This window comes from Pseudomonas sp. B21128, assembly GCF_044218865.1.
In the GTDB taxonomy this organism is placed as follows: Bacteria; Pseudomonadota; Gammaproteobacteria; order Pseudomonadales; family Pseudomonadaceae; genus Aquipseudomonas; species Aquipseudomonas iridis.
In genome coordinates this window covers 1,324,560-1,439,902 of the sequence record NZ_CP162590.1, presented here as the reverse complement: position 1 = coordinate 1,439,902, position 115,343 = coordinate 1,324,560, and the positions used below count along the sequence as shown (strand labels likewise).

The 115,343-nt window shown below is 59.9% G+C and carries 99 protein-coding genes and 2 pseudogenes (2 of these 101 cut by a window edge); 38 read left to right on the top strand and 63 right to left on the bottom strand.

Annotated elements, in window-relative coordinates; translation table 11 throughout:
• From AB4P91_RS06285 to tssA, 19 genes and pseudogenes are all read right to left on the bottom strand, one after another.
• Positions 1-91, bottom strand: the 5' end (the start) of a protein-coding gene (locus AB4P91_RS06285; RefSeq protein WP_042561783.1) for a PP2C family serine/threonine-protein phosphatase. 638 nt of this gene lie to the left of the window's left edge; only the first 91 of its 729 coding nucleotides appear in the window; it begins with the start codon at positions 89-91; its stop codon lies beyond the left edge, outside the window.
• Positions 91-3,630, bottom strand: coding sequence for a type VI secretion system membrane subunit TssM (tssM, locus tag AB4P91_RS06280; protein WP_395604498.1), 3,540 nt, complete (start codon positions 3,628-3,630; stop codon positions 91-93). The genes AB4P91_RS06285 and tssM overlap by 1 nt, the downstream gene beginning before the upstream one ends.
• 13 nt (positions 3,631-3,643) lie before the next feature.
• Positions 3,644-4,519 carry a type IVB secretion system protein IcmH/DotU gene (gene icmH, locus AB4P91_RS06275; RefSeq protein WP_150688305.1) on the bottom strand — a complete coding sequence of 292 codons (876 nt, stop codon included), beginning with the start codon at positions 4,517-4,519 and terminating at the stop codon, positions 3,644-3,646.
• Positions 4,520-4,524: 5 nt separating this feature from the next.
• The gene (gene tssK / locus AB4P91_RS06270; protein WP_150593429.1) at positions 4,525-5,856 is read right to left on the bottom strand and encodes a type VI secretion system baseplate subunit TssK; all 1,332 of its coding nucleotides are present in this window, start codon (positions 5,854-5,856) and stop codon (positions 4,525-4,527) included.
• Positions 5,857-5,858: 2 nt separating this feature from the next.
• Positions 5,859-6,359 (bottom strand): type VI secretion system lipoprotein TssJ, encoded by a 501-nt coding sequence (gene tssJ / locus AB4P91_RS06265; protein ID WP_042561786.1) that lies wholly within the window; start codon positions 6,357-6,359, stop codon positions 5,859-5,861.
• A 5-nt stretch (positions 6,360-6,364) separates the two neighbouring features.
• A complete protein-coding gene (gene tagH, locus AB4P91_RS06260; RefSeq protein ID WP_395604497.1) occupies positions 6,365-7,561 on the bottom strand; it encodes a type VI secretion system-associated FHA domain protein TagH in 1,197 nt (398 codons plus the stop codon).
• 18 nt (positions 7,562-7,579) lie between these two features.
• A complete protein-coding gene (locus AB4P91_RS06255) occupies positions 7,580-7,720 on the bottom strand; it encodes a hypothetical protein (protein ID WP_003229566.1) in 141 nt (46 codons plus the stop codon).
• Between the two features lie 93 nt (positions 7,721-7,813).
• Positions 7,814-9,334, bottom strand: coding sequence for a sigma-54-dependent Fis family transcriptional regulator (locus AB4P91_RS06250; RefSeq protein ID WP_150593427.1), 1,521 nt, complete (start codon positions 9,332-9,334; stop codon positions 7,814-7,816).
• Positions 9,335-9,344: 10 nt separating this feature from the next.
• Positions 9,345-12,002, bottom strand: a complete 2,658-nt coding sequence (gene tssH, locus AB4P91_RS06245; RefSeq protein WP_395604496.1) for a type VI secretion system ATPase TssH — start codon at positions 12,000-12,002, stop codon at positions 9,345-9,347.
• An 11-nt stretch (positions 12,003-12,013) separates the two neighbouring features.
• Positions 12,014-13,021 carry a type VI secretion system baseplate subunit TssG gene (gene tssG, locus AB4P91_RS06240; RefSeq protein WP_042561791.1) on the bottom strand — a complete coding sequence of 336 codons (1,008 nt, stop codon included), beginning with the start codon at positions 13,019-13,021 and terminating at the stop codon, positions 12,014-12,016.
• Positions 12,985-14,772 (bottom strand): type VI secretion system baseplate subunit TssF, encoded by a 1,788-nt coding sequence (gene tssF / locus AB4P91_RS06235; RefSeq protein WP_395604495.1) that lies wholly within the window; start codon positions 14,770-14,772, stop codon positions 12,985-12,987. Before tssF ends, tssG begins: the two co-directional genes overlap by 37 nt.
• Before the next feature lie 170 nt (positions 14,773-14,942).
• A complete protein-coding gene (locus AB4P91_RS06230) occupies positions 14,943-15,320 on the bottom strand; it encodes a hypothetical protein (RefSeq protein WP_150595941.1) in 378 nt (125 codons plus the stop codon).
• 22 nt (positions 15,321-15,342) lie between these two features.
• A complete protein-coding gene (locus AB4P91_RS06225; RefSeq protein WP_224790545.1) occupies positions 15,343-15,750 on the bottom strand; it encodes a hypothetical protein in 408 nt (135 codons plus the stop codon).
• A complete protein-coding gene (locus AB4P91_RS06220) occupies positions 15,747-16,052 on the bottom strand; it encodes a hypothetical protein (RefSeq protein WP_224790544.1) in 306 nt (101 codons plus the stop codon). Before AB4P91_RS06220 ends, AB4P91_RS06225 begins: the two co-directional genes overlap by 4 nt.
• 1,162 nt (positions 16,053-17,214) lie before the next feature.
• Positions 17,215-17,532, bottom strand: a pseudogene (locus AB4P91_RS06215) (PAAR domain-containing protein); the annotation flags it as partial.
• A gap of 11 nt (positions 17,533-17,543) precedes the next feature.
• Positions 17,544-17,951 (bottom strand): type VI secretion system baseplate subunit TssE, encoded by a 408-nt coding sequence (tssE, locus tag AB4P91_RS06210; RefSeq protein WP_150593418.1) that lies wholly within the window; start codon positions 17,949-17,951, stop codon positions 17,544-17,546.
• A 9-nt stretch (positions 17,952-17,960) separates the two neighbouring features.
• Positions 17,961-19,436, bottom strand: coding sequence for a type VI secretion system contractile sheath large subunit (gene tssC, locus AB4P91_RS06205; RefSeq protein WP_042561804.1), 1,476 nt, complete (start codon positions 19,434-19,436; stop codon positions 17,961-17,963).
• Between the two features lie 26 nt (positions 19,437-19,462).
• A complete protein-coding gene (tssB, locus tag AB4P91_RS06200) occupies positions 19,463-19,966 on the bottom strand; it encodes a type VI secretion system contractile sheath small subunit (protein ID WP_042561805.1) in 504 nt (167 codons plus the stop codon).
• A 32-nt stretch (positions 19,967-19,998) separates the two neighbouring features.
• Positions 19,999-21,561: a type VI secretion system protein TssA gene (gene tssA, locus AB4P91_RS06195; RefSeq protein ID WP_395604494.1), complete on the bottom strand. Its 1,563-nt coding sequence runs from the start codon at positions 21,559-21,561 to the stop codon at positions 19,999-20,001.
• Positions 21,562-22,273: 712 nt separating this feature from the next.
• Here tssA and AB4P91_RS06190 point away from each other — a divergent pair.
• Together AB4P91_RS06190 and AB4P91_RS06185 are read left to right on the top strand one after the other, a co-directional pair.
• Positions 22,274-22,555, top strand: a pseudogene (locus AB4P91_RS06190) (contractile injection system protein, VgrG/Pvc8 family); the annotation flags it as partial.
• 335 nt (positions 22,556-22,890) lie between these two features.
• Positions 22,891-23,247, top strand: coding sequence for a hypothetical protein (locus AB4P91_RS06185; RefSeq protein WP_150593416.1), 357 nt, complete (start codon positions 22,891-22,893; stop codon positions 23,245-23,247).
• Between the two features lie 97 nt (positions 23,248-23,344).
• On the opposite strand, the gene AB4P91_RS06180 is transcribed toward AB4P91_RS06185, so the two are convergent.
• The 3 genes from AB4P91_RS06180 to AB4P91_RS06170 all read right to left on the bottom strand — a co-directional run bounded on the left by AB4P91_RS06180 (position 23,345) and on the right by AB4P91_RS06170 (position 25,148).
• On the bottom strand, positions 23,345-23,620 hold the full coding sequence (locus AB4P91_RS06180; RefSeq protein ID WP_003213368.1) for an HU family DNA-binding protein: 276 nt from the start codon (positions 23,618-23,620) through the stop codon (positions 23,345-23,347).
• A gap of 190 nt (positions 23,621-23,810) precedes the next feature.
• Positions 23,811-24,959: an NAD(P)/FAD-dependent oxidoreductase gene (locus tag AB4P91_RS06175; RefSeq protein WP_150593415.1), complete on the bottom strand. Its 1,149-nt coding sequence runs from the start codon at positions 24,957-24,959 to the stop codon at positions 23,811-23,813.
• Between the two features lie 21 nt (positions 24,960-24,980).
• Positions 24,981-25,148: a rubredoxin gene (locus tag AB4P91_RS06170; RefSeq protein ID WP_007954349.1), complete on the bottom strand. Its 168-nt coding sequence runs from the start codon at positions 25,146-25,148 to the stop codon at positions 24,981-24,983.
• 200 nt (positions 25,149-25,348) lie between these two features.
• On the opposite strand from AB4P91_RS06170, the gene AB4P91_RS06165 reads away from it, so the two are divergent.
• On the top strand, positions 25,349-25,909 hold the full coding sequence (locus AB4P91_RS06165; protein WP_395604493.1) for a chorismate--pyruvate lyase family protein: 561 nt from the start codon (positions 25,349-25,351) through the stop codon (positions 25,907-25,909).
• Positions 25,909-26,799: a 4-hydroxybenzoate octaprenyltransferase gene (gene ubiA / locus AB4P91_RS06160; RefSeq protein WP_042561810.1), complete on the top strand. Its 891-nt coding sequence runs from the start codon at positions 25,909-25,911 to the stop codon at positions 26,797-26,799. Before AB4P91_RS06165 ends, ubiA begins: the two co-directional genes overlap by 1 nt.
• Positions 26,800-26,911: 112 nt before the next feature.
• Here ubiA and AB4P91_RS06155 read toward each other — a convergent pair whose 3' ends face one another.
• A complete protein-coding gene (locus tag AB4P91_RS06155) occupies positions 26,912-27,298 on the bottom strand; it encodes a hypothetical protein (RefSeq protein ID WP_150593413.1) in 387 nt (128 codons plus the stop codon).
• Between the two features lie 151 nt (positions 27,299-27,449).
• On the opposite strand from AB4P91_RS06155, the gene phoB reads away from it, so the two are divergent.
• The 3 genes from phoB to AB4P91_RS06140 all read left to right on the top strand — a co-directional run bounded on the left by phoB (position 27,450) and on the right by AB4P91_RS06140 (position 31,025).
• Positions 27,450-28,139, top strand: coding sequence for a phosphate regulon transcriptional regulator PhoB (phoB, locus tag AB4P91_RS06150; RefSeq protein ID WP_007896474.1), 690 nt, complete (start codon positions 27,450-27,452; stop codon positions 28,137-28,139).
• A 137-nt stretch (positions 28,140-28,276) separates the two neighbouring features.
• A complete protein-coding gene (gene phoR / locus AB4P91_RS06145; protein WP_395604943.1) occupies positions 28,277-29,563 on the top strand; it encodes a phosphate regulon sensor histidine kinase PhoR in 1,287 nt (428 codons plus the stop codon).
• Between the two features lie 121 nt (positions 29,564-29,684).
• Positions 29,685-31,025: a hemolysin family protein gene (locus AB4P91_RS06140; protein ID WP_150593411.1), complete on the top strand. Its 1,341-nt coding sequence runs from the start codon at positions 29,685-29,687 to the stop codon at positions 31,023-31,025.
• A gap of 116 nt (positions 31,026-31,141) precedes the next feature.
• On the opposite strand, the gene AB4P91_RS06135 is transcribed toward AB4P91_RS06140, so the two are convergent.
• From AB4P91_RS06135 to AB4P91_RS06100, 8 genes are all read right to left on the bottom strand, one after another.
• The gene (locus AB4P91_RS06135) at positions 31,142-32,038 is read right to left on the bottom strand and encodes a M23 family metallopeptidase (protein ID WP_150595935.1); all 897 of its coding nucleotides are present in this window, start codon (positions 32,036-32,038) and stop codon (positions 31,142-31,144) included.
• Positions 32,039-32,244: 206 nt separating this feature from the next.
• Positions 32,245-33,204, bottom strand: a complete 960-nt coding sequence (locus AB4P91_RS06130; protein ID WP_150688301.1) for a response regulator — start codon at positions 33,202-33,204, stop codon at positions 32,245-32,247.
• A gap of 176 nt (positions 33,205-33,380) precedes the next feature.
• On the bottom strand, positions 33,381-34,142 hold the full coding sequence (phoU, locus tag AB4P91_RS06125; RefSeq protein WP_042561816.1) for a phosphate signaling complex protein PhoU: 762 nt from the start codon (positions 34,140-34,142) through the stop codon (positions 33,381-33,383).
• Positions 34,143-34,213: 71 nt separating this feature from the next.
• Positions 34,214-35,047, bottom strand: a complete 834-nt coding sequence (pstB, locus tag AB4P91_RS06120; RefSeq protein WP_042561817.1) for a phosphate ABC transporter ATP-binding protein PstB — start codon at positions 35,045-35,047, stop codon at positions 34,214-34,216.
• Between the two features lie 183 nt (positions 35,048-35,230).
• The gene (gene pstA, locus AB4P91_RS06115; RefSeq protein WP_150593408.1) at positions 35,231-36,901 is read right to left on the bottom strand and encodes a phosphate ABC transporter permease PstA; all 1,671 of its coding nucleotides are present in this window, start codon (positions 36,899-36,901) and stop codon (positions 35,231-35,233) included.
• 16 nt (positions 36,902-36,917) lie between these two features.
• Positions 36,918-39,200, bottom strand: a complete 2,283-nt coding sequence (locus AB4P91_RS06110; RefSeq protein WP_150593407.1) for an ABC transporter permease subunit — start codon at positions 39,198-39,200, stop codon at positions 36,918-36,920.
• 175 nt (positions 39,201-39,375) lie between these two features.
• On the bottom strand, positions 39,376-40,374 hold the full coding sequence (locus AB4P91_RS06105; RefSeq protein WP_042561820.1) for a phosphate ABC transporter substrate-binding protein PstS: 999 nt from the start codon (positions 40,372-40,374) through the stop codon (positions 39,376-39,378).
• Between the two features lie 255 nt (positions 40,375-40,629).
• Positions 40,630-41,928 carry an MFS transporter gene (locus tag AB4P91_RS06100; RefSeq protein WP_150593406.1) on the bottom strand — a complete coding sequence of 433 codons (1,299 nt, stop codon included), beginning with the start codon at positions 41,926-41,928 and terminating at the stop codon, positions 40,630-40,632.
• A gap of 374 nt (positions 41,929-42,302) precedes the next feature.
• On the opposite strand from AB4P91_RS06100, the gene AB4P91_RS06095 reads away from it, so the two are divergent.
• Both AB4P91_RS06095 and AB4P91_RS06090 read left to right on the top strand, forming a co-directional pair.
• Entirely contained in the window at positions 42,303-42,707 is a 405-nt protein-coding gene (locus tag AB4P91_RS06095; protein WP_003229628.1) for an acyl-CoA thioesterase, read from the top strand.
• 58 nt (positions 42,708-42,765) lie between these two features.
• Positions 42,766-43,665: a D-hexose-6-phosphate mutarotase gene (locus AB4P91_RS06090; RefSeq protein ID WP_150593405.1), complete on the top strand. Its 900-nt coding sequence runs from the start codon at positions 42,766-42,768 to the stop codon at positions 43,663-43,665.
• Between the two features lie 122 nt (positions 43,666-43,787).
• Here the strand turns inward: AB4P91_RS06090 and AB4P91_RS06085 are convergent, their stop codons facing one another.
• The 5 genes from AB4P91_RS06085 to AB4P91_RS06065 all read right to left on the bottom strand — a co-directional run bounded on the left by AB4P91_RS06085 (position 43,788) and on the right by AB4P91_RS06065 (position 47,595).
• Positions 43,788-44,324 (bottom strand): DUF3299 domain-containing protein, encoded by a 537-nt coding sequence (locus AB4P91_RS06085; RefSeq protein ID WP_150593404.1) that lies wholly within the window; start codon positions 44,322-44,324, stop codon positions 43,788-43,790.
• 89 nt (positions 44,325-44,413) lie between these two features.
• Positions 44,414-44,659 (bottom strand): GlsB/YeaQ/YmgE family stress response membrane protein, encoded by a 246-nt coding sequence (locus AB4P91_RS06080; protein WP_016772475.1) that lies wholly within the window; start codon positions 44,657-44,659, stop codon positions 44,414-44,416.
• A 112-nt stretch (positions 44,660-44,771) separates the two neighbouring features.
• Positions 44,772-45,854: a 5-(carboxyamino)imidazole ribonucleotide synthase gene (locus tag AB4P91_RS06075; protein ID WP_115146657.1), complete on the bottom strand. Its 1,083-nt coding sequence runs from the start codon at positions 45,852-45,854 to the stop codon at positions 44,772-44,774.
• A gap of 10 nt (positions 45,855-45,864) precedes the next feature.
• The gene (gene purE, locus AB4P91_RS06070) at positions 45,865-46,356 is read right to left on the bottom strand and encodes a 5-(carboxyamino)imidazole ribonucleotide mutase (protein WP_007954291.1); all 492 of its coding nucleotides are present in this window, start codon (positions 46,354-46,356) and stop codon (positions 45,865-45,867) included.
• A gap of 330 nt (positions 46,357-46,686) precedes the next feature.
• The gene (locus tag AB4P91_RS06065) at positions 46,687-47,595 is read right to left on the bottom strand and encodes a LysR substrate-binding domain-containing protein (protein WP_150593402.1); all 909 of its coding nucleotides are present in this window, start codon (positions 47,593-47,595) and stop codon (positions 46,687-46,689) included.
• 180 nt (positions 47,596-47,775) lie between these two features.
• Between AB4P91_RS06065 and aspA the strand changes: the two genes are divergently transcribed.
• The 6 genes from aspA to AB4P91_RS06035 all read left to right on the top strand — a co-directional run bounded on the left by aspA (position 47,776) and on the right by AB4P91_RS06035 (position 59,649).
• The gene (aspA, locus tag AB4P91_RS06060; RefSeq protein ID WP_150593401.1) at positions 47,776-49,200 is read left to right on the top strand and encodes an aspartate ammonia-lyase; all 1,425 of its coding nucleotides are present in this window, start codon (positions 47,776-47,778) and stop codon (positions 49,198-49,200) included.
• A 529-nt stretch (positions 49,201-49,729) separates the two neighbouring features.
• On the top strand, positions 49,730-51,181 hold the full coding sequence (locus AB4P91_RS06055; protein WP_047304238.1) for a sodium:alanine symporter family protein: 1,452 nt from the start codon (positions 49,730-49,732) through the stop codon (positions 51,179-51,181).
• Between the two features lie 168 nt (positions 51,182-51,349).
• Positions 51,350-52,354 carry an asparaginase gene (locus tag AB4P91_RS06050; RefSeq protein WP_395604492.1) on the top strand — a complete coding sequence of 335 codons (1,005 nt, stop codon included), beginning with the start codon at positions 51,350-51,352 and terminating at the stop codon, positions 52,352-52,354.
• Positions 52,355-52,653: 299 nt separating this feature from the next.
• The gene (locus tag AB4P91_RS06045; protein ID WP_395604491.1) at positions 52,654-53,649 is read left to right on the top strand and encodes an AraC family transcriptional regulator; all 996 of its coding nucleotides are present in this window, start codon (positions 52,654-52,656) and stop codon (positions 53,647-53,649) included.
• 209 nt (positions 53,650-53,858) lie between these two features.
• Positions 53,859-54,890, top strand: a complete 1,032-nt coding sequence (locus tag AB4P91_RS06040) for a histone deacetylase family protein (protein ID WP_150688297.1) — start codon at positions 53,859-53,861, stop codon at positions 54,888-54,890.
• A 145-nt stretch (positions 54,891-55,035) separates the two neighbouring features.
• Entirely contained in the window at positions 55,036-59,649 is a 4,614-nt protein-coding gene (locus tag AB4P91_RS06035; RefSeq protein ID WP_395604490.1) for a dermonecrotic toxin domain-containing protein, read from the top strand.
• Here AB4P91_RS06035 and AB4P91_RS06030 read toward each other — a convergent pair.
• The gene (locus AB4P91_RS06030; protein ID WP_395604489.1) at positions 59,606-61,159 is read right to left on the bottom strand and encodes a PLP-dependent aminotransferase family protein; all 1,554 of its coding nucleotides are present in this window, start codon (positions 61,157-61,159) and stop codon (positions 59,606-59,608) included. The genes AB4P91_RS06035 and AB4P91_RS06030 overlap by 44 nt on opposite strands.
• A gap of 91 nt (positions 61,160-61,250) precedes the next feature.
• Here AB4P91_RS06030 and AB4P91_RS06025 point away from each other — a divergent pair, with 91 nt between their 5' ends.
• The 3 genes from AB4P91_RS06025 to AB4P91_RS06015 are packed head-to-tail and all read left to right on the top strand — an operon-like array spanning position 61,251 to position 63,015.
• A complete protein-coding gene (locus AB4P91_RS06025; RefSeq protein ID WP_150595927.1) occupies positions 61,251-61,874 on the top strand; it encodes an FMN-binding negative transcriptional regulator in 624 nt (207 codons plus the stop codon).
• A gap of 10 nt (positions 61,875-61,884) precedes the next feature.
• Positions 61,885-62,331 carry a GNAT family N-acetyltransferase gene (locus tag AB4P91_RS06020; protein WP_150593395.1) on the top strand — a complete coding sequence of 149 codons (447 nt, stop codon included), beginning with the start codon at positions 61,885-61,887 and terminating at the stop codon, positions 62,329-62,331.
• Between the two features lie 12 nt (positions 62,332-62,343).
• Entirely contained in the window at positions 62,344-63,015 is a 672-nt protein-coding gene (locus tag AB4P91_RS06015; RefSeq protein WP_150593394.1) for a GNAT family N-acetyltransferase, read from the top strand.
• A 93-nt stretch (positions 63,016-63,108) separates the two neighbouring features.
• On the opposite strand, the gene AB4P91_RS06010 is transcribed toward AB4P91_RS06015, so the two are convergent.
• Positions 63,109-64,008 carry a homocysteine S-methyltransferase family protein gene (locus tag AB4P91_RS06010; RefSeq protein WP_150688293.1) on the bottom strand — a complete coding sequence of 300 codons (900 nt, stop codon included), beginning with the start codon at positions 64,006-64,008 and terminating at the stop codon, positions 63,109-63,111.
• A gap of 113 nt (positions 64,009-64,121) precedes the next feature.
• On the opposite strand from AB4P91_RS06010, the gene AB4P91_RS06005 reads away from it, so the two are divergent.
• From AB4P91_RS06005 to AB4P91_RS05995, 3 genes are all read left to right on the top strand, one after another.
• Entirely contained in the window at positions 64,122-64,943 is an 822-nt protein-coding gene (locus tag AB4P91_RS06005) for an ABC transporter substrate-binding protein (RefSeq protein WP_395604488.1), read from the top strand.
• A complete protein-coding gene (locus AB4P91_RS06000; protein WP_395604487.1) occupies positions 64,940-65,776 on the top strand; it encodes an amino acid ABC transporter permease in 837 nt (278 codons plus the stop codon). Before AB4P91_RS06005 ends, AB4P91_RS06000 begins: the two co-directional genes overlap by 4 nt.
• Positions 65,777-66,025: 249 nt before the next feature.
• Positions 66,026-68,362 (top strand): autotransporter domain-containing protein, encoded by a 2,337-nt coding sequence (locus tag AB4P91_RS05995; RefSeq protein WP_395604486.1) that lies wholly within the window; start codon positions 66,026-66,028, stop codon positions 68,360-68,362.
• 163 nt (positions 68,363-68,525) lie between these two features.
• Here the strand turns inward: AB4P91_RS05995 and oadA are convergent, their stop codons facing one another.
• Both oadA and AB4P91_RS05985 read right to left on the bottom strand, forming a co-directional pair.
• Positions 68,526-70,334 (bottom strand): sodium-extruding oxaloacetate decarboxylase subunit alpha, encoded by a 1,809-nt coding sequence (gene oadA / locus AB4P91_RS05990; protein WP_395604485.1) that lies wholly within the window; start codon positions 70,332-70,334, stop codon positions 68,526-68,528.
• Positions 70,335-70,435: 101 nt separating this feature from the next.
• Positions 70,436-71,851 carry an acetyl-CoA carboxylase biotin carboxylase subunit gene (locus AB4P91_RS05985; protein ID WP_042561843.1) on the bottom strand — a complete coding sequence of 472 codons (1,416 nt, stop codon included), beginning with the start codon at positions 71,849-71,851 and terminating at the stop codon, positions 70,436-70,438.
• Between the two features lie 190 nt (positions 71,852-72,041).
• Here AB4P91_RS05985 and AB4P91_RS05980 point away from each other — a divergent pair, with 190 nt between their 5' ends.
• Positions 72,042-73,004, top strand: a complete 963-nt coding sequence (locus AB4P91_RS05980; RefSeq protein WP_150595923.1) for a LysR family transcriptional regulator — start codon at positions 72,042-72,044, stop codon at positions 73,002-73,004.
• Here AB4P91_RS05980 and AB4P91_RS05975 read toward each other — a convergent pair.
• From AB4P91_RS05975 to AB4P91_RS05965, 3 genes are all read right to left on the bottom strand, one after another.
• A complete protein-coding gene (locus AB4P91_RS05975; protein WP_150593387.1) occupies positions 72,946-73,158 on the bottom strand; it encodes a PA3496 family putative envelope integrity protein in 213 nt (70 codons plus the stop codon). The genes AB4P91_RS05980 and AB4P91_RS05975 overlap by 59 nt on opposite strands.
• Positions 73,159-73,395: 237 nt before the next feature.
• Complete coding sequence (gene hexR, locus AB4P91_RS05970) at positions 73,396-74,262, bottom strand: transcriptional regulator HexR (protein WP_150688289.1); 867 nt, start codon at positions 74,260-74,262, stop codon at positions 73,396-73,398.
• A gap of 127 nt (positions 74,263-74,389) precedes the next feature.
• A complete protein-coding gene (locus AB4P91_RS05965) occupies positions 74,390-77,263 on the bottom strand; it encodes a putative bifunctional diguanylate cyclase/phosphodiesterase (RefSeq protein ID WP_395604484.1) in 2,874 nt (957 codons plus the stop codon).
• A 256-nt stretch (positions 77,264-77,519) separates the two neighbouring features.
• On the opposite strand from AB4P91_RS05965, the gene uvrD reads away from it, so the two are divergent.
• The 3 genes from uvrD (at position 77,520) to AB4P91_RS05950 (ending at position 81,410) form a co-directional block, all read left to right on the top strand.
• Positions 77,520-79,703, top strand: coding sequence for a DNA helicase II (gene uvrD, locus AB4P91_RS05960; RefSeq protein ID WP_150593385.1), 2,184 nt, complete (start codon positions 77,520-77,522; stop codon positions 79,701-79,703).
• Positions 79,704-79,991: 288 nt separating this feature from the next.
• Entirely contained in the window at positions 79,992-80,864 is an 873-nt protein-coding gene (locus AB4P91_RS05955; protein ID WP_047304270.1) for a Tim44 domain-containing protein, read from the top strand.
• A gap of 138 nt (positions 80,865-81,002) precedes the next feature.
• Complete coding sequence (locus AB4P91_RS05950; RefSeq protein WP_003187120.1) at positions 81,003-81,410, top strand: SMI1/KNR4 family protein; 408 nt, start codon at positions 81,003-81,005, stop codon at positions 81,408-81,410.
• A 21-nt stretch (positions 81,411-81,431) separates the two neighbouring features.
• Here AB4P91_RS05950 and AB4P91_RS05945 read toward each other — a convergent pair whose 3' ends face one another.
• On the bottom strand, positions 81,432-83,195 hold the full coding sequence (locus AB4P91_RS05945; RefSeq protein WP_395604483.1) for a cation:proton antiporter: 1,764 nt from the start codon (positions 83,193-83,195) through the stop codon (positions 81,432-81,434).
• A gap of 281 nt (positions 83,196-83,476) precedes the next feature.
• On the opposite strand from AB4P91_RS05945, the gene AB4P91_RS05940 reads away from it, so the two are divergent.
• Positions 83,477-83,959, top strand: a complete 483-nt coding sequence (locus AB4P91_RS05940; protein ID WP_041073853.1) for an acyl-CoA thioesterase — start codon at positions 83,477-83,479, stop codon at positions 83,957-83,959.
• A gap of 102 nt (positions 83,960-84,061) precedes the next feature.
• Here the strand turns inward: AB4P91_RS05940 and pdxY are convergent, their stop codons facing one another.
• Positions 84,062-84,934 carry a pyridoxal kinase PdxY gene (gene pdxY / locus AB4P91_RS05935; protein ID WP_395604482.1) on the bottom strand — a complete coding sequence of 291 codons (873 nt, stop codon included), beginning with the start codon at positions 84,932-84,934 and terminating at the stop codon, positions 84,062-84,064.
• 117 nt (positions 84,935-85,051) lie between these two features.
• Between pdxY and AB4P91_RS05930 the strand changes: the two genes are divergently transcribed.
• Positions 85,052-85,465 (top strand): DUF3301 domain-containing protein, encoded by a 414-nt coding sequence (locus AB4P91_RS05930; RefSeq protein ID WP_042561850.1) that lies wholly within the window; start codon positions 85,052-85,054, stop codon positions 85,463-85,465.
• A gap of 13 nt (positions 85,466-85,478) precedes the next feature.
• Here AB4P91_RS05930 and AB4P91_RS05925 read toward each other — a convergent pair whose 3' ends face one another.
• Complete coding sequence (locus tag AB4P91_RS05925) at positions 85,479-86,444, bottom strand: CobW family GTP-binding protein (protein WP_395604481.1); 966 nt, start codon at positions 86,442-86,444, stop codon at positions 85,479-85,481.
• Positions 86,445-86,485: 41 nt separating this feature from the next.
• Between AB4P91_RS05925 and AB4P91_RS05920 the strand changes: the two genes are divergently transcribed.
• Positions 86,486-86,842, top strand: coding sequence for an NADH:ubiquinone oxidoreductase (locus tag AB4P91_RS05920; RefSeq protein WP_395604480.1), 357 nt, complete (start codon positions 86,486-86,488; stop codon positions 86,840-86,842).
• Positions 86,843-86,846: 4 nt separating this feature from the next.
• Here AB4P91_RS05920 and AB4P91_RS05915 read toward each other — a convergent pair whose 3' ends face one another.
• Entirely contained in the window at positions 86,847-87,497 is a 651-nt protein-coding gene (locus AB4P91_RS05915) for a DUF1826 domain-containing protein (protein WP_395604479.1), read from the bottom strand.
• Positions 87,497-88,702, bottom strand: a complete 1,206-nt coding sequence (zigA, locus tag AB4P91_RS05910) for a zinc metallochaperone GTPase ZigA (RefSeq protein ID WP_395604478.1) — start codon at positions 88,700-88,702, stop codon at positions 87,497-87,499. The genes AB4P91_RS05915 and zigA overlap by 1 nt, the downstream gene beginning before the upstream one ends.
• A gap of 221 nt (positions 88,703-88,923) precedes the next feature.
• Here zigA and AB4P91_RS05905 point away from each other — a divergent pair, with 221 nt between their 5' ends.
• From AB4P91_RS05905 to AB4P91_RS05875, 7 genes are all read left to right on the top strand, one after another.
• Positions 88,924-89,301 carry a glutamine synthetase gene (locus tag AB4P91_RS05905; RefSeq protein WP_395604477.1) on the top strand — a complete coding sequence of 126 codons (378 nt, stop codon included), beginning with the start codon at positions 88,924-88,926 and terminating at the stop codon, positions 89,299-89,301.
• A gap of 196 nt (positions 89,302-89,497) precedes the next feature.
• Positions 89,498-90,394 carry a GTP cyclohydrolase FolE2 gene (gene folE2 / locus AB4P91_RS05900; RefSeq protein WP_395604476.1) on the top strand — a complete coding sequence of 299 codons (897 nt, stop codon included), beginning with the start codon at positions 89,498-89,500 and terminating at the stop codon, positions 90,392-90,394.
• A complete protein-coding gene (locus AB4P91_RS05895) occupies positions 90,391-91,059 on the top strand; it encodes a metal ABC transporter ATP-binding protein (RefSeq protein WP_395604475.1) in 669 nt (222 codons plus the stop codon). The genes folE2 and AB4P91_RS05895 overlap by 4 nt, the downstream gene beginning before the upstream one ends.
• Complete coding sequence (locus tag AB4P91_RS05890; RefSeq protein WP_150595912.1) at positions 91,059-91,925, top strand: metal ABC transporter permease; 867 nt, start codon at positions 91,059-91,061, stop codon at positions 91,923-91,925. The genes AB4P91_RS05895 and AB4P91_RS05890 overlap by 1 nt, the downstream gene beginning before the upstream one ends.
• An 11-nt stretch (positions 91,926-91,936) precedes the next feature.
• Positions 91,937-92,812 carry a metal ABC transporter substrate-binding protein gene (locus tag AB4P91_RS05885; RefSeq protein ID WP_395604474.1) on the top strand — a complete coding sequence of 292 codons (876 nt, stop codon included), beginning with the start codon at positions 91,937-91,939 and terminating at the stop codon, positions 92,810-92,812.
• Positions 92,809-93,369, top strand: a complete 561-nt coding sequence (locus AB4P91_RS05880; protein WP_150593372.1) for a DapH/DapD/GlmU-related protein — start codon at positions 92,809-92,811, stop codon at positions 93,367-93,369. Before AB4P91_RS05885 ends, AB4P91_RS05880 begins: the two co-directional genes overlap by 4 nt.
• Before the next feature lie 2 nt (positions 93,370-93,371).
• Positions 93,372-94,703 (top strand): dihydroorotase, encoded by a 1,332-nt coding sequence (locus AB4P91_RS05875; RefSeq protein WP_395604473.1) that lies wholly within the window; start codon positions 93,372-93,374, stop codon positions 94,701-94,703.
• Positions 94,704-94,784: 81 nt separating this feature from the next.
• Here AB4P91_RS05875 and AB4P91_RS05870 read toward each other — a convergent pair whose 3' ends face one another.
• A complete protein-coding gene (locus AB4P91_RS05870) occupies positions 94,785-95,303 on the bottom strand; it encodes a DUF3617 domain-containing protein (protein WP_047304291.1) in 519 nt (172 codons plus the stop codon).
• Between the two features lie 131 nt (positions 95,304-95,434).
• Here AB4P91_RS05870 and cls point away from each other — a divergent pair, with 131 nt between their 5' ends.
• Positions 95,435-96,874 carry a cardiolipin synthase gene (cls, locus tag AB4P91_RS05865; RefSeq protein ID WP_150593371.1) on the top strand — a complete coding sequence of 480 codons (1,440 nt, stop codon included), beginning with the start codon at positions 95,435-95,437 and terminating at the stop codon, positions 96,872-96,874.
• A 40-nt stretch (positions 96,875-96,914) separates the two neighbouring features.
• Here cls and cfaB read toward each other — a convergent pair whose 3' ends face one another.
• The 8 genes from cfaB to hflK (AB4P91_RS05825) form a co-directional block, all read right to left on the bottom strand.
• Complete coding sequence (cfaB, locus tag AB4P91_RS05860) at positions 96,915-98,102, bottom strand: C17 cyclopropane fatty acid synthase CfaB (RefSeq protein ID WP_150593370.1); 1,188 nt, start codon at positions 98,100-98,102, stop codon at positions 96,915-96,917.
• An 84-nt stretch (positions 98,103-98,186) separates the two neighbouring features.
• Positions 98,187-98,975: a putative DNA-binding domain-containing protein gene (locus AB4P91_RS05855; RefSeq protein ID WP_395604472.1), complete on the bottom strand. Its 789-nt coding sequence runs from the start codon at positions 98,973-98,975 to the stop codon at positions 98,187-98,189.
• The gene (locus AB4P91_RS05850) at positions 98,966-99,811 is read right to left on the bottom strand and encodes a DUF692 domain-containing protein (protein WP_150593368.1); all 846 of its coding nucleotides are present in this window, start codon (positions 99,809-99,811) and stop codon (positions 98,966-98,968) included. The genes AB4P91_RS05855 and AB4P91_RS05850 overlap by 10 nt, the downstream gene beginning before the upstream one ends.
• Positions 99,812-99,875: 64 nt before the next feature.
• A complete protein-coding gene (locus AB4P91_RS05845) occupies positions 99,876-100,127 on the bottom strand; it encodes a hypothetical protein (RefSeq protein ID WP_150593367.1) in 252 nt (83 codons plus the stop codon).
• Positions 100,128-100,237: 110 nt separating this feature from the next.
• Positions 100,238-102,145, bottom strand: coding sequence for a cation-translocating P-type ATPase (locus AB4P91_RS05840; RefSeq protein ID WP_395604471.1), 1,908 nt, complete (start codon positions 102,143-102,145; stop codon positions 100,238-100,240).
• On the bottom strand, positions 102,142-103,203 hold the full coding sequence (gene hflK / locus AB4P91_RS05835; protein WP_395604470.1) for a protease modulator HflK: 1,062 nt from the start codon (positions 103,201-103,203) through the stop codon (positions 102,142-102,144). Before hflK (AB4P91_RS05835) ends, AB4P91_RS05840 begins: the two co-directional genes overlap by 4 nt.
• Positions 103,200-104,240 (bottom strand): protease modulator HflC, encoded by a 1,041-nt coding sequence (hflC, locus tag AB4P91_RS05830; protein ID WP_395604469.1) that lies wholly within the window; start codon positions 104,238-104,240, stop codon positions 103,200-103,202. Before hflC ends, hflK (AB4P91_RS05835) begins: the two co-directional genes overlap by 4 nt.
• Entirely contained in the window at positions 104,237-106,198 is a 1,962-nt protein-coding gene (hflK, locus tag AB4P91_RS05825; protein WP_395604942.1) for a protease modulator HflK, read from the bottom strand. Before hflK (AB4P91_RS05825) ends, hflC begins: the two co-directional genes overlap by 4 nt.
• Positions 106,199-106,410: 212 nt before the next feature.
• Here hflK (AB4P91_RS05825) and lpdA point away from each other — a divergent pair, with 212 nt between their 5' ends.
• Complete coding sequence (gene lpdA, locus AB4P91_RS05820; protein ID WP_150595904.1) at positions 106,411-107,811, top strand: dihydrolipoyl dehydrogenase; 1,401 nt, start codon at positions 106,411-106,413, stop codon at positions 107,809-107,811.
• A gap of 125 nt (positions 107,812-107,936) precedes the next feature.
• Here the strand turns inward: lpdA and AB4P91_RS05815 are convergent, their stop codons facing one another.
• On the bottom strand, positions 107,937-108,410 hold the full coding sequence (locus AB4P91_RS05815; RefSeq protein WP_395604468.1) for an Lrp/AsnC family transcriptional regulator: 474 nt from the start codon (positions 108,408-108,410) through the stop codon (positions 107,937-107,939).
• A 144-nt stretch (positions 108,411-108,554) separates the two neighbouring features.
• Between AB4P91_RS05815 and AB4P91_RS05810 the strand changes: the two genes are divergently transcribed.
• Complete coding sequence (locus AB4P91_RS05810; protein WP_395604467.1) at positions 108,555-109,184, top strand: LysE family translocator; 630 nt, start codon at positions 108,555-108,557, stop codon at positions 109,182-109,184.
• Here the strand turns inward: AB4P91_RS05810 and AB4P91_RS05805 are convergent.
• The 5 genes from AB4P91_RS05805 to AB4P91_RS05785 form a co-directional block, all read right to left on the bottom strand.
• Positions 109,181-111,319 carry a hypothetical protein gene (locus AB4P91_RS05805; protein WP_395604466.1) on the bottom strand — a complete coding sequence of 713 codons (2,139 nt, stop codon included), beginning with the start codon at positions 111,317-111,319 and terminating at the stop codon, positions 109,181-109,183. The genes AB4P91_RS05810 and AB4P91_RS05805 overlap by 4 nt on opposite strands.
• Entirely contained in the window at positions 111,306-112,493 is a 1,188-nt protein-coding gene (locus AB4P91_RS05800; RefSeq protein ID WP_150593359.1) for a DUF3142 domain-containing protein, read from the bottom strand. Before AB4P91_RS05800 ends, AB4P91_RS05805 begins: the two co-directional genes overlap by 14 nt.
• A gap of 163 nt (positions 112,494-112,656) precedes the next feature.
• Positions 112,657-113,490, bottom strand: coding sequence for a class I SAM-dependent methyltransferase (locus tag AB4P91_RS05795; RefSeq protein WP_395604465.1), 834 nt, complete (start codon positions 113,488-113,490; stop codon positions 112,657-112,659).
• Between the two features lie 40 nt (positions 113,491-113,530).
• Positions 113,531-114,418 (bottom strand): class I SAM-dependent methyltransferase, encoded by an 888-nt coding sequence (locus tag AB4P91_RS05790; protein ID WP_395604464.1) that lies wholly within the window; start codon positions 114,416-114,418, stop codon positions 113,531-113,533.
• Positions 114,415-115,343, bottom strand: the 3' portion of a protein-coding gene (locus tag AB4P91_RS05785) for a glycosyltransferase (protein WP_150688265.1). 376 nt of this gene lie beyond the right edge of the window; only the last 929 of its 1,305 coding nucleotides appear in the window; the start codon falls outside the window, past its right edge; it ends in the stop codon at positions 114,415-114,417. Before AB4P91_RS05785 ends, AB4P91_RS05790 begins: the two co-directional genes overlap by 4 nt.

Here is a 115,343-nt window from a genome sequence, read left to right as displayed (position 1 = left end):
GCGGAAGGTCGAGGAAGGCATCTTCGTTGCGCGCCCGCACCTTGCCCGGGTCGGTACGCGCCGCGCTGCGCCAGGGACTGGCCACCAGCATCAGAGCTGCACCGGCATACGGAAGGTGCGCAACACGCCGAGGTCGAACGGGTTCGGCGAGCGCTGGCTGGTGAGCAGGTAGTTGGCGCGCAGGCCACCTACGTCAGCTTTCAGCACCAGCACGTCGCGACCACTCAGGTACTCGGTCTGCATCAGGTCGAACAGACGGAACAGCGACCATGGGCCGGAGTTCTTCTCGATGCCGATCGGACGCCCGGCCATTTTGTCCATCACCAGGCTGGTGCGGCCGTCTTCAGCATCGGTCGGCCATTTGAACGACATTGGCAGGATCGGGCCGTGACGGTATTCCATGGTCTTGTCGCCGAATTTGAACTCGGAACGGCTGACCGCCGGATCGAGGGTGTACGGCTCCAGTTTGAACTGCACGGTCGGTTCGGCCGGGTTGATCGAGAAGAAGCTCTGACGGATCGTCAGCGCTGCGGCCATCTGATCGAGGTAGACCTTGGACACCGGCAGGCTGTGGCCGTCGACGCTGCGCATCCGGTAGTTGCCCGGATCACCGCTGACGAACGGACGCATGTAGCTGTCGAAGAAGCGGTCGACGGTGCCCTGAGCCCGGAAGAACTCGCGGAAGTCGCTGATCGCCACGTCGCTGGTGCTGCTGGCGCTGAACGGATAACGCTTGCTGATGGTTTTGCCATACACGCTGTACAGCTCGTTCTGATAACGGCCGTTCAGGTATTGGTAAGCATCATTGAGCACCAGGCGCCACGAGTCTTCGGCCAGCACGTTGAACCACACGCTGAGCGGACGCGGCAGACGACCCGAGGCCGCACGCAGGTTGGTCAGCGCATCACGCTGGCCGCTCATGCGGGTTTTGGCCATCTCGAACGCGGCTTGTTCCGGCGTACTGGAACGGGCCAGACCGGACAGTTGCAGTTGCAGGTCGTTGAGCGCGCTGAGGGCTGGAGTCAGGTCAGCGGCCGGACCGTTGTTGTCATCGAGCAAACGATGCAGCGGTTCAAAGCGACGTTGCAGGGATTTCTTGGCGGTGTCCGGCAGGTTTTTCGCGACGCTCAAGGCCGAAGCCTTGTCCGCTGCGGCGGCTGCCAGTTTACCGACTTTACCCAGTTTGCCTTTCTGCCCGGCCAGCGCATCGGCGGCTTCGCCCGCTTCTTCGACCGGGTCTGCGGCGGCCTCGAAGCGCGTGTTTTCGCGCACTTCCGTCAGCAATGCGAGCACCGGCGAGTTGGCCGAAGTCAGGCCCGCCAGTTGCTCGGCGCCTTCACCGGCGTCGCTGATCGGTGGCAACGCCACTTGGCCAACGGCCTCGCTCCAGTAGTTGGCATAGTCGCGGAAGTACAGTTGCTCCAGCTCGACCATCAGGCGACGCAAGTCCATGTCGCTGATGCCCGCGCCTTCACCCAGTACCCAGTTGTCACGCAGGATGTCGGTGACCAGCGCCGAGCCCTGCACCGAGAAGTACTGCTGATAACCCTGTTGGGTGTAGAAACCCGGGATCACGTATTCGGTGCCGATAAACAACGAACCCTGTGGGCCGAGGTGTTGGCTGAAGCGGTATTCCGGCAGGTTGCGCGCCTGCTCACGAAGCATGCGATAGACCACAGTAGCGAGCGATTCGCTGCGCAGAACCTGACGCGCCTGCGTCACCAACTGATCGTTCAGTGGGTAGATGAAAGGCTGCTTCAGCAGGCGTTCGAGGTGAACGTTCAGGCCGTTCTGCACCGCCGTGTTGCCGGTGTAGCGTTGCGACCAGTCACTCGCGATCCAATCCTTGAGCCAGGCGGCATCGCGGCGATCCTTCATGTTCAGCATCAGGTACGCGCGGAGGCTGTTGAGCAGCTTTTCGCGGTCCTTCATGTTGGTGCGGATCTGCCCTTCAAGCATCGTGGCAACCCGTGGCAGCAGTTGCGCCTCGAGCTCACGCTCGTACGCCGCTTTGACCGACGGATTGATGTCTTCGCCCTGATACAGACCACCGCGCTCGTGGTACGACACGTCGCCCTTCTTCGGGAACACCTGAGTGGCGGCGTAGCTGGTGTCGAGGGTTTTCAGCACGCCCATCGCGTCATCACGCGGGGTCAGCGCCGAGCGCTGCTGAGTCCAGTTTTGCGCCAGCGTGCGCAGGTTTTCCAGACGCTCGTAGTTGGCCGAGAATCCGCCCGCCCAGAGCATGCCGAACAGTGCCAGCGCCGCCAGTGCGCCGACATACAGCGCACGTTGGCCCCAGTGGATGCGGCTGCGTTCGCGTTTGTCCAGGCCAGCCAGATCGGCCTCCGGGAAAATCACCTGGCTAAGCAGGTGGTGGATAAAGCGCGAACGACCGCTGCGCAGCGTCGGCAGCACACCGGCATTCATGCCGAGGCTGGCGCCGATGCCCGCGGTGGTCGAATCCATTTCCTGGGTCAGGTGCGGTGCGCTGGTCAGGTAGAAACCACGCAGTTGCGTTGCACGCTGATAGCGGTTGCCGGTGAACGCCATGTCGACGAACAGGCACAAACGCTCGCCGATCTGCCCCAGTTGATGCGGGAAATCGAGGATGCGACCACGGCGCTGGGTATCGCGCTCGGAGTGCATGCGCATGATCACCTGGCTGTTGAGGCGACGCAGCAGTTCTTCGAACTCGTTGCGCAGCACAGCCACGTCGGTGCCGACCTGTTCCTTGCGGAAACTGGTGCCCAGCACCTGATCGCTTTCTTCGCGGGTCAGTTGATCGAAGAACTCGTCGAAGCCGAGCAGCTTGTCAGCCTTGCTCAGCACCAGATACACCGGCACGTCGACGTGCAGCTTCTGATGAATGTCCTGCAGACGACCGCGCACCTGGCGCGCCAGGGTGTCGATGTCCTGCTCGCTGCCACCGGTGAGGGTTTCCACCGGGATGGTCACCAGCACGCCGTTCAACGGACGGCCGCGACGACGCTTGCGCAGCAACTCGAGCAAGGTGCGCCAGGCACTGCCGTCGACTTCTGCGTCCGGTTGGGTGGTGTAGCGCCCGGCGGTGTCGATCAGCACACCGTGATCGGCGAAGTACCAATCGCAATGACGGGTGCCGAGGGTGTCGCGGGTCAGCTTGCGGTCGATCTTGTTGATCGGGAATTCCAGACCGGAAAAGTCCAGCAGGCTGGTTTTGCCAGAGGCTTGCGGACCAATCAGCAAGTACCACGGCAAGTCACTGCGCCAGCGCTCGCTGCGACCACGATACAGGCTCGACGTCTTCAGGGTTTTCAGCGCGTCTTTGAAGCGTGCCTTCAACTCTTTCTGCTCGTCGTCGATCTGCTCTTCACGGCGGATACGATCCTGGCCGTCTTCGCTTTCTTCGACGGCTTTCTTGCGGATACCGGCGCGCCAGCTGACGAAGACCATGGTCAGGCCCCAGATCAGGAACAAGACGCTGATGGTCAGCAGACGCGAGGTCGCGCTTTCCCAGAACTTGTAATCATCAACCGCCAACAACGGGCCGACGAACCACACCAGCAGTGCCACGAACAGCACCAGCAGCAGGGTCCAGACCCAGGTCTGGCGCAGGAAGGCGCCGACTTTCTTGAAAAACTTTTTCATCACACGTCCCTGTTTACGGCTGCGACTGCGGTTGAACCGCGGCTGGATCAAGCGGCTGATATGGTTGCAGAACGGTTTCACGCTGCTCGCCCAAGACCCAGGCGAAGCCCGAATACATCACCACCAGACAGACGACAGTGAACAACACCACCATCCACGCCGGCACGATGCGCACCAGACTGCGGCGCTGATCGTTGAGGCCTTCCCAGTGCGGTGACAACTCACGCGGCACGTCGCCACGCAACTGACGGATCTGGCGGTACAAGGCGTCGCGGATGCCTTCAAGCTCGAGCATGCCACGCGCCTGCACGCGGTACTTGCCCTCGAAACCGAGGGACAGGCACAGGTACATCAGCTCGAGCATCGGCAGGTGCTTGACCGGGTTTTTTGACAGCCGATCGAGCAGCTGGAAGAACTTCTCGCCACCGAAGGTTTCGTTGTGGAAGCTGCTGAGCAGACTCATCTGCGACCATTCGCTTTCGTTGCCCCACGGCGTGGTCACGACGGCTTCGTCGACCACGGTGCAGAGCACGTAACGCGCGGCCATCACCTGGCTGCTTTCGGCGCCGTTGTGCAAGGCGCGCACTTCAAACAGCTTGAGCCCGGCGGTCAGGCGCTCATTGAGCGCGTAGAGGTCTTCGCGGGTTTCGCTGTGCTTGAGGCGTACCACTTCCGAGAGCAGTTCGGAGGACGCGGCCACCAGCGAATTGAGGCTGATATTGAACGCCTCCGCCGGGCGCAGGCGCGCGGCGTAGATCATGCGTTCTTCCAGTTGCTCGAAACGCGGCGGCGCAGCGAAGTCGGTCAGCGGACTCGATGCCGGTCCGTGGCCCTGACGATCGAGCAGGACGGTTTTGTCGTCCTGGTTGTAATCCGTTTCCTTGATCATGTCGGTCAGTTCCTGATGGCCCAGAATTTCAGTTCAAGCTCGGCAAATTCGCCGGACACGTGGAACGCGAAGCCGCCGGAGCGCTCGAGTTGTGCCAGGTCTTCGGAACTGAGTTCGAGGATGAAATAGGTTTTGTTGGAGTGGAACGCGATCTGCCGCGGGGCGACCGGCAACGGTTTGACCTTGATCCCCGGCAAGTGCAGGTTGACCAGTTGGCGGATGCGCTCCACCGGGCCGACCTTGAGGTGCGCCGGCAAGCGATGGCGCAGTTCTTCGGAGTCGCAGTTGGCACTGGCTGCCAGCACGAACGAAGCCGAGCCGAGCAGTTTGTGGTCGTGCAACGGCGACACGATGATCCCGTACTGACGCGCCTGCAGGATCAGTTCGATGGCGTGCTGTTCGAGCACCATCGACAGCACCTGACGGATCGCTTCCATCAGTTTACGAAAGCTCCCACCCTGGTCGGCGTGGGAGTAGCGGCTGTCCAGACGCGGGCGTTTGCTCTCGCCGGAGAAGGTCGCCAGATCGCCGAGCATGGTCAGCAGCGTGCGATACAACTCTTCCGGGTGCACCTGCTCCAGGCCCAGATAGTGGCGCAGCAGCAGTTCGGTGCGGTTGATCAGTTGCAGCATCATGAAGTCACCGACCTCGGCGCCGCCGACCTTGCCGTTGGAGCGAATGCGCTCGGCAATGGTGTCGCCCCGGTGGTTGAGCATGCTGATGACTTCTTTCAGACACGACAGCAGATAGCTGGACGCGTGAGCCTGAATGTAAGTCGGCACGAAATCCGGATCGAGGCTGATCACGCCGTCGGGCGTGGTGTCGAGCACGTCGCAGATCTTCAGCTTCACGTAGGCCTGATCGCTCTGCTGCTCGCCGAGCAACAGTTTGAAGTCCGGGCGACCACAGCTGACCTGGCTGGCGGAATCGTCGCCGGCGTTGGAGTCGGCCACTTCGGCGTCATACGCGGTGTAACGCGCCAGCACGTCGGATTGCTCCGGACGGCGCGACTCGATGTGGTTACCCGTGACCAGCGGCAGCGCCAGATAAATCGGCGTGTTGCCGGTGTTCGGTGGTACGTCGAGCGCCAGCGGTTCGGTGTTGCCACCGAGTTCGAACAGGCTGCCGTCCGGCAGAATCCCCGAGGCTTCACTGATCACCAGTTTGCCCATGTTGAGGAACTGCAAGTCGATCTCCAGATTGAGGAACCCCCAGGTGTAACCACCGAGCAACTGGGTACGGGTTTTCATCTGGTGTTCGTAATAGCGATCGTTGTGCTGGAAGTGCTGCGGACGCAGCAGCATGCCTTCCTGCCAAATGACTTTATGGGTATTCATGATCAGTCATCCGCCTTGGCGAGCACTTGATTTGTGTTGCGGATGCCGGTCTGGTCCAGAGTCAGATCGACTTCGGTGACTTCCAGCGGAGTGATCTGCACCGTGTAGCGCCACTGGCTTTCCGGCAAGTCGCGGTAAGCGGCGAGAACGCCAACATAAAGGCTGCCCTCTTCCACCTTGAGCTTCATTTCCACGGTTTCACCCGGGCGCAGTTCAAGTTCTTCGCTGGCCACCAGATCCGGGTTGAGGGATTCCTTGGCGCGCTCGTAAAGGCTGAAGAAATCAGCGTTCTCGAATGTCACCGGGTGCTTGAGTTCGAACAGGCGCACCACAATCGGCGACGGGCGACCGTTGAGGTCCGGGTTGAGCTGATCGCTGCCGGTCAGCTTCAGGTTGATCTTGGTCACTTTCGAGTACGGCGACAGCGACGAGCAACCGGCGAGCAGCACCAGCACGGTGAGCGCAGTCAGCGTCTTGAAAAAAGCGGTCGAACGGCGAGACATGCGCATCATCCTTGGTGGTCGGTGTGGAGGGTGGAGATCAGGCGAATCTGTTCTTCGTAAGCCTGGGCGAAGTCGCGGGCCAGCAGACGCTCGCTCCAGTCATCGTCCTGACGCAGCGCCTGGTGATAACGACCAAACGCTCTCCAGCGCCCGCCGGACGTCGCGATCAGTGGCTTGCTGTCGCGCTCGAAACGCAAGGTCAGTTGCTCGGGCGAGAAGTGCTCCAGCGTGCCGCGCACGGCGGCGCGGCTGGCGGTCAGCAGTGCCACTTGATGCGCCTGCAAATCGCGGAACGCGCGGGAGATGGCTTGCTCGGCCGGCAGATGCCCGGGCTTGCTTGGCTGCAACAGAATCTCCAGCGCTTCGCTCGGATCGACGGCGAATTTCAGCGGGTTCTTGTTGGTGCCTTGCACGGTGGTCTGGGCCAGACGCAGTTCGTTTTTCAGCTCCGAGCGGGTACGCAGGCTCTGCTGCAAACCGCCGATGCTCTGACGCAGCAAACGCGCGGCGTTCAGCGCCAGGGCTTCGCGTTCGTCGTGGCTGAGGCCTTTGACATCGACACCCAGCGCAGCACCGAAGTGCTCCCAGAAACCTTCGCTCTGACGCTCGACGGCTTTCGGTGCCGGAGCGGGTTCAGGTTCTGCGGGCGCGGCGATCAGCTCCGGCACCATCAGGCTTTCCATGTCGATGCGCGCGTAGTCGGCACGCTGACGGGAGTCTTCAGGCTTGGTGTTCGGCGCCAGCAGTTCGTCGATTTCCGAGTACACACGCTCTTGCTGTTCGAGGGCGTTGAGCGGGTCGAGATCGAGAAACGCGTCGTCCGGAATGATGCTGCCGGCCGCACGCGGACGGCCGACTTCGCCGTCGAAGGTCGCCGGGTCACGCACAAGACGCGCGCGAATTTCGAAGTCGCCGAGCACGTAAGTGCTGCCGTGCTCGATGCGCATCGGTTCGCCCTTGTGCAGGCGTGCGCCGCTTGTGCCGTCCTGAACACCGTTGCTGCTGGTGTCGGTCAGGAAAAACGTGCCTTCGCGGTAGCTGACAATCGCGTGGTGATTGGACAGATGACGCTTGCGGTCAGGGATGATCCAGTCGCAGTCCTCGCCCCGTCCGATCACGCCGCCGGCCTGTTTGAAGGTCTTCTGGCACAACTCGGTGGGCACGAACTGCTTGGTGTTCAGCATTTCGAAAACCAGTTCCATGTTTGATGCTCCTTGCGGTCACTTGCCGCGATTGACCGCTTGCGGATCACCCAACGGGCGATAGTCGTTGTCGTTGAATTTGTAATTGCCGCTACAGCCGCCAAGGCCACATAGAACGACGAGGGTCAGCAGGACAGCGTGCCAGTGACGAACAGACATCAGAGGGTCTCCAGGGGTAGACAAAGCACAAAGCGCCGAACCTTGCGGGCGGCGCTGAAACAGGTTTTTCGAGGAGAAAACGATGATCTTTGCCTACCCATCGAAATCTCCCAGATTGATGTTCAACCGCCCGAGGCGGTACAGCAGGGTGCGACGTGGCAGGCCCAATTCGCGGGCGGCAAGGGTCTGGTTTCCATCGTTCTTGCGCAGGCAATCGAGCAGCAATGTGCGTTCGACCCGCTCCATGCGCTCGCGCAGATTCAAGCCGCTGTTGTCTTCAGGCATCGGTTCCATACGCAGCGAAAAATGCTCGGCCAGTAACTCCCCGCCCTCGCACAGCAACACCGCGCGCTCGACCAATGCTTTGAGTTCGCGAACGTTGCCGGGGAAGGTGTAACCGGACAAATGTTCCAGCGCCGGGGCCGACCAGCGCACCGGATCACGCTGCAGGAAGGTGCAGGTCTTTTCGGCGAAGTGCCGCGCCAGATCGAGGATGTCGCCTTCGCGCTGACGCAGGGCCGGCAGTTCGATGGGGAATTGCGCGAGTCGGTAATACAAGTCCTCACGGAATTTGCCTTCGCTGACCAGCACTGACAAATCGCGGTGCGTCGCGGCGATGATGCGCACATCAATCTTGTGCGTGTCGTTGGAACCCAGTGGGCGGATCTCGCCCTCCTGCAACACGCGCAAGATTTTCGCCTGGAGCGACAGCGGCATGTCGCCGATTTCGTCGAGCAACAGCGTGCCACCGTTGGCCGCATCGAACAGCCCGGCGCGGTCGCGGTCGGCGCCGGTGAACGCGCCTTTTCGATAGCCAAACAGCTCGCTTTCCAGCAGGTTCTCGGGGAACGCCGCACAGTTCTGCACAATGAACGCCTGAGAACGACGCGGCCCGCAATCGTGAATCGCCCGCGCAACCACCTCCTTGCCGGTGCCGGTCTCGCCGCGCAACAGCACGGTGTACGGGCTGTGCAGGACTTTGCTGATCAGCGAATAGGTCTGGCGAATCGCCGCGCTTTTGCCGATAAGCCCGTAACCGCTAATGCTCGGCACGCTGCGTACCGCTGACGCCTGAACATCCAGGGGCTGGCGCAGGCGTTGCAGCAAGTGCAGTTGGCCGAGCACGAACGAGCCGAGCTGGCCGAGGGAGTCGGCAAAGCCTTGCAGGCCGATGCGACGACGGCTGGCACACAGCAGCAGACCTTCCACAGCCTTGTGCTGATTGACCAGTGGCACGCACAACAATGATTGCCACGGCGAAGACGCAGCCGGCAGGAAACTGGTTTCGTGCAGGCTGGCGCTAAGGTCGTCGAGGCACACCACGCGGTTCTGGCACAGGGCGAACTGCAGCAATTGCTCACCGTTGTAATCCGCCGGCAGGCTCGCCGCCTGGCGCGGTTGCAGCGCGCCGTCGAGGCACTCGGCGTTCATCCCAAGGCAGGTGTGGGTGGCGTCGAGCAGATACAGCTGCGTCAATTCGCAACCGCTCAGCTCGGCCAGCCCCCGCACAAAGTCACCCAGCAGCGCAGCACCGTCCGCCGCCCGCGACAGGCTGGCGAACTGCGCCAGCAACGCTTCGGCGTAAGCCAGCGGCTGCGGCACTTGAGTGAACATCACGCCCACCTCAGGCGAACTCGCACGTCACGCTGGCGTTGCCGTCGAGCGTGGCATGCACGCGCTTGAGGCTTTCACCCGTGGCCATGGCATCGAGCAAGCGATCGGCTACCAGCGGCAACACATGCTGATCGAGCAGATGGTCGATCAGACGCGCGCCGCTGTCGCTTTGCGTGCAGCGCTCGGACAGATGATCGACGAGGTTCTGGCACCAGCTGAAATCCAGCTGACGACGGTTCAGACGCTCGCCCAGGCGACCGAGTTTGATCTCGATCAGCTCGCGCAATACCGGGCCACCGACCGGGTAGTAAGGCACCACTTTCATCCGCGCCAGCAGGGCGGGTTTGAAGTGTTTGCTGAGTACCGGGCGAATGGTCTCTTCGAGCACTTCGGCGGTCGGCCGCGCGCCGCCTTCGCAGAGGTCGCTGATGCGGTCGCTGCCCAGGTTCGAGGTCATCAGGATCAACGTATTGCGGAAGTCGATCTCGCGACCTTCGCCGTCGTTGGCCACGCCTTTGTCGAAGATTTGGTAGAACAGGTTGAGCACGTCCGGATCAGCCTTCTCGACTTCATCGAGCAGCACCACCGAATACGGTTTCTGGCGCACGGCTTCGGTGAGCATGCCGCCCTCGCCGTAACCGACGTAGCCCGGTGGTGCACCGATCAGGCGGGAAACGGTGTGCTTCTCCTGGAACTCGGACATGTTGATGGTGGTAATGAAACGGTCGCCGCCGTACAGCAGGTCAGCGAGGGCCAGCGCGGTTTCGGTTTTACCGACGCCGCTCGGGCCGACCAGCAGGAACACGCCGACCGGCGCGTCAGGTTTGTTCAGGCCCGCCGCAGTGGCGCGCATCGAGCGATCCAGTGCGTGCACGGCTTGCTCCTGACCACGGATACGCGTGCGCAGGTCGGTGGCGAAACTGGCGACCTTGGCGTTGTGCTCACGGGCCAGTTGCGCCAATGGCACGCCGGTCCAGGCGCTGATCACTTCGGCAACCAGGCGCGGGCACACTTCGAAGCTGACCAGACGTTCTTTGACCTGGGCGGCGGTGAGTGCGCTGTGGGTGTCGTTGAGTTGGGCTTCCAGCGCTGCAACGCTTTGGCCTTCTTCGACTTCGGCGGCCAGGGTTTCGATGACGGTGCCTTCGGCGTCTTCCTCAACCGATACGGTCGGCTCGACGGCAGCGGCTTCGCGCGCTTTGGCCAGTTGCTGACGCAGGTCCAGCAAGCGCTCGGCCAGTGCCTTCTGTTCAGTCCACAGGGCTTCCAGCGCGACCCTTTCGTCTTCGGCTTCTTCCAGTCGCGCTTCCAATGCATCCAGCGCTTCGTGGTCGATCAGCAGACCGGCCTCGGCATCGCGGCGCAAGGCCTGACGCTGACGGCCACCTTCGGCCAGTTCGCCACGCAGACGCTCAAGGCTTTCAGGGGCGGCGGCGAGGCTGATGCGCACGCGGGCGCAAGCGGTGTCGAGGACGTCGACGGCTTTGTCCGGCAGTTGCCGACCCGCCAGGTAACGCGCGGACAGTTCAGCCGCTGACACCACCGCGTCGTCGCGCAGGTAGATGCCGTGGCTCTTCTCGTAGACCTGAGCCAGACCACGGAGAATGGTCACCGCTTCGCTGACGGTTGGTTCGTGCAGTTGAACTGGCTGGAAACGACGGGCCAGCGCCGGGTCTTTCTCGAAGTATTTCTTGTACTCGGCCCAAGTGGTCGCAGCGATGGTGCGCAGTTCGCCACGGGCCAGTGCAGGTTTCAGCAGGTTGGCCGCATCGGAACCACCGGCATTGCCGCCCGCGCCGATCAGGGTGTGGGCTTCGTCGATGAACAGAATGATCGGTTTTGGCGAAGCTTTGACTTCGTCGATCACGCCTTTAAGACGACGCTCGAATTCACCTTTGACGCTGGCGCCGGCCTGCAACAGGCCCATGTCCAGCGACAGCAGTTCAACGCCTTTGAGCACTTGCGGCACTTCACCGGCAGCGATGCGCGAAGCCAGACCTTCGACGATGGCGGTTTTACCGACACCGGCCTCACCGACCACAATCGGGTTGTTCTTGCGGCGGCGGGCAAGGATGTCGACCATCTGACGGATCGCGCCATCGCGGCACAGCACGGGGTCGAGTTTGCCGTCGCGGGCCTGTTGAGTCAGATTGTGAGTGAAGCGCTGCAACAGCGATTCGCCCTGCGCGGCCGGTTTACCGTTGGCCGCCGGTTGCTCCTTTTGCGACAGGGCAAATTCTTTCAGGCGATCGATGTTCAGCTTGGCGAGCAGCGGCTGATAACGGCTGCCGGCGTAACGTATCGGGTTGCGCAACAGGGCGAGAATCAGCGCGGCGTCTTCGACCTGGGTCTGGCCCAGTTCGAGGTTGGCCACCAGCAGCGCGTCTTGCAGCCATTGCACCAGTTCCGGGGCGAATACCGGGTTGCGCGAAGCGCTGTGCTCGACCCGCGATTGCAACGCGGCGCTGAGTTCACCGGCATCGACATCGGCGTCCTGCAACGCGCGTGCGAGCAAGCCGTTCGGACGCTCCAGGAGGCCGAGCATCATGTCTTCGACGAGGATCTTGCTACCGCCACGGGCAACGCAGCGCTCAGCCGAACGCTCCAGATCACGACGGGTTTCGGCGTCCAGCGCCTGAATGAGTTGTTGCAGGTCTACGTTGATCATGGCTCACGTCCTTAATGAATTTTGCTGCCCAGGGTCACCACGCCGTCCGCCTTCTCGCGGCCCAGCCAACTGGTCCAGCCGAGGCGACAGGCGTTCTGCTCACCGATGCGCAGTTCGCGGATTTCTTCCTGGCGCAAGACCAGGCGAATGTCGTAATCGAGCGGGTCACGCAGGGTGAACCGCACCAGCGCGCAGAGCGGCTGGTAACCAAAACCGATCGGCAGGAATTCGTGGAATCGCTGCCAGTCGAGTTGGGTGATGTGAATGCGGAATTTGCCGCTGCGGTCGCGCACGCGCTCACCAAGCACCAGGTCTTCGCCAAGCACGCTGTTGTCGCGGCCCAAACGATTGCGCTGCTCGTCGAGAATTTCCACGCGGCGCTCGATGCACTGCTCGATGACCAGGTCTTCGTGCTTGAAGTAGTAACGCAGCACGGCCTCGATCAACGCCGCCGAGTGCGCCCGCAAGCTGAGCAAACCGAGGTATGGCAGCAGGCGTTTCCAGTTGAGTTCCTTGGCCTTGCGAATCTCGTCGCCACCCAGGCCGATCAGCGCGAACAGCTGCGACGAAAACGGGTCAATCGCCCCGCTCTGGAAACTCGCGCGGTAGCGGTACTTGCGCCAGATCGGCAGCATCAGCCGTTGCAGGCGATGGTGGAACAGGTCGAGGAAATTGCGCGTCGGGTTGCCGTCTTCGCTGTCGCCCAACGCTTGTTCGCCGTAGAACGCTGGCAGCGGTGAACCGGAACCGACCAGGCCGATCAGGTTGAAACGCACGCGCGCGCGCATCTGCCCGTGCTCTTCGAAAAACTCCACGCGATCGACATCGCTGCGCGGAAATCCGAGGCTGGGGTTGGCCTGAAACTCGACCTGATCGTACAAATCGTCTTCGCTCAGGTGCGGGTGTGCCTCGCGCAGCCGGTCGATCACCAGCAGCACGGCCTGAAACAGCGAGTACTCGCGTATTACCCGGGTCAGCCCGCTTAAAGCAGGGGCTGAAGGCCCATACGTGGTGTCCATTGGTACACCTCTCCCTGTGTGCTTTTTACCCGCAGCTCATGGAATGAATTGAGACTGGCGTAAAGCGCGAAAAACTCGTTAAGAACCGAAGCGAAAACGAACAGGTCGCCTTCGCCGATATACCCTTCCGGGTCGATGGTCAGTTCGGTGCGCAAACCGCGCACCGGCAGGCCACGGTGCAGCCGATCGACGTGGTGATGCTTGATATGTTTGAGGCCGCCGAGCAGGCGCTTGCTGACTTTCTCCGCGTGCTGGTCGTAGTAGCGCGGCAGGTCGTAGGTTTCCAGAATCACCTTCAACGCATTGACGTCGGCCAGCGACAGATAGTTAAGCGACATGTTGCTGATCAGCTTCCACAGGAAGTCCCGGTTCAGCGGCGGCGCGAAGCTTGGAGTGGCCGGGGTGATGTTGCGGAAACTCAAGAACTCCGGGGTCTCTTCGCAGGCCATGCAGATGTCGCCCAGCTTGAGCTTCTTCGGCAGGTTCTGGTTGGTGCACATCAGCTCGATCGACAGGGTTTCGTGAGCTTCGGTGTGGCGGATGCCGAAGCTCAGGTAGGTGTCTAGGCCATCGTGCAACAGCGACGAACGCTGGCGGATGCTGTAATGCGGACGGCTGTTGGGCACGTCGAAACTCGGGTCGTGCTCGAAGGATTCGAACGGCACGTATTCCTGATAACCGAGGCCACCGGGCTTCCATCCCGTGACGGTTTCCACCGAAAACACGCCGCAGTTTTCCAGATCGTATTCCGCCGGCAGCAGCAGGTATTCGTCCTGCTTGCCGTCGAGACGAATCGGCAACGCGTCGTGCTCGAACAGATTGACGATCGGCGTGCAGAACAGCTTCACGTTATCCAGCGTCGGGCGCATGCGCATGATGCCGCTCTTGCGAATGTCGAAACGCAATTCCAGGCCGCGCATCTGCTTGAGGGTGTCTTCAGGCAGCGCCTTGAGAATGTCCAGACCGTTGACGTCGACAAACAGGAATTTGTCCTGGAAGGCGAAGTATTCCTGCAGGTAGCGATAGCCACGGAAGGTGTTCAGCGGATACGGGATCAACGCTTCTTCTTCGGCAAAGCCCACCGGTTTGACCCGGTCACCGGGAATCTTGAACGCCATCGGTTTGCCGCTGACGCCAGCAATCGGTTTGCCGGCGCCGTCGAGCGGGATCAGCTCGATGCCTTCGAGGTTGCGCAGCAGACTCAGATACAGCATCTGGCTGATGTAGCGTTCACCGGCAAAGTGCAGGCGCAGCTTGCTCAGTTCCAGCTCACCAAGGTGGCCGTCGGCGCTCATTTCCAGACGCAGGCTGAGCAGCGAACCGTCGCCCTTCACCGAGTAATTCAGCGCGGCCAGATCCAGCGGCAACACTTCGGTGGGGTAGCAGGTGCGGAAGCGGCAACGGACGTCTTCGATCGGTTTGCTCTCGACCGGCGTATCGCGCGCGACCACCAGCGCCGGCCCGGAGCGCTTGAGCGGATCGAACTGCAAAATGCTGAACGCCGGCAGCGGGCGCATGTAGTTCGGCCACAGCAGTTGCATCAGCGAATGGCTGAGTTCCGGCAGTTCGTCATCGAGCTTCTGGCGCAGGCGCCCGGTCAGAAACGCAAAGCCTTCCAGCAACCGCTCCACATCCGGATCCCGCCCGGACTGGCCCAGATAAGGGGCCAACGCCGGACTACGCTCGGCGAAACGGCGACCGAGTTGGCGCAGTGCGGTGAGTTCGCTTTGGTAGTAGTGGTTAAAGGACACGGGTTACCTGCCTGGTAGTGGAACTCATCAAAAAAATATCCTGTAGAGCGCGACCGTTCGCACTGATCATGCGACAGCCCCATGCTCTGGATTCGCATCGTTCAGAAAGACGTAAGCCACGCATCCCACCGCGTGAATCGCTAAACAAAGCGCAAGGCGCACGTAGATATTCATTGCTGTGCGACTCCTTGTTTTTGCGCTGTGATCGCGACGCCCGTATACACATAGAGTTCGTCGCCGTCGTAGGCGCCGATGGCTGCAACGCTCAAAGGATGGCTGTCACGCGTGCCGTATCGCACCCAGCCCTCAGTCCACATTCCGCCACTCTCGTGGCGAATCTCAACGTAATAATCCGGCGCCTCGTGCCTGGTGATTTCGACGAATACCCCACCATCCTCGGCACCGACCCACAACGCATGGGGATGTGCGAACAACTTGGGTTCGGTGGCGCGCTCCATTCGCAACAGCAGTGCGAAGCCGACCAGAATCGTCAGCAAACCGACCGAGCTGAGAAAAGCGACAAGACATTGCCAGGCTCTGAGTTTCATCGAGCCCACCCGAACAAATGCTTCATGGGCAGAAAGCCCCGGTATCGATCGTCCAGGAGCGGACAGCTTTTTCTTCAGTTTTTTTGATGCTCGTTACTGCATTTCGCAAGGTCTGCGCGTCGATGGACTTCATCGCGGTCGGGCTTTTGATAGAGAGGCTGTACTGGTCGCTGATCTGACCCGATACATCTTCACCGAATGACTGGTAGTTGCCGATGGAACTGCGCTGGTTCGGGTTTAACGTCAAACTGCGTGGCTGATCGTCATAGTTGGAGTCGTTTGCCAGCGTCAGCTCCAGTGGTACTCCACAGGTATTCAGCAGATACACGTCGTTGCGATAGACCTGTTGCGCAGCGCTGGTAATCGACGAAACGACAACCGCAAAGGATCCCGTCCACCTCGACATCGAAATCATCCCTGGCAGTTTCATGGGCAAATCGATGCCTCGCGAATCGTCCACTCGCGCTGAGTTCCGTCTCTGACTTTTTCAACAGCGCTCAAGAGCTGTTTCAACTGGGCACCATCAACAGCTTTGCTCCCGGCAGCGTCATTGATCGTCAGCAGGTAATTCCCCGGAATCTGTTCGATCACGTCTTCGCCATAAGAGCCAAAGCTCGCCACCAGCGCGCGCGCGCCCGCTTCGGCCGTCATGCGGCGATCCAGTGAGTGCATGTTGGAGCTGTTGGAAACCTCTAATTCCAAGGGCTGACCACAGCGGTTTTCAATGTACACGTGGTTGTTGTAAACCTGCTGCGCAGCGCAGCCGTACAGTGAAAAAAACAACAGGATGAAGCCGGCGAACCTAGTCATCGAATTCGACCCTTGCCAGCCAGAGCAGGCTTTTCACGTCCTGCTCGGAAGCGGCCATGCGCTTCTGCAAACTGGAAGCCGACTGGGTATAGCTGCTGAAGTAATGCATGACATCCACTTCCCCGGTGCCAGGCGTTGGGTGGTTCGCCTTGGGGTTCTGCATCAACGTGGAGGTTTCTTTGTGAGTCCAGGAATAATTCGGGATGAGTCCGCCGCCGTATTCGTTAAGAATCAGATGCCCAAACTCATGGGCCGACGTCTCTTTGAACTCTTCCTGGGCAAAGTTGGCAGCATCCGCAGCCGTCAGACCTTGTCGCTTGACGAGTTGGTCAAAGGCATAGCCGGCGTTGTGATAAACCTTTCTTGCAATCGCAAGACTGGTGGAACGACCAAAGTCTTTCGACAAGGAGTCAATCAACGGGAAATTCCCGGCTTTGGGCTCAACGTTGATCTCGGTTCTGACCGTGACTTTGTACAGACCTTTGCTTGTCGTGATGCCCTCTGCGATACCGCCGCCGCGTGAGCCATTACGCGACCAATACAACTCGATACCTTCCTTGGCCCAGCCAAGCAACGTGCTGTAAGGCGTGGCCACCAATCCGGGTGTAGAACCGCTACTGCCGCCATCCGAAAAGCTCGGGCGCAATGTCACTTCAACGGTCTTGGCATTGCGGTCAACGCGCACATCGACCCACTTCGCCTCTTCAGCCGAGCAATCAAGCTTCGCTTCAGTGACTTGCTGCTTTCCCGCCCCGGTCGCGGTGAGGCGTACTTTCAGGTTCGGGCTTTTCAGGACTTTGGTGTCGAGGATGCCGGCAGTGTCGTAGCCATCCCATTGCCATGGATGCTTGCCTGGCGGCAGGAACGGGGCGGTATTGGCTTCGGCGTATACCAGCTTCTCGCCGTCCAGCACTTCCAGCTTCACACTGTCAGCTGCGTCCATGCGGTTCTCGACGACGAAGTCGACCAGCTCGCGGTTTTTCGATGTCCCGGATTTCAGCTCATCGAAGTCCGGAATTTCCAGTGGCGTCAGTACCGAATTGCCACCGGACTTCAAACCCAGTCGGTAATCCAGCGCCGCGACAACTGCTATAGCGGCAAGTCCCGAAAATGGCGCCGGCGAATGCGAATTCCCGATAATCACCGTGCCGGACCCCGCCGTAACCTTGTTGCCATGGGTCCCCACCGAATCAACCGTCGCGGCAGGTTTGCCGTTGATCAACACAGTGGTCGCCAAACCTCCCGACATCGCACCACCACATGCCGAGGCATCGCCTTGGCGGGCGGCCGCGAGGCCGTCGAAGAACACGTCGCCGGAACCGGCGGCGATCGGGTTGGTGCCGTGGCCGGGGAGCGGGCAAGCGGTGGGGTCGGATACGCGTGCTGCAGGTTTGCCAGACATCGGGGATCTCCTTAGTTGACCTTCACTTGACCGCTGCCATCCAGGCGCGCGGAAAAACTGACCTGACGCTTGAACCCTTCAACTTCCAGCAGCCCCTCAATACTGAAGGACAGGCGAAGCTGATCGTGGTCACGCGGCAGGGAAATGACACGCACGTTGCTCAGGCGTGGCTCGTAGGCTTCGATGAAAGTTTCGATGGCCAGACGGGCCTGACTCAGGGAGTCGTGCAGGCTCAGACGCATGTCATTGAGATCGGGCAACCCGTAGTCGGACAGCGTTTGCACGCTGCCGGCCCGGGTGCTGAGCATTTTGGCCAGATGGGCAGCGACTGACGCCATGGCAGAAACCTCGAGGCTCCTGCCCTTGCGTTTTTCCGCGTCGCCATTGAGACGTTCGAAAAGGCTGCCGTATCCGTCCATGAGTCGCTCTTACTCTTTGTCCAGCTTGCCAACCAGCGACAGGGTGAAATCGGCACCCATGTACTTGAAGTGCGGACGCACGTTCAAGCTCACGCGGTACCAGCCTGGCTCGCCTTCAACGTCGCTGACGATGATTTGCGCAGCGCGCAGCGGACGACGGCCACGTACTTCGGCGCTTGGGTTTTCCTGGTCGGCCACGTACTGACGGATCCACTTGTTGAGTTCCAGCTCGAGGTCGGTACGTTCTTTCCACGAACCGAGTTGCTCGCGCTGCAGCACTTTCAAGTAGTGAGCCAGGCGGTTGACGATCATCATGTACGGCAGTTGGGTGCCGAGCTTGTAGTTCAGCTCTGCCGCCTTGCCTTCTGCGCTGATGCCGAAGAACTTCGGCTTCTGCACCGAGCTTGCGGAGAAGAACGCCGCGTTGTCGGAACCTTTACGCATGGTCAGGGAGATGAAGCCTTCCTCGGCCAGTTCGTATTCACGACGGTCGGAAACCAGAACCTCAGTAGGGATCTTGGTTTCGATTTCGCCCATGCTTTCGAAATGGTGCAACGGCAGGTCTTCAACAGCACCACCGCTCTGAGGGCCGATGATGTTCGGGCACCAGCGGAATTTGGCGAAGCTGTCGGTCAGCTTGGTGCCGAACGCGTAAGCGGTATTGCCCCACAGGTAGTGCTCGTGGCTGTTGGCAACGGTTTCCTTGTACACGAACGATTTGACCGGGTTTTCTTCCGGATCGTACGGGTTACGCAGCAGGAAACGCGGCACGGTCAGGCCAACGTAACGGGAGTCTTCCGAAGTACGGAAGCTCTGCCATTTGGCGAATTGCGGGCCTTCGAAGTGGTCTTTCAGATCTTTCAGATCCGGCAGGCCGGTGAAGCTTTCCAGACCGAAGAATTTCGGGCCGGCAGCGGCGATGAACGGCGCGTGGGACATGCAGGCTACGCTGGACACGTACTGCATCAGTTTCACGTCCGGCGAGCTTGGGGACATGTAGTAGTTGGCGATGATCGCGCCAACCGGCTGACCACCGAACTGGCCGTATTCAGCGGTGTAGATGTGCTTGTACAGGCCCGACTGCATGACTTCCGGCGAATCTTCGAAATCGTCCAGCAGGTCTTCTTTCGAGACGTTGAGGATTTCGATCTTGATGTTTTCGCGGAAGTTGGTGCGGTCTACCAGCAACTGCAGGCCACGCCACGACGATTCCAGTGCCTGGAAGTCCGGGTGGTGCAGGATTTCGTCCATCTGACGGCTGAGCTTGGCATCGATCTCGGCGATCATGCGGTCAACCATGGCTTTCTTGACCGGCTCACCGTTGTTCTGCGGCTTGAGCAGCTCTTCGATGAAAGCCGACACACCGCGTTTGGCGATGTCGTAGGCTTCGTCGTCCGGCGTCAGGCGGGTTTCGGCGATGATGCTGTCGAGAATGCTGTACTCGCCGCTGGCGGCGCCTTTCTCTTGTGCTGCGCTAGTGCTCATTGTGTTGGCTTCCTTGGCTGCTGGGTTCAGGCGTCGGTGGCTGCGGCGTTCAGGCCCAGCTCACCGAGTACGCGACCGCGGGATTCGTCGTCGGCGAGCACGCCTTCGATGGCTTTACGGAAAGCAGGTGCGTTACCCAGCGGGCCTTTGAGGGCCACCAGCGCGTCACGCAGTTCCATCAGCTTTTTCAGCTCAGGCACTTGCTCGACCAGGCTGGCCGGGTTGAAGTCCTTCATCGAATTGACGCGCAGTTGCACGCCCAACTCTTCAGTGCTGCCTTCTTCCTGCAGACGGTTCGGCACGTTCATCGTCAGGCTAAGCTCTTGCTTGGCCAGCACTTCGTCGAAGGTCATCTTGTCGATGCTGATCGGCTTGCGATCTTCGATCTTGCGCTCGTCCTTGCGGTGGGTGTAGTCACCGATTGCCAGCAGTTTCAGCGGCAGTTCAATCTCTTCCTGAGCACCGCCGGTGGCGGGTTTGAAGGTGACGTTGATGCGTTCCTTGGGGGCTACCGAGCCTTCTTTGGCCATGGCTTTTCTCCTTGCGGTTGTGGCCCTGGGGCCTATTCGAGTACCACTTCGAGATCGAGGTGGCACAGCCTGCGATAAATCTCTTCCTTGCGTTCACGCACTGCATGGTTCTGCGGCAACAACTCGCAGCAACTGTGCAGCAGGTGCAGCACTTCCAATGCAAGATCGGGCTCCCAGGCGTGCAGGCCTGAGTCCTGTAATGTCTGATCGAGGGTTTCCAGCTGGTTTTTGGCCAGTTCGTATTTCTTGGCCATGAAGCACAGCCTTGCGAGCGCGAACTGCCAGAAGAAGCGCTCGCGCCCGCCGTGGGCCGATTGCAGCCCTTGCTTGAGAATCTGCACGGCAGGCTTGAGGCCTTCCTTGCGCAGAGTCGGCAAGACTTCTTCGAGGGCTTTTTCCCAGGCGGGCTGGGTTTCGACGTTGTCGCTTTCAACCTTGCGTGGCGCGCTGGCGCTTTGCAGGTGCGGCATGACGTTGGCGGCAATCCACGCCCGGGTGGACGGATCGGCAAACGGCGCGCCGTCGTGGTAACGCAATTCGACAATGCCGGGCAGGCGTTGAATCAAAAGCGCGAAGTGGATTTCCACTTCGCGCATGGCCAGCTCGGCGTTGAGGTTCTGGAGACATTCCCAGACCATCCTCTGGCCATCGAACCAGAACGGCGCCTTCGCCAGACTCGCCTCCAGTTCCACCAGCAGGTCTGCGTATTTGCCCTGATCGAATCGATCCTGATAGAGCTTCAGCTTGTCGAGCGGCAGACCGCGCAACACGGTGATCTGCTCGGCATTACGCTCGGGCACGGCGTCGATAGTCATCCACAGCAGCGTGCGGTTCAGGCGCAGGGCGCGCAGGTCGGTGGCTTTCTGCTTGAGCCACCAGGCGCACAACGGCCGGGCGCTTTCCTGCTGGGCGCGGAGCGCTTTGTGGGCGTCTCTTTCGTTATCGATCGGCGCGCCGGGCGTCAGCAGCTGACTCGCCGCCTGCTTGACCTGCGCCACCGCCGCCCCCACGACACCGGGGGCCGGCTGGTTGTCGGCGGCGCGCTGGATCATGGTTTTCAGGCGGCGGGAGATCGGCAGCAACAGCGGCGAGTCGTCACCCAGATGTTCAGCGCAAGCGGCTTCGAGACCGGACAGGTGCTCGGAGAGCTGCCGGAACATCGGCAACTGCTCTTTGATCGCAATGTTTTCGGTGATGACCTGCTCAAGACGCGGCACCAGCCAGCCGATGGCAGCGGCACGTGTGCGAGGTTTGAGCGGGTGAACGTCGGCCCAGTTGTTTTCCGACAAGTGGTGCAGCAAGCCAAGCCCGGCCAGCAGCCCGGGGAAGGATTCACGCTGGTAAAGCGACCAGGTCAGCCAGGCGCCGACACGTAAATCCTTGGATTGGGTACGCAGGAGACTTTCGCTGTTTTCACGAATTTTCAGCCAGTCGATCTGCCCGCTTTCGTGCATCGACGAGGCTTTGGCCAGCTCGCTTTCCAGCGCCTCGAATTCGCTCGAAAAACGAACGTCTTCGCCCGCGAAATTCTCTTTGGAAACAGAGACTTTGGCGAGTTCGAGGTAATGGGCGGAAAGTTTGCTTGAGTAGGACATCCATGGCCTTTATTAAGGATTACAGTCAGGCGCCAATTTGAGGTGCGGCAGCGCGGGACAGTATCGAAGAGCAGTGATGAAACTCATCCAATTGAGTGAGAGCTCTTTCAAGTGGGCGCATCGTAATCACTATGATGGCCACTAGCAAGCATCTGGTTAAACAACAAGACGAAGTGTTCATGAGGGGTCGTAAGAGATCGCCCTATATATGACAAGGGATTCCCTGACATCGATTTAAATTGCAGGCATTCCCCCGGCGCCCTCGAAACCCTCGGCCCAGAGCGGTCCGAGCAAGCCTGACCGCATTGACCCGAACGACCGTCCCAGTTCACGTCGGCAAGCATGACAACACTTTGAAAAAATAGAAGTAGGACTCTTCCGAAAATTTGCTGATTTCTATCCACAACTCAGTGGCGACAACGCCCAACTACAAAAGTGCCATCAATTTGATGGCAGTTCATATTTTTGAAACTTTACTCACGGCAAATACTGCGCATCAGTGCTAACTCAATAGTTATCGAAGTCCTTTCCAACAGTCCTTTACGTCATTTCACCCAGCCACTTCACACCCGGATTACTCTTACAAATCTCAGGGATACTTCTTACATCAATTTATTTCCTGCGTTGCTAGCTTCGCTGGGCAAATTATTTTGCGTGGCGATCACGGATGATCGGACACCGCGCATCGACTCACTTGCTTAAGGACAAGCGTATGTTCAGTGCAGGCAATTGCGCGCTATTCACCCTGCAAATCCCCGCTATTCGACACGACTTCAAAGTGCTTGCCTTCAACGGCACCGAAGCCATCAGTCAGCTCTACTCTCTTCGGATTGAACTGGTCAGCGAGCATCCGGATTTCGATCTGGAGAGCCTGCTCAGCCAACCCGCGTTTCTACAATTCGGCCTCGACGGCGAAGGCATTCACGGGCGCATCGAAGATGTGATGGTGGCAGAGTCCGGTAAACGTCTGACTCGCTATGAGCTGACGCTGATAAGTCCGGCGGTAAACATCGACCTCTTACCGATGCATCCAAAGCCTACATCGAAAAGTTCGGGCTTCCCTATGAGGACTGGTAAGGCGTCAAAATCTCCAGGTATTCATTTACCCACCGTCGGTCACCGACCATTCACCACTGTCGTCCCTTTCATTTCGACTTCAAACGCTACTAAAGAGGGTCTCTCAAAACGCTACGATCAGGGAGTTCGTCAAAGAAGAGGACCACTATCTGGCAAAAACGAAGGCCGTTATTCGTTGCTTCTTGAGCTGGAATTTGAAACCTTCACCGGAAAATTCAACGCGCCACGAAAGCGGTTAAGGAGCATTACCTCATGGAACTGAAACCACTATTCTTCGCAGCACTGATGTGGCTGCCCATCACCCAAGCGTCAGCGGATACCCCGCCGCTGGAGGGCCATTACTATCTGTACGGCGCGATGGAAATGGGCGCCGAGTTGCTACTGCGTAAGGACGGCACCTTTGATGCAGGTGTTTCGTATGGCAGTGCGGACGGTTTTGCCAAGGGAACATGGCAGGTGGAGAACGAAACACTGACGCTGAAAAGCGCAACCAAAGCCGCTTCCAACAGCGATTTGTCCGGCCTGTTTCAGGATCTGGAGTTGGCCATCGAGCCAAACTGTCTGGCGGTAGACTTCGGCAATGGCAAGGCCTGCTTCCGTCGCCAGTAAGCGCGTTAAACAACCACAAAAAATGGGCACTCGACCGCAATCGATGTGCCCATTTTTCTATTACGGTTCTCCCCACTATTCAGGAAGTTCGTCGCAATTAAGGATTAACGCTGTCTTTCAACGACTTGCCTGGCTTGAATGCAACAGTGTTGCTTGCCTTGATTTTCACCGGCTCACCGGTCTGCGGGTTTTTGCCGGTACGGGCGCCGCGGTGGCGTTGCAGGAAGGTGCCGAAGCCCACCAGCGTGACGCTGTCCTTGCGGTGCAGAGCGCCGGTGATTTCTTCGAGAACGGCGTTGAGCACGCGGTTGGCCTGTTCTTTGGTCAGATCTGCTTTTTCAGCAATTGCAGCGGCGAGTTCTGGTTTACGCATTAGTGAAGCCCCTTTGACGGTTTTTTGTTGTTATGTCCGTGCTGTTCTCGTTGGAACAGCGCCCAAGGCGCCGCAGGCTCTACGCTGCGGCAGACGGGAGTGAGAATGGCACGCGGATACGGGCGGCGCCAGTCTCCCCGCGACCTTTGTAGGGGCAAAAGCTGGGTGATTCCGACAGAACGACCGGTATTTACGCCAGCAAGGCAGGAAGCTGTTTGTTCAGGGCGAGTTTTTCCATCACCGCCGCACCGGTCAGGGCATAACCCAGCAACTGACCGTCGACGCCGTGGCACAGGGCCTTGATGTCGGCGCCCTGCCCCTCGACGGTCCAGATCCCTTCGCTGCCCCGTGGCGGCGGCGACACCACCAATGGGCAGACCGGGGTTTTCACGGTGATCGGCATCGGGCCGTAGTTCACCGCCGTCGGGTTGCCTGCGAGGGTTTGCGCCAGCGCGCGCGCACAACTCATGAGGGGCATCACGTACAAAAGATTCAGCCCGTCGACCTCGGCGCAGTCGCCCAAGGCATAGATATTGGCGTGGGATGTTTTCAGTTGTCGATCAACCACGACACCGCGATTGACCTGCACGCCGGCCGCCGCCGCCAGATCGATGCGCGGGCGCAGGCCGATGGCCGAAACCACCACGTCGCAGGGAATGACCTGACCGTCGGACAAATGCGCTTCCAGGCCATCGGCGACCTTGTGCAGACGGGTCAGCACAGGGCCGAGGTGGAATTTTGCGCCAAGGCTTTCCAGCCCGGACTGCACCGCGGCTGCGGCCGCTGGATGCAGCAGCATCGGCATGACTTGCTCGCACGGCGCAACCAGTTGCACCTCGTAGCCACCGAGGATCAGATCGTTAGCGAATTCACAGCCGATCAACCCGGCACCGAGCACCAGTACCCGACGCTTGCCAGCCGCTGCCGCGCGGAAACGTGCGTAGTCTTCGAGATCATTGATCGGGAACACCCGATCAGCACCGTCGCCCTCAATCGGCACGCGTACGGTTTCTGCACCCCAGGCGAGGATCAGGTCGCGATATGCCACGGCTTCTTCGCCGATCCACAGACGCTTGTGGCCCGCGTCGATGCCGCTGATGCGCGTGTGGGTGCGCACCTCGGCCTTCAATTGCTCAGCCATCGCGCCTGGCTCGGCCATGCTCAGGCCATCGGCGTCCTTGTTCTTGCCGAAACCGGTGGAGAGCATCGGCTTGGAGTAGGAGCGACCGTCATCGGCGGTAATCAGCAGCAGCGGTGTTTCGCTGTCGAGCTTGCGAAACTCGCGGGCCAGGTTGTAGCCCGCAAGCCCGGTGCCGATGATCACGACTGGTGCGCTCATGCCTTACTTCCTCAGTTTTTCTTAGTTGATTTCGATCATTTCGAAGTCCATCTTGCCAACGCCGCAGTCTGGGCACAGCCAGTCTTCCGGCACGTCCTGCCACAGGGTGCCCGGCGCGATGCCGTCATCCGGCCAGCCGTCGGCTTCGTTATAGATCAGGCCACAGACCACACATTGCCACTTCTTCATTCAGGTACTTCCTCAGGATTCAGGCTTTTGCCGGCGCGAATGGTCGATGGGTGTTGCGCTGCCATCCGGCTCAGGGCGTTTTGTACTGATGGTACCGGGCAGATGCAAGCCTGTTCGGCGCAACGGCAACCCGGATCAATCAATGTCGCTGCTCGTCATGGTAAGCTCGCCGCCTCATTTGCGGCCAATAATGACTCATTGTGCAACAGACAAGTTCCTCCCCGGCCCCGCTCTGGCTGCCCCAAAGCCGACTGACGCCCCTCCCCGACTCTTCGACCCTGGACTGGCTGTTCGACGAAGGTTCGCTGACCCGCCGCCTGACCCGTCTGTCTAACGATGGCTTCAGTGTCATGCCGCTGTTCGAAGGCTGGGACACCTTGCGCGACGATGAATGCGCCGCGCTGGATCTGGCAGAAGGCAGCGAAGGCTGGGTGCGCGAGGTGTATTTGCGCGGCCATGGCCAAGCGTGGGTGTTCGCCCGCAGCGTGGCATCGCGCAGTGCATTGCAGGGCGATGGTTTGCACATGGATGAGTTGGGCAGCCGCTCGCTGGGCGAACTGCTGTTTTGCGATCAGGCCTTCCAGCGCCGCGCCATCGAAGTCTGTCACTACCCGGAGCAATGGCTGCCGCCAGCCGCCAGGGCGCCCGAGCTGTGGGGGCGTCGTTCGCGTTTCGACCGTGGCGCATTGAGCGTGCTGGTTGCGGAAATCTTCTTGCCGAGCCTGTGGGACGCCGCACGCGCCCATCCGGAGAACTGCTGATGTACCAGAGCCTGCTCAAATCCCTGAACCGTTTGAACCCGCGTGCCTGGGATTTCATTCAGTTGACGCGCATGGACAAGCCGATCGGCATTTATCTGCTGCTGTGGCCAACCTTGTGGGCGTTGTGGATCGCCGGCAAGGGTTCGCCGTCGCTGGCCAACGTGGTGATTTTCGTCCTCGGTGTAGTGCTGACCCGCGCCGGTGGCTGCGTGATCAACGACTGGGCCGATCGCAAGGTCGACGGCCACGTCAAACGCACCGCGCAACGGCCCTTGGCAGCCGGCAGGATCAGCTCAAAAGAGGCGCTGGTGTTCTTTGCGCTGCTGATGGGCGTGAGTTTCCTGCTGGTGCTCTGCACCAATGCCCCGACAATCTGGTTGTCGTTGGGCGGCCTGGCGCTGGCCTTCACCTATCCGTTCATGAAGCGCTACACGTATTACCCGCAAGTGGTACTGGGCGCGGCGTTTTCCTGGGGGATGCCGATGGCCTTCACCGCAGAGACCGGCGAGTTGCCAGCGGCGGCGTGGCTGCTGTGGATCGCCAATCTGCTGTGGACGGTGGGTTACGACACCTATTACGCGATGACCGATCGCGATGACGATCTCAAGATCGGCGTGAAATCCACGGCGATTCTGTTTGGCGAGGCGGATCGGGTGATCATCCTGACCTTGCAGGCGCTGTCGCTGGGATGCCTGTTACTGGCCGGGTCGAAATTTGAGCTGGGGACCTGGTTTCAACTCGGTCTGCTGGTGGCCGCCGGCTGCTATGCGTGGGAGTTCTGGTACACCCGCAGCAAGGACCGGATGCGCTGCTTCCAGGCGTTTTTGCACAACCACTGGGCCGGGCTGGCGATTTTTGTCGGGATCGTGCTGGATTACGCGTTGCGTTGAAACACACAACCTGTGGGAGCGAGCTTGCTCGCGAAAGCGGTGTATCAGTTAACAGATTGACTGACTGACACGACGCCTTCGCGAGCAAGCTCGCTCCCACAGGCAATCGCGGTTATTTCTGCGATTCGCGAACGACGTGCCAGACGCTTTTCATCTTGTCGCCTGTCATGTCTCCAGGCTTCTCGTCCTTCATGAAGGTGTACAGCGGTTTGCCATCGTAGGCGTACTGCATCATGCCGTCATCGCGCTTGATGACACTCCATTTGCCGTCAGCCTTGGCGTCCGCCGGCGCCATCAATGGTGGCCAGTTCTTGGCGCAGTCGTCGTTGCACATCGACTTGCCGCCAGCGTCCTTGTCGAACGTGTAGAGCGTCATGCCTTTGTGGTCGACCATCATGCCGTCTTTCATCATGGCCGGATCGGCAGCCATCACCAGTCCAGGCAGAGTCAGGGCGGCAGCCATCAGCAAAGCCTTGAAGGAAACAGTCATTTGAGTCATGGAAACCTTCTTTTGTGGTTGTCAGGATTCGGACTGAAAGCTTAGTTGAGGATCTGCACATTCGCCCCCGAGCTGAAATACTGTCACACGACTGCAATAATTCCGTTATCTAATGCGGCGCAAGACAGTTAAATGACAAGAGGATTAAGGCATGGTTGGCAGGAGCATTCTGATCGTCGACGACGAAGCGCCCATTCGCGAAATGATCGCCGTGGCGTTGGAAATGGCCGGCTATGACTGCCTCGAGGCTGAGAACTCGCAGCAGGCCCACGCCATCATCGTCGACCGCAAGCCGGACCTGATCCTGCTCGACTGGATGCTGCCCGGCACCTCCGGCATCGAGCTGGCCCGACGTTTGAAGCGTGACGAGCTGACCGGGGACATCCCGATCATCATGCTCACCGCCAAGGGCGAAGAGGACAACAAGATTCAGGGCCTTGAAGTCGGCGCCGATGACTACATCACCAAACCGTTTTCCCCACGCGAACTGGTTGCCCGCCTCAAGGCCGTGTTGCGCCGAGCCGGTCCGACCGATGGCGAAGCGCCAATCGAAGTCGGTGGCCTGTTGCTCGACCCGATCAGCCACCGCGTGACCATCGACGGCAAACCGGCCGAGATGGGCCCGACCGAATACCGTCTGCTGCAATTCTTCATGACCCACCAGGAACGCGCCTACACTCGCGGCCAGTTACTGGATCAGGTCTGGGGCGGCAACGTCTATGTTGAAGAGCGCACGGTCGACGTGCACATCCGACGCCTGCGCAAGGCCCTCGGCGACGCCTACGAAAATCTGGTACAAACCGTGCGCGGCACCGGCTACCGGTTTTCCACAAAAGCATAAAAACAGCTGCAAGCTTCTAGCTACAAGCGGCAAGAAACAGCGAGCCGCTCTGACTTGCAGCTTGCAGCTAGAAACTTGAAGCTGCGGCTAAGGACGCCCCCGTGAATCAAAACTGGCATGGCACCCTGATTCGCCACATGCTGCTGTTGGTCACAGCCTGTCTGGTGATAGGCCTGATAACCGGCTATTACGGCTGGAGCCTCGCGGCGGGCCTGGGCATTTACCTGGCCTGGACACTCAAGCAATTGCTGCGCCTGCACGAGTGGTTGCGCCTGCACCAACCCGATGAAGCACCGCCCGATGGCTACGGTCTGTGGGGCGAGGTGTTCGACAGCATTTATCACCTGCAACGCCGCGACCAGCGAGTGCGCGGGCGCCTGCAAGCCGTGATCGACCGGGTTCAGGAGTCCACCGCCGCGCTGAAAGACGCGGTCATCATGCTCGACAGCGACGGCAACCTCGAATGGTGGAACCGCGCCGCCGAAACCCTGCTCGGGCTCAAAACCCCACAGGACAGTGGCCAACCGGTGACCAACCTGGTGCGCCATCCACGCTTCAAGGAATACTTCGAGCAGGACGCTTACGCAGAGCCGCTGGAAATCCCCTCGCCAACCAACGATCGCGTGCGCATTCAGCTGTACCTCACGCGCTACGGCAACAATGAACACTTGATGCTGGTGCGCGATGTCACGCGCATTCATCAGCTGGAACAGATGCGCAAAGACTTCATCGCTAACGTCTCCCACGAATTGCGCACGCCGCTGACGGTGATCTGCGGCTATCTGGAAACCCTGCTCGACAACGTCGAAGAAGTGAACCCGCGCTGGAGCCGCGCCCTGCAGCAGATGCAACAACAGGGCGGGCGCATGCAGACGCTGCTCAACGATTTGTTGCTGCTGGCGAAGCTGGAAGCCACCGATTACCCGTCCGACAACCAACCGATACAGATCGACACGCTGTTGCAATCGATTACGAGCGACGCTCAGCAATTGTCCGGCTCGAAAAACCAGCGCATCACTCTGGAGGCCGACAGCAGCCTGTTGCTCAAGGGCAGCGAGGCGGAACTGCGCAGCGCGTTTTCCAATCTGGTGTTCAACGCGGTGAAGTACACCCCGGCCGAGGGCAATATCCGCATGCGCTGGTGGGGCGACGAGCAAGGCGCACACCTGAGCGTGCAGGATTCGGGGATCGGCATCGACAGCAAACACCTGCCGCGACTGACCGAACGCTTCTACCGTGTCGACTCCAGCCGCAACTCCAACACCGGCGGCACCGGGCTCGGTCTGGCCATCGTCAAACACGTGTTGCTGCGCCACCGCGCGCGCATGGAGATCAGCAGCGTGCCGGGCCACGGCAGCACGTTCACCTGCCATTTCGCCCCGGCTCAGGTCGCTTACGCACGGGCGATCAGCGCCGCCGAGTGATACCGGCCGGCACGCGCCACTAGGCAATCGCCAAGCCAGCCGCTACATTGGCTGACTTGTGCCTGCCTTTCAGGCGCGGCTTTATCTCTTTTGAATCACACGGAACCCGCAAAACTCCATCATGGACCCTTCCCCTGGCTTGTCCCTCGCAACAATATTCGCCGATTTCGGCATGATCCTTTTTGCTCTGATCCTGGTTTTGCTCAACGGCTTTTTCGTTGCGGCAGAATTCGCCATGGTCAAACTGCGCTCGACCCGGGTCGAGGCCATCGCCGACAAGAACGGCTGGCGCGGGCACATCCTGCGCACCGTACACAGCCAGCTCGATGCGTACCTCTCGGCGTGTCAGCTCGGTATCACCCTCGCCTCGCTCGGTCTGGGCTGGGTGGGTGAGCCCGCGTTTGCGCACATTCTCGAGCCGCTGCTGGAAAGCGTTGGCGTGCAGTCGCCTGAAGTGATCAAAGGTGTGTCGTTCTTCGCGGCGTTTTTCGTCATTTCGTATCTGCACATCGTCGTCGGTGAGCTGGCGCCCAAATCCTGGGCGATCCGAAAACCCGAGCTGCTGTCGCTGTGGACGGCGGTGCCGCTGTACCTGTTCTACTGGGCGATGTACCCGGCGATCTACCTGCTCAACGCCAGCGCCAACGCGATTCTGCGGATCGCCGGCCAGGGTGAGCCCGGCCCGCACCATGAACACCATTACAGCCGCGAAGAACTGAAACTGATCCTGCACTCCAGCCGTGGCCAGGACCCGAGCGACCAGGGCATGCGTGTTTTGGCCTCGGCAGTGGAAATGGGCGAACTGGAAGTGGTCGACTGGGCCAACTCCCGCGAAGACCTGATCACGCTGGAATTCAACGCGCCGCTCAAGGAAATTCTGGCGATGTTCCGTCGCCACAAGTTCAGCCGCTATCCGGTGTACGACAGCGAGCGCCAGGAGTTCGTCGGCCTGCTGCACATCAAGGACCTGCTGCTGGAACTGGCGGCGCTGGATCACATTCCCGAATCGTTCAACCTGGCTGAGCTGACCCGCCCGCTGGAGCGCGTGTCGCGACACATGCCGCTCTCGCAGCTGCTGGAGCAGTTCCGCAAGGGTGGCTCGCACTTCGCGGTGGTCGAGGAGGCTGACGGCAACATCATCGGCTACCTGACCATGGAAGACGTGCTGGAAGTGCTGGTCGGCGATATTCAGGACGAACACCGCAAGGCTGAACGCGGCATTCTTGCCTATCAGCCGGGCAAGCTGCTGGTGCGCGGCGACACGCCGTTGTTCAAGGTTGAACGCCTGCTGGGAATCGACCTGGACCACATCGAAGCCGAAACCCTCGCCGGTCTGGTCTATGAAACCCTCAAACGGGTCCCGGAAGAGGAAGAAGTGCTGGAAGTTGAAGGCTTGCGGATCATCATCAAGAAGATGAAAGGGCCGAAGATTGTGCTGGCGAAGGTGTTGATGCTGGATTGATCGACTGAGCCCTGACTCAGTCGATCCCTTCCCGAGCAAGCTCGCTCCCACAGGGATCACTCTGAACCTGTGGGAGCGAGCTTGCTCGCGAGGGCGTCAGATCAGACACCCCACCATCATTGCTTGCCCAACGCAAAGTTGGGCATCGCTCCCAGCGGCTGGTTGAACTGATAGGGAATCGACACCAGCCCCGCGCCGCTGTTGCGCTGCACCACAAAGTGCAGGTGCGGGCCACTGCTGTTGCCGGTGTTGCCCGACAGCGCCAACGGACTGCCCACCGTCACCCGCTGCCCTTCGCGCACACTCACCGACCCTTGCTTGAGATGCAGGTACACGCCCATCGTGCCGTCGTCGTGCAGCACCCGCACGAAATTGCCGGACGCATCATTGCCGCGCCCACTCTGCGAATTCTCGGTCTTTACCACCACCCCGGCCCGCGCCGCGATGATCGGCGTGCCGACCGGCATGGCGATGTCCATCGCGTATTTGTTCTTCGGTCCATAGTGGCTGTATTGGCCGTTGGCACCCTGACTCAAGCGGAACGGCCCACCACGCCACGGCAGCGGGTAACGGTAGCCCTGCGCCGTTCCGGCAGGATCGCCGAGGGAATAGTGAAACTGCGGCGAATACACCAGTGGCTGGCCGCCGGACACCGCTTTGAGCAGCGCCAACCGCGTATTGCTGCGCGCCGGCAACACCCGGCGAATGGTTTGAGCCGGCGCGCCACGCACGTTGCTCAGCCCTGTAAACGCCAGCGCTATCTCAACCGGCGCATACAGGTCGTTGCGTACGAACACCACGTCGGCGCCTTTCTGTTTCTTGATGTCGAGGTAGACCTGGCGCTCGAGGCGCTCGACCATTCGGTCCTGAAACACGAACACCTTCGCACCTTTGCTCGGACGGTCGCTGTACGAGACCACGCCGTTGGCATCGGTGGATTTGTAGATGGTCATCGCCACAGCCAGGTTGGAGGCCATGACCAAACCACAGAAAAACAGCAGTCGCGCGAGCATGGGCAAGAGTCTGTCGAAGTAAGGCCTGGGAAAGAGCCTAGCAGGTGAGACAGACCAGGGTAGTCGGCAGATGTTTCAAATTGGGCATTGCGGGAGATGAGGGGTGCAGTGTTGGCCTCTTCGCGAGCAAGCTCGCTCCCACAGGTTCGGCGTGATCCATGTGGGAACGAGCTTGCTCGCGAAGACGGTCTGGCAGGCGCTGAAGATCAGGCGCCCGGAACGAAGTGCTTCTGCGCCGTGCCGCGGGCGATCAGGCGGGAGATGTAGTCGAGTTTCTGCGCGTCCTGGTCGACGAAGCGGAACGTGAGTTGCAGCCATTCGCTATCAGGTTTTTGCTCAAACGCAACGATGGCGTGCAGATAGCCATTGAGGCGAGCGATTTCGGCGTTGTCACCCTGCTCCAGGTCGAGCACAGCGCTGTCGAGGATCTGCGGCAGGGTGTCGGTGCGTTTCACCACCAGCAGCGCTTCCTTGATGCTCAGGGCCTTGATCACGCACTGCTGCGTGCCGCTCGGCAGGCGCAATTGGCCCTGACCGCGACCGCTGGCAGGCGAGGACGCAGCCGCAGGTGCCTTGACCGGTGGGCTGTTGAGCAAGCCACGGGACGCGGCTGCCGCCGGTGCAGGCGCTGCGGCGACGGGTTTGGCAAACGGATTGACCGCCGCCGCAGCCGGGGCGCCGCCACCAATGACCGCTGCCTTGCCGCCGGTCAAGGCACTCAGGGAGTCGTTGCCGAACGCCGAGTTCATCTTGGTCGGGGCGCTGTTCATCAGGGTGTCGAGCTTGCCGACCTTGTTCAGCGCCTGCTTGACCTTGGTCAGCAGTTGTTCGTTGGTGAACGGCTTGCTGACGTAGCCGGAAACGCCGGCCTGGATTGCCTGCACGACGTTTTCCTTGTCGCCACGGCTGGTGACCATGACAAACGGCATGGTCTTGAGATTGTCCTGCTCGCGGCACCAGGTCAGCAGTTCCAGACCCGACATTTCCGGCATTTCCCAGTCGCACAGGACCAGGTCGAAGGCTTCACGGGCCAGCATGGCCTGGGCCTTTTTGCCGTTGATGGCGTCCTCGGTGCGGATCCCCGGGAAATAATTACGCAGGCACTTTTTCACCAGGTCACGAATGAACGAAGCATCGTCCACAACCAACACACTGATCTTGCTCATCCAACACCCCTATTAAAATCCCGGCAAGCATAACGCTGGCTGATGGCACATTGCCAAAACTCTTCAGTCACGCCGGGACTTTTCGTTCGCGGGTGCTGCTTTTTAATTCGATTGATTCAGAAGCACCGGAAACAAAAACGCCCGGCCAAAGGGCCGGGCGCTTTTCTCAGGCAATCTTACTTATCGTCAGCAACGCCCGGAACATTAGCGGTTTCGCCGCTTGTGCCTTGAACTTCTTCCTTCATGCGCTTGAGGCCCATGTGGCGCACGTCGGTGCCGCGCACCAGATAGATCACCAACTCGGAGATATTGCGCGCGTGGTCGCCGATGCGCTCCAGCGAACGCAGCACCCAGATGATGCTCAAGACGCGCGAGATAGAGCGCGGGTCTTCCATCATGTAGGTCGCCAGTTCACGCAGGGCAGTCTTGTACTCGCGGTCGATGATTTTGTCGTATTGCGCCACCGACAAGGCCAGATCGGCGTCGAAACGGGCAAACGCGTCCAACGCATCGCGGACCATGTTGCGCACCTGGTCGCCGATGTGGCGAACCTCGACGTAACCGCGCGGGGCTTCGCCTTCTTCGCACAACTGGATAGCGCGGCGAGCGATCTTGGTGGCTTCGTCGCCGATGCGCTCCAGGTCGATCACGGACTTGGAGATGCTGATGATCAGACGCAGGTCGGACGCCGCCGGCTGACGACGGGCCAGAATGCGCAGGCATTCTTCGTCGATGTTGCGTTCCATCTGGTTGATCTGGTCGTCAATCTCGCGCACTTGCTGAGCCAGGCCGGAGTCAGCCTCGATCAATGCCGTGACCGCGTCGTTGACCTGCTTCTCGACCAGTCCGCCCATGGCCAGGAGGTGGCTGCGCACTTCCTCAAGCTCAGCGTTGAACTGCGCGGAAATGTGATGGGTAAGGCCTTCTTTACTAATCATGTTGGCGTCCTTGGAGCGTCCGGTAAGGTGCGGCGGGCCGCAGCGTCAATTCTGTGAGTAACCCGCAACTGTCAGCCGTAACGACCGGTGATGTAGTCTTCGGTCTGCTTCTTGGCCGGATTGGTGAACAGCGTATCGGTATCGCCAAATTCCACCAGTTTGCCCATGTACATGAACGCCGTGTAGTCGGACACCCGTGCGGCTTGCTGCATGTTGTGGGTCACGATGACGATGGTGAACTTGGACTTCAGTTCGTAGATCAGCTCTTCGACTTTCAGCGTCGAGATCGGGTCGAGTGCCGAGCACGGCTCGTCGAGCAGCAGGACTTCCGGTTCAACCGCGATGGTGCGTGCGATCACCAGACGTTGCTGCTGACCACCGGACAGGCCGAGTGCCGACTCGTGCAGACGATCTTTTACTTCGTCCCACAGCGCCGCGCCTTTGAGGGCCCACTCAACGGCTTCGTCGAGGATGCGCTTCTTGTTGATGCCCTGGATGCGCAGACCGTAAACCACGTTTTCGTAGATGGTTTTCGGGAACGGGTTCGGCTTCTGGAACACCATGCCGACGCGACGACGCAGTTCGGCCACATCTTCGCCCTTGCGATAGATGTTGTTGCCGTACAGGTTGATCGCGCCTTCAACACGGCAACCGTCAACCAGGTCGTTCATGCGGTTGAAGGTCCGTAGCAGCGTGGATTTGCCGCAGCCGGACGGGCCGATGAACGCGGTCACGCGCTGTTTCGGAATATTCATACTGACGTCGAACAGCGCTTGCTTCTCGCCGTAGTACAGGCTCAGGCCCGGCACTTCGATGGCAACGGTTTCCTGCTCGAGGTTCAGGCTCTGCTTGTCGCGGCCCAGGGCAGACATGTTGATGCCGTGGGTATGCGTTTCGTGCTGCATGGGATATCCCCTGTGCTAACAAATTCGGTTCTATGAACCACTGGCATAGCCAATGGGTTACTCAAAATCTATGGCTGCGCCGATCCTTGTGGGAGCTGGCTTGCCAGCGATGCAGGCAACTCGGTCTGCCAGTTACACCCTGGTGTTGCCATCGCTGGCAAGCCAGCTCCCACAGGGTTTTTCTTAACTGTCCAAAGCTTTGTATTTTTCACGCAGGTGGTTACGGATATACACCGCCGACAGGTTCAACGTCGCGATCACCAACACCAGCAACAGCGCCGTGGCATATACCAGCGGGCGTGCCGCTTCGACGTTCGGGCTCTGGAAGCCGACGTCATAGATATGGAAGCCCAGGTGCATGATCTTCTGGTCCAGGTGCAGGTATGGATAGTTGCCATCCACCGGCAGCGAAGGCGCCAGTTTCACCACACCCACCAGCATCAGCGGCGCCACTTCACCGGCGGCACGGGCCACCGCGAGGATCATGCCGGTCATCATCGCCGGACTGGCCATCGGGATGACGATCTTCCACAAGGTCTCAGCCTTGGTGGCACCGAGGGCCAACGAGCCTTCACGCACGGTGCGAGGAATCCGCGCCAGGCCTTCTTCAGTGGCCACGATCACCACTGGCACCGCCAGCAGCGCCAGCGTCAGCGAAGCCCAGAGCAGACCCGGTGTACCGAAGGTCGGTGCCGGCAACGCTTCCGGGAAGAACAAGCGGTCAACCGAACCACCCAACACATAAACGAAGAAGCCCAGGCCAAACACGCCGTAAACGATTGCCGGAACACCCGCGAGGTTGTTCACCGCGATCCGGATGATCCGCGTCAGGGTGTTCTGCTTGGCGTATTCACGCAGGTACACCGCCGCCAGCACGCCGAACGGAGTCACGATCATCGCCATGATCAGCGTCATCATCACGGTGCCGAAAATCGCCGGGAAGATCCCGCCCTCGGTGTTCGCTTCACGCGGGTCGTCCGAGAGGAACTCCCAGATCTTGCTGAAGTAGAAACCGACCTTGGTCAGAGTGCTCATCGCGTTCGGCTGGTAGGCGTGAACCACTTTGCCCAGATCGATTTGAATCTCTTTGCCGTTGGCATCGCGAGCGGTCAATGCGTCGCGGTTGAACTGCGCATGCAGGTCAGCCAGACGCGCTTCGATGTCTTGATAGCGGGCATTGAGTTCGGCACGCTCGGATTCCATGTCGGCTTGCGCGGCGGCGTCGAACTTGCCTTCGAGCTCCAGTTTGCGACTGTGCAGACGGATGCGCTCCAGCCCTGCGTTGATCGCGCCGATGTCGGATTTTTCCAGCGATTTCAGTTGCGCGGCCAGACCATTGACGCGGTCGATCCGCGCTTGCAGTTCAGGCCAGGCCGCTTCACCTTCAGCGATGACCTTACCGTCCTGTTTGACGTTGACCAGGTAGCCGTAGAAATTGCCCCACTCGCGACGTTCGATCGCCATCAACTCTGGCGGCGTGGTCTGGTTGGTCAGCCACTCGCCGACGATCCAGGTGAAGTCGTTGCCGTTCAGGTCACGGTTGCCGACTTTGATCAGCTCGCGCGTCATGAATTCCGGGCCAGCGTCCGGCACCGGCAAACCGGCGCTCTTCAGACGGGCACGGGGCACTTCTTCTTTCTGCACCACTTCGCCGACCACAAGGTGCTGGGCCTGGCCCGGCACGTCATAGCTGGCGTGGATCAGATCCGCCGGCCAGAAGTGACCCAGACCGCGCACGGCAATCACCGCCAGCAGGCCAATGGTCATGATGACCGCGATGGACACCGCGCCACCGCTGATCCAGACGCCTGGGGCGCCGCTCTTGAACCATCCTTTCAGGGAGTTCTGTTTCACAGACTTCTACCTTTGCTTAAAGCGACGAGTATTTCTTGCGCAGACGCTGACGAATCAGTTCTGCCAGGGTGTTCATGACGAAGGTGAACAACAGCAGCACCAGCGCCGAGAGGAACAGCACGCGGTAGTGGCTGCCGCCGACTTCCGACTCAGGCATTTCCACCGCGACGTTGGCAGCCAGGGTGCGCAGGCCTTCGAACAGGTTCATTTCCATGACCGGGGTGTTACCGGTGGCCATCAGCACGATCATCGTTTCACCGACCGCACGGCCCATGCCGATCATCAGTGCCGAGAAGATGCCCGGGCTGGCGGTGAGGATCACCACGCGGGTCATCGTCTGCCACGGCGTGGCACCGAGGGCCAGCGAGCCGAGCGTCAGACCACGGGGCACGCTGAACACGGCGTCTTCGGCGATCGAGTAGATGTTCGGAATCACCGCAAAACCCATGGCCAGGCCAACTACCAGAGCGTTGCGCTGGTCGTAGGTGATGCCCAGATCGTGGGAGATCCACATGCGCATGTCGCCGCCGAAGAACCAGTTCTCCATGAACGGGCTCATGTACAGCGACAGCCAGCCCACAAACAGGATCACCGGAATCAGCAGCGCACTTTCCCAGCCATCCGGAACTCTCAGGCGGATCGACTCAGGCAGACGGCTGAAGGTGAAACCGGCGACCAGAATGCCGATCGGCAACAACATCAGCAGGCTGAAGATGCCCGGCAAATGTCCTTCCACATAAGGGGCGAGAAACAGACCGGCGAAGAAACCGAGGATCACCGTCGGCATCGCTTCCATCAGCTCGATGACCGGTTTGACCTTGCGGCGCATGCCCGGCGCCATGAAGTACGCGGTGTAGATCGCGGCGGCAACCGCCAGCGGCGCCGCCAACAGCATCGCGTAGAACGCGGCTTTCAGGGTGCCGAAGGTCAGTGGCGACAGGCTCAGTTTCGGTTCGAAATCGGTGTTGGCCGCAGTCGATTGCCAGACGTATTTAGGCTCGTCGTAGTTCTCGTACCAGACCTTGCTCCACAGCGCGCTCCAGGACACTTCCGGGTGCGGGTTGTCGAGCAGCAGCGGTTGCAGCTTGCCGCCGGCTTCGACGATGACGCGGTTGGCGCGTGGCGACAGACCGAACAGGCCCTGGCCTTCAACAACCTGATCGACCAGCAAGGTGCGGTGCGCGGTGCTGTGGAACACGCCGAGCTTGCCGTCGGCATCCAGCGCGAGGAAGCCTTTGCGGCGCTCTTCGGCGGTGATCTCAATGATGGGTGCCTTGCCCATCTGGAACGTACGAATCTGCTTCAGGCGCTGCTCGCCATCGGGGTCGCGGGCCATGAACCACTGGGCCAGACCACCTTTGGAGTCACCGATGATCAGCGAGATACCGCCGACCAGTTGCGTGGTCGCGGTGACTTCAGCGTCAGCGTTTTCGAGCAATTTGTAGCGACCGTTGAGGCTCTTGTCGCGCAGGCTGAACACGTCGGCCTGGGCACGACCGTTGACCACATACAGCCATTGCTGGCGCGGGTCGACGAAGATGTTTTTCACCGGCTCGGTCATCTGCGGCAGATCAATACGCTTCTGCTCGTTGGTGACTTCGCCAGTCATCATGTTTTCTTCGCTGGTCAGCGACAACACATTGAGTTGCGAACCGGTCGAGCCCACCAGCATCAGGGTCGAATCAGTGGCATTGAGGCTGACGTGCTCCAGCGCACCGCCGCTTTCGTTCAACGTGATCGGCGTGTTGCCGTACGGATACTCGATAGCCGGGCTGATGGTTTTCTTGCTGTCGGGGTAGCTGACTTTATAGGTGTGACGGAACACCAGTGCCTGACCGTTGGACAAGCCTACGGCCACGAGCGGATGACCTGGCTGGTCTTTACCTATGGAGGTCACGGTTGCGCCTGCCGGCAACGGCAGATCGACGCGACTCAGTTCAGCACCACTGTCGATATCGAAGAACAGCGCCTGGCCCTTGTCGGAAACGCGCATGGCCACCTGATTCTGCTCTTCGAGCGAAATCATCAGCGGCTTGCCGGCGTCCTGCATCCAGGCCGGGGTGATGGCATCATTCACGGTCAGATCGGCACCCTTGAACAGCGGCGCGACGACATAGGCGAGGAAGAAAAAGATCAGGGTGATGGCTACCAGCACCGCGAGGCCGCCAACGAGGACGTACCAGCGGGTGAAGCGATCCTTGAGCGCGCGAATGCGGCGCTTGCGTTGCAGCTCAGGCGTATTGAAGTCAATGCGCTTGGGAGGATTTGTAGTCATGTTGGAATTGGCCAGATCATTCATGCGCTCACCCTAGCGATCCTGTATGACAGAAAGATGACAGTGCAGTGACGCAGCAAATCCACCGCCAACGGAGCTGGCAGAGGATCGAAAATTTGAGAGGTGTATAAAAGGCCGCTCTGCGGGCAGATCCGGCCTTTCACCTGAGTCCGAAGGGGTTCACCCCGGACTCAATTTGTTACTTCTTGGCGACAGCGCCGCCTTCTTGCAGACCCAGATCAGCCAGTGCTTTTGCAGCAACCTTGGCCGGCAGTGGGATGTAGCCGTCTTTCACAACCACTTCCTGACCCTGTTTGGACAGAATCAGTTTCACGAACTCGGCTTCCAGCGGGGCCAGAGGCTTGTTCGGGGCCTTGTTGACGTAAACGTAGAGGAAGCGCGACAGCGGGTACTTGCCGTTCAGGGCGTTTTCTTCGGTGTCTTCGATGAAGTCGGTGCTGCCTTTCTTGGCCAGAGCTACCGTTTTCACGCTTGCGGTTTTGTAGCCGATGCCCGAGTAACCCACGCCGTTCAGCGAGGAGCTGATCGACTGCACGACCGAAGCCGAACCTGGTTGTTCGTTGACGTTTGGCTTGAAGTCGCCTTTGCACAAGGCTTCTTCTTTGAAGTAGCCATAGGTGCCCGATACCGAGTTACGACCGAACAGCTGAACCGGCTTGTTCGCCAGGTCGCCAGTCACACCCAGGTCACCCCAGGTTTTCACGTCGGTTTTAGCACCGCACAGGCGAGTGGACGAGAAGATCGCGTCGACTTGCTCCATGGTCAGACCCTTGATCGGGTTGTCCTTGTGTACGAATACAGCCAGGGCGTCCACGGCAACCGGGATAGCGGTTGGCTTGTAGCCATATTTGGTTTCGAAGGCTTGCAGCTCGTTGTCCTTCATCTTGCGGCTCATCGGGCCCAGGTTAGCGGTGCCTTCAGTCAGCGCAGGTGGCGCGGTCGAAGAACCGGCGGCCTGAATCTGGATGTTTACGTTCGGGTATTCTTTTTTGTAGTTCTCAGCCCACAGGGTCATGAGATTGGCCAGGGTATCGGAGCCGACGCTGGACAGGTTGCCCGACACACCGGTGGTCTTGGTGTAGCTCGGGATAGCAGGGTCAACAGCGGCAACCGCGTTGGCAGTCGCAACGCCAGCAGCGACAAAAGTCATTGCCGCCATCAAACGCTTCAGTTTCATGCCTTACTCCTAGCAGATAGGGTGTGTTAAGTCGGGGCCAAGTATCAGCAGGCCGTGTGAACACTCTATGGCTGAAATATGACAATTGGATGAAAGGCCAGCATTCGGGTTTTAAAAGATGATTCACCGAGATGCGGGAACAGCACAGAACCACTGTGGGAGCGAGCTTGCTCGCGAATGCGGTTAATCAGACACTAACGATGATGACTGATCCGACACCTTCGCGAGCAAGCTCGCTCCCACAGGTGATGGGATTTAGCGCCCCTTCTTCCAGAGCCACGCCCCCACCAGAATCCCCATCGCGCAGAGCACCGCCACATAGTAGGCAGGCCCCATCGGGCTTTCTTTCAGCAGCAGGCTGACGATCATCGGCGTCAGGCCACCGAAGATTGCGTACGCCACGTTGTAGGAAAACGACAAGCCACTGAAGCGCACCACCGGCGGGAACGCCTTGACCATCACATACGGTACCGCACCGATGGTGCCGACCAGCAAACCGGTCAGGGCATACAGCGGGAACAACCAGTTCGGGTGATCGGCGAGGCTGTGATAGAAGGTCCAGGAGCTGATCAGCAGGCCCAGGCAACCGAACACGAATACGCGCCCGGCGCCAAAGCGATCCGCCAGCGCACCGGCAATGATGCAGCCAAAACTCAGAAATACGATCGCCAGGCTGTTGGATTGCAGCGCGGTGGTGGGCGAGAAGTGATAGACCGTTTGCAGCACGGTCGGGGTCATCAGGATCACCACGACAATGCCGGCAGACAGCAACCAGGTCAGCAACATCGAGATCGCGATCGCCCCGCGATGATCACGTAGCACCGCGCGCAGCGGCACTTCTTCGGCCAGCGCCTTGCGCAGTTGCAGCTCGGCAAATACCGGGGTTTCGTGCAGCCAGCGGCGCAGGTAAACCGAGAACAGGCCAAACACGCCGCCGAGCAGGAACGGAATCCGCCAGGCGTAATCGGAAACTTCGGTCGGCGTATAGAGGCTGTTGATCGCCGTGGCGACCAGCGAGCCGAGCAGGATACCGGCGGTCAGGCCGCTGGTGAGGGTGCCACAGGCGTAACCCATGTACTTTTGCGGCACGTGTTCGGAAACGAAGACCCACGCTCCCGGCACTTCACCGCCAATCGCCGCGCCTTGAATCACGCGCATCAATAGAAGAAGGATCGGCGCCCACATGCCAATCTGCGCATACGTCGGCAGCAAACCCATGATCAGGGTCGGCACGGCCATCATGAAGATGCTCAGGGTGAACATCTTTTTGCGCCCCAGCAGATCGCCGAAATGCGCCATGACGATGCCGCCCAGCGGACGCGCGAGATAACCGGCGGCGAAGATGCCGAAGGTCTGCATCATGCGCAGCCACTCGGGCATGTCGGCCGGGAAGAACAGTTTGCCGACTACGGTGGCGAAGAATACGAAGATGATGAAATCGTAGAATTCCAGCGCGCCCCCCAGGGCGGACAGCGACAGGGTCTTGTAGTCATTGCGGGTCAACGGTCGTGCGGGTTGCTCGGGCTGCGCGAGGCTCGAAGGCGCTGTGGTCATGGCAAGGGCTTCTCTTATAGTCGGATCTGCCGCCACAACAACGCTGGCGGTGGCTTGGGCAGGTTCGGCACCATAGCAAATTGTTCGAAAAAGCACATAGAGCCGCGTATTTGACAGTCGAAATCAGAACCGGACGGTCGTCGTGGAGTCTACCGACCGATATACTCGCAACCTTGCCCCGGTTTGTAGGGGGTTGCTGTGCGAAAACGTTGTTGGCCCGCCCTTTATCGGAGCAGCCGGTTTCGCAGAGTTTCCCTTTAGTTGCCTTATGGAAAACGTGACGAACGTAGTATGTTCGGTGCTGAATCGTTTTTCCCGAAGACGGCTACCACCAGCAGCACTAACAAAGAGTCACGGGTCAGAGGCCCCCCGGCATGATAGAACTCGAACAAGAAGATCCGATCCCGCAAGGCGACCTGGCCCTGCAAATCACCGCGCTTCCACGCGAAACCAACGGCTTTGGCGATATTTTCGGCGGCTGGCTGGTCGCGCAGATGGACTTGGCTGGCACCGCGATGGCCAGCCGTGTCGCCGGTGGCCGCGTGGCCACTGTCGCCATTGATCGCATGGCGTTTCTGGTGCCTGTGGCGGTCGGCGCGCAATTGTCCTTTTACACCCAGACCCTGGAAATCGGTCGCAGCTCGATCCAGATGATGGTCGAGGTGTGGAGCGACGATCCGCTGTCCAGCGAGTGGCGTAAGGTGACCGAAGCGGTGTTCGTCTTCGTCGCCATCGACGGCAGCGGCCGCACTCGTTCGGTGCCACCCCGCGCACGTTAAACCTCGCGGCCGTTTTGCGGTCGATAGTCGTCCCAAGTGTCTGATCGAGAGCTGTCCCATGACCACGCCCAACGTTGAAGCCGTGAAACTGGATGAATTGAACTGCTGGCGCATCCGCCACGGTCAGGCCGAAGTGCTGGTCGCCCAGCAAGGCGCGCACATCCTCAGTTACCAGATCGACGGCCAGCCGCCGATCATCTGGCTCAACGACAAGGCTACGTTCAAGACCGACAAGAGCATCCGTGCCGGCGTGCCGGTGTGCTGGCCGTGGTTCGGCAAGTTCGAACGCAATCCGCAGCGCGTGCAGGCGATGTACACCGGTGAGCAACCGGCCCCTGCGCACGGTCTGGTGCGAGCGATGGATTGGGAACTGGGCGGCATCGAAGCCGAGAGCAACGGGATCAAGGTCGAGTTCAAGTTGCCCTATCCCGAAGGCGGCCTGCCCGGTTGGCCGCATCAGGTGGATCTGACCCTGACCCTGCATCTGTCGGATGAACTCCAATTCAGCCTGACCAGCCATAACCGTGGCAGTGACACCGTCAGCCTGAGTCAGGCGCTGCATACCTACTTTGCTGTCAGCGACGTGCGCAATGTGCATGTCGACGGCGTGAAGGGCTTGGATTACATCGAGACGCTGGACGACTGGAAAACCCACAGCCAGCAAGGTGATCTGCATTTTGCCGGTGAAACCGACCGCATCTACCTCGATACGCCACCGCAACTGAGCATCGTCGACCCGACGTGGGAACGGCGCATCGTGCTGACCTCGACCGGCTCGCGGACGGCCGTGATCTGGAACCCGTGGATCGACCGCGCTGCGGCGCTCAGCGATATGGATAACGATGGCTGGCAGCGCATGCTGTGCATCGAGACGGCGAATGTAATGAGTGATGTGGTGACTCTGACACCGGGTGCGAGCCATACGATGGGCGTCAGCGTCACCAGCAAACCGCTCTAATCAGCACCACAATACAAAATGTGGGAGCGAGCCTGCTCGCGAAGGCGTGGTATCAGTCAACATTCAAATGTCTGACACACCGCTTTCGCGAGCAGGCTCGCTCCCACAGTTGTTTCGTGGTGTCAGAGATCAGATTCCTGCACCACCCGCACCTTGTCCGCCTCCAGCGCATACGCCGCATCGGCCAGGTCATTGCTGACCTTCTCGACCTTCAGCGTGCCGGTCACCCACAGCGGCGTATAGATGTCGTCCAGCTTCAAACCCTTCGGATACCGCACCAGCACCAGTTGATTCGGCGGTGGTGGCGGCACGTGGATGCACGCGCCCGGGTACGGCACGAGAAAGAACAGCGTACTGCGGCCCTTGGCGTCGGATTCCAGCGGCACCGGATAACCGCCGATGCGGATGTGCTTGTCGTTCATCGACGCTACGGTTTTGGTCGAGTACATGACCGCCGGCAGACCTTTGGCCTGCTTCATCCCGCCCTTCTCGGTGAAGGTGCCAGTGGCTTCCGGGGAGTTGTGGTCGATTTCAGGCATGGCCTCGAGGGCCTTTTGATCCGACTTGGGCATCAGTTCGAGCCAGTCGGTTTCCGGCAGTTCGCTGGCGTGGGCCAGGCCGCTGCCCAGCAAGAGGAGAGTCAACAGGAGACGGCGCATGAAGGAGCTCGGCAAAAAAAAGGAAGTTGAAACGCCGAGCATTCTAGCCCTCCCCGCCGCGATGGCGGAGAGGACTTTGTCGCTTTGAATCAGTTCTTTTTGATCAGGCCGTAGATCACCAGCAACACGACTGCGCCAACCAGTGCACCGAGGAAGCCTGCGCCCTCGCCCGCCTGATAAATGCCCAGAGCCTGGCCGCCATAGGTGGCCGCCAGCGAACCGCCGATACCGAGCAGGATGGTCATGATCCAGCCCATGCTGTCATCGCCCGGTTTCAGGAACCGAGCCAGCAGGCCGACGATCAAGCCGATAAAGATGGTTCCGATAATTCCCATGGCATTTCCCTCTGTGTGAATTGGCTATGCCAAAGCCTAGACAGACTTTGGCATCCTGCCATGAGAGAACGGCGGCCCCTGAATGGTTCCGCCGCTGCCACATGAAACTGTTTTACTCGGCGATCAGCGCTTCGACCTTGAGGATCTGCGCTTCAAGCGTGGCCTTGTCGGCGCAACGCAGGTTGGCGTGACCGACCTTGCGCCCGGCCTTGAAGGCCTTGCCGTAGTGGTGCAGATGGCAATCTTCGATGGCGATGACTTTCTCAACCGGCGGGACAACGCCGATAAAGTTGAGCATCGCGCTCTCGCCGACCTTGGCCGTCGAACCCAGCGGCAGACCGGCAACGGCACGCAGGTGGTTTTCGAACTGGCTGCACTCGGCGCCTTCGGTGGTCCAGTGCCCGGAGTTGTGCACGCGCGGGGCGATTTCGTTGGCCTTGAGGCCACCGTCGACTTCAAAGAACTCGAACGCCATCACGCCGACATAATCCAGCTGCTTGAGCACACGGCTGGAATAATCTTCGGCCAACGCCTGCAACGGGTGATCAGTGCTGGCGATCGACAACTTGAGGATGCCGCTGTCGTGGGTGTTGTGCACCAACGGGTAGAACTTCGTTTCACCATCGCGAGCGCGCACGGCGATCAGCGAGACTTCACCGGTGAACGGCACGAAGCCCTCCAGCAAGCAGGCAACGCTGCCGAGTTCGGCAAACGTGCCGACCACGTCTTCAGGTTTGCGCAGGACTTTCTGACCCTTGCCGTCGTAACCCAGCGTGCGGGTTTTCAGCACGGCCGGCAGACCGATTGCAGCCACGGCAGCATCCAGATCGGCTTGTGACTGAATGTCGGCAAAGGCTGGGGTCGGGATACCCAGATCCTTGAACATGCTCTTTTCGAACCAGCGGTCACGCGCGATGCGCAGGGCTTCGGCGCTTGGGTAGACCGGCACGAATTGCGAGAGAAACGCTACGGTTTCAGCCGGGACGCTTTCGAATTCGAAGGTCACCAGATCGACTTCATCGGCCAATTGGCGCAGATGGTCCTGATCGCCGTAATCGGCCCGCAGGTGTTCGCCCAGCGCAGCGGCGCAAGCGTCCGGCGCAGGATCGAGGAAAGCGAAGTTCATGCCCAGCGGGGTGCCCGCCAAGGCCAACATGCGACCCAACTGGCCGCCACCGATTACACCGATCTTCATCTCAACAACCTCAGGCAATACGTGGGTCTGGATTGTCCAGGACGCTGTCTGTCTGCTCGGCACGGAAGGTTTTCAGCACCGCGTGGAATTGCGGATGCTTGGCGCCAAGGATACTCGCCGAGAGCAGCGCTGCGTTGATCGCGCCAGCCTTGCCGATGGCCAGGGTGGCGACCGGAATGCCGGCCGGCATTTGCACGATCGACAGCAGTGAATCGACGCCCGAGAGCATGGCCGACTGCACGGGAACGCCCAGCACCGGCAGGTGGGTCTTGGCCGCACACATGCCCGGCAAGTGAGCTGCGCCACCGGCACCGGCGATAATCACCTCGATCCCGCGGCCTTCAGCCTCTTCGGCGTACTGGAACAGCAGATCCGGGGTACGGTGTGCAGAAACCACCTTGACCTCGTACGGGATGCCGAGCTTTTCCAGCATATCGGCGGTGTGGCTAAGGGTGGACCAATCGGACTTGGAGCCCATGATCACGCCAACCAGTGCACTCATCGTCGCGCCTCTTCTCTCTGGGCGCCCGCAGGCGCGTCAAAAACAACAAGCCACGCAGGTTGCGTGGCTTGATTGTACGAAAAATGGCCGGTCGTACCGGCCAAAGGCCGCGCAGTATACCGCAAAGAAAGCAATAAACAGCCCCCTGCACGACCATCTGTCATCTGCCGCAAAAGCCCGGTTTTATTGACTTGAAGGTCAGTCCAGAAACACCGCAAATCCCTTGTGGGAGCTGGCTTGCCAGCGATGACGTCGTGTCAGCAAACATTGAGGGTGACTGGCCAACCGCAATCGCTGGCAAGCCAGCTCCCACAGGGTTATTCGATGGGTTCAGGTGTTTTGTGCGGCGCCACCTTCCAGCTTGCGCCACAGCAGGCGTACGTTGGCCTTGCGCACCAGTGCGCAGCGGTACAGACGAATCTCCAGTGGCACATGCCACTGCGGACCGCCGCACACCACGAGTTCACCGCGTGCCAGTTCGGCACGCACGCTCAGTTGTGGCACCCAGGCAATGCCGAGGCCTTCCAGCGCCATGCTTTTCAGGCTGTCGGCCATGGCGGTTTCATAAATGGTGGTAAACCGCAGCTGACGCTGGCGCAGCAAACCGTTTACGGAGCGGCCGAGGAAAGCTCCGGCGCTGTAGGCGAGCAGCGGCACACTGGCTTCGCCTTCAAGATCGAACAGCGGTTTACCTTCGGCATCCGCCGCGCACACCGGCAACATTTCGGTCTGGCCCAAGTGCAGCGACGGGAAAATCTCCGGGTCCATCTGCATCGCTGCGTCCGGGTCATAGAACGCCAGCATCAGATCACACCCTCCCTCGCGCAACGCATGCACGGCGTCACCGACGTTGGTCGCCACCAACCGCGTGGCAATGTTCAGCCCTTCATTACGCAGTTGCGCGATCCAGCGCGGGAAGAAACCCAGCGCCAGGGAGTGAGCAGCTGCAACCTGCATCACTTCGCCCTGCCCGCCTTCCAGATGATGCAGGTGGCGCAGCACTTCGCCGAGCTGCTCGACCACGGTGCGCGCGGTCACCAGAAACAATTGCCCCGCCGCCGTCAGTTCGATCGGCGTGCGCGATCGATTGACCAAGGTCAGCCCCAGCGCCGCTTCGAGGCTGCGGATCCGCCGACTGAATGCCGGCTGAGTCACGAAACGTCGTTCGGCGGCCTGCGAGAAGCTGCGGGTGGCGGCCAGAGCACTGAAGTCCTCGAGCCATTTGCTTTCCAGATTCATCACGTCCTCCCGGACACGCACCAAAACAGGTCACACGTCTGCCGCGCAGGCGGCGTCACACGGGCATTATGCCGAATGTGCATAGGCCAGTGTTTAACAGCATTGGCCCAAATTCCCCCACAAGCCTAGCATTCGCAGCGTTCCGGCACAGACCGGGTCCATATCGAGATGATTTCTATCATGTCCTCCGCTGCATCTTTCCGCACAGAAAACGACCTGCTTGGCGCCCTCGAAGTACCGGCTCAAGCGTATTACGGCATCCAGACCCTGCGAGCGGTGAACAACTTCCGCCTCTCGGGCGTTCCGATTTCGCATTACCCGAAACTGGTTGTGGGTCTGGCGATGGTCAAACAGGCCGCCGCTGACGCCAACCGTGAGTTGGGTCACCTGAGCGAAGCCAAGCACGCTGCCATCAGCGAAGCCTGTGCCCGATTGATCCGCGGTGATTACCACGAAGAATTCGTGGTCGACATGATTCAGGGTGGCGCCGGTACCTCCACCAACATGAACGCCAACGAAGTGATCGCCAACATTGCTCTGGAAGCAATGGGTCACCAGAAAGGCGAGTACCAGTACCTGCACCCGAACGACGACGTGAACATGGCGCAGTCGACCAACGACGCTTACCCGACGGCCATCCGCCTGGGTCTGCTGTTGGGTCACGACACCCTGCTCGCCAGCCTCGACAGCCTGATTCAGGCATTTGCGGCCAAAGGCAAAGAATTCGATCACGTCCTGAAGATGGGCCGTACCCAGCTGCAAGACGCCGTACCGATGACCCTCGGCCAGGAATTCCGTGCGTTCGCCACCACCATGGGCGAAGACCTGGCCCGTCTGAAGACGCTGGCCCCGGAACTGCTGACTGAAGTGAACCTGGGTGGCACCGCGATCGGTACCGGCATCAACGCCGACCCGCGTTATCAGGCGCTGGCGGTACAGCGTCTGGCGCTGATCAGCGGTCAACCGCTGGTGCCCGCGGCCGACCTGATCGAAGCCACCTCCGACATGGGCGCCTTCGTGCTGTTCTCCGGCATGCTCAAACGCACCGCGGTCAAGCTGTCGAAGATCTGCAATGACCTGCGCCTGCTGTCCAGCGGTCCACGCACCGGCATCAACGAGATCAACCTGCCGGCGCGTCAGCCAGGCAGCTCGATCATGCCCGGCAAGGTCAACCCGGTGATCCCGGAAGCCGTTAACCAGGTTGCGTTCCAAGTCATCGGTAACGACCTGGCACTGACCATGGCAGCCGAAGGCGGCCAATTGCAGCTGAACGTGATGGAGCCGCTGATCGCGTTCAAGATCTTCGACTCGATCCGCCTGCTGCAACGCGCCATGGACATGCTGCGCGAGCACTGCATCGTCGGCATCACCGCCAACGAAGCGCGCTGCCGTGAACTGGTCGAGCACTCGATCGGTCTGGTCACCGCACTGAACCCGTACATCGGCTACAAAAACGCCACCCGTATCGCCGGTATCGCCCTTGAAAGCGGCCGCGGCGTGCTGGAACTGGTGCGCGAAGAAGGTCTGCTCGACGAAGCCATGCTCGCCGACATCCTGCGCCCGGAAAACATGATTGCTCCACGTCTGGTTCCGCTCAAAGCCTGAGCCGACGCGTTATTTGTAGCACCGCTCACCAGGTCGAGGGACTAGACACCTCTCACCTTTTGAGGGCTTGGGGATCCGTCCCCAGGCCCTTTTTTTTAACTATCTGACCCTGAGACCCGTATGTCTGGGGACTGAACAATGTGGGAGCGAGCCTGCTCGCGAAGGCGGCACATCCAACGCCAATGCGCCTGATACACCGCTTTCGCGAGCAGGCTCGCTTCCACAAAAAAGCAGTTCCCGCACAAACCCGGCGCCGGTAACGCCGGGTGTTTCAAAGCTTCGTTTCGTCGCTTGCACCACTACCGTGCAGACGGGCGCGCCACTGATCGGTATAGTGCCGCCCCTCTTCGCGTGAGCGGTCGTCGGTAACGAGGCCATCACCCATGCGAAACCCGAACTAATAACAAACCCGCGAAATGGATCCGGGACGAAACCTTCGCCTCACCCGTCGTGCCGTGCGCAGACCGGTGTAACACGATGTTTCTTCTATCCAGCATTTGCTTACACAAAAAACAGCGAGGAAAAATCCATGCTCGAAGTCATTAACGACTTCCTCTCAGGGAAAGTACTGATCGTGCTCATTGTCGGGCTCGGTAGCTACTTCACGATTCGCTCGCGTTTCGTTCAATTGCGGCACTTCTTCCACATGTTCGCGGTGTTCCGCGACAGCCTGAAAAGCAGCGCCGGGCAGCTCAGCTCGTTCCAGGCCCTGATGCTCAGCCTCGCCGGCCGTGTCGGTGCAGGTAACATCGCCGGTGTCGGCATCGCCGTGACCCTCGGTGGGCCAGGTGCGGTGTTCTGGATGTGGGTAACCGCACTGGTCGGCATGTCCAGCAGCTTCTTCGAGTGCTCGCTCGGCCAGCTCTACAAACGCACCGACTCTGATGGCACCTTCCGTGGCGGTCCGTCCTACTACATCCAGCACGGTTTGCAGAAACGCTGGTTGGGTATGGTCATGGCGTTCCTGTTGCTGGTGACCTTCGGTTTCGCCTTCAACGGCCTGCAAGCTCACGCCGTGACTCACTCGCTGGAAAACGCTTTCGGCCTCGACACCACTTACACCGGCCTCGGCCTGGCAGTGCTGCTGGGCCTGGTGTTCGTCGGCGGGATCAAGCGTATCGCCAAGGTCGCAGACCTGTTGGTACCGGTGAAAACCCTGGTGTACATCGGCGTGACCCTCTACGTGATCGTGCTGCAATTCGACCACGTACCCGCCATGTTGATGACCATCGTCAAAAGCGCATTCGGTCTCGACCAGGCATTCGGCGGTCTGATCGGTAGCGCCATCGTCATGGGCGTGAAGCGTGGCGTGTTCGCCAACGAAGCCGGTTTGGGCAGTGCGCCGAACGTGGCGGCTGTGGCTTCGGTCGAGCACCCGGTCGCGCAAGGCGTGGTTCAGGCGTTCAGCGTGTTCCTCGACACCTTCGTGATCTGCACCTGCACCGCGCTGCTGATCCTGCTCTCGGGCTTCTACACCCCGGGCTTCGAAGGCGATGGCATTGCCCTGACCCAGAACTCGCTGGCCGCGGTGGTGGGTGAATGGGGCCGGATGTTCATCTCGGTCGCCCTGGCGTTATTCGTGTTCACCTCGATCCTTTACAACTACTACCTGGGCGAGAGCAACCTGCGCTTCCTGATCGGTGAAAACCGCAAGGCGCTGATCGGCTACCGCGCACTGGTACTGGTGTTGATTTTCTGGGGCGCGATCGAAAACCTCAGCACCGTGTTCGCCTTCGCCGACATCACCATGACCATGCTCGCGTTCGTCAACCTGATCGCGCTGTTCCTGCTGTTCAAGATCGGCATGCGCATCCTGCGTGACTACGATGACCAGCGTGCGGCCGGCATCAAGACGCCGGTGTTCGATTCGAGCAAATTCCCGGATCTGGACCTGGATCGCAAAGCCTGGCCGGCCAACCCGCCCGCCGCAGCCGGCAAGACTGAAGTCGAGCCGCAAGGCGTCCCTGCAGCGCAACGCTGATGGGTGAATGACGGGCGCATCTCCTGCGCTCGTCAGTTACAGTTCGGAAAACTGTGAGAGCGAGCCTGCTCGCGAATGCAATCTGGCTGTTGATGCATGCATTGACTGACACACCGCTTTCGCGATCAGGCTCGCGCCCTCAGGACCTCATCCTTTCGGAGAATCCCCATGAATTCGTCGACCTATCCCGCCGCGCAAAACGTCATGGTGCTCTACACCGGTGGCACCATCGGCATGCAGGCCAGTGCAAATGGCCTGGCCCCGGCGTCCGGTTTCGAAGCGCGGATGCGCGACTATCTGCACAGCCAGCCAGACCTGGTCGTGCCGCAATGGCGCTTTCGTGAAATGTCGCCGCTGATCGACAGCGCCAACATGACCCCGGCCTATTGGCAGCAACTGCGTGAGGCAGTGGTCGATGCAGTTGATGTACAGAACTGCGACAGCGTGCTGATCCTGCATGGCACCGACACCCTGGCGTACAGCGCCGCGGCCATGAGTTTCCAGTTGCTCGGCCTGCATGCCCGGGTGTGCTTCACCGGCTCCATGCTGCCGGCCGGTGTCACCGATAGCGATGCCTGGGAAAACCTCAACGGCGCACTGGTCGCGCTCGGTCAGGGTCTGGCGCCGGGTGTACATTTGTACTTCCACGGTGAACTGCTGGCGCCGACCCGTTGCGCGAAAGTGCGCAGCTTCGGTCGTCACCCGTTCAAACGCCTGGAGCGTCAGGGCGGCGGCATGAAAGCTACTTCTGTGCCGCCAGCGTTGAATTACAACCAGCCCAAGCGACTGGCAAACGTGGCGGTACTGCCGTTGTTCCCCGGAATCGGCGCCGCGATCCTCGACGGGTTGCTCGAGAGCGGCATTCAGGGTCTGGTGCTGGAGTGCTACGGCAGCGGCACCGGCCCGAGCGACAATCCAGAGTTCCTTGCCAGCCTCAGCCGTGCGCGGGACAACGGCGTGGTGGTGGTCGCGGTGACGCAATGCCATGAGGGCGGAGTTGAACTGGATGTGTACGAGGCTGGCAGCCGCCTGCGCGGGGTTGGCGTGCTGTCCGGTGGCGGTATGACCCGTGAAGCGGCGTTCGGCAAATTGCATGGCTTGCTGGGGGCGGGTCTTGAAACGGCTGAAGTGCGGCGGCTAATGGAGCTGGATTTGTGTGGTGAGTTGGTCTGAGCAAGGCTGCAGATTTGCCCTCACCCTAACCCTCTCCCGGAGGGAGAGGGGACTGACCTTAGTGTCTTGCGCTATACGCCGACCTGGAAAAAGGTGTCGATTATGGATTCGGCATCTCGCGCTATACGCCGACCTGAAAAAGTGTCGATTAATTATGGATTCGGCAGCGCTTTTTCAGGTAGGCGTATCTCGCCAATATCCCCAGTCGGCCCCCTCTCCCTTTGGGAGAGGGCTGGGGTGAGGGGCTGCTGCGGCATATAACTTGCTGCGTTCCAGCCATCCCAAGGCTGGAAAATCTCATGCTCCACTCCCACCTCACCACCCTCAACGCGGTCTCTCTGGTGCTCAACACCTTCAGGGATCAAGGCTTGTCGAGCGAAGCATTGCTGGCCGGCAGCGGCATCAGTGCGGCGGATCTGGCCCGGGCCGACACGCGCATCACCACCAATCAGGAGATGCAGGTGTGCGCCAACGCGGTCGCGCTCAAGCACGATATCGGTCTGGAACTGGGCCGACGCATGCACGTTTCCTCCTATGGAATTCTCGGCTACGCACTGCTGACCTGTGCCACCTTCGGTGACGCTTTGCGCCTGGCGATCCGCTATCCGGCGCTGTTGGGAACACTTTTCGAGCTGAGTCTTGAGGAGGACGGCGAACGCGTCTGGTTTGTCGCCGCCGATTACCGCGAGAGCCCGGCGATGGCAGTGTTCAATGCCGAATTCTGTCTGGTTTCGCTCAAAGTCATTTGCGACGATTTACTCGGCGGTCCGCTGCCGTTGCTTGCCGTCCGTTTTCAACATGAGGCACCGGATTACCGCGAAAGCTATGCCGAGCACTTCAATGCAGCGCTGCACTTCGCCGCCAAAGACAACGCGTTCGCCTTCGACCGCCACTGGCTGGACCAGCCGCTGCCGCTGGCGGACGCCGTCACCCATCAAGCCATGGCTGAACGCTGTCGCAAGCAGAACCTCGAATTCACCGGACGTCAGGCCTGGCTGGGCCGTATCCGCCAATTGCTCAGTGCCCAGTTGAACGCCGCACCGGGACTGGAAGGTCTGGCCCAGCAAATGAAATGCTCGCCGCGCACCCTGCGCAGGCATTTGAAGGACATGGGCAGCAGCTATCAGGAACTGCTCGATGAACTGCGCTTCGAGCGAGCCAAGCAGATGCTGTGTGAGGATCAACTTCCGATCTACCGCATCGCCGAAAACCTGGGCTTTAGCGAGACCGCGAGCTTTCGCCATGCGTTTGTGCGCTGGAGTGGGGTCGCGCCGAGCCAGTTCCGACCGCATTGATATGCTCAATGTGGGATCTGGCTTGCCAGCTCCCACAGGGGTTTGTGTTTCATGTCTGTTGCTTGGATGGGCCTACTCAAGCAGGGGGCGAATAGCGGTCAGAGGTTCTGGCCATATCGATCCCCTTTTGGCCTCTTCTGCCGTTTTCCGAATCGCTGTGCGCCGCAACACTGGACGCAAACCGAATCAGCCCCTGCGGAGAACAACAAATGCTGACGATCTACTCGGATGATCACCACCTGCACCATGGCCGCTGCGAATTGATCGATGGCCAGCTCAAGCCTTGCTTCGAGATGCCCTCGCGTGCCGACCATGTGCTGCAACGCGTGCAGCACCAGCATCTGGGTCCGGTCGAGGCGCCGAAGGACTTCGGCCTCGAACCGATCGCCCGCATTCACAGCCGCGACTATCTCGAGTTCTTTAAAGGCGCGTGGGCTCGCTGGACAGAATTCAACACCGACGGCGACTTGCTGCCCTATACCTGGCCGGCCCGCACACTGCGCGCCATCAAACCGACCAGCCTGCACGGCCAACTCGGTTACTACAGCTTCGATGGCGGCGCACCGATCACCGCCGGCACCTGGCAAGCGGCGTACAGCGCGGCGCAAGTTGCACTGACCGCGCAAGCGGCGATCCAGCACGGCGCGCACAGTGCCTTCGCGTTGTGTCGCCCACCCGGACATCACGCTGCCGGCGACTTGATGGGCGGTTATTGCTACCTCAACAACGCGGCCATTGCGGCGCAGGCGTTTCTTGATCAAGGCCACAAGAAGGTCGCGATCCTCGACGTCGACTACCACCACGGCAATGGCACCCAATCGATTTTCTACGAACGCAGCGACGTGTTGTTCACCTCGATCCATGGCCATCCGGAAGCGGAGTTTCCGTTCTTCCTCGGCTACGAAGACGAGCTTGGTGAAGGCGCCGGCGAAGGCTTCAATTTCAACTATCCATTGCCCGCCGGTTCCGGCTGGGACACCTGGAGTGCGGCGCTGGATCAAGCCTGCAACGAGATCGACCGTTATGGTGCCGAGATCATCGTCGTGTCGCTGGGTGTCGATACGTTCAAAGACGATCCGATCTCGCAATTCAAGCTCGACAGCCCGGATTACCTGGCGATGGGCAAGCGGATTGCCGCGCTCGGCAAACCAACGCTGTTCGTGATGGAAGGTGGCTACGCGGTGGAAGAAATCGGCATCAACGCAGTGAATGTGCTTGAGGGCTTTGAAAGCGCTCACTGAGCAACGGCTAAACACCTCGACCCGCTCGTGCGGGTCTTTTTTTGCCCGCAACATCTATGTACCGCACACCGTCGCGACGCGAACTTTACCTTGCCCTGCTCGGCCACTTCCCCGGTGTGCCCAACAGTCAGAGCAGGAATTGCCCATGCCCGAAATATCCTTACCCAGCGCGGTCGATGTGTTGACCCAACTGGTGACCGGCCCCTCGTTGCGGGAAGTCGCCACAACAACACTGCGTCAGGCCCTCAAAACGCTGTATCCGAACCTGGAGATCGACCCGCAACGGGCCATGGTCGCGACGCCGACCTGGGTCATCACTGACGAGCACGCAACTCCGGGGGCCGATCAGTTCGAATCCCTCACCGATGCGCTGGTGCGGCTTGGCCTGTCCGGCGCCACGGTGACGTACCTCGACGACGAACACTTCCTGACCTTGCAGCCGACTGTCAGCCCGGCAATCCAGCTGCCGGTGAAAATCAGTGCCATCGCCCGGCTGATCAACGAGCTGGCGCCACTGCTCTTCGTTGCCTACAAAGAGCAACACATCGATTACTGGAGCGAAACCACCGCTGCAAATCACCCGCGCTGGTATCAACTGTCGGATGGCTTGCGCAGACTGTGGAATGTCGACGCAAGCCTTGGCTGGGATGCCGATGAGCAAGCCATGGCTCGCGCCGTTTTCAACAACCCGGACAAGCGAGAAAGAACCAACGACAAGTACAAGACCCGCGCCTGTCTGATTGACCTGGATCACGGTGAAGGGGCTGCCCGCAAACACGCGACACTGCTCAATACGGCCGTGCTGATCGGCACGCTCGGCCAGCGCACGCTGGTGCTCACTCACTCGGTGGTGCAAGGCTTTCGGCGCTTCGCTTCGGTGGACGAAATCGGCAATGCCCTGCCACACCGGTTTCGCGAAGGCGCCAGCGCCAAAGGTCTGAGCTGGCGACTCGTCGAGCCTGAAGGCGACTTCTTCAACCACCAGGCCTGCACTGTCATTGCCCTTGAAGCCGATGCGCTGGGCCAGATCAATTTCTTCGAAGGTCCGATTGTCAAAAGGCTCTATCCTCACGCCGGAACCGCTGCCAACCATCAACAACCGATACCACGCCTGAAACCGCACATCGAGCGACTGAAGCCAATGCTGCCCGAGTGGCTGGACGCTGCCTCACCTGCCGATCAGACCCTCTACGGCCGATACTTGCTGGATCTGACGGTGGTGCAACATGCGAACCAGGGCAAATCGTTTCAGAGCGAAGTCAACGATCTGCACACATTCACACGCGAGGCACTGACTGCACAGATTCTCAAAGACCACCCGACAGCGACCGATATCAAACTCGACGACATCGAGATGACCATCGTCAGCCTGGTGATCTGGGGCACGTTCATAGTGCCGGGCGAATTTCAGACCAAAACGCTGACGCTTCTGGATCTCGCACTGCAAAACCTGGCGGGTCTGCCCCTGGGCAATAAAAGAGTGGCCTACAAGGACGGCAGCGCATTACCGCAATGGATGACCGTGACCTATGTCGAGGAGCTGGTAAAGACCGTCGACATCGGCAGCACTTACCCGGCGTACCTGAAGAAAAAACTGCTCGACGACGCCACTCAGGCATCTGCTCTGCAGGATCTCTATAGCCAACAGTTACCCCTTGAATTGCCGTTGCTGGCCTTGCAACACAAGATCCGTGGCGAAGCAGGCATCACTGAGCTGGGTTACCGATACGTGGTCGCGGCACTGAGCAGCGTCGCTGCAGATCGTCAGGTCGACGGGCAGGAAATCGTCATCCGCCCTCTGGCATTCGTGACCCACCGCAGCACCTCCCGCGCGGACACCGTGGACAACATGTTCGTCATCGGCCCGCGCGACCCGGACAAAGGGCCGTGCCTGCTTTATCGACCGCTGTTCGAAAAGGCGCTGATTCAATACCCCGGTCCTACCAACTTGCTGTACGCAATCAAGCATTCCCAGGATCTGCGCGAATCAGTATTGGCGTGGTTACCCGATAGCGTGCGATTCAACTTCAGCCAGTATGTGTTTGCGGCAAGGGTTCCCTCGGTGTGGGTCATTCCAGAGATCGTGGTTCACCCGCTGACCCTCATTGATATGTCCAGGCCCGTCACGCTGGGCTCCGACGTCATCGAAAGCGATGTTCTGGCAACGCTGCACAAGACCAATGTGCAAGCAGTCATCACTCAAGCTGACCGCCAATCGGTATCCAACGCGGAAGCACGCTGGGCCACGCTCAAACGCGGTGGCTGGGCGCTCTTTAACGCGGCGCTGCCCTTTCTGGGGCGCGGTGTCGCAATAGCGGCGTGGATCTGGCAGATCATGGACGACTTGCAGGAGGTCAGCGACGCTGCCAATCAACAATCCGGCAAAGTCGCCTGGTCGGCACTTGCCGATATTCTCCTCGCACTGGGCATGGTCCTCGCCCATCGCGCAGCGGTCGGTCACAAGCCCGCCCACAAGGCCATCAGTGCAATTGATGAGTGGGCGTCGCTGACACCTCATCCCGTACCTGAGCTCATCAATTCTGTACACGCACCGGATATCGCGGGCAGTGAACTGGTCGCCAATCATGGAACGTCGATCAACACCATCGCCGCTCTAGAGCAATCGAACCACAGCCTCGCCGCACTGCTGGACCGTCTCAATGTCAGCAAGCCCGAAGCACTTGGAGCTGCGGCGAGTGAGGGCCCGTATCAGCACCTCTACCAACATGGCGGAAAATGGTATGCGCCGGTCGACAAGCGCTGGTTCCAGGTGCAGATCAATGAAGATGAACACGTGCAGATCATCGACTCGAGCCGTCAACCTCCCGGCACCGGACCCTTTCTGGTACGCAGCGCGGCCGGCCAATGGGTCGTCGACCTGCGATTGCGCCTGAGCGGCGGCAGCCTGAGCAGTCGGCGCAAACAGGTCCAGCGTCAGAACAAGCAGCGCATCTCTCAGCACCGAAGTGCTATTAGCGCCTTCGACCTGACGATGGCGTCCAAGCTGACTGAGCTCACACAAACCCGCACCGCCATGGACGCCGCCCTGCCGGAAACGGCCAAGACTGCGCGCAAACACTACCTCGATCTGCTGGATTCACAGCTCAAGGAATACGGCGATAATATCAAGCAAATCAGGGAGTTGAATTCGCTACAGGAGGTTCCCAATTTCCGCGCGGTGATGATTGAGCGGCTGGAGATGCAACTGTTCCTCGGCCAGGAATGGCTCATAGAGAACAGCACGGATTTTCAGGCCAATATCCGCGCTACGACGATGGCGATCGAGGACCACAGGCAATCGTCGTCGCAGCGGTTCATTCAGACGTGCGAAGAAATGCGCGATCAGACTCAAGGGATCATGGAAAAGATCGACGCGTCCCATGCACGGTTCGCAGAACTTGAACGCCTCGGCGAAGGCGCTGTGGAGCTACTGATCAAATATCGGAAAACGCTGCCGGACTACGATCTGAATGATTTCAAGCTGCTGCAAATCTCTCTAGGCCAAGAGATTTGCGTCAAGCCGGGCACAACAGCGGTCAGGGCGCAGGTGCAGTCGGCGATGGAACAACTCATCGAAAGCGCAGCACTGAACGTTCAGAGCTCGCTGAATCTGAGTACCGATGAAAGTCTGCACAACCTCGGTGAGCGGATCGATACCCTCAATCACCTGACCCGGCAATTTGCCGCGGTGGATCAGGGTTTCGGCGATATCGCCGCCGAGTTTGCGGACCAGCTCAACCTTTCTCGGCTTGCGCGGGTACGTGAAAGGGTCAAGGAGTTCAGCGACATAACGGTCACGCAGCTGGCAGGCTTGCTGCGAGACCGACGTCTGGTCGAACCTCAAGCCGGTCCGTCCAGGCCCGCAGGCACGAACACCCGGAAAATCATCAAGACCCGCAGCAAAGGCACACTCGTGGGTGTACCGAAAGCTGCCACGGAGGGCGGGCCAAGCGATCTGGTCGAATTGCGCTCGAACATGGCAGGGGTCATCGCCATCTTTCAGGAAGAGTCACCCGGTGTTTGGGTGGAACACATTACCGCTACGCCGACGACGCAACGCCCCAAGCCGCCGTCCAGGCTCAATCTCAATAAAAGTATCCGCGCCGGCCAGGCACTGCTCGATGGCCTTGCGGAGTTTCATCGGGTTACCGACGCTCGGATCAAGCGGGGTCCGCGGCTTCCGGTGGAGGTCGAAGAGGAATACCACCGGCATGCAGCCCTGCTGCGCAAAGCCAACGCCGACATCGATGAGGCATTGACGGCGCGCAATGCCACGGCGGATCTCGACAATCCGACGCAAGAACTGGGTCACGCGCTGGAGAAGGCAGCAAAAACGCTCGATGAAAAAGGCACCAGTACCCGGGCCAGAATGATCAAACAGCAGATGCCGACAGGCGCCGGTGTCGAGTGGCTGAACAATCACGGTGAAGTGACCATCGCCAAAATCCTTACGCGACGCGAACTCAAAAGTCGCCCGAATGATTTTCTGGACGAGTACGAAGTACGCGATATCAAAACCAACAAGGTGGTGTGTTACGCGCATTTTCACTACAGCAGTGTCAGCGCGCCGCTAACGCCATTCCTTGCCGGACACCTGAAAACCAACGCGCAGCGGCATTTAGGGGGGACCTATGAATTGCGTGGTTTGAACAATCAGCAAATCATCGATATTCACCGCAGCGAGATTTCCACCCAATTGGCCGAGACCTTGTTCTTCACGCCCGCCAAGCCTGCTGCAACCGGGCCAACGCAGCCTTGATCGCGGCTTCCGGCACGGCGGCGAACCCCAGGACCAGACCGGCGCGCCGGTCCCGGGGAGTCGTGGAGTCCGGCAACCAGTAATGGCTCAAGCCGCTGATTTCGACATCCACGCGCGCAGCTTGCTCGATCAATTGCTGCTCACGGTCGATGCTCTCCACCTTCACGGTCAGGTGCAGCCCGGCCGACACCGCCGGCAGGTCACCGACGCCTGGAATTGTCATTGGCCAACCATCGAGCAACGTATTGCGCCGGTTCAGCGCGGCGCGGCGCATCCGGCGGATATGTCGCTGGAAATGCCCGGCCGCCATGAACTCGGCCATCACCGCTTGCGTGCTCACCTCCGAATGCCGGACGTCCACCGCCCGACGTTGCGAAAACGCCGGCACCAGCGCCGGTGGCAGCACCAGATAACCGAGGCGCAACGCCGGGAATGCGACCTTGCCGAACGTGCCGACATACAGCACGCGGCCCTGTTGATCGAGTGCCGCCAAGGGGGCCAATGGCGCGCCGGTGTAACGGTACTCGCCGTCGTAGTCATCCTCAACGATCCAGCCTTGCGTGCGCTCGGCCCAGGCGAGCAGTTCAAGACGCCGCGCCAGGCTCATCACCACGCCTGTCGGGTATTGATGCGAGGGCGTCACGTAAGCCACGCGACAATCACTGGCACCCGACAGTGCCGAGCAATCCATGCCCTCCTCGTCCACGCCAATCCCGCGCAGAATGCCTCCCGCCAAGGCAAACGCATGACCGGCCGCACGGTACCCCGGATTTTCGATCGCAACGCCATCGCCAGGCTCCACTAGCAGCTGTGCACAAAGACTGATTGCCTGCTGTGCGCCACTGGTGATCACAATTTGCTCAGCCGAGCACTGCATCCCTCGCGAACTGCGCAGATAGGCCGCAATCAGGCCGCGCAGACGCGCATCGCCGGCCGGGTCGCCGTAACACATCTGCTGAAGATCCGGTTTGCGCCAGAAAGCCCCAGTGAGCTTGGCCCAGACATCAAACGGAAACAGATCGAATGCCGGTACGCCAACCCGAAATGCGCGCGGCGGGCCACTGGGGGGATGGGGTAAATGGTTGTTTTCCAACCGCTGTAAAACGCCGCTGTGGATAACTTTACTGGATGAAAGCACAGTGGAATTTGCAAAATTTGTGGATAAGGCTGTGGGTAAGCCTGTTGAAAACCCTGTGGATACTTTTGTGGATAGTTTTTTTGCCTTGAGCGGGTCACGGGGCAGTTGGGCCACGTAAGTGCCATCGCCCACCCGCCCTTCAATGAAGCCTTCGGCATAGAGTTGATCGTAGGCCCGAACCACGCTGTTGCGGGAAATCGCCAGCGCGGCGGCCAGATCACGGCTGGCTGGCAGGCGCGTGCCACTGGCCAGCCGCCCGTCGAGCACACGCAGTCGCAGCGCCTGATAGAGCTGACGGCTCAAACCCTGACGGCGATCAAGCTCGATGCCCGCCGGGTTGAACGGCATAGACAACGTGGACAAATCAGGCATGGTAATGGACCTATGAAATTGGCCATCAATGGCTCTTACATCAGACCAATAGCCTGCCTAGGATGTCTGTATTCGCCAAGGAAAATCTCTCATGTACACGCCGCGCGCCTTTGCCATCGATGAGCTGTCTCAACTCCACGAACTGGTCCTCGCCACTCGCCTCGCCATCCTGGTCACCCACGGCGAAAACGGTCTGCAAGCCAGCCATGTGCCGGTGCTGCTGCATTGCGAACAAGGTGAGTACGGCACGCTCTACGGGCATCTGGCCAGGGCCAATCCGCAGTGGAAGGACCTGCGCGACGGTGCCGAAGCAATGCTGATTTTTGCCGGCCCGGATGCCTACGTCACCCCGGGGTTTTATCCGAGCAAAGCGGAGCACGGCAAAGTCGTACCGACCTGGAACTACATCGCCGTGCACGCCTACGGCCACGCCGAGACCTTCAGCGACGGCGGACGGCTGCTCGACATCGTCAGCACCCTCACCGACCGCCATGAGGCCGGCCGCGCACAGCCTTGGTCGGTCGCCGACGCGCCCGCCGATTACATCGACAGCATGCTCAAGGCCATCGTCGGTTTTGCCATTCCCATCGACCGCCTGGAAGGCAAGCGCAAGCTCAGCCAGAACCGCAGCGCCGAAGATATCGCCGGCGTGCGCGAAGGGCTGGCCGCCAGCTCCGAAATCAATGATCAAACCCTCGCCCAATTGATGCGTTAAGGAAATCACCATGAGTCAGATCGAGATCCGTCAGGTCAGCGCCGACGACCACGCCGCCTGGCTGGCGCTGTGGCAAGCGTACCTGCGCTTCTACACCACCGAACTGCCGGAGGCGGTGACGAACAGTACCTGGCAGCGCTTCCTCGACCCGAGCGAACCGACGCACGCCGCCCTCGCCTGGGCTGACGGTAAAGCGCTGGGCATGGTGCATTACATCTACCATCGCTCGAACTGGAGCATCGAAAACTCCTGCTACCTGCAAGACTTGCTGGTGGCGCCTGAAACCCGCGGCACCGGCGTCGGTCGCCAGTTGATCGAGCATGTCTATGCAACGGCCAAAGCCGACGGCTGCTGCAAAGTCCATTGGCTGACCCACGAATCCAACGCCACGGCGATCCAGCTCTACGAGCGCATCGCCGAGCGCCCAGGCTTCATCCAGTTTCGCAAAGCCCTTTAAGGAAACGCGCTCATGACCACTTCACCTGCCGATTGGAAAGGCGTGCCCGCCCCCACGACCACGCTGCTCGAAGGCCGCTTCATCCGCCTGGAAAGGCTCGACCCGGCGCGCCACGGTGACGACCTGTTCAACGCCCTCGAAGGCCCCGGCGCCGACCCGAAACTCTGGGACTTCCTGCCCTACGGCCCGTTTCCCGAGCGCCACGTGTTCAATGACTGGCTGAACAATCACGCGGCCAGCAGCGATCCGTATTTCTTCAGCATCATTGACCGCGCCAGCGGCCAGGTGCAAGGCATGCTCAGCCTGATGTCGATTGTCCCGGCCCATGGCCGTATCGAAATCGGCCACGTGACTTTCGGTGCGCCAATGCAGCGCTCGCCAAAAAGCACCGAGGCGGTTTACCTGTTGGCCAAACACTCCTTTGACCTGGGCTACCGTCGCCTGGAATGGAAGTGCAACAACGCTAACGCCCGCTCCAAATACGCCGCTGAACGCCTGGGCTTCAGCTTCGAAGGCGTTTTCCGCCAGCACATGGTGGTCAAGGGCCAGAATCGCGACACCGCGTGGTACTCGATTGTGGATTCGGAATGGCCGGCGATTGCGACGGGTTTTGAGCGGTGGCTGTCGGATGAAAATCAGACATCTGATGGGCAGGTGAAGGGGTTGGTCGAGTGCCGTTCTTAACCTTTTAAAAGCAAAAGATCGCAGCCTTCGGCAGCTTCTACACGGGACAAAATGTAGGCGCTGCCGCAGGCTGCGATCTTTTGATCTGCTTACTTAAACCAGTTTCTGCGCCAGCACCGCAATGTGTTCTGGCCCGATACCGCAGCAACCACCCAAATGGCTGGCGCCGCGCTGCTGCCAATCTCTCGCCCAATGCAAATAACCTGGCGGATCGAGATCGTCGCGCAACGGATCCAGTCCGTCATTGGCCGTTGCCTCCTTGGGCTGCGGCGGAAACGCGTTGGCATAGGCGCCGATGTGAATCTTCACCCCCAGACCCTCGAAGGTGTCGCGCGCCGCATCAATCGCTGCACCAATCACTTCCGGCTGGCTGCAATTGAACAGCAACGTTTCAACGCCCAACTCCGCTGCCACCGCAGCCGCCTCGGCGACCGGCTCGCCAGAACGCAAACGCGGTACGTCGTCAGTGTCTTCATCTTTCAAGGTAAACGACAGCCAGAACGGCTTGCCGTCCTGCGGCAATCCGGCGTGGATGGCCCGTGCCTCGATAATCGAACTCTGGGTTTCCGCCAGCCACAGGTCAACGTGCGGTGCCAGACCGTTGACCAACGGATTCAGCAATTCCGTGACTCGAGACGCGTCGAACAGATCAGGACGATAAGAGCCGAACAACGGAGGCAAGGAGCCGGCCACCCGCACGTTTTTACCCGATGCCTGCACCGCACGCCGCGCCAGTTCGCCGGCTAACGCTGCCAAAGCCTGACCTTCAGCGGCGAAACGCGATTCGCCGATATGAAACGGCACCACTGCATAACTGTTGCTAGTGATCACGTCGGCACCACTGGCGATATAGGCTGCGTGTACAGCCTCGACCGCTTGCGGTGCTTCGCTCAGCGCCAGTGCCGACCATTCTGGCTGCCGAAATGGCGCCCCGGCTCGTTGCAACTCACGGCCCATGCCGCCATCAAGAATAACCGTGTTCGCTGCGCCCATATGCTTTTCACTCATATGCTTATGAAAATAACTCACTATCAGAGTCGTTCTTATAACTATTTAATACGCACCATTCGGTTAATAACAACCTCTTTTTTATTCAGGGATCGCCTGTGAAACTCCAACCACTACTGGCCCTGGGCCTGACGATTCTGGCCGCCTCTACCCAAGCCTTAGGCGGCACCACACTGGATCGCGTCGAGCAAAAGAAAGAGCTGGTCGGCGTGTTGATGGAAAGCTATCCGCCCTTCTCGTTCCTCAACGATCAGAACCAGCTCGACGGCTTCGACGTCGATGTCGCCAAAGCCGTGGCGGAGAAACTGGGGGTCAAGCTGCGTCTCGAAACACCGTCCTGGGACGTCATCGCTGCCGGCCGCTGGAGTGGTCGCTACGACATCTGCATCTGCTCGATGACGCCGAGCAAGGCCCGCGCCGAAGTGTTCAATTTCCCGGTCGAGTACTACGCCTCACCGGCAGTGATCGTGGTCAACGCCAAAGACGATCGCATCCACAGCGCCAGGGATCTGAGCGGCAAGAAGGTCGGCCTTACCAGCGCATCCAGTTATGAAAGTTATCTGAACAAGAATCTGGTCATTGAGGGCGCCGAGGACACACAGCTCCAGTATCCATTCGAAGATGTACAGATCGCGCCGTACGACACCGACAACGTCGCGTTCCAGGATCTTGGCCTCGGCGCGGGCGTGCGCCTTGATGCAATCCTCACCAACCTCGTCACTGCGCAGCCACGCCTGAATGAAGACAAACGCTTCAAGCTCGCTGGCGAGCCGCTGTACTCGGAGCCGAACTCGGTCGCCATCGAGAAGGGTGATGCGCAGTGGGATGCCAAGGTCCGCGAGGTCTTTGCCCAACTCAAACAGGACGGCACCCTGAGCAAGCTTTCGCAAAAATGGATCGGTGCCGACATCAGCCAATGACTTCTTTCCCGGTACCTCCCAAGCCACCGCAACCGGTGGCTGAATCACGCCTGCGCCGGCTGTTCGATTTCCGTACAAGGCTGTACCTGACCTGGGCGGTGATGTTCTGCCTGTTCGCGGGGTTCTTTCTGAGCTTCGACCTGAAGTTTTCGATCATCCTCGACAAGCTGCCCAACCTGGTCGGCCTGAAACTGGCACCTAATGGTTTCTTGCAGGGGGCAGCACTGACGCTGTTTCTGTGCCTGTGCTCAATCGTTGCTTCGGTGCTGCTGGGTTTCGTGACTGCGCTGGCGCGACTGTCGAAAAGTGCGGTGGCCTTCGGCATCGCCAGTTTTTACGCCTCGTTCTTTCGTGGCACGCCGCTGCTGATCCAGATCCTGCTGATCTATCTCGGTTTGCCGCAACTGGGCATCGTGCCGGGCGCCATCGTCGCCGGGATCATCGCCCTGTCACTCAACTATGGCGCGTACCTCAGCGAGATCTTCCGCGCAGGCATTCTTGGCGTCCCGTATGGCCAGCGAGAAGCATCGCTGGCACTGGGCATGCGCGACTCAGTCATTCTCTGGCGCATTACGCTGCCTCAGGCCATGCGCACCATCATCCCGCCCACGACCAACCAATTCATTTCGATGCTGAAAGATTCGTCGTTGATCTCGGTGATGGGCGTCTGGGAAGTGATGTTTCTCGCGCAGTCGTATGGACGTTCAAGCTATCGCTACATCGAAATGCTGACCACGGCGGCCATCATTTACTGGTTGATGTCGATTGGGCTGGAGCTGATTCAGGCGCGGATGGAGCGGCATTACGGCAGGGCGTACGTTCGCCGTACTTAGGTGATCCGTAACCCGTCACGGGTTGAGTGGGCAATGGGATGAGTTTTGCACCACTGAACAGTCGGCGACGTCCCGCTTGATTGTAGGAAAAGGAAGCGCTGGATTCGGGTAAAAACACCGGCTGCGGATCTGGTGGAAATTTTCCACAAAATGAAGCGATGTCGCCTGCAACGCTTCGGGAAGCAGCCGACATCGGATTCTTGAGTGCATCAATAGAGTTGGGTCTTCTTTCAGCAGAGACTTTACTTGATGGATGCTCAACACAAGTACCAAGCAAAAAAACTCGCGTTAGCAATCGCGCTGACGCTGGGGTGCACGCCCTTCACTTATGCAGAACTAAGCCCTGATCCAGCACCGAGCGCTGAAGAGTTGATCAGTATGTTCGACCACTTCGTCGCTGATCCTAACACCGTCAAGCATGACCCCATCAAAGCAAAGGTCGCTGCAATCGACGGTGTTTCCCTGACGCTTGATGACCGTAATGATCTGCTTACTTTAGGCAGCCGCGGCAATTTTGCCGGGCTGGTTGATGGCGCGGGCGGAGTGAATGTCCTACAACTCGATGGCGCGAGAGGAACGCTGGGGAAAACTGTTAACTTCAACGGTTTGCACGTCAAGCAAGGCACCTGGACTCGCAGTGGAGATGGCGATTTCGATCTTGGCGTTCTGGTCAGGTCAAAAGCATCATTGACCAATGATGGGAACATATTGGGGCACGCAGTGACCTCGGGAATTCTGATCAACAAAGGGGCCATAGTTGGCGGAGCCACAGTATTGGGCGGCGGAGACCTTACCAACAAGGGACTGATTGACGGCACCGTCACCGTTCACGAAAAGGGACATTTCGCGGGTGGGGGCGCGTTGAAAAACCTGAACGTCCACGGGAGGCTTTCGGTTGATGAGGTGTATCACGCCCCGAAAGTGAGTGGGGACCTGAACCTGTCGCAAACAGCGGTTTTGTCCTACGCCGTTAATGCTGCGGGTAACGGCCCGACGATAGAAGTCGGCGGAACCGCCCGGCTTGGCGACGCAACCCTGAAACTCGTCACTGCCGGTGAGTACCCTAAAAGCTCCGAGCACACCATTCTCACTGCAAAAAAAGTCGAAGGGCGTTTTGTCAGCATCGAGAACAACCTGGCCTTCATGACGCCAGAGGTGCATTACGAAGATCAAAAAGTCGGGCTGACTTATTCCCGCAATGAAGTAGAAATTGAAAGTCTTGCGAATACAGAAAACGGTCGTGCGGTTGGCGGAGCCATAGATGCGCCAACCGAACCAACGCCATACGCGATACCAACACCAACACCAACATCAACACCGTTGACTACCTCGACACCAATATCATTGCCGGCACCAGATGTAGCTTCAGTGCCAGATTCCGTTACAGCTTTAGCTCCCGCTCCTGCGTCAGTTGCTGTTGATGTTGATGTTCCATCCGCAGTTGCAACATCGTCGACAACGCACTCTCCAGTGCCGGTTGAATCCTTTGTCGAGCGCGCCCCCCAAAACGTCGAACAACCGGCAGTTCAACCGCAAAAACCGGCAAATGCTGCGGTCACCGCGTTACTGGCCAGCGATAAAACTACTGCCCCCGTCGCCCTCGAACAACTCGCCGCCGGCAGCAACGCCAACCTCGCCAAAGCCACGTTAAGCAGCGTGACCCCCGTGAGCGCAAGCATGCTGTCGGCCATGCGCCAACTCGACCCTCGCACGGGCGCAGCTTACGGCTCGGGCAATTCACCTCGCGAAGCTGCCGGCGGTGCAGATTCCGGGCGAGTCTGGGTTCAGGCATTGGGCCATGGCGGCAAGGTTGATCGCGAGCACGACAGCACCCTGAAACACGCCACCCACGGCCTGGTCATGGGCGCTGACTGGCGGCTCAATGAGCAATGGCATATCGGTCTGCTGGGCGGCAAATCCCAAACCAGATTCGATGCCCGCCAATACGATGGCGACCTCGACAGCTGGCACGTTGGCGCCTACGCCGTGCGTCAGGATGGACCAATGGCGCTGCGCCTGGGTGCCACTTACGCCAGCCATGACGGCAGCAGCAAACGTCGGGTGGCGTTCAACGGATTCAGCGATCGCCTCAAAGGCAATTACGACGCCACCACCCAGCAAGCCTTCGCCGAACTGGGCTTCAACTTCGGCCGCAACGACGCGACACTCGAACCGTTCGCCAGCCTCGGCTACCAACGTTATCAACGCGACAGCCACAGTGAAAAAGGGGGTGATGCGGCGCTGAAAGTATTTGGGCAAACCCGCGACAATCTCAGCAGTACCTTCGGCCTGCGCACGGCAAAAATCCACACACTGGACAACGGCATGAGCCTGACGCCGCGATTGAGCGCCGGGTGGAAACACACCTTTGGTGAACTCGACAGCGACACCCGCCAGCAACTGGTCAAGGGCGGCAAACGCTTCACCGTGGCCGGGGCAGAACTGGACCGCAACAGCTTGGGCGTCGATGCGGGTCTGGACCTCGGACCGTCGACCAACCACACGCTGGGCGTGGTCGTAACAGGAGAGTTCGGCAGCGAAAGCCGCAATCACGGCGTGATGGGTCAGTGGCGCATGGCGTTCTAAATCGCTTCCTGCAGGAGCTGCCGCAGGCTGCGATCTTTTGATCTTCGTTTTAAACGATCACAAGATCGCAGCCTGCGGTAGCTTCTACAGGTGAAAAAACGGACGAAAAAAAGGGGAGCACATGCCCCCCCGAGGTTTAAAGCGTTTGATCGCGGCGGTTATCTCAGCCTTCGATCTCGATCAGGATTTCGCCCGGGTTCACCCGGTCGCCCTTGGCCACATGAATCGCCGTAACCTTGCCGGCGATGGCGGCCTGAACTTCGGTTTCCATCTTCATGGCTTCGGTGATCAGCACAGCCTGGCCCGCCTTGACGGTGTCGCCTTCCTTGACCAGCACATCGACGATGTTGCCGGGCATGGTGGTGCTGACGTGGCCTGGAGCCGACGCTTGCTTGCGCTTGCTGCTGCCGCCGCCGACGAATTCGTTAAGCGGTTCGAACACCACTTCTTCCGGCATGCCGTCGATGGACAGGTAGAAGTGACGCTTGCCTTCGGCCTTCACACCGACACCCGTGATATCGACGCGGTAAGTCTCACCGTGGACGTCAATGACGAACTCGGTCGGCACACCTTCGCCGCTCGCCGACGTCACGGCGCCAGCCTCTGGAATCGGCAGCAGCACTTCCGGCACGAGAGTGCCGGCGGCACGCTCTTCGAGGAACTTGCGACCGATGTCCGGGAACATGGCGAAGGTCAGCACGTCTTCTTCCGACTTGGCCAATGCACCGATATCGGCACGCAGCTTAGTCATTTCCGGTTTGAGCAGATCGGCCGGACGCACGTCGATGACTTCTTCGCTGCCGATGGCCTGACGACGCAGTTTTTCATTCACCACGCCCGGCGCCTTGCCGTAGCCGCCCTGCAGGTAGAGTTTCACTTCGTTGGTGATGGTTTTGTAGCGCTCGCCGGCCAGCACGTTGAAGAACGCCTGGGTGCCGACGATCTGCGAAGTCGGGGTGACCAGCGGCGGGAAGCCGAGGTCTTCACGCACGCGCGGGATTTCCGCCAGCACTTCAGCCATGCGGTTCAGCGCGCCCTGCTCTTTCAACTGGTTGGCCAGGTTGGAAATCATCCCGCCCGGCACCTGATTGACTTGCACACGGGTGTCGACAGCGGTGAATTCGCTTTCGAACTGGTGGTACTTCTTGCGCACAGCGTAGAAGTACAGGCCGATCTCTTGCAGCAGTTCAAGGTTCAGACCGGTATCGAATTCGCTGCCCTTGAGCGCAGCCACCATCGACTCGGTGCCCGGATGGCTGGTGCCCGAGGCGAAGCTGGAGATCGCGGTATCGATGTGGTCAGCGCCATTTTCGATTGCCTTGAGTTGGCACATCGTCGCCAGGCCAGCGGTGTCATGCGAATGAATGAACACTGGCAGCGACTGCTCGGCTTTCAATGCCCGGACCAGTTCACCGGTCGCGTAGGGCGTCAGTAGACCGGCCATGTCCTTGATTGCTACCGAGTCGCAACCCATGGCTTCCATTTGTTTGGCTTGCGCCACGAAAGCGTCAATCGTGTGCACCGGGCTGGTGGTGTAAGCGATGGTGCCCTGGGCGTGCTTACCGGCAGCTTTCACCGCTTCGATGGCCACACGCAGGTTACGCACGTCGTTCATCGCGTCGAAGATGCGGAACACGTCGATGCCATTGACCGCTGCCTTGGCGACGAACGCTTTGACCACGTCATCGCTGTAATGGCGATAGCCCAACAGGTTCTGGCCACGCAGGAGCATTTGCAGACGCGTGTTAGGCAACGCGGCGCGCAGTTGGCGCAGACGCTCCCACGGATCTTCCTTGAGGAAACGTACGCAGGCGTCGAAGGTCGCGCCGCCCCAGCATTCCAGCGACCAGTAGCCGACTTTGTCGAGCTTGTCGCAGATCGGCAGCATGTCTTCGGTGCGCATGCGGGTGGCGAGCAGCGATTGGTGAGCGTCGCGCAGGACGGTGTCGGTAACGAAGATTTTCTTAGTCATTGGTATCTCCTCATAGCGGCAAGCTTCAAGCTACGAGCTGCAAGAAAAAGCCAATCTGCTTTTACTTGCCGCTTGCAGCTAAAAGCTCGCAGCTGCTTCATTCATAGGCCTGCGTGGGCGGCGATGGCGGCGGCGATGGCCAGGGCCAGCTCTTCGGGTTTGCGCTTGATCGAGTAGTTGGTCAGTTCAGGGTGGCTTTCAACGAAGCTGGTATTGAACTGGCCGCTACGAAATTCCGGGTTGCGCAGGATTTCCTGATAGTACGCGGCGGTGGTCTTCACGCCTTGCAGGCGCATGTCGTCGAGGGCGCGCAGGCCACGGTCCATCGCCTCTTCCCAGGTCAATGCCCAGACCACCAGTTTCAGGCACATCGAATCGTAGAACGGCGGGATGGTGTAACCGGTGTAGATCGCCGTGTCGGTGCGCACACCCGGCCCGCCGGGGGCGTAGTAACGGGTGATCTTGCCGAAGCTCGGCAGGAAGTTGTTTTTCGGGTCTTCAGCGTTGATGCGGAACTGCAACGCGAAACCACGGTGCTGGATGTCTTCCTGCTTGACCGACAGCGGCAGGCCGGAAGCAATCCGGATCTGCTCGCGGACGATGTCGATCCCGGTGATTTCTTCGGTGATGGTGTGTTCGACCTGCACCCGGGTGTTCATCTCCATGAAGTACACCTCGCCCTCGGCGAGCAGGAACTCCACAGTACCGGCGTTCTCGTAGCCCACGGCTTTGGCAGCACGCACCGACAGGTCGCCAATGTAGGCGCGCTGTTCCGGGGTCAGTTGCGGGCTCGGGGCGATTTCGATCAGCTTCTGGTTGCGACGCTGGATCGAGCAGTCACGCTCGAACAGATGCACGACGTTGCCGAAGCTGTCGCCGAGGATCTGCGCTTCGATGTGTTTGGGATTGACGATGCATTTTTCCAGGAACACTTCCGCCGAACCAAAGGCCTTGGTGGCCTCGGAGATAACGCGGGGGAAATTCTGTTCGAGTTCTTCGCGACTGTTGCAGCGGCGGATACCGCGACCGCCACCACCGGAGGTGGCCTTGAGCATCACCGGATAGCCGATGCGGTCACCTTCGGTCAGGGCTTCGGCGATGTCCGCCACGTTGCCCTCGGTGCCCGGCGTAACCGGCACGCCAGCCTTGATCATGCTGCGGCGCGCTTCGGTCTTGTCGCCCATGCGGCGAATGACTTCTGCCGACGGGCCAATGAATTTGATTCCACGCTCGGCGCAGATGTCTGCCAGTTCGGCGTTTTCCGACAGGAAACCGTAACCAGGATGCAGTGCATCGCAGCCAGTTTCCACCGCGAGGTTCACCAGCTTACGCGGGTTGAGGTAACCGGCCAGTGGTTCGGCACCGATGCTGTGGGCCTCGTCCGCACGCTTCACATGCAGCGCATGCCGGTCGGCGTCGGAAAAAATCGCAACCGAGCGAATGCCCATCTCGGCGCAGGCTCGCACGATTCGTACGGCAATCTCACCACGGTTGGCGATCAGGATCTTTTTTATCACTTGGAGGTTCCCTTGAGCCGGTGGCACCACGACCTGCTAGACCCAGGTCGACGCGTGACCAAATGTTTCAGTTTGGTCGCGTCTCCACACTAGCGCTCGCAAGGGATTAACAAAAATGAATAATTATTGGGTCAGGCATAAGTAAAGACTTATAGTTGAAACATCCGCCCGTACACAGAGCCTGAATAAAATGCGTAAGTCACTGATGCGTATGACATTACGCCAATTACAGATATTCAATGAAGTGTGTGATTTACGCTCTTACAGCCGCGCGGCCGAGGAAATGTCGCTCACACAACCGGCCGTCAGCCTACAGATTCGTCAGCTCGAAGAGCTGATCGGGCAGCCATTATTCGATTATGTCGGCAAAAAACTCTACATGACCGAGGCTGCCGAAGCCCTTCAGCGCGCCAGTCGAGACATCTTCGGACGCCTGGAGAACCTCGACATGCAGCTGTCGGACATGCAGGGCTCGCTGCAGGGCCAACTGAAGCTGGCGGTGGAGTCGAGCGCCAAGTATTTCGTGCCACATCTGTTCGCGGCGTTCAAACGCCAGCATCCGGAAGTGAATCTGCAACTGACCGTGGTCAATCGTGGCCAGGTGATTCGACGTCTTTCCGACAACCGCGATGATCTGGTGATCATGTCGATGGTGCCCCAGGACATGGGGCTGGAATTCCTTCCGTTTCTCAATAATCCGATTGTCGCCGCGGCTCGCCCGGATCATCCACTGGCGCATATGGGGCCGCTGCGTTTGCAGGATCTTGAGCCGTACACGCTACTGATCCGCGAACCCGGCTCGGGTACGCGACTGGCGTGCGAAGAGTATTTCAAAGAGAAGCGCGTGCACTTCACCCAGACTCAAGAGGTGGCCTCGGCCGAAGCACAGCGTGAATGCGTGGCGGCGGGTCTGGGCCTGGCGCTGTTGACGCGCCACGCCCTGAACCTGGAGCTGGCGACCGGCGGTCTGGTCGAGCTGCCGGTCGAGGAGTTACCGCTGTTGCGGAGCTGGTGCCTGGTACAAGCCAAAGCCAAGCGCTTGTCACCCGTGGCGCACGCCTTCCTGGCGTTTATCCGCAGCGAACGCGTGCAGATCAGCGCGCTGGTTGAGCGTTTCGACGGGAAGCTGCCGGTGCTGCCTGCCAGTAATTGAGTTCGACTTCCTCGGGAAAACCGCCGATTTCGGCCTGAAGCTGACGAAGTTCGTAGCGATCTTCGATGGCGCGACGGAACTCCATGCGGCGCTGATCTTCCTGCTGACGACGGGTTTTCGCTGCGCTGTTGCGTTCTTCGTAGGGCTGAGCCATTTCGAGTCTCCCAAGGCGATTACGGGAGTTTCACGATAGGTGCGGGGGATGACGGTTTGGCTGCGGGAGGATGACAGTGCGATGAAACTTGCGGATGACAGCGGTGCTTGTAACGACGCCATCGCGGGCAAGCCCGCTCCCACAGGTTTGGGCGTGGAACACAAAAGATGTGAACACCGCCACCCCTGTGGGAGCGGGCTTGCCCGCGATTAAGGCCGGAACGACTTTACGATGACTTCAGTCATCCAGTGCTTTTACGGCTTTGGGCGAGAGCCGCAAGCTACGCAGACTGCGCTTCACGCTCTTGAGGTGGTTGACCAGGCTCGGACCCCGCGCCATGGCCACGCCCATGGCCAGCACGTCGATTACCACCAGGTGGGCAATGCGCGAAGTCAGCGGCGTATAGATTTCGGTGTCTTCATGCACATCGATCGCCAGATTGACCGTCGACAGTTCCGCCAATGGCGTCTGGCTCGGGCACAGCGTGATCAGCGAAGCGCCGCTCTCGCGCACCAGATTGGCGGTAATCAGCAAATCCTTGGAGCGCCCGGACTGGGAAATGCAGATCGCCACGTCAGTCGGCTTCAACGTTACCGCCGACATCGCCTGCATATGCGGATCGGAGTAGGCCGCCGCCGTCAGCAGCAGGCGGAAGAACTTGTGTTGCGCATCCGCTGCCACCGCGCCCGACGCGCCAAAGCCATAGAACTCGACGCGCTGCGCCTGCGACATCAAGGTCACCGCACGCTGCAATTCCACCGGATCGAGCCTCTCGCGAACCTCCATCAACGTGTGCAACGTGGTGTCGAAAATCTTCAGGCTGTAATCAGCGACCGAGTCGTCTTCATGGATCGCGAACTGGCCGAAACTGGCACCGGCGGCCAGGCTCTGTGCCAGTTTCAGTTTCAGATCCTGAAAGCCGGAACAACCGATGGCGCGACAAAAGCGCACGATGGTCGGCTCACTGATGCCGACGTTGTGGGCCAGATCGGCCATGGAACTGTGCATCACCGCCGCAGGGTCAAGCAGCACGTGGTCGGCGACCTTGAGCTCCGACTTGCGTAACAGGTGACGTGACTGGGCGATGTGTTGCAGCAGATTCAAGGGGCTGGACTCTTGTTATGGTCGGGGATGTAGCAAGCTTGTAGTTATACTACATGAATCGGCTTTTTGCCTGCTCAATGCGTAACTCCATGTCCCCATATCAGGCGCGATGGGGTGCATGTAGCCCTTAAAGCGGGTTTTCCTGCGCACGCAAAAGCCCGGCCAGAGCGGCAGCTTTAACGGGTCGACTGATTAGATAACCCTGCACTTCATCACAGCGCTCGGCGCGCAAAAATTCCAACTGTTCCTCGCGCTCTACCCCCTCAGCCACCACTTTCAGCGACAGCCCATGGGCCATGGCGATGATCGCCCGGGTGATCGCCGCATCTTCGCTGCTCTCGCCCAAACCACGAATGAACGCTTGATCGATCTTCACGTAATCCACCGGGATGCGCTTGAGATAGCTGAGCGATGAATACCCGGTGCCAAAATCGTCGATGGCCAGTTTCACCCCCAGATCGCGCAGTTGCTGGAACGTCGCGATGATGTGCTCAACGCTGTCGAGCAGCTGACTTTCGGTCAGTTCGAGTTCGAGGTAGTGCGGCGCCAGCCCGGTTTCTTCCAGCACTTGTCTCACCAGACTGACCAGCTTGCCCTGGCGCAACTGGTGCACCGACAGGTTCACCGAAACGCGAATCGGCGCGAGCCCCTGACGCTGCCATTCGCACGCCTGCCAGCAAGCCTGGCGCAGCACGAATTCGCCGATCGGCCCGATCAATCCGGTCTCTTCGGCCAGCCCGATGAAGTCCCCCGGCGGCACCTGACCCAAACTCGGGTGATCCCAGCGCACCAGTGCTTCCGCCGCATTCAAGCGCCCCGACTCCAGGCACAGCTTGGGCTGATAGAACACCTGTAATTGCTTCTCATCGATGGCTTTACGCAACTGGTTTTCCAGCTGCAATCGCTCAAGGGTGCTGGCCTGCAGGCTCTCGGTGTAGAACTGGAAATTGTTGCCGCCCAGATGTTTGGCATGTTGCATGGCCATGTTCGACTGGCTGACCAGCGCGGAGATCTCCCGTGCGTTGTCCGGCAGCATGCTGATGCCCATCGAAGCGCTGACCACCAATTCGTGCCCGTCCACGGTCAGCGGCAGGCGCAGTTTGCCCGCCAGTCGCGTGGCGACCCGCGCCAGACTCGACAGGTTGCCATAGGCATCGAAGAGCACAGCGAACTCGTCGCCGGATAAGCGAGCGATCGTGTCGGCTTCCGGCAAGGCGTTGACCAACCGGCGAGCCATCTTCTGCAACAACTGGTCAGCGACTTCGTGGCCCAAACTGTCGTTGAGCAATTTGAAGCGATCCAGATTGATGTGCAGCAGCGCAAGACTGCGCCGGCCGCCCTGTCGAACCCGCTGATGGGCCTCATGCAGCCGTTCGCGGAATAGCGAGCGATTGGCCAGACCGGTAAGTTCGTCGTAGTGCGTCAAATAACGCATGCGCTCTTCGGATTCACGCCGTGCGGAAAGATCGGCGAAGAAGCCCACGATATGGCCGACATTTCCCCGACTATCGCGTACTGCGTTGAGTTGTAGCCATTGCGGATACAGTTCGCCATTCTTGCGGGTCTCCACCAATTCGCCCTGCCAACTACCGTACTGCTCAAGGGCGGTGCGGATGGCGACGTAGTGGCGGCGGGCATCGCGACTGCATGGCAGCTCGACCACATTACGCCCGAGCATTTCATCAATGCCGTAACCGGTGACCCGGCTGAACGCCTGATTGATCGCGATCAGTGTGTAATCCGGATCCAAAATCACAATGCCTTCGCTGGCCGCTTCGAACACCGTTGCGGCAAGGCGCTGCTGCTCTTCGACGCGCTTGCTGGCGCTGATATCGCGGCGAGTGCCCACCATGCGGATCACTTGCCCACTTTCACTGCGCTCTACGGCGCGGCCGCGGTCCTCGATCCAGACCCAATGGCCATCGCCGTGACGCACGCGGTATTCAATCTGATAGTCCTCGCTGCGGCCCTTCAGATGTTCGATCAACGCCTGTTTGAGGGGTGGCACATCTTCGGGGTGCAGCCGCGGTTTGAGGTCGCGCAGGATGGCGGTGACGTATTCCGGGGCTAGGCCGAACAGTTCCTGGATCTGCGTGTGGTGGACTTCGTCGGTTTGCAGATTCCAGTCCCACAGCCCCAACTCACTGGCCTTCAACGCCAGCGCCAGGCGTGTTTCGCTTTTGCTCAAGGCCTGATTGGCGGCGTCCAGCTCGCGGCTGCGCAGGGCGACGCGGTCTTCCAGCTCGACCTGAGCTTCGCGCAACTTGCCCTCGGCGCAGCGCCGATGGTCGATTTCCGTCGCCAGTTCTTGATTGAGCTGCTCGCTGCGCGCCTGTGTCTGCTGCAGATGTTCGATCAGGTGCTGATTCTGGAAGCGCCGCAGCAAACCACGATCAATCAGACGATTGACCTGCCACGCCACGACGCTCAGCGACCCCAACAGAATCAGCCCGAGCCAGCCCCAACCACGCGCCTGCTCGTCACCGCCCCAAAACAGATAACCGATCGCCGGCAGCAGACAAGGCAAGGTAAACGACAGAAATGCCGGCAGGCTCACCGCGTAGGCGACACTGGCCGACAGGGTCGCGGCGCCGATCAGACCGAAAACCCAGGCTTGCTGCATGAAGTTGTCGGCGGGTACCAGCGCGATGCCCGCACCGGCCAAGGTCAGGCCGGTCATGGTCGAGCCGAGCAGGAACATCCGGCGCCAGATCGGCTGGGCCTGGCGACTGGGGATGGCGGAGTCGAACGCCGCTACCTGGATCACACGTAACGCCACCAGCGACAACAACCACACCAGCCAGACGCTGACCACGAAAGAGCGCTGCGGGCTCCAGAGCAAAGCGGCGCAGACCAGACCATTGATCAACATGAACAGCGTGGGCAACAAAGAGCCCTGATACAGCAGGCGCGTGCGCTCGACCGCCATCTCGACGGCGTAGTGCTTGCGGATAACCCGGGGTTCCACAGAGGGTCCCGACAGTTCGGCGCTGAGGGTCATGGGCAACGTTCTTGTTCTTATAAGGGGGCGTGCGCCCGAAACGTGGACGGAGCATACACAAGCCGATCCCGTTGCCAAACTGCTCCGGATCACAATTTCATCGAAATTTTTCCCTCCCTTGGTGCCGGCAGAACCCCCAGAGTGAGGCGGGCTGACGCCTGTAGCCAGTGACCGACCGGTCGTCATCGACGGCACTTTCATCGGCTAATTCAAAGCTCGGTTTGCCCGGGCCTGCGGCGCACCCTAGAATGCCCCGATGCGCGATGACCTCTCCCTTCTGCTGAACTCCCTCAACGATGCCCAACGTCAGGCCGTAGCAGCCCCCGTTGGCCGTCAGTTGGTCCTGGCCGGTGCCGGCTCTGGTAAAACCCGAGTGCTGGTGCACCGTATCGCCTGGTTGATCCAGGTCGAAAACGCCTCGCCTCACTCCATCCTGTCGGTGACCTTCACCAACAAGGCCGCTGCCGAGATGCGTCACCGCATCGAGCAGTTAATGGGTATCAACCCGGCTGGCATGTGGGTCGGCACCTTCCACGGCCTCGCGCACCGCTTGTTGCGGGCGCACTGGCAGGAAGCCGGGCTGAGCCAGACCTTCCAGATTCTCGACAGTGACGACCAGCAACGCCTGGTCAAGCGGGTGATCCGCGAGCTGGGCCTGGACGAGCAACGCTGGCCGGCACGTCAGGCCCAATGGTTCATTAATGGACAGAAAGACGAAGGTCTGCGTCCGCAACACATTCAGGCCAGCGGCGACTTGTACCTGGCCACCATGCGCGGCATTTACGAGGCCTACGAGGCTGCCTGCCTGCGCGCCGGCGTGATCGACTTCTCCGAACTGCTGCTGCGCGCCCTCGACTTGTGGCGCGACCACCCCGGCTTGCTGGCGCATTATCAGAAGCGCTTCCGGCACATTCTGGTGGACGAGTTCCAGGACACCAACGCCGTGCAGTACGCCTGGTTGCGCCTGCTCGGCAAGGGTGGCGACAGCCTGATGGTAGTCGGCGACGACGACCAGTCGATTTACGGCTGGCGCGGGGCGAAGATCGAAAACATCCATCAATACTCCGCCGACTTCCCGGACGCCGTGACCATTCGCCTGGAGCAGAACTACCGCTCCACCGCCGGCATCCTGAAAGCGGCCAACGCGCTGATCGCCAACAACACCGGACGCCTGGGCAAAGAGCTGTGGACGGACGGCGGCGACGGCGAGGCGATCAATCTGTACGCCGCGTTCAACGAACACGACGAAGCACGCTACGTTGTCGAAACCATCGAAAGCGCGCTCAAAACCGGCTTGGCTCGCAGCGACATCGCGATTCTGTACCGCTCCAACGCCCAATCACGCGTTTTGGAAGAAGCATTGCTGCGTGAACGCATTCCGTACCGCATCTATGGTGGCCAGCGCTTCTTCGAGCGTGCGGAAATCAAGAACGCCATGGCGTATCTGCGTTTGCTCGAAGGTCGGGGTAACGATGCTGCGCTGGAGCGGGTGATCAACGTTCCGGCTCGCGGCATTGGCGAAAAAACCGTTGAAGCAATTCGCGAGCATGCGCGCCACAGCGATGTGTCGATGTGGGAAGGCATGCGCCTGTTGGTCGCCAATAAAGGCCTGACCGGTCGTGCTGCGGGTGCGCTGGGTGCGTTTATCGAGCTGATCGAGAACCTCGCCGCCAAATGCGCCGAGATGCCGCTTCACTTGATGACCCAAACCGTCATCGAGCAATCTGGTCTGATCGCTTATCACGAAGCGGAAAAAGGCGAGAAAGGCCAGGCTCGGGTAGAAAACCTTGAGGAACTGGTCAGCGCCGCGCGCAACTTCGAGAACACTGAAGAAGACGAAGAACTCACGCCACTGGCAGCATTCCTCGGCCACGCTTCGCTGGAGGCCGGCGACACTCAGGCCGACGAGCACGAAGACAGCATTCAGTTGATGACCCTGCACAGTGCCAAAGGCCTGGAATTCCCTTACGTGTTCCTCGTGGGCATGGAAGAAGGCCTGTTCCCGCACAAGATGAGCCTGGAAGAACCGGGGCGTCTTGAAGAAGAACGACGCTTGGCCTACGTCGGTATCACCCGGGCGATGCAAAACCTGGTGATGACCTACGCTGAAACCCGACGCCTGTACGGCAGCGAAACCTACAACAAGGTCTCGCGTTTCGTACGAGAGGTGCCGAAAGGTCTGATTCAGGAAGTCCGTTTGTCGAACAGCGTCAGCCGTCCGTTCGGCGGCAACCAGTCGATGAGTGGCAGCAATCTGTTCAGCGGCAGCGAGATTCCGGAAACCGGCTTCAGCCTGGGTCAGGCTGTGCGCCATTCGGTCTTTGGCGACGGCGTGATCCTCAACTTCGAAGGCGCGGGTGCACAGGCGCGGGTGCAGGTGAACTTCGGCGAAGGCAGCAAGTGGCTGATGCTCGGTTACGCGAAGCTGGAAGCTATCTGACGCTCAAGCGCAGAACACATGTGGGAGCGAGCTTGCTCGCGCAAAGGGAGTGTCAGCCAATCAATGAGTTGAATGACACATCGCTTTCGCGAGCAAGCTCGCTCCCACAAGTGTCAATTTCTTTCTGAACCTATCTCCTTTTCTTACAGCCGAAAGTACATGGCCTTATTGCCCCGACGGAGCTGAACGTAACCTGTCAGGCAAAAGCCCGAAACACTCTCTCGCTAGCCAGTAACACTTCAGCTGTGCAACATGGCGCGCGTGTCTCCACAAACGGGAAATCCCTTTATGAAACGTTTTCTTAGCATCGCCATGGCGTTGTGCATCGGCCTGACGATGAGCCTCGACGCCAACGCCAAGCGCTTTGGTGGTGGCAAAAGCGCCGGCGCTGCGCCGTCGCACCAGACCAGCCAAATGGCTCCTTCTTCCGCAGCTGGCGGCGCTGCGGCGACCGCTGGTGCTGCCGGTGCCGCTGGCGCTGCTGCCAAGGCCGGCGGTGCTTCGAAATGGCTCGGCCCTCTGGCCGGTATCGCCGCCGGTGGTCTGCTCGCTTCCATGTTCATGGGCGGCGGCTTCCAGGGCATGCAGATCTTCGACATCCTGATCATGGCCGTGATCGCGTTCGTGATCTTCCGCTTCATCGCCGCTCGTCGCCGCAAGCAGCAGGAGCACCTGGCTCCAGCTGGCGCGCCGATGCAGCGTGAAGTGTTCGAGCAGAAGCCTGCCGGCATGGGTTCGATCTTCGGTGGTTCGGCTGCACCTGCTGCCGCCCGTCCGGTGATCAACGCACCGGCTTGGTTCAACGAGCAGAGCTTCCTTGAAGCTGCACGCAGCCACTTCCAGTCGCTGCAGCAGCACTGGGACGCTAACGAAATGGACAAGATCGCCGAGTTCGTGACCCCGCAGATGCTCGAATTCCTCAAGCGTGAACGTGCGGATCTGGGCGACGCCTTCCAGTCGACCTACATTGACAACCTCCAGGTTCAACTGGACGGCGTAGATGACCGTGCCGACAAGACCATCGCCACCCTGACCTTCAGTGGTGTGTCGAAGACCTCGCGTTTCGACCAAGGCGAAGTGTTCAGCGAAAGCTGGAACATGGAACGTCCGCAGGGCGAGAACCAGCCTTGGCTGGTGGCCGGTATCCGTCAGAACGGCTGATCCCCTCTGCGTTAAGCATGCGGTAACAAAAACCCCGGACTTGTCCGGGGTTTTTCTATTTCGCGGTTGCATCTATAGCAAGCTACTGTATAAACCGGCCCATATAAACCGCGCCATACAAGCAAGAGGATCCCGGACGTGGAAGAAATTATCGAACAACTGCGCGAAGCCAACGAACCGGTACCGGTGCCTTTGGAGTTGCCTGACGAAGACTTGCTGGTTGAAATCGAAGAACAACTGTTCATCGATATTCCGTTTGTCTTCAGGGAGTTTTTGCTGACGGTCAGCGACGTGGTTTACGGTAGCCTGGAGCCGGTAACTGTCACCGACCCGCAATCGCACACCTACTTGCCGGATGTCGCCGCCAACGCTTGGGATGCCGGCGTGGATCGCAGCCTGATTCCAATTTGCCAGGACGGCGACGACTACTACTGTGTCGAAGAAGACGGCACGGTGGTGTTGTGGCAAGCCGAGGAAGAGCTGATCGCCGAAGAAACCTGGGAATCGGTCTGGCATTGGGCGCGGGACGTCTGGCTGGAAAGCTGATTGGCCAAACGCCCCGGGTGGTCAGTGCCCCGACGACTCCTTGTGGTTGTCGAGGGTTTCCAGCAAGGCCACCTGCATCCGCGTGTGCACGCGGATAAACCAGCGCCAGAGCAGCGCCGCCACGGCGGCCGCGACCACGGCGATCAGCACCAGCAACTTGTTGGTCGGCAGAATACTGGCCGACAAGGCTGCCAGCAGCAGGAAAATCACCAGCAGCGAGAGAATCGGGATCACCTCGGCGATCACCCGGCGCACTCGCTGCGTGTGCCTTCCGGCCATCTCCGGCTTCACGCCCATCTCGGCCAACAGCATCGATAGCGCCTTGAGCTTGCGATAGGCCGCGATCAGAAACGGCAACGACACCAGCAAAGCCCCGCCCCAGATCAACGCTTTCTGCCAGCTCGGATCGCTGATCCAGTCTTGCAGATACGTCGAGATACGCTCGGCGAAGAACGCACCCGAGAAGAAGATTGCGATGACCAGCGCCAGATTGACCCCCACCTGCAACAGGATTCGCCGGATGATCGACGCCAGCATCGCCCCCTCGCCCTGCGGCTGAATGCTGCGCAGCCATTCGCCATACATCCCCAGCACCCGCCCCAAACGCTGCGGCATCGCGGCGGCCAGTTTGATCGACAGTGGATCGGCGGCGCGAATCAGGTACGGCGTCAGGAGCGTCGTAATCACCGAGACGGCCACGGCCACCGGATAGAGGAAGTTGCTGGTGACCTGCAGCGTCATGCCCAGTGCGGCGATGATGAAGGAAAATTCGCCGATCTGTGAAAGTCCCATCCCTACCCGCAGTGAGGTGCGTCCGTCATTGCCGGCGATAAACGCACCGAGCCCGCAAGACAACATCTTGCCAAGCACCACGGCTACCGTAATTACGGCAATCGGCCAGGCGTATTGCAGCAGAATCATCGGGTCGAGCATCAGGCCGATGGCGACGAAGAAGATTGCGCTGAACAGGTCGCGAACCGGTTCGATCAGTCGCTCGATTTTCAGCAGTTGCCGCGACTCGGCCATGATCGCGCCGATCAGGAATGCGCCGAGCACCATGCTGTATTCAAGTTTGACCACCAGCAGGCAAAAGCCGAAACACAGGCCCAGCACGGTGATCAGCAGCATCTCGTTGCTTTCGAACTTGGCGACGTAAGCCAGCAACCGCGGCACCAGCAGAATGCCGATCACCAGCGCGACGATCATGAACAGTGACAACTTGCCGACCGTGGAAAACACTTCGCCGGAACTCACCGTGCCGCTGACCGCGATGCTCGACAGCAAGGCAATGATGCCGATACCGAGGATGTCCTCAACGATCAAGACGCCGAAGATCAACTGTGCGAAGCGCTCGTTCTTCATCTTCAGGTCGTTGAGTGCCTTGACGATGATGGTGGTCGAAGAGATCGCCAGGATCGCGCCGAGGAACAGCGAATCCATGGTGTTCCAGTCGAACCAGCGGCCGATTTCGTAGCCGATCCAGATCATCAGGACGATTTCGAGGAAGGCTGCGATGAACGCCGTGGCGCCCACCTTGAACAGCTTGCGCAGGCTGAACTCCAGCCCGAGGCAGAACATCAGGAAAATCACCCCCAGCTCGGCGAGGGTCTTGATGGTTTCTTCGTCGTGGATCAGGCCGAACGGTGGGGTGTGCGGGCCGATGATGAAGCCGGCGACGATGTAACCCAGCACCACCGGCTGCTTGAAACGATGGAATAACACCGTCACCACGCCCGCGACCAACATGATCACTGCCAGGTCCTGAATAAAACTGATGGCATGCATGGCGTGGGCTCCTTGAATGACGAGGCTCGTCGTCAGGCATCAGAAAGGTCTGATCGAGCCAGGGTAAAAATCCGCTTTTCGTGTGGGAATTGCCCTTGGGTAGGGCTTTTGCAGGTTAACACCGCGACTTCCCACTGGAAGGCGGTGCAATATTAGGAAACAGATCGATCCCGGCGTGACGGCAGCCTGTCGCCCGGCGTCCCGATAACGGTGCTTTTGAAAAGTGACCAGGCACCCACAGAGGTGCTTCCAGCAAACCAGCCTTGATCCGTGAGAACGTTATGGAACCCGGAAACGCCCAGCTGTCGATGACGGTACTGATGACCCCCGACATGGCCAATTTCTCTGGCAATGTCCACGGCGGCACCCTGCTCAAATATCTCGACGAAGTGGCCTATGCCTGCGCGAGCCGCTACGCCGGCCGTTACGTGGTGACACTGTCTGTGGATCAGGTGATTTTCCGCGAGCCGATCCATGTCGGCGAACTGGTGACCTTCCTGGCGTCGGTCAACTACACCGGCAACACCTCGATGGAAGTCGGCATCAAAGTTGTCACCGAAAACATTCGCGAGCGCTCGGTGCGCCACACCAACAGCTGCTTCTTCACCATGGTCGCGGTGGACGACCAGCGCAAACCGGCACCCGTGCCGCCGCTGCAACCGCAGAACAGCGAAGACAAACGTCGTTACATGCAGGCGCAGCAACGCCGGCAGATTCGCCAGGAGCTGGAAAAGCGTTATCAGGAGATCAAGGGCGACGCTTGATTGGTAGCGATCTGACGACCGCTTTCGCGAGCAGGCTCGCTCCCACAGGGTTCACGCTGTACCTGTGGGAGCGAGCTTGCTCGCGAATGGCGCGACGCGGTCTTACAGACTGATCGCAGTGGCTTCGAACTTGACTCGCGGATGCGCAATACGATCCTGCGCCCGCACCAGTTGCAGCTCGTAACTGGCGCACGCCTGCGTTTCCAGCAGCACCTCATGCACCGCTGCCGCCGTGAACTCGAACGCCGCCACCAGGCTGTCGCCCAGCAGCACGCGCGCCAGGAACAGGCCGGACGTCAGATCGCCCACGCCCACCGGCTGACGCGGAAACGCCAGCAGCGGACGGCGCAGGTGCCAACTGCCCTCGGCGGTCACCAACAACATCTCGAAACCCTCCGGCGGTTTACCCGGGTAGTCCAGATGCTTGACCAGAATGGCTTTCGGCCCGCGAGCCAAAAGCGCCCTCGCCATTGCCAGGCAATCAAACAGTGATTGCGGCTTACGCCCGGAAAAACTGTCCAACTCCAACTGGTTCGGACACATGATGTCCGCCACAGACGCCGCTTCTTCCAGCAGGAAATCGCTGACCTCCGTTGGCACGCTGCAACCTTTCTCCGGATGGCCCATCACCGGGTCGCACAGATACAGCGCTTTCGGATTGACCGATTTGATGCGCGCCACGCCACTGAGAATGGCCCGGCCCTGCGCTGCGCTGCCGAGATAACCGGACAGCACCGCATCGCAATTGCCCAGCTCGCCAATGGCCGCAATGCCTTCGACCAGTTCGGGAATCTGTTGCGGCGCCAGCACTTCGCCGGCCCACTGGCCGTACTGGGTGTGATTGGAAAACTGCACCGTGTTGAGCGGCCAGACATTCACCCCGACCCGCTGCATCGGAAATACTGCGGCGCTGTTGCCGGCGTGGCCGAACACCACATGGGACTGAATGGCGAGCAGATGAGGCGTACGTTTCATTCGGGTTTTTCCGTAAAACGATTGAAATTCAAGCCACGCAGTATGCGACGAAACGCAGTCTGTACGACAGACCGGCGACACAGTTAAGCTGGCGCTAACTTTTGGAGTTCATTGTTGATGCTGACCCTCGAAAACATCTTCGTGCTGATACTGTTCGCCGCCGCTGGCGCGTGGCTATGGCACAACCACGGCTTGCGCGAGCGGGCGCTGGAGCGGGTCAAACAGCATTGCATCAACGTCGGTGTGGAGCTGCTGGACGGCAACGTCGCGTTGAAGAAGATTGGTTTTATCAAGGATGCCAGCGGTCGCCGGCGACTGGCGCGGGTGTACAACTTCGAGTTCACCGTGACAGGCGAGAGCCGCCACAACGGCACCATCACCCAGTTCGGTGCCCACAGTGCGCAGATCGAATTGGCGCCCTACCCGGCACCGTTCGACGACACGCCGCCGGTTGTCGAGGTGCACAAGCCACGGGCTGAAGTGATCGAGCTGAGTCAGTGGCGGCAGGAACACACCAAGTGGAAGCCGTAGAAATCAAAAGATCTCAATCGACTCGACAACCCGCTAACGCGTCCTGCAACACGCCCACATCCTGCACCTGAGCGAAAATCAGCTCGATCCGCGAATCGCGCCGCCATTCACTGGGCTGCCAATGCAGATCAGCGTTCTCCAGGGCATTCGCTGAAACCCAGCCATTGGTGCTGTGGATAACCAGTTTTGCCCTTTTCCAGACAAGGCTTTGCAGCCAGGCTGCGACCTTTTGTGAGTCGAACGTCTGGCTCGGATGCCAACGCCAACCGATACTCCAACCACCGTCCTGGGCCTGGCTCAGGCAAATCGGCAGTGTCGGATCGCTCCAGACCGCCGGCATCTGCGCCAAACCTTTGGGCACGATCAGGTTGTCCACACCCGCCACCGCTCGCGCGGCCAGCCCCGGCAATTCGCTCAAGGATAATTGCGCTTGTTGCGTCCAGACGAGCCTGACTGGCGGCAACTGACCGGCAATCTTCTGCCTGACAGTTTCAGAAAGGTTTTCGGCCTTGTTCAACACCAGCAAACCAGCGCTGGCCAACGCATCCTGCTGCGCTGCAGGCAGCGCTTTCCCCGCATTGAGTGCCTGGGCATCCAGCACCAGAACGCACGGCTGAACCGCCAGCACACCCAGCCATGGCGCTTCACTCAACTGCTTGAGCAATTGCGCAGGATGGCCCAGTCCGGAGGGCTCGATAAACAGCCGATCCGGTTTCGCCTTGCGCAATAAACGCCCAAGGCCAATCTGAAACGGCGCCCCATTGACGCAACACAAACAGCCCCCGGCCACTTCCCCCAGTGCGATACCATCGCCGTCGCGGGTCAGTAGAGCGGCGTCGAGGCCGATCTGGCCGAACTCGTTGATCAGCACCGCCCAGCGCTCGCCTTCAGGGCGTTGCGCCATGAGCTGGCGGATCAGGCTGGTCTTGCCGGCGCCGAGTGGGCCTGCGATGACGTGGACAGGAATGTTCTGCAACATGGCCGGGGATTTTCTAAGGAAAGTTTCTGAGGAGATTGAAAATGCGTTGGATGGGATGGTCGTTGCTGTTGCTGCTGGTGTCCAGCAAGGTGTTGGCTCAAGCCTGCGTGGTGCACAGTCAGGGCGAGCGGCTCGACGTGAAAGTCTGCCAGCAGAACCGCAGCATCCCGGCAAAACTGTTCAGCGACGGCTTCTGCCAGCCAGCACTGGCCGGACAGAAAGTCGAGGTGCAGTATGTCGATCAATGCCCCAGCGGCGCTTTCGGTGTGTGCAGCAACGCACCAGTCGCCAATATGCCCTATCGCCAGGACATCCACTATTACGGCGTCGCCACTGACGCCGCTTATCTAAAACCTTACTGCGAAGGCCAGAGCCAAGGCACATGGCTCAAGCCATGAGGCGTTAGCCAAGCCAGTCGAGGGTCAGGATCAAACGGCGCTCGCCCGGTGCCGGTTGCGGCGAGCGGTGGATCAAGCCGAAACCTTCATTGCCGTGCCATTTTTCACCTTTTAGCAGCGCCACCTCGCCGCTCTTGAGTTGCTGGATCTGCGTTGTGTCCGTCGGCTCGGCGTTGGCCTGGCCCAGTTGCCGCCGATCCATGGCGCCCTCCTTCAGCCATTCACTGCCAACGCCAGCATAAGTCGTGATCAAGCGCACCGGCACATGATCGACGTGGAATCGCGGGCACATGGCTTTATCCAGCACCCGCAGGCGCAAACCGATACGCCGAGCACCGAGCAGGCAAGCGAAGGCACTGACCAGCCATTTCAGATCGGCGATGAAGCCTTCGTAGCCTTCCAGATCGCGCAAGCCTGAGGCCAGTCCGCGGAGATCGGGTTCGTCGTCTTCGTCAGCCAATTCAAGGCATGACGACTCTGCCAAGGGCTCGTTTAACGAGAGTAATAACCTTGCGAATTCGGCGATGTGCAGCGGCATATGTCGCTGCCATACGGCGAGGTTTATTTCATCGTCAAGAATTCGGCTCAGCGCCTTGGGGGTCGCACCCTGATGCTGTGAGCGCGTACGGTCTTGCAGCAGCTTCATCGCAAGCATCAGGCGGCCTCCTCGTTCCAAGGGCCGAATGGATCTGGCAGCAATCGCCAGCCTTCCGCACCCAACGCCATTTCATCGTCGGTCAGCAGACACGCATCGAGCTCGGCCCCTAGCTGTACGAAATTGATGTTCTGACCGATAAACACCAATTCCTGGCGGCAATCTCCGACGCTCGGCGTCCAGTTTTCCATGATCGCGACGGTACTTTCCTGATCCTGCGGCCATTGGCTTTTCGGCACGAAACGCCACCAGCGCCCGGCAAAACCATGGCGCATCAAGCCACCGGCCTGCGACCAACTGCCGGCATCGTTGGGCTTGCTCGCCAGCCAGAAAAACCCTTTGGAGCGCAGCAGCTTGCCGTTGACCCATGGACGATCGATGAAGCTGAAAAAGCGTTGTGGGTGAAACGGTCGACGCGCCCGGTAGGCGGTGGAGGCAATCCCGTACTCCTCGGTTTCCGCGACGTGTTCACCGCGCAACTCCTTTAACCAGCCGGGTGCTTGCGCAGCTTTCTCGAAGTCGAAGCGGCCGGTGTTGAGGATCTTCTCCAACGGTACTTCGCCCATCAGCATCGGGATGATGTCGGCTTGTGCGTTGAGCCGCTTGAGGATGGCGGTCAATTCCTCGCGCTCGTGCTGGCTGATCAAGTCGATTTTGCTGATCAGCAGCACGTCGGCAAACTCGATCTGCTCGATCAGCAAGTCGGTGATGGAGCGCTCGTCCTCTTCGCCAAGCGTTTCACCACGAGAGGCAAGACTTTCGGCGGCCTGGTAGTCGAGCAGAAAATTCACGCCGTCGACTACAGTCACCATGGTGTCCAGACGGGCGATGTCGGCGAGGCTTTGGCCTTGCTCATCGCGGAAGGTGAAAGTCTCTGCGACGGGCAAAGGCTCCGAGATACCGGTGGATTCGATCAGCAAATAATCGAACCGCCCTTCTCGCGCGAGGTTGCTGACTTCTTCGAGCAAGTCTTCGCGTAACGTACAGCAGATACAGCCGTTGCTCATTTCCACGAGTTTCTCTTCAGCGCGGTTCAGGCTGACATCGCGCTGGACTTCGCTGCCATCAATGTTGATCTCGCTCATATCATTGACTATTACCGCCACGCGCGAACCCTTTCGATTACGTAGTACGTAATTCAAAAGCGTACTTTTTCCAGCGCCAAGAAATCCTGAAAGAACGGTCACAGGCAGTGCGGCTGACATTGGGTAATCCTCTTTAGATGGCAGCCGATTAGCGCTTTTACGTAGCGCGTGACGTTCTGGCTTCATACGGAGTTCGCAGAAGGTAAACGTTTGAAATCGGCCGACTCAGGCTCAGTTCAAATTGATGTTATAGTATAACAATAGAGAATGACCAGCCCTGCTCTTACCCTTATCTACAAACAGCCGGAAGCTGCCCTTTAAGTTCAGGCTCGGAAAATGTGATGAAAAGTGCGCTGAAATGCTCGGTTTTGAGCGTCATGCTGTTAACTGCGGCCACCGCCTGGGGAAAAACCCCGGCGCTCGCCTCCTGCACGCGCAGCGCCAATCTGGTGGCCTGCTTGGATGCTGATGGCAACGCTTACAGCGTCAACACGGTCGGCAACACGATTTATCTGCGCGGTTTTGAAAAGAGTGGCAAGCGGTATTGGGCGCAGACCAACAGTCGGTTCGGGCAAATGACGTTCTTCACTGGCATCGCTTCCGACGGTGAAGCCTGGGTCGGCTACACCCGTCGGGTGGGATGGACCACCATCAATCGCTTCTCCAGTTCAGGTGGCAGCAGCGCGAAATTCACCTGCAGCCGATTGACCGGTTGTTAGTTCGCCCAAGTCATCGACGTGTCGAGGATATAACCCCGGTGATGCCTCGCTTGGAAAGGGTGATTTTCGCAAGTGTTTCACGTGGAACCACAGGGAGAGTTCGCGCGTACTTATGAAAACCTGTTCATGAAAAAGACATCGTGATTCGAATTGTTATAATGTAACATCGAATTTAATCATCACGATGGTCCCGCTCATGAATTCGCTGACACTTCCGGATATCGCCGCGCAGGCCGCTCGCCAAGCCTTGCCACTCGAATGGGTGGGCATGCACGCCATTGCGTTGCCCGTTTGGCTGGACGGCCAACGCCTGAGTGCGAAAGCAGATGCAGGTGTGAGTCTTGATGATGGGGAGGCGCGAGGTATTCATATGTCGCGCTTGTATCTGGCACTCGAAACCTTTGAACAACGCAACATTAGCCCAGCGTTGCTTCACCAGATTCTTGAGCATTTCCTCGAGAGCCACGCAGGTTTGTCCAACAACGCCTATTTGAAAATCCACACGGATCTACTGCTAAAGCGACCCGCATTGATCAGTCCTTTGTCCGGATGGAAATCCTATCCAGTCACTATTTCGGCCAGCCTGAAAAACAGAATGTTCCACGTGGAACTAGAAATTGAAGTGCCTTACTCCTCGACATGTCCGTGCTCGGCTGCGCTAGCGAGACAGCTTATCCAGCAACAATTCATTGAAGACTTCGCTAACAAACAACTGAATCATGCAGAGGTTTTGGCATGGCTGGGTTCGCCCCAAGGCATCGTCGCGACGCCACATAGCCAACGTAGCACCGCGCAACTCCACGTTCATCTCGACGAATTCGTCGACGAACTACCGCTGAGCGCGATCATCAACGATGCCGAAGCCGCCCTCGGCACCGCCGTACAAACCGCGGTCAAACGAGCGGACGAACAAGCCTTTGCCCTCGCTAATGGGCAGAACCTGATGTTCTGTGAAGACGCCGCACGCCGCCTGAATCTGGCACTACGCCGCTCTCCCGGAGTGAGTGCATTCAAACTGCGGGTGAGCCACGCCGAAAGCCTGCATGCCCACGATGCCGTCGCCGAAAGTCATTGGCACCGGGAGCAGGCATGATCCGTTGCCAAGCCTTGAGCTGGGGCGCACCCGGCCAACCGCTGACCTCGCCCTTGAGCCTGGAATTTGAAAGCGGCAGCCTGACGGCAATCATCGGCGCCAATGGCTGTGGCAAAAGCAGCCTGCTGAAAGTGATTGCAGGGCTGCAAAGGCCTTTGGCAGGCAAGGTCTCGCTGAGTGTTCCACGGCAAAGCGGAATCTCCTTCCTCCCCCAACAACAGCACCTGGATCGCCAGTTCCCGATCAGCCTCGAAGAGGTGGTGGCCGCCGGTTTCTGGGGACGTAGATTGTCCACACAACTGCGTGCACAGCGCCTCGCCGCTGCCTTGGAAAACTGGCACCTGAACGGGCTTGATCAACGCCCCTTGATGGCTTTGTCCGGAGGTGAATTACAACGCGCTTTGCTCGCTCGATTGAGTCTGACTGATGCACCCGTTTTGCTACTCGACGAACCGCATGCAGCTCTCGACGAACTGGGCCAACAGTTGCTGTGGCAACACATCCACGCCTGGCACGCCGAAGGTCGAACATTGATCGTGGTGTGCCACGACCTCTGCGCCGTTCGCGAACACATTCCAAAAACGCTGCTGATCAAAAACAGCACCTGCGTATTTGGCACGAGCAAAGAGCTCATCCGGCAAACACCGCATACGCAGGTGGCGTGATGCTCACCATCGCGCACCTCTGGGAACCGTTCAACGAGTTCGTCTTCATGCGCCGCGCCCTGCTCGGTGGTTTGGTGCTCGCCTGCAGCACCGCCCCCCTCGGCGTTTTTTTGATCTTGCGACGCATGAGTCTGATCGGTGATGCCGTTGCCCACGGCATCCTGCCCGGTGCCGCATTGGGCTTCTGGTTCGCCGGGCTCAGTCTGCCTGCGCTCACGGTCGGGGGGCTCGGCGCAGGTTTGAGCATGGCCGGACTCGCCGCCTGGATCACTCGCAAAACAGGTTTGCGAGAGGACGCCAGCCTCGCCGCGATCTATCCAATATCGTTGGCAGCCGGTGTGCTGATTCTTGGCATCGCGGGAAAACGTCTCGACCTTTTACACCTGCTTTTCGGGTCGGCATTGGCGGTCGACGGTCCGACCCTCAACGGCATGCTGTGGGTATCGACCTTCAGCCTGATCGCCATGGCACTCATCTATAAACCGTTGCTGCTCGACACCCTCGACCCATTGTTCCTGAGAACCGTCAGCCGACTTGGCCCTCTCGCCCATGGCGTGTTCCTGACCCTGGTGGTGCTGAATCTGGTGATCGGATTTCAGGCGATCGGCGCACTGATGGTCGTTGGACTGATGATGCTGCCCGCCGCCAGCTCGCGATTCTGGAGTCGCCGTCTGCCGGTCCTGATTGCTATCGCCGCCCTTCTCGGCTGCCTGTCGGTGTGGCTCGGCCTGTTGCTGTCGTTCTACTTCTCGTTGCCCAGCGGGCCAGCCATCGTGCTGGTCGCCGGGGCCGGGTATTTGCTCTCCGTGGTGTTCGGACCGGTTCACGGTTTGCTGCGCCGCCCACCGTTGCTCACATCCCAATGAGGTGTTTCCCGATGCGTGTTCTAGTAGTGCTGTTCAGCCTGATGCTGTCGATGTCATTGTCGGCGGCTGAAAAACTGCCGGTGGTGACCAGCTTCAGCATCCTCGCCGACATGGTTCATCAAGTCGGTGGCGAGCATATCCAGATCACCAACATGGTCGGCCCCGACGCTGACGCGCACACCTATGAGCCGACCCCGGACGATGCCAAGGCACTGCTCAAAGCCAAACTGATCATCAAAAACGGTTTGGGTTTCGAACCGTGGCTGGATCGCTTGGTCACCAGCACCGAAACCAAAGCCACGGTCGTCAGCGCCAGTCACGGAGTGATCCCGCGCTCGCTGGATGAGGACGGTGAAACCATTCCCGATCCGCACGCCTGGCACAATCTGGCCAACGCCGAGTTGTACGTCGCCAACATCACCAAAGCGCTGATCGCCGCCGACCCGACGAACAAGGCCGACTACGAGCGCAACAGCCAAACCTACCTGAAACAGATCTACGCCCTGCTCGCCGAAGCCAAGGCCAAACTCGGTTCACTGCCACCGGGTAATCGCAAAATCGTCACCAGCCACGATGCCTTCGGTTACCTCGGTCAGGCGTACAGCATCGACTTCATGGCGCCCCAAGGATTGTCCACTGAGCGCGACCCTTCGGCCGCCGAAGTCGCGGCGCTGATTACCCAGATCCGCCAGGCGAAAGTCAAAGCGGTGTTCATGGAAAACATCAAGGACGCGCGACTGCTCAAGCAGATTGCCGATGAAAGCGGCGCGCACATTGGCGGCACGCTCTACTCGGACGCCCTCGCCGCCAGCGGCCCGGCCAGCACATTTACCGGGCTGTTCGAATACAACCTCAACACCCTTTACAACGCGCTGAGCCAACCATGATCCGCAAGAACCCTTCAGGCGATCTGCCACAGATCGCCGAGTCGGCCTACGTCGATAAAACCGCGATCATTTGCGGCAAAGTGGTGATTGGTGAAAACGTGTTCGTCGGCCCCTATGCCGTTATTCGCGCCGACGAAGTGGATGCGTCAGGCGAGATGGAACCGATCACCATCGGCGCCAATTCGAACATCCAGGACGGTGTGGTGATCCATTCCAAATCCGGCGCGGCAGTGACCATCGGCGAATTCAGCTCCATCGCCCATCGTTCGATCGTGCATGGTCCATGCGTGGTCGGCGACCGGGTGTTCATTGGCTTCAACAGCGTGCTGTTCAACTGTGTGGTCGGCGACGGCTGCGTGGTGCGGCACAACTCGGTGGTCGACGGGCGCGATTTGCCGGACGCGTTCTATGTGCCCTCCACCACCCGCATCGGCCCGAACACTGACCTTTCGCAATTCCCCCCCGTGAGTATCAGCGCCTCGGAGTTTTCCGAAGACGTGGCGCGTACCAATGTCGATTTGGTGCGTGGCTACAAAGCCTTGCAGAACGAGTTTTAACCATGAGCAGTGTGCTGATTCGCAATGCAAGAATGATCAACGAAGGACGTGAGTTCGGCGGCGATCTGTTGGTCAGCAACGGTCGAATCGTCAAGATTGCGCGCTGCATCGAAGGTGAAAACGCGAGCGTCGAAATCGACGCGGCCGGTCGGTGGTTGTTGCCGGGGATGATCGATGACCAGGTGCATTTCCGCGAACCCGGTGCGCCGGCCAAGGGCAGCATCCACACCGAATCTCGCGCGGCGGTTGCGGGAGGCATTACCAGCTTCATGGACATGCCCAACACCCAACCCGCCACCCTCAGCCTGGAGGCGCTGGCGGATAAAAAACGCCGGGCGGCGCTCAGCTCTGTGGCCAACTACGGCTTTCACTTCGGGGTCAGCCGGGACAATCTTGACACCGTCGCCGCGCTCAATCCCAGCGAAGTGGCCGGCGTCAAAGTATTCATGGGCGCCTCCACCGGCAACATGCTGGTGGATGATCCGAAGATTCTTGAGCGGTTGTTTGCTGATGTGCCGACGATCTTGCTGGCTCACTGCGAACACACGCCAAGCATCAACGCGAATGCGGCCAACCTAAGCGACCTGTTTGGTGAGCGTCTACCGCCCGCGGCTCATGCGCTGATTCGTAATGCCGAGACTTGCTACCGCTCGTCTTCGTTGGCAGTGGAACTGGCCACGCGTCACGGCACACGACTGCACGTTTTACACCTCACCACCGCCCGGGAACTGGATCTGTTCGAAGATAAACCACTGGCACAAAAACGCATCACGGCAGAAGTCTGCCTGCATCATTTGCTGTTTGATGATCGCGACTATCCGGCGCTCGGCAACCTGATCAAATGCAATCCGGCGATCAAGACTCAGGCCGACCGCGATGCCTTGCGCGAAGCGTTGAACTCTAATCGACTCGACGTCATCGGCAGCGATCACGCGCCGCATACCTGGGCGGACAAGCAAAGACCTTACATCGAGGCACCTGCGGGTTTACCGCTGGTACAGCATGCATTGCCGGCGTTGCTGGAACTGGTGGCGGACGGCGTACTGCCGATCAGCACTCTGGTGGCGAAGACCAGCCATCGCGTGGCGGATCTGTTTGCGATTCCGGATCGGGGCTATTTGCGTGAAGGGTATTGGGCGGATCTGGTGTTGGTTGAGCGGCAGACTGTCGAGGTGTCTCGGCAACCGGTTCTGTCGCAGTGCGGGTGGACGCCGTTTGCCGGGAGAAGCTTTCGGCATCGGGTCAGTACGACGCTGGTGTCAGGGCAGATCGCCTGGCGCGATGGTCGAGTGAATGAAGGCTGCCGCGGTTTGCCGTTGCGGTTTACGCGCTGATATTGATGACGCCATCGCCAGCAGGCTAGCTCCCACATTCCGAGTACATTTCGCAGTGGGCACGAGCCTGCCGGCGATGCTTTAGGCGCGAGGTTTCACGGCGCCGCAGTCCTGACCCAGCCACACGGCGCGGGTTTCCAGACTGCCCTTCTGGTTGATGCCGATGGCATTGAACGTGCCGTTGGCGACGGTGTTGAATTCCCGATCACTGAGGAAAGTCGCAACACCGGTGCCCTGCGCTTTCGGGCAACTGAAACGGAATTTCCACTGGTTGCCGTTGCGTTCGGTGATCTGCTGTTTGCAGCCCGATTGCGGATCGGCCAGCGGAATATCATTGGTCGCCACTTGCTCAGGCGTCAGGCACGCGCGGATGCCCTTGCCGCCGATATTGATGCCGTTTTTTTCCAGCGCCGCCCGCTGCTGCGGGGTCATCTGACCTTGCAACTGGCCGAGGATCGATTGCACGTCCATCGGCTGATCATCGACTTTGACGTTGCTCGACGTCATTTCCCACAACCCCGGCTGCAGCATCTGCGCCTGAGCAACCACCGGCAATGCCAAACCCAGGCCCAGCGCCAAACCCAGCAGACGAATGTTCATCGAAAAACTCCTGATCAGTAGTGGCCGTTAGACGTCGGCCAATTGCTTCGGTTCATGCACCAATTAATTAGCGACATTCGCGGCGGAACATGGTCTGTTAAGCATTGAATCTTCCGGAGCAAGGCTGCCCCATGGATTATTTCGGACCGCATATTTTCGGTTATCTGATCGCCCTGATACACACCCTCGGCTTGATCGCCGCCGTTCACGCGGTGCTCACCGTGCGCACGGCTCAAGGCTCGATCGCCTGGGCATTGTCGCTGATCTTCATTCCCTACCTCACGCTTATTCCGTACCTGGTGTTCGGCCGCAGCACCTTTGACGGCTACATCAAAGCTCGGCGCCAGGCCAACGAACAGATGCGCCAGGCCATCTCCGAATTAAACTGGCGGCCGTGGGTGGAAGAAGCCCTGACTGCCCGCGCCTCGAACGCCTACGCATCCTTGCGCGCCATGCCGAAACTGGGGCGAATGCCGTGTCTGGCGAATAACGAAGTGCAGTTGCTGGTGAACGGCAAAGCGACGTTCGAGGCGATTTTCCGCGCTATCGATCAGGCGAAGGAAGCCGTGCTGATCCAGTTCTTCATCATCCACGATGATCGGCTCGGTCAACGCCTGCGTGATCTGCTACTGAAGAAGGCCGGCGAAGGCGTGGCGATTCATCTGCTCTACGACCGCATCGGCAGTCACGCGTTACCCCACGACTATGTTCAGGCATTGCGCGATGGCGGCGTCGAGGTGAAAGCGTTCGCCAACCGCAGCGGCTGGCTCAATCGCTTTCAGGTCAATTTCCGTAACCACCGCAAAATCGTGGTGGTCGACGGGGTGATCGGATTTGTCGGCGGGCACAACGTCGGGGATGAGTACATGGGCGAAAAACCGCCGCTGGCACCGTGGCGTGACACTCATGTAATGGTGCGTGGTCCGGTGGTAGCGTGCATGCAGGAATCCTTCGCCGAAGACTGGTTCTGGGTTACGCGTACATTGCCACCGCTGATTCTGCCCGACGAATACCCGGAAGATGGCGTGCTGTGCCAGTTGCTTGCCAGTGGCCCGGCAGATGCCTACGAAACCTGTTCGCTGTTCTTCGTCGAAGCTATCCACGCGGCGACGGAACGGGTGTGGATCACCAGCCCCTACTTCATTCCCGATGAAGCCGTGTTCGCGGCCCTGCGTTTGGCCGTGTTGCGCGGTGTCGACGTGCGCTTGCTGCTGCCTTCGCGCCCTGATCATCGCATCGTCTACGCGGCGTCCAGCCTGTACGCCTTCGAAGCCGTGCGCGCCGGCGTCCGTGTATTCCGTTACGAACCCGGATTCCTGCATCAGAAAGTGGTGTTGATCGACAGCGAGATCAGCGCCATTGGCAGCGCCAATCTGGACAACCGGTCGTTTCGCTTGAATTTCGAAGTGATGCTGCTGACGGTCGACAGCGTCTTCGCCGCTGGTGTGGAACAGATGCTGATCGAGGATTTCGAGCAATCTTACGAGATCGCCAAAGAAGAAAGCCGGGAGATCCACCGCCTGCAACAGGTCGGCATGCGGATCGCCCGGCTTATTTCGCCCATTCTCTGACGTTCCCCACCCTCTGCGGAGGGCAAGGGAATACAGGGAATCAAGGGTGGTAGATGTCGTCGCGAGTCCACGGCAGTTCATGGCTGCCATCGGCGTGCGCTTTTACCGCGAGGATCTGATGCAGATTGATCCAGCCGCGCGCGAAGGCGTAAGCACAACCGGCCAGGTACAACCGCCAGATGCGCAGCGCCTGCTCCGGCACTAGCTTCGCTGCGGTTTCGAGGTTGTCTTCCAGACGCTCGCTCCAGTGGTCGAGGGTACGTGCGTAGTGCAGGCGCAGACTTTCGACGTCGACAATCTCCAGCCCGGCTTCACTGATCTCGGCTGAGATCATCGACAAGTGCGGCAACTCACCATTGGGGAAGACGTATTTTTCGATGAACTCGCCGGCACCACGTCCTACCGGGCGGCCATCTGTGTGCTTGGCTGTGATGCCGTGGTTCATCACCAGCCCCCCCTCCTTCACCGCACCGAATAGGGTTTTGCAATACTCGGCCAGGTTGGCGTGACCGACGTGCTCGAACATGCCGACACTGACCACTTTGTCGAAGCGACCGTCCTGGGGCAGATCACGGTAGTCCAGCAGTTGCAGTTCGATCTGCTCTTCCAGACCTTCGTCTTTGACACGTTCGCGGGCGAGTTCCAGCTGCGCCTTGCTCAGGGTGATGCCGAACACTTTCGCACCGAATTCCCGCGCCGCGTAACGCGCCAACCCACCCCAGCCACAGCCGACATCCAGCAGATAGTCGCCCGGCTGCAAACGCAGCTTGCGGCACAGGTGACGGAATTTGGCTTGTTGCGCCTGTTCCAGCGTTTCACTGCCGGTTTCGAAATACGCGCAGGAATACGCCATGTCGCTGTCCAGCCACAGCTGGTAGAACGCATTGGACAGGTCGTAATGGTAGGAAATGGCTTTGGCGTCGGTTTCTTTGTCATGCACCGAACGCACGGGATGACTGTCGTCATCTGCACCAAGCAAAGCATTGCTCAATTCGTCGCAGAGCCGGATGACCTCGCTGATCGAACCCTCCAGTTCAAGCTTGCCTTCGACGAACGCCGCCCCTAGCGCATCCAGACTTGGATGGGTGAACTGGCTGACCATCTTAGGATCCTTGACCACGATGGTGACGCTGGGCGTTGGGCCCAGATTGAATTCATGGCCATCCCAGAGTCGCAGGCGAAGCGGTAGCTGCAGATTCTGTAAGGCCGGTGGAAGTTGCGCGAGCATGGAAAATCCCCCTTGTTTCAGACGTCTGATCTGAGGGTAGACCATCCTTGAAAAATAGCAGGCTATCGATTTGATTGACCCAATCTACCGTTCCAGACGCTCCAACAAGCCATCCTGCACCCACTGTTTCAGCCAGGTGACGGCTTGAAGTGCAGCGCCTTCACCATAAATGACTGCCAACGCCGCACACAGTTCGGCGAAATTCCAGCCTTCGTCGAGCAGCCCGTTCAGGGCCGAGGCTTCGGCAGCTTCCAGGCTGCGGTAATGACAGATCAGATCGTTACGCCAGATCAGGCAGACCTGAGGGGCAGCAAGTGCCATGCTTGCGGGGAATTCGCTTTCTTCCTTCACCGAGCGCCACAGCGAGAGACTGTTGAATTTGCACTCCAGCCTTTGCAACGACAGTGTGGGTTTGAACTGCAGCCCGGGCCAATCTTCCGAAGCCAGCGACGCCATCGCTTCGAGGGTTAACGGTGAACCTGGGGGCGCATCAAAGGCCAGCGTGAACGCCCATTCCAGCGCAGCCAATTCGGCCAGTGGTGCGCCCTGCTCCGGGACCAGGTGCTCACCGATAAAACCGGCGAACCCCTTGCCCAACCAACGCAGGCTGTAGTGCGCCGATGGGTACTGGCGGATATACGCGGTGGTCAACTGATCGAATTCTCCGTCGCCCATCCAGTGCCAGATCGTCGGGTAGTCGGTGCGTAACACCTCCAGCAAACGCGACTTGTAGGCGTTGTGATAAATCGCCAGACCGGTGCCGATATCCAGCGTCGGTCCGCCGATCAGACTTTTTCCCAATGCCAGGTTGGCCGTCGCTGCGTCATCCAGCAGAAACGACTCAAACGCCACTTGCCATTCTCTCAGGCGCATTGCTGCCTCCCGGCCAAGGCACGGCTACCCAGCTCGCGAGCCTTTTGCAATTCATCGAGCAGCTCTTCAAAGGGCGGAAAGTGATCGTCGCGCTCCAGCAATGTCGCCACCGGGCCGAAGTGTTCAAGTGTGCGCTGATACAGCGCCCAGACCGGGTCACTCACCGGATGATCGTGGGTGTCGATCACGTAATCGCCGTAATCGCTGTGCCCTGCCAAGTGCAACTGGCGCACTTTGTCCTTGGGCAGACTTTGAATAAAGGTCCACGGATCGAAGCCGTGATTGCGCGAACTGACGTAGACGTTGTTGACGTCCAGCAGCAGCTCGCAACCGCTCACCCGGGTCAGAGCGGCGAGAAACTCCCACTCGGTGAAATCATCCGAGGCGGCGCGGACATAACTGGAGACGTTTTCCAGCACCAATGGACGCTGCAACACATCTTGGACTTGGGCCACTCGGCCGGCGATGTATTCGAGGCTCTCAGCGGTGTACGGCAGCGGCAGCAGATCATGCAACTGATGAGCGTTGCCGCGGCTCCAGCACAGATGGTCGGAGATCCACGCCGGTTTGACCCGATCGGCCAATTGCTTGAGTTGCTTGAGATAGTCCGGGTCGAGGGAATGGGGCCCGCCGATGGACAGGGAGACGCCGTGCATCACCAGCGGATAGCGCTCGGCGATGGCGTCCAGGTAATACAGAGCCTTGCCGCCCTGCACCATGAAATTTTCCGAGACCACTTCGAACCAGTCCACGTCGGGCGACTGTTCAAGGATCTGCTGGTAGTAAGCGCTGCGCAATCCCAGGCCGTAGCCGAGGAAAGGTAGTGAAGCAGACATGTGCGGGCTCCTGATAAAAGTGGCCGCAGTGGCGTGAACCACTGCGGCGGCACTTACCGGTCAGTTATTCGCCGACCTTACCACCTGCTTTTTCGCAAGCCGCTTGAGTCATCGCTTTGAAGCCCTGGCCTTTGCAAGCGCCCATGCCTTTGCAAGCGTGGTCTTTGGTTTTGCAATCGTTCTGGCCTTTGCAGGAGGTCACGCCGTAACAGTGCACGTTGGCATCAGCGGCGACCACATTGGTGGCTACACCGGCAAACAGGGTAGCGGCGGCCAAAGCGAGAGCGGCACCAGCAGCAGCGGTCTTGATCGTCATTTTTCTTATCCTCGGTAAGCATCAGGGGTGTCGGCTGGACGGTTGTTCAGTCCCGACACAGCACTAGAGAACGCTGCCCTGATGGCGTTACAGCGCGGCGAAAAATAATTTCAGACTTCTTCCTTGAGCTTGAGCAGCGGCTCTTGAAACCGCAGCAATCGCCCGGCATTGCCCAACACCAGTAATGTGCTGAAGTTGTGCAGCAACGCAGCGATCATCGCCCCGGCGGCTCCGAGCCAGCCGAACGCGGCGAACACGACAATGGCCAGCGTCCAGCCCAGCCCGATGATCACGTTGACCTGTAAGGTTCGTCGGCATTGGCGACTGAGCCGCACACAAGTGCCGAGCCGACGCAGATCGCTGCCGATCAACACGATATCGGCGGAGGCCAACGCGATGTCTGCCCCGCCCGCCCCCATCGCCACACCGACCACGCCAGCCTTGAGCGCCAGCGAATCGTTGATGCCGTCGCCCACCACCATCGGCCGGAAACCGTCGTTGATTTCTTTCAGCACGCGATTGAGTTTGTCCTCGGGCAACGCCTGGGCTTCGACTTCTTTGAGACCGACTTCGCGAGCCAGCGTCTGGGCCACGCTGTGCCGATCGCCGGTCAGCAACAGTTGCCGCCCAAGGCCCAACTCACGCAGTTCACTGAGGGCAAATCGGGCTTCCGGTTTGACACTGTCAGCCAACAGCAGCCAGGCGAGAAACTCACCGTTCAAGGCCAGGCCGGCAATCGGTCCATCGTGTTCAGGGACGGTCGTCGTAGTGATGCCCAGTTGTGCGAACAACTCCGGGCGGCCAAGCGCCGCTTCGCCCTGCCCGGTCAAGGCGACTACGCCGAGGCCCTGCCGTTCGTGAATATCGGTGAGTGGCAAACAGTCGTCCTGATTGACCAACCCCGCCATCGCACGACTGACCGGATGACTGCTCGCCGCACCCAGACTGGCGGCGAGCGCCATGACCGTCGACTGATCCGCGTGCGAGCTGTTGATCGACTGCAAGCGCAAGGTGCCGTAAGTCAGGGTGCCGGTCTTGTCGACGACCAGCGAGGTGAGATCGGCCAGCTCTTCGAGGAACGCCGAACTGCGGATCAGAATCCCGTGACGCGCCGCCACCGCCACACCGGCAATTGCCGTGGCCGGTGCCGACAACACCAAGGCGCAAGGACATGCGGCAACCAACACCGCGAGCATCGCTTGCGCATCGTTTGTGATGAACCAGGTGACGGCCGCCAACAGCAACACCAGCACCATATAGCTGCCGGCATAGCGCTCAAGCAACCGGGTGATCGGCGGTTTCGAACGCTCGGCGTTTTGCATCAGCGCGATGACTTTGCCCAACGTCGACTCGTCGCCGGTGCGGGTCACTTCGATGCGCAGCAAACCGTCGAGATTGATCGCGCCGCCAAACACCGTCATGCCGACGCTCGCTTCCACCGGCACGGATTCACCGGTAATCGACGCGGTGTCGAAGCTGGCCTGGCCGGACAAAACCCGACCGTCCGCCGGCACTCGATCACCCGCGCGGACCTCGACCGTGTCACCAGATTTGAGCGTGCCGTTGTCGACTTCAATGATCGAGCCGTCAGCCTGAACCTTGCGTGCATGACTGCGGGTCAATTGACCGAGTGCGTGAATCGCTTTCTGCGAGCCAATGACGCTTCGCTCTTCCAGCACGTGGCCGAAGATCATAATGATCGGCAGCAACGCAGCCGTCAGCAGATCGCCAGTCGCCCACGCCCCGAGCATCGCCAGGGCAATCAGTTGGTCGGTGATGCCATGCAGACTTGGATAACGCAGGCTGAACCACGCCGAACGCATCACCGGAACAGCGACCAATAAAGAAGCAACGCCCAGCAGCAACTGGCTGACACCGGTTTGTGTCGGCAGCAGCCAACGCCAGATCAGACCGAGGCCGAGCAAACCAAGCGCGAGCATGGCCAACGTCAGTTGACGCGCGGCGCGACGTTGTTCGGCTGAGGACAACAGGCCCGGTGCAGCGGTGGTCGCGCTCATTGACTGGCTCCCTGAATGATCAGGCGGGAATCGTCTTTCGGATCGACCGTGGTCACTGATCCGGCCTGGCCAAGAATTTTCGGCATGCGCTCGCGGTACAGACGCAGGAGCATTTGTGGGTCAGTCCCTTGCAATTGCGCCTTGGCCAGACTCGACACCGTAGCAGTGTCCGCAGACGCTTTGGCCAGGCGCTCACCCGCCTGCGCGTGAGCGACCTGCAGCGTGCGGTCGGCCTGTTCGTTGGCGGTCTGGGTGAGTTTCTCGGCATCAGTGCGGGCGTTGGCCACGGCTTTGTCGGCTTGTTGGCTGGCGGTCAGCACCGCGTTGAACGCGCTGACGGCGAGACCGGGCAGACTGGACTGCACATCAACCCGTGCCACCTCGATGCCGATGCCCTGCCCGCTGGTTTTCAGTTCAGCCAACCGTAGGTTGATGCCTTGCACCAGGTCACCGCGCAAGCGCTCGCGACGTTCGGCAGCCTGATTATCGGCGCCGATCAACTCCGGTCGGGCCACCAGAATGGTGTCCAGATCCCGCGCGGCGGTCAGTGACACGGCGCTGCGGGTGACCAGCCGATCAAGCGCTGGCAGCACATGATCACCCTGCAGCACGAAGTCATAGGGATCGGTCACTTTGTAAAACACTCGCACATCCAGTTGTACGACGCCGGCGTCACCGGTCAATAAATAACCAGATCCCGCCAGTGCATCACTGAGCGGCGTGGCAAACGTGGCGACCCGATCAGCCTTCAACGCCTCATCGTTGCGCAGCAGGTTTTCCACTCGACGCTCTATCACTCGATCTGCCGCTGGGAGCAAAACCACCTGCTCGAATGGCGGTGGCCAAGCCAACAGCAAACCGGCATTCTGGATGCGATCCAGCGCACCAAAGTGCAAAACCACGGCGCGATTCTGCGGATCAATCTGCCGGACATTCGAGAATGCCCAAGCCACCGCGGCCAGCACGGTCACGGCGTAGAGGGCAAAAAAGGCCAAACGCCCGGCCTGAATCCACGGACTGTTCAGCGAATATGTTCCACGTGGAACTTCTTCACTCATGGTTGCGATCCGGCTTTGCTATCGAGATTCGGCGGGCCGTCGACCAGCACACGGAATGGCGCGGCATCGGTGCGCAGAATCAGCTTGGTGTCTGGCGTGACGAGGGTGCCGAGGGTGTCCAGCGAACGCAGCAAGTTATACAACTGCGGTGAACTGGCGTAGGCGCGGCCGTAGATCTGCGCGGCCTCCACCCGAGATTGCGCTTCGATATCCGCGGCTTTCACCGTGGCATCCGCTTGAACAATCCGCGCATCACGCTCGGCGGCAGAGCGAATTTGCGCAGCTTCGCGCTTGCCGATGGCGGTGCGTTCGGTGGCAATTGTTTCACGCTCGGCGCGCATCCGATCGACCGTGGCGGTGAGTGTTACTGACGGCAAGGTCAACCGCTCGATACCCACCTGCACCACTCGCACGCCGTAGGTCGCGAGGAGTTGCTGATCGATTTGCTGACGCAGCTGTGTCTCAAATTCGGCGATGTGTACCTGATTGGCGTCGGTGTTTACCAGGTTTGCCAGATCAAAACTGCTGGCGGTAGTTTCCAGAGCGGAGCCAACAAACGTGCGAATCTGCCGCGCTGCTTCGTCCGGCTGGTTCTGCACGGCGCGCATGAAGCGTTGCACATTGTCCGGATCGCCCTGCACCTGCCACGCCACATAAGCCTGGACGATGATGCGCAAACCATCTCGGGTGCCGACATCCTGCAAACCGCTGGAGGTGGTACGCAAGCGCAGATCCACAGGAATCGTCGCTTCGAACGGCGCGGGCCAGCGCCAGCTCAACCCCGGATCGAGCAACACCCGCGACGGATTACCGAACCGGGTAATGACCGTGGCTTCGCCGGAGCGCACTTGCACCAGGCTTGCCGCAGCGACGGCGAACGCCACCAGCAACGCCGCCCAACCCATGCGTCGCCATGGAAAAGGCCCTGCCTCTTCCGGCGCGCCGTGGTGATGATGCCCATGATGATGGTGATGTCCGCCGTGGCCGTGATCGTGGCCGCCGTGGGCATGATGATCGTGAGTGTGCGACTGGCTCAATGGGCGACTCCTGGTTGAGCGGTAGAACGTGCGGGCGTCGGATCAGCCGGCAGCGTGAACGTACGCAAATCGATAGTCGGCGCGTTATTGCTACCGCCCAGTCGATGGTCGAGTACCAGCAATTTGGCTTTGCTCAGGCCTTGGCTGAGCTGACTGAGGTATTGCTCAAGGACAAACGCCTGACCCGCGCTGGCGTAGGCTTTTTGTTCAGCACTGAATTTCAGATCCGCTGCCTGCGCGGCGGCGCTGATTTCACGCGCGTTGGCGCTGGCCTGATCGCGAGCAAGGCTGGCCTGCAATTGCGCCTGATTACTCGCTTCCGCTGCGGCACCACGTTCGCGGGAGATCAACGCCTGCGCCCCGATCTGCGCCGCTTGCACGCCGTGATAGGCGTTGGCGGCTCCGGCCGGCGGATGAATCGCCTCAACGACCGTGGCGAGAATTTCCACGCCGCTGTCGAGTTGTTGCAGATCGCTTTGCACCGCACGGGCGATTTCTTCACCCAGCCCTACCCTGTCCGCACCGAGCAGACCGTCGAGGGTGCGCGAGGCAAAATCATGGACCAGAATCCGGCTGGCGGTGCTGCGGATCAGCGTCGGCACATCGGCGCTGTTGTAGGTAGCCGCCAGCGCTGCCTGGTCGGTGAGGCCAATGCGATAGACGAAACGCACATCCATGTTGACGATCTGAAAGCTCTGCTGCGCGCCACGGCGGCTGGCGATGACTTGAGACTTATCATTCACATGGCTGGCGTCCCACAAGCGGTTGGCCGTGGACGGCGCCGGGCCTTCGGCCGGAACAGGTTGGACCGGCGCCGGATTCTCGCCAACGCTGGTGGCCAGTTCATGCACCACGCCGTTTTCAACGCTCAACACCCGGCCCAGTGGCCACGGCAATCCTGCGTGCAAACCAGGGCCGAACACCTGCACCGGCTTACCGAAACGTTCGTAGATGCCTCGACCCTGCAAGGGGATTTCATGCAGACCGGTCAGCAACCAGCCGACTACCAAGACCAGCGCCAGCACCGGAAAAAACGCCCGGCGCATGTAGCTAAACGCCCAGATCTGGCGTAGATCGATGCCAAAGCGATTGTGTAATTCGTGCTGTAGCGCCAGCAATGGCTGGGGCGGCCAGCGCAGCATGTCAGCGACAAAACTGCGCGCGAGCAGCGTCGGTTCAAGCTGTTCGCGTTGAGGGCTGAACACCGACAGAACGGCGCGCAATAGCAGCTCGATCGCAACAAGACCCGGCAAGATCCCGATCAGTACCGCCAAACGAAACGGCCAAACGGAGGTTTCTGCGGCGAATAACAAACACAGAGCGCTCAGTATCAGACTGATGATCGCCACGCGAGCCAGTTGTGCCAGCAAATTCGCTTCAGGCCATTGCGCGGGGTTTTCCTGAGCCAGTTGCCGCTCCAACACCAACAAGCCGAACGCCAATAACAACGCCAGCGCGGCGCCGACTGTGGCCGAGACACCGACAGCCGCGGGCGGCAATGTCAGGTTCCATACCTGCTCGATGCTGAGCGCAATCAGCAACGCCCAACCGCCCAGCCACAATGTCGGTGCGCCGATCAGTCCAAGCAACTGTAAGCTGCGCCGGCTCAAGCGATCGAGCAGGCGCTCATACCAGCCCTGCGCTGCGGGCTGCTCATCAACAGTCAATGGCACGGCTGCCGGTGGATTCATCACCCGTGCACGCCACTGCGTCACCCACCAGGCCGATTGCAGCCCGGCAACCACCACCAGCAATGCCGCGCTCTGGTTGATCAGCAGCGGCAGCCAAAACGACTGCGGCGCGAACAACCCGACAAAAAACGCCAACACCCACCCTGCTCCGGCCAGCCCACCGAGGCCGATCGCCAAACGGCGTAACCTTCGGCCCTGCGTGGCCGCCTGCTGAAAGCGCGGGAATCCGGTCACTTGCGTGCCTTCAACCTCCAGATCGACTTGCATATCACCCCAAAGCCATCGGCTCACTGCTCATATCGTTACGATATAACGAAAACCGTGAAATATTTGTGCACAAATTGCGCTTATCTAAAGCCGCTTGACCTGTCGCCTGCCTGAAGCCTTGACCGAAATGTCTGCAAACGCACATATTACGTTCGTAATTTTGTGCGATGACTACTTTTAACGATCTGCATCCATCCATCAGGAGCAAGCGCATGAGCAACTATGACGTGGTAATTCTTGGCGGCGGCCCCGGTGGCTATAACGCGGCGATCCGCGCCGGCCAGTTGGGCCTCAAGGCTGCCTGTGTCGAAGGCCGGGCAACCCTCGGTGGCACCTGCCTGAACGTCGGTTGCATGCCCTCGAAAGCGTTGCTGCATGCTTCGGAACTGTACGAGGCAGCGATGGGGGCGGAATTCGCCAACCTCGGCATCGAGGTCAAACCGACCCTGAATCTCGCGCAGATGATGAAGCAGAAAGACGAGAGCGTGACCGGCCTGACCAAGGGCATCGAGTTCCTCTTTCGCAAGAACAAGGTCGACTGGATCAAGGGCTGGGGCCACATCGACGGCCCGGGCAGGGTCACCGTGACCGACGATCAGGGCAGCAAGACCGAACTGACCGCCAAGGACATCATCATCGCCACCGGTTCCGAGCCCACTCCCCTGCCCGGTGTCGAGATCGACAATCAGCGCATCCTCGACTCCACCGGCGCGTTGTCGCTGAGCGAAGTGCCCAAACATCTGGTGGTGATTGGTGCTGGCGTGATCGGCCTCGAACTGGGATCGGTGTGGCGGCGTCTCGGCGCGCAGGTCACCGTGGTCGAATACCTTGACCGTATCTGCCCCGGTGTCGATGGCGAGGCCGGCAAAACCCTGCAGCGTTCGCTGAGCAAGCAAGGCATTGCGTTCAAATTGAGTTCGAAAGTGACCAGTGCCACCACCTCGGCCAGCGGCGTGCAGCTCAGCGTCGAGCCTGCGGCGGGCGGCAGTGCCGAATTGTTGGAAGCCGATTACGTTCTGGTTGCCATCGGCCGCCGTCCATACACTCAGGGCCTGGGCCTTGAAAACGTCGGGTTGAGCACCGACAAGCGCGGCATGCTCGCCAACCAGCAGCATCGCACCGAAGCCGCCGGAGTCTGGGTGATCGGCGACGTGACGTCCGGGCCGATGCTCGCGCACAAGGCTGAAGACGAAGCCATGGCCTGCGTCGAGCAGATCCACGGCAAGGCAGGTGAGGTCAATTACGCCTTGATCCCCAACGTGATCTACACCAGGCCGGAGCTGGCCAGCGTCGGCAAGACCGAAGAGCAGCTCAAGGCCGAGGGACGCGCCTATAAGGTCGGCAAGTTTCCGTTCACCGCCAACAGTCGGGCGAAGATCAATCACGAGACCGAAGGGTTTGCCAAAGTCCTCGCCGATGAGCGCACGGACGAAGTGCTTGGCGTGCATCTGGTCGGGCCGAACGTGAGTGAGATGATTGGCGAGTTTTGCGTGGCGATGGAGTTCAGCGCTTCGGCCGAGGATATTGCCCTGACGTGCCATCCGCATCCGACGCGCTCCGAGGCATTGCGCCAGGCAGCGATGAATGTCGAGGGGATGGCGACGCAGATGTAGGTGTCGTCTGGACTACCGCTTTCGCGAGCAAGCTCGCTCCCACATTGGATTTTCAGTGAACACAAACAAGTGAACAACCGAGAACCCTGTGGGAGCGAGCTCGCTCGCGAATGGAGCAACTCGATCTAGCAAGGCAGATGCCCCAACGGCAACGCTCCCGGGGCCTTCACCGTATGAATCGCAAAGTTGCTGCGGATATCACTCACCCCCGGCAGTTTGAGCAGGTAACCGCTGAGAAAACGGTCGTACGCACGAAGGTCTGGCACCACCACTTGCAGCAGGAAATCCGACTCCCCCGATACCAGAAACGCTGAAATCACCTCCGGCAATGCAGTGACCGCTTTGTAAAAGGCTTCAGCCTGTTGATCGTTGTGCCGCTCGACCTTGACCCCGACAAACACCGTCAATCCCAGCCCCACTTCATCGCGATCCAGATTGGCCTGGTACCCGCGAATCACCCCGGCCTCCTCGAGCATTCGCACGCGCCGCAAGCACGGCGACGCCGACAGGCCGATCTCGTTCGCCAGCTCGACATTGCTCAGGCGTCCGTCCCGCTGCAGTGCGGCGAGAATCTTGCGATCAAAAGCGTCGAGTTTCATGGTTGGCAGATTCCGATTGTGTCAGCAGAAAAAAGAAGCAGGTTATGCCAATCACGGTGGTTTTTGAAGCGGACTACGCAAGCACCCGCCCCGCCTTTCGGTCCTAGACTGACCTCACCAAATCGACAACGAAAGGGGTGTGGCATGGCGAGTCTCTGGCTGTTTTTCCTGGCATTGGCTGTGGTTTTTCTCTTGCCTGGGCCGGACATGATCCTGTTGCTGCAAACTGGCGCCCGTCAGGGTCGCGGTGCGGCGCTGGCCACCGCCATCGGTCTTGGGATTGCCAGGGGTTGTCATGTCGCGTTGGCGGCGCTGGGGCTGGCGGCGTTGTTCAAGGCGGCGCCGTGGACGTTCGAAGTGGTGCGGCTGGCCGGGGCGGCGTATCTGCTGTGGATCGGCATTCAATGCCTGCGCAGCACGCTGGTGCCGAACCTGAATGGCGCGGATGTTGCCCAGACTCAGGGGCAATGGCGTGAAGCGGTCCGGCGCGGCTTGCTAACCAATCTGCTCAATCCCAAGGCGCTGCTGTTCTGCTCGGTGCTGTTGCCACAATTCATCGTCGCCGAGGGTGCGCCCGTTCTGACCCAGTTCGCCATGCTCGGCATGCTGCTGGTCGGCGTCGGCCTGCTGTTTGACAGCGCCTACGCCTTGACCGGCGCGGCGCTGGGCCGTTGGCTGCAACACAGTCCAACGGCCCAGCGGGTTCAACAATGGCTGTTCGGCAGCCTGTTGATCGGCTTTGCGCTGCGCCTGACGTTCATCCAGCAAGCTTAGCTTTTACGTGCCTTGCGCTGCCGGCGAGTGATCAGCAACAAAGCCGTGCCAACCACCAGCAGGATCGCAGCGATCTGTACCGGCCATTTGTACGGCCGCAGCGTGGCGCGCACCGAATCGGTCACTTGGGTGACATAACGCTTGTCAGCGTTTTCGAAATCCGGATAGGGGCATTGATTGCCAAAATCCACCGCCCACGGCACGTAAGGCCCTTCCTTCACGTAGCGTTGATACAGCGCGCTTTGTTCTTCCAGGCTGCTGTTGAACCCGGCGGCGTTACACAACACGGCGGCGAACGCCTGACTGGTGTGGGGCAAATTATCGGCAGCACGACTGGCCAGAGCGGTGGCGACAAACCGATAGTGAAAACGCTGATCCGGCTGAGCTTCGCTGATTTTCTGGCGTTGAACCTCGGCTTCGCTCACCAGCGGCCCGACTTTCAACTCCGTGTTTTCCAGGCTGAAGCCGCCACCAAACACCGCGTAATCCGGCGCCACTTCATAACCGAGAATGTCCATGCCCCACTCGCGGGCGGTCCACGCCGCGTTGTACAGCGCGCTGGCGCGTCTGGTTGGCCACCACGCGGCATTCGCCTTGAGCCGCTGCTCGGCATAAAGACGAGCCTTGTGTTGCAGATCGGGGTTGTCGAAATAGCTGATAGCTGCCTCGTAATGCCCTTCGCGCAACAAACGTCGGCCTAACAGATTGCGCAATTTTGCCGCCACTGATAACGGCACATAGCTGTCGCGCTCCTCTTGGCTCAACACCGCGGGAGCTGGAACCGTTTCGTCGACATACTGCTTGAGTTCGTCGACCGTCAGTACCCGCTCGGCGACTGCTGCGGCATCGAACCAGTAGACGTCATTGCTGCGAAACAACTGCACGAAGGCTTGCAGGTATTCACCGCGTTGCAGTGCGAGAATTGCGCTTTCCCCCTCGACCCGACATTTAGGCTGGACCGTTTCATAGGCCCAGTCTGTCGTACGTCGGTAGCCCCAATCCTCGGTCTGCGGGAAGGCCTGTGCGGCTTTGGCGTAGGCTGCCGCGGCGGCATTTTTATCGCCGTCGCGCAGCGCCAGTTTCGCCCGCAACCACCAGGCGAGTCCGCCGTCGCCAGCGCTTTCGAGAAAAGCCTTGGCGCTGGCATAGTCACCCTGTTGATAATTCACCGCCGCCAGCCGATCGGCGTTTTCGAGGCTGCCACGGGTGGTGTTTTTCAGGAGCTTGACCAGTTTTTTCTCGTTCGGCGGTTCATCGCCGAACGACCAGCCCTGACGACTGAGCAACGATGCGGTGACAAGTTGCTGCACCGGTTTGTGTTCCAGCAATCGTGCCAGCTCACCCTCGGGCAGCTCCGCCAGCTCATTCATCAACTGCTTGAGCGAGGTGTTGCCTACCGCAGAACCGTGCAGGTTCTGCGCCTCATACAGTTCGATCGCGCCGGCCCAATCGCCAGTGGTGCGCAATATTCGCGCTTCTTCCCCGAGGCTGGCGACGCCGAGCTCCAGCGGATCGCTGAAACCGTCGATGCTCAGTTGGCGAGTCTGACGAAATGCTTCCCGCGATTTTTCCAGTGTCTCGACCCCATTGTTCGCCTCGGTGCTGATGGCAAACCAGGCGCGCCCCAGGGAGTACGCGGCCCACGTGCTGCGCAAGGAGCGCTGATCCGCCGGCAGCGCCAGCAGCCTGTCGAAATACTCAACCGCCAGCTGATGATTGCCTGTTGCGAACGCCACCGCGCCTGCCACGTAAAGACGAATCTCCGCTGGCAGACTGGCACCCTGCGCCTCGACCTGACGCGCATCCGTCAAACCGCGCAGCTGTTTCACCAGCGCCTGTTGTGCTGGCTTGAGCCCGACCTGCTCGGCCTTTTCACGCTGTTCGACCGTTTCAGTCGACTCCGCATAGGATTCGTTCGGGTTGTAGGTCGCGGCGGTGACGCTCTTCAGCCCGGCGATGGTTTTACCTAGGCGACTCAGCTCAAAGTTGAAGTTGCCCTCCGGCAGCTCCGCCATCGTCTGCCCGCGATTATCGAGCAGGCGCATCGGGAAGTCCGGGCCGCAGGCCAACGCCGAACCCAGCGGCAGGCTGAGGCTCAGGCAGAGCAGATGGCGGGGCCAGTTACGGGTCAACATGCGAACCTCCTTGATCAATATTTGCGCAACGCGCCCAACCAATGGCGCGCTGCCCGTTCGCTGGCAATCGGCCGTCGCGAAGGCGGGTGAAGGTAAGCAGATCCGGGCTTTGTTGCAACGAGTAACCGGCGAGCGCGTCAGCGCCTTCGCAATCCCGGGCCTTCAGGGTGATCTGTGCGGGCCAGGCGCTGTCGAGGTTGCCGGTGTTGTTGAGCTTGATGTCGTAGAGGCCGCTCTGCTCGCTGAACGTCACGTCGAGTTGGCTGTGCAGCGTATCGCCCCGCGCTACGGCGCCTAGCGTGGTCAAACTCCAGGCGCGACGGTCGTTGGCCAGCGGCAGGCGAAACCAGATCAGGCCGGCCAGATGTGGTGGCGGATCGTCACGCAGCGTTTTACCCAGTCGGTTCAGTTGCAGCGGATCGGCCAGCAATTCGCGGCGCTCTCCGCCACGTTCAAGCTGAACCTCGCTTTCCACAACCGGTGCGCCGCCGACATCCGGCAACAGCGCCACGCCATAGGCCGGTAGCGCCAGATAGAACGGTTTGTCGGTAAGCCGCGCCCACGCCTTGGCCCACTTCAACGCTTGATCAGGATCAAACAAGCCTCGCCGCGGATCGCTGACCGCATGCACTTGCAGCACGCTGCTGTCGACCGTGGCCAGCAGCGCAGGCAGCTGCGAACTGTCGAGCCACGCCGGCAGCGCAGTGATGCTCAGCGGCAACGTCGTCGGCAACGCGGAGCGCAGATGAGTGAGGAATTGTGCGTAGGCCGGCAGCCGCGAGTTGCCGGCGTCGTGGTCGATCTCTACGCCGCTCAGAGTTAGCCCCTGCGCCTGCCAATCTGCAACGACCTGAAGAATCTGCGCCGTGACCTGTTGCTGATCCAGCGCCTGGAGTTGGCCGTCGAGACGAATCACCGCGATCAACGGACGACCATCGTTCTTCAGCAGCGGCGCGTCGATGCGCGCCCGGCGCCATCCTTCATGGGGGAAGGCCTGCAACGCCAACACGCGCAGGGTGGAAAAATCACTTCGGCTGTCGCGCAATGCCGCCTTATGGGCGGGCGTCCATTGGCGTTGCCAGACATAGAGTTGCTGATCGAGTGGCGCTGCGGTCTGCTGATCGCACCCCACAAGTAACAGCAACGTGATCAGAATCGAATAACCAAACCGCATGAAGTCGCTAATCCCTGCCGACGAAAAATGCAGGGTACACAACATCCTGCAGGAGCTGTCGAGTGAAACGAGGCTGCGATCTTTTGATGATGATTTTTGGAAATCAGATCAAAAGATCACAGCGCCTACAGTGAGATCCAGCGATGACCTTGAGGTAAGCGGCTCAAGGCTTGCGGGCAATGATCACCTGACTTTTCGCCACCACCGTTTCCAGGGCATCTTTGATCTGCGCACCGCGGGGTGACGAGAGCAAGGCTTGCCAGGTATTGGCCCAGTGGTTGAGCAACGGGTGATCGGGGTTGCTCAGGTCGACCTTCGCCTCCCAGAACAGCAGCATCCACATCGACCAGTAAAAGCCGTACTGACTGTGGCTGATGACCTCAAGGCCGGCATCACTGACCATGGTCTTGAACTGTTCTTCGCTGATGATGCGTATGTGATTGGGCTTCTCGTAATACGCCGGTGCAGCAATGTCTTTTTGCAGGTCTTCGGAGCTCGGGTGCGGCACGCTCAACAGATACAACGCCCCCGACTGGCCGACGCGCACCAGTTCGGCGAGGAACTGCGCCGGATCGTCGACATGCTCGAGGACTTCGGTGGAGACCACGCGGGTGGCGGTGGCATCGGCAATCGGCAGTGGATTGCCATCGGTGACGTGACACTCGACACTGCGAGCCGGGGTTTCGCTCAAACGCTGGCGGGCCTGTTCGATCTTGTCGCCGTCAATGTCGGCGACAATGAGCCCGGCCCCACGCCTGCCACAAAACTGCATGTTGCCGCCGTCACCGCAGCCGACATCGATCACGATGTCATCCGCCGACACCGGGAAGCCTTTATAGAGCTCGCCCGTCTCCTCGTTGAACCAGCCACTGAGCTGGGCATCGTGCAGACCAAGCATGAACGGATCGACCTTCTCGGCGACCGGCGTGACCGCAGCGACGGGCGCAGCAACCGGGGCGGGGGTCGCCGCTGTGAGTTTTCTCAAAAAGCTCAGCATGAGGTGGCTCCAAAATTGATGTTCATGATCGGTTCGCCGCTCATGGCGTCTCTCCGGCGTCCAGCGGTTTGCGGGCGATGATCACCTGACTCTTGGGCATGAAACGGTCAAGCGTCTGCTTGATGGCCAGGCCTTCGGGTTGATCGAGCAAGTCCTGCCAGGTTCTGGCCCAGCTCTCCATCAATGGCATGAACGGCTCCTGGATTCGATCCCGTACCGCACCGGCAGGATCCCGACCGGCTGCACGTTCGCCGGCCCAGAAAAAGATCATGCCCATCACCCAGAAAAAACCATTGGCCTGACGATGCTCGATCACCAGGCCTGCGTCCTCTACCAACGCGGCGAAGCGCTCCGCGGTATAAATCTGCACATGATTGGGTGACTGGTAGTAACTGGCCGGAGCAATGCCTTTTTGCAGGTGTTCGCCAATCGGCGCCGGCACGCTGAGCAGGTATTGCGCGCCGGGACGGCCCATGCGCACCAGTTCGGCCATGAACGGCTCAGGCTGGTCGATATGCTCCAGCACTTCCATGCACACCACTTTGCTCGCGCAACCATCGGCCAGCGGCAACGGCAAACTGTTGCTGACCAGCCCGAGATTCGCCTGGCGGCTTTGCGCTTCGACCTGACGAGCAAGGTCGCGCACCTTGTCCAGTTCACTGTCGGTGAAGATCACCGAGGCGCCTTGGCGGACCGCAAACAGTGTCGCTACACCTTCGCCGCAACCTACATCGAGCAACGTATCGTCAGCCGTGATTGCAAAGCCCTTGAGCAACTCGCCGCTGTCACCCAAAAACCAACCGTCGAGGACGGCGTCACGCAAACCGACGTCGCGCGGCGACACCGTATCGCGCGGAGCCGGCGTGGGCTCTGGCAAGGAGACCGCTACAGGTACCGGGCGAAAGCGGGCGAGCAGACGCCGGATCATGCGCCCGAGGCTTCCACGGATGCCGCCCCGGCAGTGGCTGAGCGCTGGGCAAAAAATGTCCGTAAACGCTGTTCGGCGGTGGCCTGGCTACAAAACCGTTGCAGGCTGTGCACGGCTTCGGCCGACATCGCGGCGTAACGCGGCTCATCGGTTTTCGCCACCTCATAACTGGCGCGATAGGCCGCACACAGCGAATCCCAGTGGGTCATGTAACGCATCGTGCGGTAGGCAGCGCGTGGGTCATGCGGCCAGGCCGTCAGCTCTTCGGTGAAGTCGACGATAAACGCGTTGTCGCTGTTCACGTAGTCGGCCATCGCCGTGTTCAGCGGCGCGATGGCCGGTTTGCCGCATGACATGAATTCCATCAGCGGCAGGCACTGACCTTCACCATAGGAACTGTTGACCACGTAGCTGGTGGCTTGCACCAGCCGTTCGTAATCACCGTCCGCCAGATAGCCGTGAATCAGCACGATCCGGCATTGGTAGGCCTGGTTCTTGTACAAGTGGTGGAGCATGTCGGTGAGCGCATTGGCGATGTCGTGGTGCGTGAGTTTCAGCACCAGCGTCGCATCGGCAGTGTCGCGGAACGTCGTGCAGAACGCGCTGATCATGTCCTGCCAGTTCTTGCGCCCGTCGTAAGGGTTGAACACCGAGGTGTAGACCACGCCTTCGAGCTGCAACGGGCAATCCTGCGCCGGCGCGGCAAAGGACATCGGGGTGCCTTCGCAGCGTCCGGGTGGCCCGTAAGGCCGCAGGTCGACGGTGCGACTGTCGATCAGCAGCCCACGCAGGTTCAGCGTGACCGGCTCGACCACGGGGCGTCGTTCCAGGTGCTCACCGCGTGCGGCGAAGCGATCCCACACCGGCGCGGGGATCGCACAGACCGGATAGTCGTCGCCCATCACATCGCGCACGGTATTGACCG

Coding starts and splice junctions, on each gene's coding strand:
- tssM (WP_395604498.1), bottom strand. CDS start 3,630: ATGAAAAAGTTTTTCAAGAAAGTCGGCGCCTTCCTGCGCCAGACCTGG.
- icmH (WP_150688305.1), bottom strand. CDS start 4,519: ATGATCAAGGAAACGGATTACAACCAGGACGACAAAACCGTCCTGCTC.
- tssK (WP_150593429.1), bottom strand. CDS start 5,856: ATGAATACCCATAAAGTCATTTGGCAGGAAGGCATGCTGCTGCGTCCG.
- tssJ (WP_042561786.1), bottom strand. CDS start 6,359: ATGTCTCGCCGTTCGACCGCTTTTTTCAAGACGCTGACTGCGCTCACC.
- tagH (WP_395604497.1), bottom strand. CDS start 7,561: ATGGAACTGGTTTTCGAAATGCTGAACACCAAGCAGTTCGTGCCCACC.
- AB4P91_RS06255 (WP_003229566.1), bottom strand. CDS start 7,720: ATGTCTGTTCGTCACTGGCACGCTGTCCTGCTGACCCTCGTCGTTCTA.
- AB4P91_RS06250 (WP_150593427.1), bottom strand. CDS start 9,334: ATGTTCACTCAAGTGCCGCAGCCGCTGGCTTACGCCGAAGCGTTGCTG.
- tssH (WP_395604496.1), bottom strand. CDS start 12,002: ATGATCAACGTAGACCTGCAACAACTCATTCAGGCGCTGGACGCCGAA.
- tssG (WP_042561791.1), bottom strand. CDS start 13,021: ATGGACACCACGTATGGGCCTTCAGCCCCTGCTTTAAGCGGGCTGACC.
- AB4P91_RS06230 (WP_150595941.1), bottom strand. CDS start 15,320: ATGAAACTCAGAGCCTGGCAATGTCTTGTCGCTTTTCTCAGCTCGGTC.
- AB4P91_RS06225 (WP_224790545.1), bottom strand. CDS start 15,750: ATGAAACTGCCAGGGATGATTTCGATGTCGAGGTGGACGGGATCCTTT.
- tssE (WP_150593418.1), bottom strand. CDS start 17,951: ATGGACGGATACGGCAGCCTTTTCGAACGTCTCAATGGCGACGCGGAA.
- tssC (WP_042561804.1), bottom strand. CDS start 19,436: ATGAGCACTAGCGCAGCACAAGAGAAAGGCGCCGCCAGCGGCGAGTAC.
- tssB (WP_042561805.1), bottom strand. CDS start 19,966: ATGGCCAAAGAAGGCTCGGTAGCCCCCAAGGAACGCATCAACGTCACC.
- tssA (WP_395604494.1), bottom strand. CDS start 21,561: ATGTCCTACTCAAGCAAACTTTCCGCCCATTACCTCGAACTCGCCAAA.
- AB4P91_RS06185 (WP_150593416.1), top strand. CDS start 22,891: ATGGAACTGAAACCACTATTCTTCGCAGCACTGATGTGGCTGCCCATC.
- AB4P91_RS06180 (WP_003213368.1), bottom strand. CDS start 23,620: ATGCGTAAACCAGAACTCGCCGCTGCAATTGCTGAAAAAGCAGATCTG.
- AB4P91_RS06175 (WP_150593415.1), bottom strand. CDS start 24,959: ATGAGCGCACCAGTCGTGATCATCGGCACCGGGCTTGCGGGCTACAAC.
- AB4P91_RS06170 (WP_007954349.1), bottom strand. CDS start 25,148: ATGAAGAAGTGGCAATGTGTGGTCTGTGGCCTGATCTATAACGAAGCC.
- ubiA (WP_042561810.1), top strand. CDS start 25,909: ATGTACCAGAGCCTGCTCAAATCCCTGAACCGTTTGAACCCGCGTGCC.
- AB4P91_RS06155 (WP_150593413.1), bottom strand. CDS start 27,298: ATGACTCAAATGACTGTTTCCTTCAAGGCTTTGCTGATGGCTGCCGCC.
- phoB (WP_007896474.1), top strand. CDS start 27,450: ATGGTTGGCAGGAGCATTCTGATCGTCGACGACGAAGCGCCCATTCGC.
- phoR (WP_395604943.1), top strand. CDS start 28,277: ATGCTGCTGTTGGTCACAGCCTGTCTGGTGATAGGCCTGATAACCGGC.
- AB4P91_RS06140 (WP_150593411.1), top strand. CDS start 29,685: ATGGACCCTTCCCCTGGCTTGTCCCTCGCAACAATATTCGCCGATTTC.
- AB4P91_RS06135 (WP_150595935.1), bottom strand. CDS start 32,038: ATGCTCGCGCGACTGCTGTTTTTCTGTGGTTTGGTCATGGCCTCCAAC.
- AB4P91_RS06130 (WP_150688301.1), bottom strand. CDS start 33,204: ATGAGCAAGATCAGTGTGTTGGTTGTGGACGATGCTTCGTTCATTCGT.
- phoU (WP_042561816.1), bottom strand. CDS start 34,142: ATGATTAGTAAAGAAGGCCTTACCCATCACATTTCCGCGCAGTTCAAC.
- pstB (WP_042561817.1), bottom strand. CDS start 35,047: ATGCAGCACGAAACGCATACCCACGGCATCAACATGTCTGCCCTGGGC.
- AB4P91_RS06110 (WP_150593407.1), bottom strand. CDS start 39,200: ATGAATGATCTGGCCAATTCCAACATGACTACAAATCCTCCCAAGCGC.
- AB4P91_RS06105 (WP_042561820.1), bottom strand. CDS start 40,374: ATGAAACTGAAGCGTTTGATGGCGGCAATGACTTTTGTCGCTGCTGGC.
- AB4P91_RS06100 (WP_150593406.1), bottom strand. CDS start 41,928: ATGACCACAGCGCCTTCGAGCCTCGCGCAGCCCGAGCAACCCGCACGA.
- AB4P91_RS06095 (WP_003229628.1), top strand. CDS start 42,303: ATGATAGAACTCGAACAAGAAGATCCGATCCCGCAAGGCGACCTGGCC.
- AB4P91_RS06090 (WP_150593405.1), top strand. CDS start 42,766: ATGACCACGCCCAACGTTGAAGCCGTGAAACTGGATGAATTGAACTGC.
- AB4P91_RS06085 (WP_150593404.1), bottom strand. CDS start 44,324: ATGCGCCGTCTCCTGTTGACTCTCCTCTTGCTGGGCAGCGGCCTGGCC.
- AB4P91_RS06080 (WP_016772475.1), bottom strand. CDS start 44,659: ATGGGAATTATCGGAACCATCTTTATCGGCTTGATCGTCGGCCTGCTG.
- AB4P91_RS06075 (WP_115146657.1), bottom strand. CDS start 45,854: ATGAAGATCGGTGTAATCGGTGGCGGCCAGTTGGGTCGCATGTTGGCC.
- purE (WP_007954291.1), bottom strand. CDS start 46,356: ATGAGTGCACTGGTTGGCGTGATCATGGGCTCCAAGTCCGATTGGTCC.
- AB4P91_RS06065 (WP_150593402.1), bottom strand. CDS start 47,595: ATGAATCTGGAAAGCAAATGGCTCGAGGACTTCAGTGCTCTGGCCGCC.
- aspA (WP_150593401.1), top strand. CDS start 47,776: ATGTCCTCCGCTGCATCTTTCCGCACAGAAAACGACCTGCTTGGCGCC.
- AB4P91_RS06055 (WP_047304238.1), top strand. CDS start 49,730: ATGCTCGAAGTCATTAACGACTTCCTCTCAGGGAAAGTACTGATCGTG.
- AB4P91_RS06050 (WP_395604492.1), top strand. CDS start 51,350: ATGAATTCGTCGACCTATCCCGCCGCGCAAAACGTCATGGTGCTCTAC.
- AB4P91_RS06045 (WP_395604491.1), top strand. CDS start 52,654: ATGCTCCACTCCCACCTCACCACCCTCAACGCGGTCTCTCTGGTGCTC.
- AB4P91_RS06040 (WP_150688297.1), top strand. CDS start 53,859: ATGCTGACGATCTACTCGGATGATCACCACCTGCACCATGGCCGCTGC.
- AB4P91_RS06035 (WP_395604490.1), top strand. CDS start 55,036: ATGCCCGAAATATCCTTACCCAGCGCGGTCGATGTGTTGACCCAACTG.
- AB4P91_RS06030 (WP_395604489.1), bottom strand. CDS start 61,159: ATGCCTGATTTGTCCACGTTGTCTATGCCGTTCAACCCGGCGGGCATC.
- AB4P91_RS06025 (WP_150595927.1), top strand. CDS start 61,251: ATGTACACGCCGCGCGCCTTTGCCATCGATGAGCTGTCTCAACTCCAC.
- AB4P91_RS06020 (WP_150593395.1), top strand. CDS start 61,885: ATGAGTCAGATCGAGATCCGTCAGGTCAGCGCCGACGACCACGCCGCC.
- AB4P91_RS06015 (WP_150593394.1), top strand. CDS start 62,344: ATGACCACTTCACCTGCCGATTGGAAAGGCGTGCCCGCCCCCACGACC.
- AB4P91_RS06010 (WP_150688293.1), bottom strand. CDS start 64,008: ATGGGCGCAGCGAACACGGTTATTCTTGATGGCGGCATGGGCCGTGAG.
- AB4P91_RS06000 (WP_395604487.1), top strand. CDS start 64,940: ATGACTTCTTTCCCGGTACCTCCCAAGCCACCGCAACCGGTGGCTGAA.
- AB4P91_RS05995 (WP_395604486.1), top strand. CDS start 66,026: ATGGATGCTCAACACAAGTACCAAGCAAAAAAACTCGCGTTAGCAATC.
- oadA (WP_395604485.1), bottom strand. CDS start 70,334: ATGACTAAGAAAATCTTCGTTACCGACACCGTCCTGCGCGACGCTCAC.
- AB4P91_RS05980 (WP_150595923.1), top strand. CDS start 72,042: ATGCGTAAGTCACTGATGCGTATGACATTACGCCAATTACAGATATTC.
- AB4P91_RS05975 (WP_150593387.1), bottom strand. CDS start 73,158: ATGGCTCAGCCCTACGAAGAACGCAACAGCGCAGCGAAAACCCGTCGT.
- AB4P91_RS05965 (WP_395604484.1), bottom strand. CDS start 77,263: ATGACCCTCAGCGCCGAACTGTCGGGACCCTCTGTGGAACCCCGGGTT.
- uvrD (WP_150593385.1), top strand. CDS start 77,520: ATGCGCGATGACCTCTCCCTTCTGCTGAACTCCCTCAACGATGCCCAA.
- AB4P91_RS05955 (WP_047304270.1), top strand. CDS start 79,992: ATGAAACGTTTTCTTAGCATCGCCATGGCGTTGTGCATCGGCCTGACG.
- AB4P91_RS05945 (WP_395604483.1), bottom strand. CDS start 83,195: ATGCATGCCATCAGTTTTATTCAGGACCTGGCAGTGATCATGTTGGTC.
- AB4P91_RS05940 (WP_041073853.1), top strand. CDS start 83,477: ATGGAACCCGGAAACGCCCAGCTGTCGATGACGGTACTGATGACCCCC.
- pdxY (WP_395604482.1), bottom strand. CDS start 84,934: ATGAAACGTACGCCTCATCTGCTCGCCATTCAGTCCCATGTGGTGTTC.
- AB4P91_RS05930 (WP_042561850.1), top strand. CDS start 85,052: ATGCTGACCCTCGAAAACATCTTCGTGCTGATACTGTTCGCCGCCGCT.
- AB4P91_RS05925 (WP_395604481.1), bottom strand. CDS start 86,444: ATGTTGCAGAACATTCCTGTCCACGTCATCGCAGGCCCACTCGGCGCC.
- AB4P91_RS05920 (WP_395604480.1), top strand. CDS start 86,486: ATGCGTTGGATGGGATGGTCGTTGCTGTTGCTGCTGGTGTCCAGCAAG.
- AB4P91_RS05915 (WP_395604479.1), bottom strand. CDS start 87,497: ATGCTTGCGATGAAGCTGCTGCAAGACCGTACGCGCTCACAGCATCAG.
- zigA (WP_395604478.1), bottom strand. CDS start 88,702: ATGTCAGCCGCACTGCCTGTGACCGTTCTTTCAGGATTTCTTGGCGCT.
- AB4P91_RS05905 (WP_395604477.1), top strand. CDS start 88,924: ATGAAAAGTGCGCTGAAATGCTCGGTTTTGAGCGTCATGCTGTTAACT.
- folE2 (WP_395604476.1), top strand. CDS start 89,498: ATGAATTCGCTGACACTTCCGGATATCGCCGCGCAGGCCGCTCGCCAA.
- AB4P91_RS05895 (WP_395604475.1), top strand. CDS start 90,391: ATGATCCGTTGCCAAGCCTTGAGCTGGGGCGCACCCGGCCAACCGCTG.
- AB4P91_RS05890 (WP_150595912.1), top strand. CDS start 91,059: ATGCTCACCATCGCGCACCTCTGGGAACCGTTCAACGAGTTCGTCTTC.
- AB4P91_RS05885 (WP_395604474.1), top strand. CDS start 91,937: ATGCGTGTTCTAGTAGTGCTGTTCAGCCTGATGCTGTCGATGTCATTG.
- AB4P91_RS05880 (WP_150593372.1), top strand. CDS start 92,809: ATGATCCGCAAGAACCCTTCAGGCGATCTGCCACAGATCGCCGAGTCG.
- AB4P91_RS05875 (WP_395604473.1), top strand. CDS start 93,372: ATGAGCAGTGTGCTGATTCGCAATGCAAGAATGATCAACGAAGGACGT.
- AB4P91_RS05870 (WP_047304291.1), bottom strand. CDS start 95,303: ATGAACATTCGTCTGCTGGGTTTGGCGCTGGGCCTGGGTTTGGCATTG.
- cls (WP_150593371.1), top strand. CDS start 95,435: ATGGATTATTTCGGACCGCATATTTTCGGTTATCTGATCGCCCTGATA.
- cfaB (WP_150593370.1), bottom strand. CDS start 98,102: ATGCTCGCGCAACTTCCACCGGCCTTACAGAATCTGCAGCTACCGCTT.
- AB4P91_RS05855 (WP_395604472.1), bottom strand. CDS start 98,975: ATGCGCCTGAGAGAATGGCAAGTGGCGTTTGAGTCGTTTCTGCTGGAT.
- AB4P91_RS05850 (WP_150593368.1), bottom strand. CDS start 99,811: ATGTCTGCTTCACTACCTTTCCTCGGCTACGGCCTGGGATTGCGCAGC.
- AB4P91_RS05845 (WP_150593367.1), bottom strand. CDS start 100,127: ATGACGATCAAGACCGCTGCTGCTGGTGCCGCTCTCGCTTTGGCCGCC.
- AB4P91_RS05840 (WP_395604471.1), bottom strand. CDS start 102,145: ATGAGCGCGACCACCGCTGCACCGGGCCTGTTGTCCTCAGCCGAACAA.
- hflK (WP_395604470.1), bottom strand. CDS start 103,203: ATGAGTGAAGAAGTTCCACGTGGAACATATTCGCTGAACAGTCCGTGG.
- hflK (WP_395604942.1), bottom strand. CDS start 106,198: ATGCAAGTCGATCTGGAGGTTGAAGGCACGCAAGTGACCGGATTCCCG.
- lpdA (WP_150595904.1), top strand. CDS start 106,411: ATGAGCAACTATGACGTGGTAATTCTTGGCGGCGGCCCCGGTGGCTAT.
- AB4P91_RS05815 (WP_395604468.1), bottom strand. CDS start 108,410: ATGAAACTCGACGCTTTTGATCGCAAGATTCTCGCCGCACTGCAGCGG.
- AB4P91_RS05810 (WP_395604467.1), top strand. CDS start 108,555: ATGGCGAGTCTCTGGCTGTTTTTCCTGGCATTGGCTGTGGTTTTTCTC.
- AB4P91_RS05805 (WP_395604466.1), bottom strand. CDS start 111,319: ATGTTGACCCGTAACTGGCCCCGCCATCTGCTCTGCCTGAGCCTCAGC.
- AB4P91_RS05800 (WP_150593359.1), bottom strand. CDS start 112,493: ATGCGGTTTGGTTATTCGATTCTGATCACGTTGCTGTTACTTGTGGGG.
- AB4P91_RS05795 (WP_395604465.1), bottom strand. CDS start 113,490: ATGCTGAGCTTTTTGAGAAAACTCACAGCGGCGACCCCCGCCCCGGTT.
- AB4P91_RS05790 (WP_395604464.1), bottom strand. CDS start 114,418: ATGATCCGGCGTCTGCTCGCCCGCTTTCGCCCGGTACCTGTAGCGGTC.